Origin of the sequence: Flaviflexus ciconiae, assembly GCF_003971195.1 — a bacterium.
In the GTDB taxonomy this organism is placed as follows: Bacteria; Actinomycetota; Actinomycetes; order Actinomycetales; family Actinomycetaceae; genus Flaviflexus; species Flaviflexus ciconiae.
On the sequence record NZ_CP034593.1, the window covers coordinates 1,498,358 to 1,613,700 of the forward strand.

Below are 115,343 nucleotides of genomic sequence, written 5' to 3' on the forward strand. Positions count from 1 at the left end.
GCAATATTCCCCACTGCTGCCTCCCGTAGGAGTCTGGGCCGTATCTCAGTCCCAGTGTGGCCGGTCACCCTCTCAGGCCGGCTACCCGTCGACGCCTTGGTAGGCCACTACCCCACCAACAAGCTGATAGGCCGCGAGCCCATCCCCCACCAAAAAAATCTTTCCCACAACCACCATGCGGCAATCGCAGAATATCCGGTATTAGACCCAGTTTCCCAAGCTTATCCCGAAGAAGGGGGCAGGTTACTCACGTGTTACTCACCCGTTCGCCACTAATCCACCAACAGCAAGCTGCCAGCTTCATCGTTCGACTTGCATGTGTTAAGCACGCCGCCAGCGTTCGTCCTGAGCCAGGATCAAACTCTCCGCAAAAAACATTGCATCAAGCCAGAAACGACTCTCAAAAAAACAAAACAAAAAAATCAACAAAAAATACAAAAAAACAATCAAAAAACGACACACTATTGAGATTCAAAACAAGCAACCCACAAACGTTCATCATCCGTTAAGACGACCCCCGCCGGAGCAACCTCTCCATCCTACCAACCCCACCAGGAAAATCAAGCCCAAACCATGTGATCCAAACCATCATCCCCCACCAGAACCCAAAGAACCAGAGGCATTCCCCCCGACCAACGCCGGAAGCAACCTCATAAATCTAGGCCCCCAACCAACCCACCGTCAAATTATTTTCGGGTGACCCTAGTTACTGATCTGAGTCACTCATTATTGAGGCCCTGTTTACTCCAGAACGTCAAGAACGGGGCCCCGATGGGACCCCGTTCTTGACATTGCTTTTGATTACTCGAAGCGCGACATGATGATCTCGCGGACCTTGCCAGCATCGGCCTGGCCGCGCGTCGTCTTCATGACTGCACCGACGAGAGCGCCGGCTGCCTGGACCTTGCCGCCGCGAATCTTTTCAACAACATCCGGGTTTGCTGCCATCGCATCGTCAACTGCCTTTTCTAGGGCAGAATCGTCGGAAACGATTTCGAGTCCACGCTTGGCAACAACTTCGGTGGGTGTTCCCTCTCCTGCCAGGGTGCCGTCAAGCGCCTGGCGGGCGAGCTTGTCGTTGAGCTTGCCGGACTGAACGAGTCCGTCGAGCTCGGCAACATCTGCTGGCGTGACGGGTGCCTGGTCGAGTTCGATTCCCTGCTCGTTGCAGTAGCGGGCGATGACACCGGTCCACCACTTGCGGGCGGCTGCCGGCGTTGCACCTGCCTTGACGGTGGCTTCCACAATGTCGAGCGCCTGAGCATTAACGAGGTCGCGTAGCTCGAGATTCGAGATCTCCCATTCCGCCTGAAGACGGCGGCGCTTGACGTTCGGCAGTTCTGGAAGGGACTGGCGGATATCTTCTACCCATTCCCTCGAGGGGGCGACGGGAACAAGGTCCGGCTCTGGGAAGTAACGGTAGTCGTCAGCATCCGACTTCTCACGACCGGAGGACGTGGAGCCATCCTCGTCGTGGAAGTGACGGGTTTCCTGTGTGATAGTGCCGCCGTCGGACAGGACCTTGCCCTGCCTCCTCATCTCGTACGTCACGGCCTGCTCGATAGCGGTGAAGGAGTTGACGTTCTTCGTTTCGGTACGGGTGCCGAGAGGCGACTCGGGAGTATCGCGAAGCGAGAGGTTGATGTCGGCGCGGACGTTACCCCTCTCCATCCTTGCTTCAGACACCTGAAGCGCACGGAAGATATCGCGCAACGTGCGAACGTATGCGGCCGCAACCTCGGGGGCGCGTCCCCCGGTGTTGGGGATGGGGCGGGTGACGATCTCGACCAAGGGAACGCCAGCACGGTTGTAGTCGACGAGGGAGTACTCGGCTCCCTGGATGCGACCGGATCCGCCGACGTGGCTGTTCTTGCCAGCGTCTTCTTCCATGTGCGCGCGCTCGATGTCGACGCGAACGACGGTTCCGTCTTCGAGCTCGACGTCGACCCAGCCGTCGAAGGCGATAGGCTCATCGGACTGGGAGGTCTGATAGTTCTTCGTCAGGTCCGGATAGAAGTAGTTCTTCCGGGCGAAGCGACACATCTCCGCAATGGAGCAATTGAGAGCGAGCCCTATTTTGATCGCGTATTCAACGGCCGTGCGGTTGACGACCGGGAGCGATCCCGGCATGCCCAGCGACGTGGGGGTCACGAGGGTGTTTGGTTCGTCGCCGAATGCGTTCGGCGCACCATCAAACATCTTGGTTTTCGTGCCGAGCTCCACGTGGACCTCAATGCCGAGGACCGGGTCGAAGCGCTCGACGACCTCGGAGAATTCAAGAAGTTCAGTCATCAGTTGTTCTCCCACTCCTTCGCGGGGCACGAGCCCGCAATCTCACCGGCGCTGGCTTCAACGGCAGCGGCAACTTCGTACATCAGATCATCCCGGTAGGCCGGGGCCAGGATCTGGAAGCCAACAGGCATTCCTTCGGAAAGCCCGCACGGAACAGACAGACCGGGTGTACCCGCAAGGTTCGCGGGGATTGTTGCCAGGTCGTTAAGGTACATCGCCATCGGGTCATCGATCTTCTCGCCGAACTTGAACGCCGTGGTCGGCGCGGTCGGGGTCACGAGAACGTCGACCTTCGAGAATGCTTCATCGAGATCCCGCTGGACAAGGGTGCGAACCTTCTGGGCCGCACCGTAGTAGGCGTCGTAGTTACCGGACGACAGCACGTGTGTGCCGAGAATAATGCGGCGCTTGACCTCAGCACCAAATCCCTGGCCACGGCTTTCTGCCATGACGCGCTCGGCGGTGACCGGACCGGTCTCGGGCTCCGCCCGAAGCCCGAACCTCATGCCATCGAAGCGTGCCATGTTGGAGGAGACCTCCGCCGGCATGATCAAGTAGTAGGCGGACAGCGCGTACTCGAACGAGGGCAGGGAGACGTTAACGACCTCCGCGCCGGCATCCTCAAGCCGCTTAACAGTCGCTTCAAATTCCGCCTCAACGCCGGGCTCGAAGCCATCTGCCGAAAGCTGCTCGACGATGCCGATCTTCAGGCCCTTGACCCTGTCCGCGCCCACCTGGGCAACAATGTCTTCAAAGGCGGGAACCTCGACATCGAGTGACGTCGAGTCAAGTTCGTCGTGCCCCGAGATAACCTCCTGCAGTGCGGCAGCATCGGCAACCGTGCGAGCAACGGGCCCAACCTGATCCAGCGATGAAGCCATGGCGATGAGGCCGTAGCGGGAGACGGCCCCGTAGGTGGGCTTCACGCCAACCGTTCCGGTGACGGAACCGGGCTGACGAATCGAGCCACCGGTGTCCGAACCGAGGGCGAGGGGAACCATGAACGCGGAGACGGCCGCGGCGCTACCGCCACCGGAGCCACCTGGGATCCTCTCCGTGTCCCACGGGTTCTTCGTGGAGCCGTAGGCGGAGAACTCGGTGGACGAACCCATCGCGAATTCATCCATGTTCGTCTTGCCGACGATCGGCATGCCGGCGTTCTTGATCTTCGTAATCACGGTGGCGTCGTAGGGAGGCAGCCAGCCTTCCAGCATCTTTGAACCGCACGTGGTTGGCATGCCGCGGATAACGAGGTTGTCCTTGATGGCGATGGGAATGCCGGCAAGGCGTCCCAGATTCTCCCCCGCCGCGCGCTTTTCGTCGACCTCGCGGGCCGTTGCGAGAGCACCTTCTTCGTCGACGTGCAGGAACGCATTAATCGTCGGGTTGTGCGCCTTGATCCGGTCCAGGCTGGCCCTGGTCAGTTCAACAGAGGTGATTTCTCCAGCCGCCATCATGTCGGCAAGTTGAAGAGCCGTCTTTGTCAGCAGTTCACTCATGCTTCCTCCCCCAGGATCTGCGGGACGAGGAACCGTCCGTCTTCGCTTGCCGGGGCCTGCGCGAGGAATTCCTCGCGGTCGAGGGTTTCGACAACCTCGTCCTCACGCATGACGTTCGTCAGCGGAATCGGGTGCGAGGTGGCGGGAACTTCGGGGGTTGCAACTTCGGAGACCCGCGCAACGGCATCGGCCACAGCGGCCAGTTCGCCAGCGAAACGCTCGATCTCCTCCTTGGACAGGGCTATGCGTGCGAGCGACGCCATGCGGGCGACCTCGTCAGTAGAAAAAGAGGACATGGGGTCAGTCTAATGCCCACAGCACTCCATCGTGATCCAACGTCCGAGAACGAGGCGAGCAACACGACCGACCACTTTCCCACCGCGCAGTTTCCCGCGACCATCTTCACGCTTCTTTAACCGGATGCGCGATTCCGTAACCTGACCGGACCCGTCTAACTTTCCGGCGGGATTCCGCGCAGAACGCTTCGGGGATTCAGTATCGCCCTCTTTTTCGGTCTACGGCCCGCTTGTAGGGACTGCGCCGTCGGCTTTCCGTACAATGCTTGACATGAAGAGATTCTCGATGCCGTCGGCCGAGCGCCTGTGGTCTGGCGCGAAGACGGCACTGGCCGTCACAGTGGGGCTTCAAATAACAGCTGTCGGCATTGTTACGGCAATCGATGAGCGCAGGAAACGCCGTGAACCTCCCACGGGCGAGTTTCCTCATTTCAAACCGAAGACCTCCGCGGTTACAAGCACCGAGGTGACAACCTATACGTTCGGGCACGACCTGTATGACGCGATGCTCGAAGACATTAATAATGCGACGGAGTCCGTCTACTTCGAGACCTATATCTGGAAGGCCGACGACATTGGCAAGCGGTTCCGTGAAGCCATCATCAACGCCGCCAAGCGAGGTGTTTCAACATACGTCATTGTTGACGTGTTCGGGAACCTCAATCAGGATCCCCGCTTCCGCCACTTCCCGAAAATAGACCACCTTCACGTGCTCCGCTTCCCGTTCCTGCACCCGGGTCGGTTCCTCGGCCTGATCCGCCACTCCGGGCTGGATCACCGCAAGCTCCTGATCGTTGACTCAAAGATCTCCTATATTGGCGGATACAACATCGGTCAGCTCTATGCCGATCACTGGCGTGATACTCACATCCGGCTCGAGGGCCCGCAGTCATGGGAGCTTGAGAACGCCTTTGTCGACATGTGGAACTCGCACCGTCCTCGGCGGGAGAAGCGCCTGACCGACAGGGGAACAACGGAGTGGAGCTCCCGACTGAGAGCAGTTCAGAACCTGCCCTCGAGGCTTTCCTACCCGATCCGTTCGATCTATCTGGACGCACTCGACCGCGCAGCGTCCCACGCGTGGATCACGATGGGTTACTTCATCCCTGACCGTGACCTTCAGGAAGCCCTGATCGCTGCCGCAGAGCGAGGCGTCGATGTCCGCGTTCTACTCCCGGAGTATTCAAACCACATTGTTGCTGACTGGGTGGGACGTCCCTCCTATGCGGCACTGCTCGATGCTGGGGTTCGTATCTTTCTCTTCCAGGGAGCCATGGTTCACTCCAAGACAATGACCGTGGACGGCAAGTGGTCAACGGTTGGTACGGCTAACATCGATGCACTGTCGATGCGCGGGAACTACGAGATCAACGTGGAGCTATATTCCGATTCCCACGCGAGCCTTATGGAAAAGATCTTCAAACTCGACCTAACAAATACCCGGGAACTCACGACCAAGGAATGGCAAAGCCGTCCGTTCCTCGCCCGAGTCCTCGAGCGTATCCTCCGTCCGCTCGGCATCATCCTTTAGCCAGCTTCAACAGCTGAGAACTCCGTCTTCCCTGTGGTTCTCGGACCATTCAGTTCTCAAATCTGAACATCTCGACCCTCCTCCCCAACCGAAGCAGGAGGGTCGAGGCATTCTGCCGATTCTCGCGGCAGGTCGGCGACCGGATCGAAGAGAAATTCCATCCAGCCGGTTCTTCACCTACTCGGCTAGGGCCTCCGGCCCGCCGGCAAGCAGTGCCGTGAACTCATCCTCATCGAGAATCCGCAGTCCAAGTTCTTCCGCCTTGGTGGCTTTCGATCCCGCGCTCTCACCAACTACGACATAGCTGGTGTTTTTGGAGACCGATGAGGAGGCCTTACCACCGCGTGCAATAATTGCTTCCTTCACGGAATCCCGCGTGTAATTCTCCAGGGATCCGGTGGCCACGATCGTGAGACCCGCCAGTGTTTGGGGCAACTCTTCAGCGGCCGCGTCTTCCCACACCACACCAGCGGCTCGCCACGACTCGACGATCTCGCGGTGCCAGTCGACCTCGAACCAGTCGCGAATTGATTCGGCGATTGTCTGGCCAACGCCATCGACAGTTGCAAGTTCTTCCGAGCTTGCTTCGGCTATCGCATCGAGGGAACCGAAGCGTGAAGCAAGGGTCCGCGCCGCCGTCGGGCCCACGTGCCGAATGGACAGGGCGACAATCTTGCGCCATAGGTCCTTCGACTTTGCCGTGTCAATTTCCCGCATGAGAGTCTCGGTTGTCTTCGAAGGAACCGATTTCTTCTTGACGTTGCCTTCCCTATCAACGGTCGGCTTTGTCCAGGCGGCACGTGCGTAGCGGTAGTCCCCAAGGAATTCTCCCTTGACGCGGTGCTCACTCCACACGAAGACGTTCTTCAGGTCCTCCGCCGTCAGGTCGAACAGGCCCGCTTCCTTTTCAAGTACCGGGTTCTGCTCTTTCGGGATCCCCAACGCTTCGAGTATTCCCGGATGGATTTGCCCGGGGGTAGGTTCACCGAACTCGGCAATCGCGTCCTTCGCAACTCTGGAGGAAAGCGAAACTTTTCTGCCATCAATTGTCAGGTTGTGGCCGGCAATCAGGGAGGCAATTGCGGCTTCCCTGCGAGCATCGGGATTGGTCAGCATAAGAGCTGTTTCGTCACCGAGCGCCTCGATATCAAGGGCACCGCGGGAGCCAACATGAGCAAGTCTCTCGGTGAGCTGGGCAGGGCACGACTTTGCGTTCGGGCAACGCCAGTCGGCCTCCCCTTCCTTGCTTGGCGCCAGCACCGAGCCGCAGGCCGGGCACTCGGCCGGCATAACCCATTCTTTTTCGTCTCCAGTGCGGAGCTGATAAACGGGGCCGACAACCTCGGGGATGATGTCACCCGCCTTGCGAAGGACAACGGTGTCACCGACCAGGACGCCCTTGCGAGCAACCTCGGAAGGATTGTGGAGGGTTGCCTGGGAGACGGTCGAGCCGTCGACCAGGACCGGCTCCATGATGGCGTAAGGAGTAGCGCGGCCGGTGCGGCCCACCTGAACACCGATTTCAAGAAGCTTCGTGTGCACCTCTTCGGGCGGGTACTTGTAGGCAAGCGCCCATCGGGGCACGCGGGACGTGTAGCCGAGTTCGCGCTGCATGGCACGGCTGGCAACCTTGATAACGGCACCGTCCATGCCGTGGATGAGATCACCGCGTCTGGTTCCCAGATCGTCAATAAAACCAAGGGCAGCATCGAGGCCCGTGACCGCCCGCGTGTAGGGAGATACCGGGATACCCCACCCTGCCATCCGCTCGTACACTTCAAGCTGGTTCTCTACCGGAGTGGTGGAGCCTTCCACAGCACCGATGCCGTGGGCGATGAAAGACAGTGGGCGCGACGCGGAGACCGCCGGATCCTTTTGGCGGAGGGAACCCGCCGCAGCATTGCGCGGATTTGCGAATGTTCGCAGGCCTTCTTCTTCCAGCCTCCGATTGAACACCGCAAAGTCTTCGAGCGGAATGAAGATTTCCCCGCGGATTTCAATAAGGTCCGGATATCCCTCACCGGTCAATTCCTGGGGAACCACGGAAATCGTGGCGACGTTCGCGGTAACATCCTCACCGGTTGTGCCATCCCCGCGGGTAGCGGCCTGAACGAGCCGGCCGTTCTCGTACCGGAGATTCACAGCGAGTCCGTCGATCTTGGCTTCGCAGACAACCTCAACATCGGAGGTCGCCATTCCTTCCTCCCGAGAGACTCGCTGGAACCAGGCTTTCACTTCGTCCCGGTCGAACGCGTCCTCGAGCGAGTACATGCGTTCCCGATGTACGACGGGTGAGAATGTTGCCGGGGAATCGGCGCCTTCTTCTCCGCGATCTCCTTCGTCAATAACCGCACCGACAACGCGGGTGGGTGAATCCTGGGTGTTGAGCTGAGGATAGAGTTCCTCAATCCCCCTCATTTCCCGAATGAGCTTGTCGTATTCGGCATCCGACAGCGGCGATTCGCCCATCTGGTCTTTGTAGTAGGCGGTCTGTGCGGGCCGGAGGATGTCAGCCAGTTCGTTCCAGCGCTCAGCGGCTTCGGAGAAGTCTTTCATGGTCACGCAGATAGCTTAGCGCGGCCACCTGCCAGGCGCGGGGCAAGAATTGGCGAACGAACCGGCCAAGGGACGTGTGGACGCGGTCGCACTGTTGTCGTATTCGCTACTCCATTAGGCTGTTTCACATGTGCGGACGCTATGCAACCTTTACTCGTCTTGATGAGCAGCCCGGCCTATTTGACCTCGATGTCATCACCGAGGACGTGGCGGCACGCCCGCAGAACTGGAATGTTGCCCCAACAACCGGTGTGCCGATCATTGTTGAACGGTACGACGACGGACTATCACGGGAAGCTCACCTGGCACACTGGGGTCTGCTCCCGCCGTGGGCGAAAGATAAGTCGTTCTCCGCGAAGATGATTAATGCGCGAAGCGAGACGGTTGCGGAGAAGAAGTCGTTCGCACCATCGCTGAAGAAACGTCGTTGCATTGTTCCGGCCGATGGCTATTACGAGTGGAAGAAGGTGGGGAGCGCAAAGCAGCCCTACTACATCTCGCGTACCGACGGTCAGCCCCTTGCCTTCGCTGGCCTCTACTCGTGGTGGAAGGACGGCGACGCCTGGCTGTTGTCAACAACAATCATCACGAAGGCCGCCGAACAACTGGCCGATATTCATGAACGCGTCCCGGTCATCCTTGACCAGGAGGACTTTTCAGACTGGCTCGATCCTCAGGAGGAAAACCCCGACGCGGCCCTCGAGATCATTTCCCACCCGAACCCCGATCTCAACGCCATTCCCGTCCGCAAGGACGTCGGCAAGGTCGGTGTGAACAGCCCCGAGAACATCGTCGAGATCCCAGCCGAGGACGTTATCGGCTAGTGCAGAACACGACCTCCGCCCATGACAATAACGTGACCGGTGAAGGCACCCGTCAAGGCACTCGAATAAAACGAGCCCGGGCGCATGGATATAGCCACCATGTGCCCGGGCCCGTGCAATAAAATTGATTCTCTCGACAGCGTCTGGCACCGAGCCCGACATGTCGGCCCACGGTGCCGAACCTGCGCAAAGCGCATAGTTCAACGTGCGCTTAGAAAGCCCTTTGTTCAACGCGCGCTTAGAAGCCATCACCGTCGGCAAACTGTCTGCGGCGGACGGCTATGAGGGCGATGCCAACGAGAACCGCGAAGAGAATGATCGCACCGAGGGCAGCAATGTTGAGGAAGTCGGTTGAGATTACGGCGCCGCCGATGAGGAGAACCTGGAGGGTGATGGCGGGGCCGGTGGCCCAGCGAACGTCTTTCCAGACGGCAATAGCGATGCCACCAAGCATGAGGCCGACGATCAGCATGAAGATGCCGAGGGTCGTTTCGCTACCGTCTTCGGTGACAACGGTTTCTCCCGACAAGCCCGAGACCAGCACTGTTATCGACCAGATGCACAAAACAAGCGCTTCGAGGCCCACCCCAATTGCCGCAATTGTCTCCGTACGCATCGACTTTCCATTGAGCATGTGCCAATAGTACCGTCACGACGCTGTGACTGAATGCACCGGTGTTGAACGTCAAAAAACTCTTTACCGTTCGCGATCCTCATGACAAGGTAATGAACTAGATGTTCATCCGGTGTTTACAGACGCCGGATCTTTAAGGAGACGATTATCTATGGATTGGCGCCACCGCGCGGCTTGCCTCACCGAGGACCCCGAGCTCTTCTTCCCGATTGGCAACTCGGGTCCAGCTCTCGCTCAGGTTGAGCAGGCCAAGGCCGTCTGCAACCGGTGCGAGGTGCGCGACACCTGCCTGAAGTGGGCTCTTGAAACCGGCCAGGATGCTGGTGTCTGGGGTGGCATGTCCGAAGAGGAGCGTCGCTCCCTCAAGCGTCGCAACGCCCGCGCTCGCCGCGCTTCCTAACGCAAAGCAATAGAGAAGTGGCGACCAGTTCAGCTGGTCGCCACTTCTCTATTGCTTTGATACCGAGCACTCACCCGCCCACACCAAGCTTGGCTCACAACTCGTACCTAAATGGAGCAGCGTCCCCCGCTTGATGGGATCGGAATTCTGCCACCGACGGGGATTAGATTCCTGGACTGCGTTCGAGCGTCACGGGTGTCCGGATCCAAATCCAGCCTGTCTCCAAACTGTGCAGGGCCTCGAAGCACTCGCGGACGGCGCCGGGTAGGCCTAGTCGCGACGACGCATTTGGGCGTGGATCTTGACGGTCGTGCCCCCCTCAGGCCTGGGATTCCACGAGATATCCCCAAGCAGGTCGGACTGGATCATTGTTTCAACGATCTGGGTACCCAGGCCACTGCCGCGTTCACCGTCCTTGATACCAACACCGTCATCGATGATTTGCACATCGAGCTGGTCCCCTTGGCGGTCGGCGGTGACGACAATGGAGCCGTCCCGCCCCTTGAAGCCGTGCTCGACGGCATTCGTGATGACCTCGTTGAGAACGACGGCAAGCGAAGTTGCTTCTTCGGCATGAACTTTTCCGAAGGATCCTTCGAACCGGGTGCTGACGTGCTGGCCGGTTGTGGCCACGCCGGCCGCGAGCCTCATAAGGCGGGCAAAGGTTTCATCGAATTCGACCTTGTCGGCACCCGTGGCGGCGAGTGCTTCGTGGACCATGGAGATGGTATAGATCCTGCGTTGAGCATCCTCAAGGTTCTGCTTTGCACCGGGATCCGATGCTCGTCGCGCCTGTAGCCGTAGCAGGGCCGAGACGGTTTGCAGATTGTTCTTAACCCGGTGGTTGATCTCCCGGATCATCGCATCCTTCGTCATGAGCTCGCGTTCAGAGCGCCTGATCTCCGTCACATCACGGCACATGAGGACAGCCCCTGCCCTCATACCGTTCTTTTTGAGTTGGATGGCGCGCAGGGAAAGAACAACTCCCCGCGATTCGATTTCGGTTGCCCAGGTACCTCTGCCGAGGATGACGACGGGAAGCATCTCATCAACATTGGAGCTGTACTCCATGATGTCGGTGACCTGCTCGGCCAGTACCTTCCCGGGGAGCCTGCCCCGCACACCGAGCCGGTGGAATGCTGACAGAGCATTCGGGGAGGCATAGAGAACGACTCCCTCCGCATCCATGTGGATAAGGCCGTCGGAGGCGCGCGGCGTTCCATGTCGGAACGAAGACGGTGCAGCATCCGCCGGGAAGTCCCCGCGGGACACCATGTGGAGCAGGCTTTCCACGATCTCGTGGTAGTTCTTCTGCACCGCGTCCGGCATCCTATCCGTCCGATCATCGGCGACGACTACCAGGACACCGATAGTCTTCCCGGACGGCACGCGAATCGGGACCATCGTGAAACGCAGGTGATCCACACCCGTTCTGAGGATCTCGCCGGTCTCGAAGGACTTGCGGACGGCACGCTCGATGCTGTCGGAAACACTATCGCCCACGACGTCTTCACCCTCGATGGTCCCGGCCGTGGCTGGCCGACAATGCGAGGCTATGAGGAACGTGTCGTCCTTCGTGTGAAGCGCGATGAAGAGGTCTGAGAAGGAAATATCGGCAAGCGGATGCCAGTCACCGACGAGGTGGTGGATATGCTCGACACCCTCAGCGTCGAGGGTACCTGCCTGATTTATCATGTTGGAGAGCGTTGGCACACTGCCAGCCTATCCCGTCGCGACAGGAGAACATATGCATCTCGAACGGACCATCTCATTTTCCGCCGATCTCGTATCCGTTCAAAGGGTGCTGATCTCCGAAGAACTCGCCCGCGCGCGCACCGAAGCAGGCGACCTTGACGCACCCCAGCACACCGTAACGAACGCAGAAACTGCGCCACAGGCAGTCACGGTTGTCACGGTCCCCGCCGCGAAGCTTCCCGATAAGTTCCGCCGCCTGATCAACCGCGATGTCATCGCAACGATCACCCAGACCTGGGACGGCACGGGCCCGGACGTTGCGAGGGCCGACTTCACGGTCGACGTAGGATCCCTCCCCGTCACGGTCTCCCTCACCCAGACGCTGACCGCCAACGGCGATTCCACCTCCTGCACGTACTCTGGCGAAGTGAAGGTCAACATGCCTTTTGTCGGTGCCAAGATCGAGAAGATCGCCGCCTCGAAGATCGATGGCATTCTCGAGGGTGACCAGAAGCTCGTCAACGCCATCCTGGCATCATGAAAGCCGTGCGGACAGGGGTCCGCGAATGGATAGCAACGAACGACCGCGGCGCGATCGTTAAGATCGGTGACCCCGAAGCACCGGAGGTCTTCTCCCCCGGAGAACTCCTCCAGCTCGCAGGTGCTACCTGTGTTGGTCTCTCAATGGATCACCGGCTCACCTACGAACTCGGAGACGACGTCCACGTCGTGCTCGATGTCGAACCGGAACGCATGGAAGAAGAGAACCGCTACTCGGCTATCAAAACCGTCTTCTCCCTCGACCTGTCGGGCCTCAGCGAGGACGAACTCGTTGCCTTAAAGAAGAAGGTTGACGGAGCGGTCGAACGCAACTGCACCGTGGGACGCACCCTCGAAGCGTCCGCCGAGAACACCTACGAATTCAGGGACACGAGCAACTCTTCCGCGTAAGTGGTGCCTTCTAGTCGCACGTCATGAATCGGTAGTATCGGGATCCCAACCGGGGTCCCGATACGTTTGCCACGGGACGACCAAACCCACCCAACAGAATAGCTAGCTTCTAATAGCTCGGTTCTTCCGCTTGCCCGGTGACTCTCACGATTTCCGAATGCTTATCCCGGCCCATCACCGGCAACGCCGGGCGCGGGTCCGGGACTCACATTAGGAATCCCCAGGGCAACTTCAGATTGAAAGCTTCACGCATTCCTCAACAGGCGGTGGAGCAGACCTTCATCTCACCTTTCCTGGCGGACTCGCGGAGTACAGGAATTGAGCCAATCCAGCACATGCAGTTCACCTTGAGCGAAGGGCGCTCAACTTTATTTGACTCTTATTGAATCTAGTTCGATACTTATATCAGTCGGTCCGAGAGCCTGGTCAGAGGTAAGGAACAGGTGGAGGACCCTGAGAGAAAAGAGTGACATAATGGCAAAGCGAAACGATCCCTTCCACGACCTTGAGCGCATGTTCTCCTCGAGCTTTACGCGCCCGTCCGTCCCCGGTATGCCGATGGACCTGATCCGCACCGGTGACGAGTACGTGGCCGAGCTGGACCTGCCCGGCGTGGACCCCTCAACAATCGATATCGACATTGATGACCGCACCCTGACGATCCGCGCCGAGCGGAAGGCACGGGAGGGCGAGATCGAGTGGCTCTCCAAGGAGCGCCCGACGGGTACCTTCGCCCGCCAGCTCACCCTTGGCTACGGCGTCGCAGTCGACAAGATCGATGCCAACTACACCGACGGTGTTCTCACCCTGACCTTCCCGGTCGCCGATGAGGCCAAGCCCCGCAAGATCGCAGTGAACGCGAACAGCGAAAGCAAGACCATCGACGCGTAGTTGGCCCGCGCCGCGAGCGCACCAGCTAGTACACACAGCCAGAAAAGGGCTGGGACAGCGAGTATTCGCCGTTCCGGCCCTTTTCTGCACCCTCCCCTATCCGCACCGACCGCCCACCAGATCGAAAGCCAAGCGCACATTGTCGCGCCGAGTCGGTCGGGCTGGGTCGCCGGGTTGACGGCAGCGGGGTGCCCACTGGGGCTACTGCATTCGATGAGTATTGACACGGTTCCCTCTCTGAGCTCGCTCGCCTGTCCTACACTGGTGGGGTGAATACGGCCTATGAAGATTTGCTCCGCCACGTTCTGGAGAACGGTAATCGCAAGACGGACCGCACCGGGACGGGAACCCGTTCGGTGTTCGGTCACCAGATGAGGTTTGACCTGTCCGAGGGTTTCCCGCGGATCACGACGAAGTTCGTCGCGATGAAGGCGGTTAAGGGCGAGCTGCTTTGGTTCCTTCGCGGGGATACAAACATTGGTTGGCTGACGGAACGTGGCATCACGATCTGGGATGAGTGGGCCGATGAAAAGGGCGAGCTTGGTCCCGTTTACGGCTACCAGTGGCGATCGTGGCCCACCCCTGATGGTCAGCATATTGATCAGATCCAGCGAGTTATTGACCAGATCCGTAACACTCCCGATTCGCGCCGGATCCTCGTGTCCGCGTGGAATGTGGCTGACCTGGATGAGATGGCTCTGCAGCCGTGCCACACGATGTTCCAGTTCTATGTTGCTGACGGGAAGCTGTCCTGCCAGCTGTATCAGCGTAGCGCCGACCTGTTCCTGGGCGTTCCGTTCAACATTGCATCCTACGCTCTGCTGACTCACATGGTGGCTCAGCAGACGGGTCTTGAGGTTGGCGAGTTCATTTGGACCGGGGGCGACTGCCATATTTACGACAACCACATCGAGCAGGTCAAGGAGCAGCTCTCGCGAGAGCCGTTCCCCTTCCCCACCCTGAACTTGAAGAAAGCTCCGTCGATCTTTGAGTACGACATGGACGACATTTTCACGGAGGGCTACGAGCACCATCCGTCAATTAAGGCACCGGTGGCCGTATGAGTCTCGTCGCTATTTGGGCCCAGGCACACGACCGGGCGATCGGCAGGGATGGCACGATGGCCTGGCACCTGCCCGAGGACCTTGTTCACTTCAAGCGGCTGACCACGGGCCATCCCGTGATCATGGGCAGGCGCACGTACGAGTCCCTTGAGGAGAAGTATCGTCCGCTCCCCGGGCGGCGCAACATAGTCGTGACGCGCACGCGCCGACTGTTCCCCGGATGCGATGTTGTTTCTTCCCTGGAAGAGGCCCAGCAACTGGTTGGTGATCAGCTCGCTTGGGTCATGGGTGGCGCACAGATTTACGAGGCATCGATCCCCCTTCTCGACGGGATTGTTGTGACCGATATCGACATCACCGTCGAGGGCGCAGACGCCTTCGCTCCCCCTCTTCCCGTCACGGGCTGGGATATTGTCAGCGCCGACCCGGACCGGGGCTGGCACACCGCAAAAAACGGGATGAAGTACCGCTTTACGGCACTTTCCCGGCGCGGTTCATCACCTTGGGAGACCGATCCCCTGAGTGAATAGGGGCCGTCTCAGTGGTATTTCAAGGTCAATCCTTATTCTTCCGGTTACTTTTCTCTGTTTGACCGAAAACGTTGAAAGACAGTGAACCGAGGAGACCTCGTGTCGACGTCCGCGTTCACTACCACCCTTGCCCCGATCGACCAGTCGGTCATCAACGTACGTAATCTTGAGAAGACCTTTGGGCGCGGTAGCACCATCGTTCCCGCCCTCCGGGGAATCGACCTCGACATCGGTCGCGGTGAACTGACAGCGATTATGGACCCCTCAGGGTCCGGCAAGTCCACCCTCATGCACAGCATTGTTGGCCTCGAGGGAGCCACCGCCGGCACCGTAACGATTGACGGCAAAGAGGTGACGTCAATGAAGGAGCCGGAGCTGACGAAGCTCCGGCGTGACCGCATCGGGTTTGTCTTCCAGCCTTTAAACCTTGTGCTCACGCTCAACGCACGCGAGAACATTCTCCTACCCGCAACGATCGCCGGCAGGAAGATCGACCAAAAGCGGTTCGATCACGTTGTTGACACGGTCGGCCTTGCCGATCGTCTCGAGCACCGGCCAACCGAGTTGTCCGGTGGTCAGCAGCAGCGCGTCGCGTGTGCGCGTGCCATGGTTGGCTCCCCGGACGTGGTCTTGGCCGATGAGCCGACCGGTAACCTCGACTCGGAAGCAACCTCACAGATCCTGTCGTTCCTTCGCAAGTCCGTTGATGAGCTCGGCCAGACGGTCGTCATGGTCACTCACGAACCGGACGCCGCGGCCTGGGCGGACAGGGTGATCATGCTTCGCGACGGCCAGATCTTGGGCGAGCTTCGCAACCCGACGCGCGACAGCGCCCTGGATGCTCTGCGGGACGGTCGGTAGTCATGTGGCAAGTAACGATGCGCGGAAGCCGCGCGCAGCTTGGCCGATTCTTCCTCACGGCACTGGCCGTTATGCTCGGCATCGCCTTCCTGTCCGGCACCCTCGCCTTCCGCGACGTGCTCGGGGAGACATTCGATAACCTCACCGAGGGCACCATCACCGATAACCTGACGGTTCGCGGTGAAGAGCTCAACACGAGTGATGCTACGCAGGTGGGGAACGCTCCCAGCGACATCACGGTCGCCGACGAGATTCACGACATCGAGGGCGTCTCCGGCGCCTATCCTTCCTTCGCGGGCAACGCAATCGTCTTCGATGCGGAAGGACAGCCAGCGAACTTCGCTCAGGCACCCGCACTGGCCTTTGGGTGGATGGAAGCAATCGACACGGGGACTGTCACGGACTGCCGCGGGCACGCGTCCCAGAACGAGATCGCTCTCGAGGAGAGCACCTCCGAGCGCTTCAACCTGTGGGTGGGTGACGAAACGGTTCTTCTCATCAACGGCAATCCGATGGACGTGGAGGTTGTCGGTATTGTCTCCTAAGGAACATCGGTGGCGGCCACCTCCGTCACCGTGATCGACACTGGACTCGCCCAGGAGTCGTTCAGTCCCGGCGGAACCGTTTCTGAGATGACCGTCGTGCTCGAAGACGGTGCCGACCCGGACGCGGCCCGGGACAATGTCAGCGACGTCCTCGGCGGTGACTTCACTGTCCTGACGGCGGACGAGGTGTGGGTGGAGACCCAGGAGCCGATCTCGTCGATCCTGGACATGGTCAACACCTTCCTCCTGATCTTCGTCTTTCTGGCCCTCGGTATCGGCATTTTCATCATCGCGAATACGTTCCGGATCTCGGTTCGTCAGCGCCAAAAGGAGTTCGTCCTGCTGGGTGCCGTTGGCGCGGCACCCAGCCAGGTCTTCGTCGTTGTCTTCGTCCAGGCCATCATCATCAGGCTCATCGGCTCCCTCGTTGGCGTCATTGCCGGTCAGGGCCTGATCCTCCTCATCAGGTGGGGGCTCGAGGCCTGGGGTATGCCACTCGATGCCGACCTCATCATGACCCCGTCGATCATCATCACCTCGATCATCATCGGTGTGATCGTCACCGTAATCGCGGCCCTCAGGCCGGCACGGTCGGCGGCTCTCACTCCCCCGATCGAAGCCATGAGGGAAACCTCGGGAGCTGCCGAGAAACCCCTCACGGTACGCACAATCATCGGCGGCACCATCGTTGCCCTGGGCGTTGTGGCCTTCGCGGCGGGCGCCCTGCGTGCCATGGATCCCGCAGGGACCCTGCTCGGGGTGGGAGCCCTCTTCATCATCGTTGGCCTCATCGTCATGACGCCGACCCTGGTCGGGCCCGCCGTGGCGGTCCTCGGGTGGCCGTTCCGCAGAATCTCCCCGATCCTCGGCAAGGTCGCCTCCGAATCGACGAAGGCCAGCCCGCGAAAGACCGCGTCAACGGCCTCCGCCCTCATGATCGGTGTCGCCCTCGTCGCCACGGGAGCAACCCTTGCCACGTCGATGAAGGCATCCCGGTCCGACATCACCGACTCAGCCATCCAGGCAGACCTCGTCTCCATGACGAACCTGCCGATCTCCGATCCTTCAGTCGGTGTGGAACGTATGGAGCAGGTGGACGGTGTTGCGTCGGTCGACACGTCGGTTGACACTGGTCGTGCCATGATCCCGGGCGAGAAGCCGGCCCCGGCCTACGTGGTTTCCATGTCCGACTATGCGGTGGATGCTTTGGCCCTCGTGTTCGTCGAGGGTGACATGACTGCGTTCACGGACGGCAACCTCGCCATCCACGAGAGCTTCGCGGACTCGCAGGACGTTGGCCTTGGCGATACGATCAGCCTGCACGGAGCAGATGGTGCCCCGGTCGAATTCGAGATCGGCGCGATTGTCTCCACGGAGATCATCATGACGGAGATGTACGTCTCGGAAGACGTGTTCAGCACCCTGCAGCTCGACGGCATCAACACCGCCGTGATCCTCATCGACGTCGCAGACGGCTACGACATCACGGAGGTCAAGGAAGAGGTCATTGCTTCCGTTGATGACCTGTACCTGTACCAGATCTTCGACAAGGACGACCTTGCCGGCATGATCGGTCAGAGCATCGACATGGTTCTCACCATGCTCTACGCCCTCCTCGGGCTGTCGATCGTTATCGCGGCCCTCGGCATCGTCAACACCCTGTCCCTGTCGGTTGCCGATAGGACGCGCGAGATCGGACTGCTACGAGCAATCGGCCTGTCAAAGAGTGGGGTGCGCGGCTCCATCGTCATCGAGTCGATCATCGTTTCTGTTCTCGGCGCCGCCATCGGCATCGTCGTTGGTGTCCCGGTCGCCATTGGTCTCACGACCTACCTCGCCGATGATGCTGATGCGATCTTCGCGATCCCGTGGGGCACCCTCGGCATCATTCTGCTCCTCGCCATCATCGTCGTAGCACTCGCTTCGATCCTGCCGGCACGGCGAGCAGCACGACTCGACGTCCTCGAGGCCATCGCTACGGAATAGGGTAACTCAGCCAGAGTGAAACAACCGGTGCTGTGGTAGTTCCCCACCATTGAAGATCCACCACAGTTGACGGCAAGATCGGTGCGGTCGCGGGTTATCCTGCGCCGCACCCCTGGGCAGTACCGATAGGCCGGCGCAAACGCGGAAGCATTAGGTCGGCAAGAATTCAGGAGCAGTATGTCGCTGGAAGCAAAATGTCGGGCACTCCTGCAGGTGGGTCGCATCTATACTTGCTTCGTGACTTCTCCGTATTTCGAGCCAGCACGCCAGGCATTGCACGATCACCTGTTTGGTCTTCCCCTCAACCGGGAGCAGGTCCTTTACCGCTACGAGCATTGCCTGAGAGTCGCCCACATTGGACGCGTTGTCGCCGAACGGGAAGGCATGGATCCTGACATTCTTGAGCTCGCCTGCCTCCTGCACGACATCGGCAAGTTTGATGCAACGGTTCCCGTTGATCACGGCAGGGCGGGAGCAATCCTCGCTCGGCCCATCCTTGAGGAGCTCGGGCTTGAGGAGACACGGATAACGGAAATCTGCCAGGGCATTGCGATGCATACGGATGGGAAATGGAACTACGATCCCGAATCACCGGATTTCCCGGGCCATGACCTGTTCGATCACGCGCCGTCGCTTCTTGCTCGTTCGGTTGGCGACTGCGATAACGTCGACCGCTACTCGCTCCTACGTATTCACGGGACGATGAACTGGGTCAGGTTCTCCGAGAAAACAGCAACCGAAGCCCTCATCTGGATCGATGAATATCAGACCATCCTGGCACGCGAACGCGAATACCTTTGCTCCACGCAGTCAGCGCAGGAGCTGTGGACTCGTTCCCTCGACGACCACGAGAAATACTTCACGCGGCTAGCCGAGCAGCTAAGACCGGGAGTATCACGCTCACGGTAGTGCGCTGGTCCTGCAGGAGCCGTGGGAAGTGGCTCATCATCATGCGCCTCTTCGTAGGTCATTGTGTTGTTGGGGCTTTGCGCGTCATGACATCTGCCGATGTTCGACGAGCGGATAGGTTTTGAGATGCGAAGGGCCGGTCTTCCTACCCCGGGAAAAGTAGAAGGACCGGCCTTCGTGCCATTGGTGTATGGCAGGGCTCGTGAGGTGACGAATCTCAGGAGCAGGATCTTTAGTTATATGTCCGGCGGCACTGGGCCATCGGTCTAGTAGACGAGGGAAACGCCGAGATCGCGGAAGCGCTGGCGCACCCTGTCCGCTTCCTCGTTCGAGGGCGGTTCGACGTCATCGAGTCGGTACGGGATTCCGATGGTCTCCCACTTATCTCTTCCCATCTGGTGAAAGGGTAGAACTTCAAGGCGGGAAACGTTCGGCCACCGGGTAATGATCTTCGCGACTGCGTCGATATTCTCGGGCGCGTCCGTCCATCCTGGTACCAGGACGAAGCGTATCCAGATTTCCTTTCCGAGTTTGGCGAGACGGTCACCGAAATCGATGGTGGGTTGGAGTTCGCGACCGGTCAGGTCCCGATAGGTTTCGGGGATTCCTGATTTGACGTCGAGAAGGACAAGATCGAGGTCGGCCAGGTCCTTGTCGAGCATGTAGTGCCCGAGGTTACCTGACGTGTCGATTGCCGTGTGAATGTCGTGCTTCTTGGCTTCACGAAGAATGTTCTTGAGGAACGCGGGCTGCATCATCGGCTCTCCGCCGGAGATGGTCAGCCCTCCCTTGCTTGCCTTGAAGATTCCGCGGTAGCGCAGAACCCTTTTCATCACGCTCTCAACGGTGACGGGTTCGCCGTCTTTCATTTTGAGCGTGTCAGGGTTATGGCAGTAGAGGCATCGGAGCGGGCACCCGGCCAGAAACAGAGTCATCCGTGAGCCGGGGCCGTCCACGGCCGTGACGAGCTCCCACGAGTGAACGGAACCTACTCTGCCTTCGCGTACCGCCTGGAGGTGCGCTGAACGGTCGAGTTCCGGTGCGGGGTCGAGGCCGTCAATGCCGGATCCGGCCACCCGGGGCACCTCGATGTCGAGGGCCTCGGGTGCGGCCATACCAGTGACGCCGTCGGTCATACGCGCTCGTGGAACGTGCGGGAGATGACGTCGAGCTGCTGCTCGCGGGTCAGGCGCACGAAGTTCACGGCGTATCCGGAGACGCGGATCGTGAGCTGCGGGTACTTCTGCGGGTTCTCCATGGCGTCGTACAGCGTGTCGCGGTTGAGCACGTTGATGTTGACGTGGAACCCTTCGGCTCCCATGTAGGAGTCAAGAAGTCCGACAAGGTTCTGGACCTGCTCAGGAAGGTCACGTCCAAGGCCGGACGGAACAACCGTGTTGGTCAGGGAGATGCCGTCCTGGGCTTCCGAGTAGGGAAGCTTGGCGACCGAGAGGGCCGAGGCCAGCATGCCGTGGGTGTCGCGACCGTTCATCGGGTTTGCACCCGGCGCAAACGGCTCACCCTTGCGGCGACCGTCCGGGGTGTTGCCGGTGTGCTTGCCGTAGACCACGTTCGAGGTGATGGTCAGGACCGACTGGGTGTGTAGCGAGTTGCGGTACGTGGGGAGCTTACGGATCTTCTCCATGAAGCTACGAACGAGCGCAACAGCGATCTCGTCGACGCGGTCGTCATCGTTACCGAACGTCGGGAAGTCACCCTCGGTCTCGTAGTCGACAACGAGGCCGTCTTCATTGCGGATCGGCTTGACCTTGGCGTATTTGATGGCGGACAGCGAGTCGGCCGCAACGGAGAGACCGGCAATACCGCAGGCCATGGTGCGCAGGATGTTTGCGTCGTGCAGTGCCATCTCGATGCGTTCGTAGGCGTACTTGTCATGCATGTAGTGAATGCAGTTGAGGGCATCCACGTAGGTCTGGGCAAGCCAGTCCATCATGACGTCAAGCTTCTGAAGAACGTCGTCGTAGTCGAGAACGTCGCCTTCCACCGCCGGCATCTCGGGAGCAACCTGAACGCCCGAGCCCTCGTCCTTACCGCCGTTAATGGCGTACAGGAGGGTCTTGGCAAGGTTGACGCGGGCGCCGAAGAACTGCATCTGCTTGCCGATGGCCATGGCGGACACGCAGCAGGCAATGCCGGCGTCGTCACCCCAGCTGTCCTTGATGAGCTCATCGGACTCGTACTGAATCGCAGAGGTCTCGATCGAGGTGCGAGCACAGAAAGCCTTGAAGCCCTCGGGGAGCTTGTCCGACCAGAGAACCGTGAGGTTCGGCTCGGGAGCCGGGCCCAGGTTGTGCAGGGTCTGGAGGAAACGGAACGAGTTCTTCGTGACGAGCGTCCGGCCGTCGTTACCCATGCCGCCGATCGACTCGGTCACCCAGGTAGGGTCGCCCGAGAACAGCTCATCGTATTCGGGGGTGCGGAGGAAGCGGACGATGCGTAGCTTGATGACGAAGTCATCAATGATTTCCTGGGCCTCGGTTTCGTCAATGAGGCCAGCCTCAAGATCGCGCTGGAAGTAGATGTCGAGGAAGGTCGAGGTACGGCCAAGCGACATAGCGGCGCCGTTCTGTTCCTTCACCGCAGCCAGGTAGGCGAAATACAGCCACTGGACCGCTTCCTTCGCGGTCCTCGCGGGCTGGGAGATGTCGAAGCCGTAGGACTGTGCCATTTCCTTGAGCTCACCGAGTGCGCGGATCTGCTCCGCGAGTTCCTCGCGGTCGCGGATAACATCCTCGACCGAACGCTCGTTATCGAGAGCGGCCTTCTCGGCCTTCTTGGCTTCAATCAGGTAGTCGACGCCATAGAGCGCCACGCGACGGTAGTCGCCGATGATGCGGCCACGGCCGTAGGCGTCCGGCAGGCCGGTCACGATGTGGGAGGAACGAGCCTTGCGAACATCCGGCGGGTACACATCGAAGACACCCTGGTTGTGTGTCTTGCGGTGAGTGGTGAAGACTTCCTTCAGGAGCGGGTCAACCTCGTAGCCGTAGGTCTTGAGAGCACCCTCAACCATGCGCCACCCGCCGTAGGGCATGATGGCGCGCTTGAGAGGAGCATCGGTCTGAAGGCCAACGATGACCTCGTTGCCCTCATCAATGTAGCCGGGTTCGTGAGCGGTGATCGTCGAGGGCGTCTTGGCGTCAACGTCGTATACGCCGCGTTCGCGCTCCTCGGGGAACATGTCGGAAAGGATTTCCCAAATCTTCAGTGTGCGTTCGGTCGGCCCAGCAAGGAAGGAGTCATCTCCCTCGAAAGGCGTGTAGTTCTTTTGGATGAAGTCACGAACATCGACATGCTCAATCCAGGCTCCGGTTTCGAATCCTTGCCATGCCTTAGTTTCGTTAATAATGCTCATTGCATTCCTTCCCGGAGGGTGGGTCACACCCTGTCACACTGGGCGGGTCACGCCCTTTTTGTTGGTATTTTAAGACTAGGAAGGCGCCCGGGATTTTCTTGGGCCGGGGGTCCCAAATCGGACTTTTCACGGAAAAAACCGTGCGTGTAGTTAGTCACGATTCGGGACTTACAGCATCTACACAAACCTGCCGAAATGAGCTAAATGGCAGAATGACGCGGATTGTCCCGCACCTACAGTCCTTCGACCGCACTTCGGTAGCGGTCTGTGGCGTCTGTGACAGCCCGGTTGTACTCCACGCTTCGGTTGTACGACCAGACGGCTTCGATCCAGCTGCTGCTATCGGACAGGTCCCCGCCCACCCGGCACAGCAGTCTGGTCGATGACAACACGGCGTCATCAATGTGCTGCGGATCCTTGACCCCGTCCAGGTTGCCGTCAGCACCAATGAAGTCCCAGGTTGACGGAATGAACTGCATGGGGCCCACGGCGCGATCCCACACCGCATCTCCGTCGAGCACTCCCCCGTCAGTGTCCGGAACGCTCGCCGTTGAGCCGCTCCCGTCGAGTGGAATGCCGACAATCTCTGGCACCTGCTGGCCCGAGCCGTCAATAAGCCCACCCTGGAGGGTCCCGTGCCTGGATTCCACGTATCCGATGCCGGCAAGCGTCGCCCAGTCAATCTGGCAGGTGGAGCCTTCCAGCCGGAACGCGATTTCCGCCCCCGCATAAGCTCTCAACGCGCGCTCGGGAATCCCCGTTGCGTCAGACGCAGCCGCCACCCACTCGTCATCGACCAGCCGAGCAAGCCCAGCATCGCCGAACTGTTCGCCGCTCTCGCCAGCTTCCACGACGGGGACGGACGGAGAAATCGGCTCCGGGTCAACAGGTTCAGTTCGCTCAACTCGGGACGCGAAGAACAGCACAAGACCCACCGCAACAAGGGCCGCGAGCGCAATCCCCACCCGTAGGAGCCCATCGTTTCCGCGTGCGGTGGCACCGGATCGGCCACGCCTGCGCCCGTTTGTCGAGGCGTGCTTCCGGCTCGTTTGGCATGACCTTCGCTTCACACCGGTCCCCTGAGAGGATCGCGAGCCGGCTGACTTCTTTCGATCTGCCGCGACTTGCCCGGCCGTCCGGTTTGAACCGGTTGCCTTCGTGGAGCGGTGAGCCTTCGGCTTCTTCTGCTCTGCGATAACGCTCCTCCGTTCCAACCCGCGACCCCGCACCGTAGCGGGCAGCTGACCACCCACTATTCAACCGGCTGGGGCAGGCCGGGAGCAAAGCGAAAAGCAGAAGCTCCACTGGGCTCACAGAGAGAGACTATGTCCGCTGAAACTCAGAAGATCGGAGGGCCCATTCTGGTCACCGGCCGAAGACTTTGGAGAAGAATCCTCCGGACTTTTCCTCGTCGTTGTCATGGCCGTTGCACCAGTTACTTGCGGGAACGCCCCGCTTCACGTCGTCTACGTGCTGGCCGCAACCGGCCCATGTTGTCTTGCCACAGGTCTTACATGTGACTGCTCGGCACATCGCGTCATCAACTTTCTCTTCTATCGACTTTTCGTTATGGCTGTCACCGCGTGAGGGGCAACAGACGTTCTGGTTTCATCGCGCTCGGAGTTCCCACCGTGCCGTAGCCAACTGCATCATGCCAGGCATCATTCCCGACTAGGCGAGTGCCAGGAAGAGCTTCTCGAGCTCCTCGGTGGTGAGACCTTCTCGCTCCTCGGTTCCTTCCGGATCGGAGATGCAGTTCTCCATGGCCGTGGAGACGATCAGGAATCCTGCCCTGTTGAGCGCGTGCGTCACCGCGGACAGTTGGGTAACAACGTCTTTGCACGAGCTTCCGCCTTCGACGGCTGCGATAACGCCATCGAGCTGCCCTTTTGCTCGCTTGAGCCGGTTCGCAATCTTCCGCTGCGCTACTTCATCCTTCACGGCTTCTTCCTCTCCGCCGCATTCCCGGCAGTCGTTCCCTATACATCCCTATTATGTCTCGCTTTCAGCCTGTACTGCGGTAGTCTCCGGCACCCGACAGGTCCCGGAAACGGTGCCGCAAACTGAGCCACCCAAACAGTTGCCACGAATAGCTAGCCGGGCCGCGGAGATCGCGGCGGCCGCCGCCACAAGGGCGGCAACCTGGTTCTCAAGGGAGAGCTCGGCGGTTGCGACAGCAAGAATAGTGGCGATGACTCCCGCGAGGATGCGCTCACCCGAGAGCTTGTCGCGAAGCTTACCGGCCATGACGCTCAGTCCTATCGAACATTCGCGGGCGCGGTCAGAACCTCTTCGACACGCTCTCCAAGGACAGCGCGGAGCGTTAGCATGCCGCCGGACAGCGAGGCCGAATCGAATCCGTTCTGCACAAGAACCCGGTGCGCGATTGCCGAGCGCACCCCCGAGGCGCACATGACACGGACGGGCCTGCCTGCCGCAGCATCCCGAACCTCATGAATCCTGCCACGCAATTCGGTGTGCGGGACGTGGAGAGCACCGGGAATCATACCGGTGGCCACCTCGCCATCGGTTCTGGTATCGAGGATCAGCGCACTGTCGCGTACACCGTCGAGATCCTCCGCGTACCAGAGGGAGAGTGTGCCGTCGAGAACATTGGATCCGACCATGCCAGCAAGGTTGACGGCGTCCTTCGCCTGGCCATAGGGCGGCGAATATGACAGATCGAGATCGATAAGATCACCGATAAGGGCCCCGCCCTTCATTGCCGTGGCGAGCACATCGATGCGCTTATCGACGCCATCGGCACCCACGGCCTGAGCCCCGAGAATCAGGCCATCACCCTGACGGATGTGCACCGTCAGGTGGATCTGGCTGGTCCCGGGGAAGTATCCGGCGTGTTGGGCAGGGTGCAGGTGAAGCGTGTGGAAGGAAATTCCGGCACCGACCAAAGAACGCCGGTTCGCTCCCGTCATGGCCGCGGTCAGGTTTCCTGCACGCACAATCGCGGTCCCGAGGGGGTGCGGGATAGGGCGGGCGGTTTCCGGCCTCATGACAAAGTCCGCAACGAGGCGCCCTGCGCGATTGGCCGGGCCAGCAAGCGCCACCGGTCGGCGAACCCCGGTCACCGCATCCGTACTGACCGTGGCGTCCCCAACGGCAAATACGTCGGGAAGCGACGTGCGACCATGCTCATCAACCACAAGTGCTCCCCCGTCCATCTCCAGCCCCGAATCCGCAAGGAAAGCGGTGTCGGGACGGACCCCTACGGAAAGAACAACAACGTCGGCAACAAGCTCCGAACCGTCGGACAGCACGACCGTGTCGGCTTCGGCGCCGGACCTGATCTCGGTTGCCGCGACGCCCGTGCGAACCGCAATGCCCATGCTCTTCAGCTCAGATTCGACGAGCGAAGCCTGCTCAGCATCCAACGGAGGGAGCACCTGCGGGGCAAGCTCTACCAGCGTTGTCTCCAGCGCGTTCATAGCAAGGCCTTCGGCAGCCTCAACACCGATGAAGCCAGCACCGAGAACAACGGCCCTTCGCACACCCGAATCAACCTTGCCCCTGATCGCAATCGCGTCATCGACAGTTCGTAGCGTGTGAACGCGGGAAGACTGGCCTAGGCCCGCAATATCGGGCTGGATCGCCTTCGCACCAGGTGCCAGAACGAGCCTGTCGTAGTCAATAGATTCTTCACCAGTCTCGGTGCGAACAAGCAGTCGACGGCCCTCCCCGTCGACCGAGACGACGTCGTGCCCCGTTCGAACATCCAAGTTCAGGGAGGCCGCAAGTGACTCCGGGGTCTGGACGAGCAACTTCGCTCTATCTTCAATCTCGCCACTGACGTAGTAAGGCAGACCGCAGTTCGCGAACGACACGTATGGGCCACGCTCAAGAACGATAATCTCGGCCGACTCGTTCAACCTTCGGGCACGCGCCGCGAAGCTCATGCCACCGGCAACTCCTCCAACAACAACAATCTTCATTTCAGCCTTCAAGCTCGTGCGATACAACAAAACCAAATATACCCCCTGGGGTATGCGTGGTCAAGCGCCCCGGACCCCGCTCCACCGCAGGACACGCCACCCGCCACGCGTGCGACAGAGAGGAAACCGGCATGCCTAACCCGCGCAAGCGCACGCACCGACACACCAGGCGGGAAAGGCAGTGTCGACAGGGCTAGACAATCAGGAACGGATCGAGTTATTCACGCGATGGACTCCAGCTGCTCGCTCGAAATAAACGAAGGGGCCGACCAATTGGTCGACCCCCGTCACGTTTATTCAGACTCGGCTCGCACCCAGTCCGGCAACTCGGCCCTTATACTTTGCCGATGTCGGTACGCTTCTCAGCCTGGAAGACATCCTCCACGCGGCCGTTCGCCCAGTAGCCGGAGATCGAGAGGCGTTCCCTGGGGATCTCAAGCTCGTTGAACACGCGGCGTAGGCCCTTCATGGCCTCACGCTCACCGTGGGCGAAGACAGCCACCTGGCCTTCGCGACGTGCGAGATCGAGTGCGCGCACGCGCTTCGACAGAGCATCCGGGTCGTAGGCGGCTTCACCGCGCACAAACCAGTCGATCGATACGCCTGCGGGGCTGGAGATCTCCAGCATGTGCTCGGACGCCTCGAGGACAACGGCGCCGACCGCGTCCTCAGGAAGTCGCTCAAGGCCCGCCGCGATGGCGGGTACAGCAGATTCGTCACCAACGAAGACGTGGAAATCGGCATCCTCGACGGGTGACCAGGCACCGCCGGGACCCATGAATTGGATGAGATCGCCGGGCTCAGCCGCGACCGCCCACGGGGCAGCAAGCCCCTCGTCTCCGTGAATGACAAAGTCGATGGCAACTTCTTGCTTGTCGTGGTCAACCGAACGCACCGTGTAGGTACGAGTCTTTGGCCACTGGTCGCTTGGAAGTTCCGCCTTGAGGGCACTGACATTAACGGGTTCAGGGTAGGGACGACCCTCGTGATCGAAGACAATCTTGACGTAGGCATCAGCGAAGCCATTATCGACAAAGGCCGGGAAGTTGGGGCCGCCGACAACAAGTCGAAGCATGTCGGGCGTCAGCCACTCCTTCGAGATCACCTCGAGGTGCGTGGTCGGGCGGTTGGGGCGCTCGCGGGTCATGTAACTCCAGTCAACTTAGGTTTGCCTAACTATAGGCCGTTGGTTGGGGCGATATCAAGGGCGTACGCCACACGCGCACCCCAGCGGCGCTACTTCCCTGTTCGGGCAGCACGCCTTTTTAGTTTCTAGTAGTAGGAGGCGACGAGACCTTCTTCAGTTTCGAGAATCTTGACTTCGGTGTGGAAGACGCGGGACAGAACCTCGGGCTGCATGATCTCGTCGACCGGACCGAATTCGGTGACCTTGCCGTCGTTCAGGGTGCATATGTAGTCGGCATACTTGCCTGCGAAGTTGATGTCGTGGAGGACGATAACGATCGTCTTGCCCAGTTCATCAGCGGCGCGACGGAGCTGCCTCATCATTTGGACGGAGTGCTGCATGTCGAGGTTGTTGAGCGGCTCGTCAAGCAGAAGGAAGTCGGTGTCCTGGGCAAGCACCATGGCGACGTAGGCGCGCTGACGCTGACCGCCCGACAACTGGTCGAGGTAGCGGTTCTCCAGTTCGGTCAGGTTGAGGAACTCGATGGCCTGGCTGATGTGCTCCTCATCTTCAACCGTGAGGCGTCCCTGCGAGTAGGGGTAACGGCCAAAGCCGACGAGCTGACGCACGGTGAGACGCGTGATGAAGTGGTTCTCCTGGCGGAGGATCGACAGTTTCTTAGCCAACTCCTTCGAGGGGGTCTTTTTCACATCCATGCCAGCGACCTCGATCGATCCACTGTCGATGTCGAGGAGTCGGCCAATCATCGTGAGGATGGTGGACTTTCCGGCACCGTTCGGGCCGACCAGGACAGTAATGCCGCCTTCGGGGATGTCGAGCGTGACGGGTCCAATCTGGACCTCTTCGCTGTAGACCTTGAGGAGCTCCTTGAGCCTAATCACAGGCGTCCCTTTCTCATGATGACGATGAGGAAGACGAGGCCGCCGACCATCTCGATGATGACGGTGACCGCTCCCCCAGCGTAGAAAACGTGTCGAAGAATGAAGTAGGCCCCGCTGAGGACGACGTAGCCGAGGAGCGTTGCCACCGGGAAGATCAGGCGGTGGTCGTACGTGTCGGTCATCGAGTACGCGAGCGTCGCAATAAGGAAGCCCAGGAAGGTCATGGGGCCGACGAGCGAGGTCGTCATCGCCATGAGGATTGAGACAAGCAGGAGCACCTTCATCGTCTCGCGCTTGTGGTTCATACCGAGGTTGCTGGTGACGTCCTTGCCGAGTGCCAGCACATTAAGGCGGGGGCCCTTCATCCACAGCAGGACACAGCAGACAAGGACGGCAGGAATAACGAGCGGGAAGTAATCCGAGTCGGCATTCGACAGGTTTCCAAACAGCCGAGCGGTAAGGACATCGAACTCGTTCGGGTCCATGACACGCTGCATAAAGGTGGAGAGTGAGCCGAGGCCGCCACCGATAACAACACCAACGAGAAGCATGATGTGCATGTTCCCGAACCGGCCCGACAGCAGCCAGCCGTAGAGGGCGCCCGCGAAGGCAACCATGAGGCCAACCTGGAGAATGAACTGCGTCATTCCCATGGTCAGCATGACACCGGAGGCGCCGAAGAAGAACACGACGGATGTCTGGATCACCGTGTACAGGGATTCGAAGCCCATGATCGACGGCGTGATGATCCGGTTGGCGGTGACGGTCTGGAAGCTGACGGTGGCAAACGCCTGGCAGAGTGCCACGATCACCATAACGACGAGCGATTCCGCCCTCATCCCAGCGATCTTCCAGTAGCCTTCCGAGCCAAACTCCATGCCATTGTCGTAGCCGAGCACGCCGAACGTGGTGACAACCGCAAGCGCAAGAAGGATTCCGATAACGAGTGTGTAGCGAACCCGCTGCTTGGTGGAGGTGAAGGGGCCCGAATGAGCACCGCGCGAACACGTGGAGCGCACGAAACGCTTCTTACGCGGAGCCTTCTGCTTGGGCTCTGCCGCCGCTTCGGGCTCGTCGGTGACAGAATCGGGCACGATATCCGCCACCGTGTTCGGCACCTTGACGGGCCTTGCCGGAGCGATGATCGAATCAATCACCGGCAGGTCTTCAAGCTTGTTGCTCGGCGGGTTCATGCTCAACTCCTTCAGTTCTTTATCGCAGATCGACAGTGTTGCTGCTCTAGCCATATCGACGCTGCCTCACGAGAAGGAACACAAAGACGATCGCGCCGAGAACACCGAGGATCAGAGAAACCGGAATCTCGAACGGCATGATGATCGTGCGGCCAATAATGTCGCACACGGTCACGATAGAAATGCCAACGATGCAGACCCAGGGCAGGTTCGTCCTCAGGTTGTCGCCTCGGAACAGGGACACCATGTTCGGGACGATCAAGCCAAGGAACGGCAGGGAGCCGATGACGACGGTGACCACGCCGGTGATTGCCGCGACGATCGTGACGCCGGTAAAGATCACCGCGTTGTAGTTGAGGCCAACGTTTGTCGCGACTTCCTTGCCGAGGCCAGCAACCGTGAAACGGTCCGCAATGAAGAAGACAATGATGAGAAGAAGGAGGACTGCCCAGAGCGGCTCGTAGCGACCCCTCGTAACCTCGGTGAATGAACCGGAGAACCAGCGTCCCACATTCTGAAGCTGATCGGTCTGAAGCGCAATGAATGTGGAGACGGATCCAACAACCGCGCCCAGCATGATTCCGATAATCGGAACAATGAGAGAGGACTTCAGTGTCACTCTCCGCAGGAACATGAAGAAAACGATGGTGCCGAAGAAGGCAAAGCCAATGGCGCCAATCATGCGGACCATGATCGAGGCGCCCGGGAAAAGAATCATGGTGACGAGCAGGCCAAGCCCAGCCCATTCTGTCGTACCAACCGTCGACGGTTCAACGAACCGGTTCTGCGTCATGAGCTGCATGACGAGCCCGGAAATAGCCATGGCCGCACCGGCCAGGATCAGAGCAATGGTCCGCGGAACGCGGGTAATGAAGAACATCCACCAGCCGTCCTCCGTGCTCCACACGTCGTAGACACCGACGAAAAGGGAGAGGACAACCAGGCCAATGGTCACCGCAATGCCGATTGCGAGAGCGCCACGTTCCGTGGGTTTACGGAACCGTCGCTTGCCCGCAATCTCGATGACGCCGCGTTCCACCTTTGGCGTCTTCTTGGTTTCAGTTGAGATGACCACAATTCTTCCTTCCGGCCCCTGGCCGGGTTGTGCCCGGGGCAACGGATGCTGCCCCGGGCGAATCACTTAATCCCGATGGATGCTAGTTCGCCTCGAAGGCGTCTGCCATGGCGTTGAAGAGCTCGGTGTAGTGCTGGATATCTTCAGCGGTGTAGAAGTTCGGGTTCAGGTAAATGATGTTTCCTTCCTGAACCGCGGTGACGTTCTGCAGTGCCTCCGAGTCGGCGATCAGCTCCTGCGCTGTCGCTGCGTCTTCGGTGCTAGCACCGGAGTCGCGGTCGAGGACGAGAATCCAGTCGGGGTTCGACTCGGCAATCGCCTCAACGGAGATGTCATCGCCCTGGTGGTTCGTCGAGCCTTCGCGGTCGAGAGCCGGGGTCAGATCAAGAACGTCGTAGACCGGTCCGATTGCTCGGCCGGTGGACGGGGCCACGTAATTAATGGAGCCGCCGGAGGCCAGAAGACCGACAACGCTCCACTCTGGGTCATACGCCTCAGCGGCGCGCTCGATCGAGGCGTCGAAGTCGGCAATGAGTTGCTCAGCCTCGGCCTGACGTCCGAAGACATCACCGAGGAGGGTGGTAAGAGCGCGAAGCTCTTCATCGATCGTGTTGTTTTCGATATCGATGTCCGTGTTGACGAAAGCGGTGTCATCCCCGATCAGGCCGCGGATGTCCTTTTCGTACTGCGTGAAACGCTGGCCGTTGAGAATCAGGTCCGGAGCCGCGGTCACGAAGACCTCAAGGTCGGGCTCACGGTGGTTACCGATGTTCTCGATATCCGGGTTGTCGATGTAGACGGAGAGAATATCCTCGCCCTCGGCATGAGATCAACCGGTGCGCCGGACAGCTCAACATCCCACTCGGCAAGCGTCGTGAAGATACGGTTGTCGGTTGCGATGATCGACTGCGGATCCGAGGGGATGGCGACGGTGTTGCCACCCATATCGGTCACCTCGGCGGCGGGGGCACCTGCCGCGTCGTCGGAACCTTCGGTGTCTTCGGTCTCAGCATCTACATCCGCATCGTCCGACGTCTCAGCAGAGGTCTCCTCCGGGATCGTCGCATCCTCATCGGTGTCGGCGTCATCGGAGCAAGCAGCCAGCGTCAGGGCTGCAACAGCCGCCATGGCAACCAGGCCAGAGCGGGTACCGGACAGAGTTTTCATCTGCACTCTTTCGTATAGGCATCAGTAAACGAACAGACTTCGTTAGTTGTTAGGCTAACCTAACCTATTTAGGAAATGCCACCGTTTCGTTAATGCTTTTTCGTTGACGCTTCAACGATCATCAAAGGCCCCAGTGAGTTTTCCGCGCAAAATCAACAATCACGTCAGATCTGAGCGAATCCGGACAAACCGCAACAATGAGGTTAATCACTTGAAAAGCAGGAAAAAACGTGGATAGACCCGAAAACCCTAAAAAATGGATTAGTTAAAGTTACAGTTCCGAATTCGTGAGATTTCATTGATATATCACCGATTTCTCGGGCTTACTGAGCATCTCGGACGGAGCTAACATTGCCCTGCTACCGTCGGGACCATCATCCCAATTTCGGACGAAATGGACGCCAACTGCGCCACTCTCACAGGTCGTAGCGACAGGTTTGTCCGAGGAGCCCGATATTTTTAAACGCTATCGTCGCCCGCCCGTGCGAACAAAGAGCACCGTAGCTCCGGTCCCCGTTGTAAAGATCAGCGCCCACCACGGGAAGCCGGCGGCCGCACTCGTCTCCCCTACCGCCGTGTCAGTGTCCTCTTGAGGGATGCGCTCGCCCCGCACGAGCAGTCGATGGCTGTTCACCCCGACCGGGGTGCAAGTGAAAAGGGTGACGTAGTCACGCCCGGCGACAATGTGAATCGCGTCGAGCTCATCGGGCTCAATGATGGCAATGTCGTCCACTCGGTAGCGGTGGACTCTACCAAGCACCTCAACGAAGAACTCATCGCCCACCTCAGCTTCGTGTAGCGGAGTGAACAGCCGAGCATTCGGAAGGCCGGAGTGCGCGGTGAGAACTGTATGGGACGACGAACCACCCACCGGTAGCGACGAGCCAACCAGGTGCCCGGCTCCCGCACGCAGCACGTCGTCGCCCGTTCCGCGATAGATCGGCAGGTCGATCCCAACCTCCCCGTAGCGCACCCGCCCAATCGCATCCGAGCCTTCCACGGCAAGCTGGGTCCCATACGCAGCGGGAAAGGTGACCGAATCAGTTTCCTCAACACTGAGCCCGGCGGGATAACCGCCCGCGACCGCATAGGGATCCGTGAGGCTGTCGGGTGACAGGGTGGCGTTGTACGCCTCGGCGCTGTGCAACAGTTCTTCCTTCTTCTGGCTTTCCAGCCCGCTGACCACCCGCTCGTAACCGCCGATTTCCTCAGCGTGACGCAGGCGCGAGTACCAGTCAGCTGCGGTTGGGAACAGCAACGCAGCCAGCCCCAGGACGACAACGAGGACGATACTCAGCCCTTGAAAGACTGGGCGGGACGAGAGGGCCGGAATCGCCTCGTGTCGGGGTCGCAGAACAGTCAACGCATTTCCTCCCGATCGGCACCCCGCCAGCAAGCAACCCCGTGGGCTAGCATCCAGCCTTCCGTCGATCAGACTGCCATGTACTGAGCGGCACACGCCGCCGCCTCCAATTACTCGTGGATAAATACCGTCGGCGGGGAACTGTGCAAAACACCGAATGGAACCGGAAGGTGCGGGCGTTGTGATCTTTACGCGCTCCTCGGCGCAGGGCGCGACCGGGCACACTCTGAGGGAAGAGGGTGCCCGGTCGCGAAGTAAAATGCCTGGTTGAGTAGCGAAGCCCTGTGTGACGATGGAGGCGGACTCAGTGGTTCCGGAGCTTCTTGATTAGCTCGTCCTTCTTGAGGGAGGAATAGTTGGTGAGGCCGAGTTCCTTCGCCCGGTCCCTCAGTTCATCCACGGTTCGATCTTCATAGTCATCGGCTCTTCCCCCGCGTTTGCCTACATTCGACCTACCTTCATTGGCGGCCGCATTGGAAATCCGTGCGGCTTTCTCCTTGGACGCACCGTCTTCGCGTAGGGACTCGTACAGTTCTGGATCATTGATGCTAGACATTGCTCCTCCTTAGAGCCTGGGCCAGCCAATCTACGCCTCCACGATACTGAATACGAGGTGCAGAGGCATCGCACCCAAGTACCTCCCAGGTTCTGGGCGCCTCGATGGATAAAGCCACAGTGGATGAGGATTGTTCTGAAACGAATCGGTTACGGTCCGGTACGCCGCCACCTCTCATTTCAGAGCCAAATGTCCGCCTAGAACCAGCTCTGGCACATCGTGTAAATGCCGACGGCGGCGACAAGAACAGCGAATGTTCCCGTGAGGACACGTTGGGGAATCTTTGACGAGAAGACGGAACCGATCAGTCCGCCGACAATCGAGCCCGCGACGAAGAGGCCGATGAGTTGGAAGTTGAGATCTCCCTGGAATGGAAGCCTGCCAAGGATTCCCACGAGGGAGGAGATAACCATGACAAGGAGGGAGGTGCCGACGGCGTGCCGCATTGTCATTTTCATGATGAGAACGAGGGCTGGGACAACCATGAATCCCCCGCCAACGCCGAACAGTCCCGTGGCAAAACCAGTCACCGTGGCAACGGCAATGAGGCCGAGCTTCTCCCGCCACGTCATCGGCCCATCCCGCGGCGGAGCCACCTTCGTGGATCCCCGCACCGTGTTATACGCAAACAGAACTGCAACAAGCAGAAGGAAAATGGCGAAGACGCGAACAATGAGGAGGTCGTCAATAAGAAGGGATGCCCTGGCACCCAGGAATGAACCGAGAACCGACAGGGTGCCGAACACCAATCCCTCTTTGATCCGCACGTTGGACTGACGGACGTGAATCGTGAGCGATCCGGCCGATGTGAGCGCCACTCCCAGCAGGGAGCCAATGGCTGCCGCGTACGCCGGCTGGTCAAGAACGTACATGAGGACCGGGATCGAAAGGATGCCTCCACCGGCACCGAGCAATCCGACGACGATACCGATACTAAGACCAACCAGCAACGGGATCATGCCTCGGTCCTTTCCGTGAGTTTCAGGCCAGACCAAGGGTAAACCCAACTCGGCTCGCGACCGGCACCAACTCTACCTGGGAAACACAAAGGCCCAGTTCTTTCGAACTGGGCCTTTGCCACTTGGTGGCGGGGGCAGGATTTGAACCTACGACCTCCGGGTTATGAGCCCGGCGAGCTACCGAACTGCTCCACCCCGCGGCGACTTCTCTACCTTAGGTGAGGCTGGGATTATTCTCAAGGCAGGAGCTACGTTAGCCCTCTCACACAGGCAATATTCCGCGAATTCACGCCGACTATGGCGTACGGACTTAGGAAGGGAGGGCACCCGCGTGTGTGCGGATGCCCTCCCTGGTGCGCTCACGAGGAGCGGTGATTATCAGTTCTCACCGTCGAGCTCCTGCTGGGCTTCGACTGCCTGCTCGAGCGCCTCATCGAGACGATCCTGGGCTTCGCCGTAAGCTGCCCAGTCGCCGGACTGCATGGCCTCCTGCGAGTCCTCCATGGCGTCCTGTGCGTTACGCAACGCGATGTCGAGACGTTCCTGCGCGGAGCCAACGACCTGCGTCGGCCCGGTCGAGTCCTCGGTGGGCTCGTCCGTCGGCTCCTCGGTGGGCTGCTCGGTCGCATCATCGGTCGGCTCCTGTGTGGCGCCGTCCTTTGCGTCCTCAGCCCGTTCCTCGCGCTCTTCCGCATCCACGTTCGAGTCCCCTGCCTCGGCACCGGAGTCTCCGTCGAAGACCTGGTCGAGTGCCTGGTCGAGCGTCGGAGCAAATCCAACCTGATCACCGAAGGCTACGAGGACGTACTGGAGGAGCGGGTACGAGGTACCCTGCGACGCCTGGACGTAGACCGGCTGGACGTACAGCAGGCCGCCACCCATGGGAAGCGTCAGGAGGTTACCGGAACGAACCGTCGATCCACCCTGTCGGAGCAGGTTGAGTTCCTGCGAGACTTCAGCGTTGGCGTTGAAGCTGTTCTGGACCTGGCCCGGGCCCGGGACCGTCAGGTCACGCGGCAGTTCGAGCAGTCTGAGCTGACCGTAGTCCTCGTCCTTGACTCCCGCTTCGCTACCGGCATCGGCATTGACCGCGAGGAAGCCCGTGAGGACGTTCCTGTCAGTGTTACCGCCCGGGATGAAGGAGGTCGACAGTGAGAAGGTCGCTTCGTCCGTTCCCGGCATCTGCAGCGTCTGGTAGTACGGCGGCTGAGCCGTCGTCGTGGCACCCTCGCCGACCGTCGGGTCCGGGGGAACATTCCAGAAGTCACCACCGGAGTAGAACGAAGCAGCATCCTTCACGTGGTAACGGGTAAGCAGCTGTCGCTGAACCTTGAACAGGTCCTCCGGGTAGCGGACGTGACTCATGAGGTCGCCCGACATTTCATTCATGTCGGTGAGCTGGCCGGGGAAGATCTTGTCCCACACCTTGAGGACGGGATCGTCCTCGTCCCAGCGGTACAGGGTGACCGAACCGTCGTAGGCGTTCACAACGGCCTTGACGGAGTTACGGATGTAGTTCACTTCCTCGGGGATGTAGCCAACGATCTGGCTGTTCGGATCCGTCGTGGTCGTGGCGTCCTCGAGGGACTCGCGTGCCGAGTACGGGTACTGGTTTGTCGTCGTGTAACCGTCGATGATCCATACCAGATCCTTGGCCGTTTCCTCGTCGCCATCCATGTCGACAACGGCGGGGTATGCCTTCGAGTCGAGTGTCAGGTACGGGGCAACCTTCTCCACACGAGTGTGGGGATCACGGTCGTAAAGGATCTGCGAGTTCTCGTTGACACGGTCGGAGAAGAAGATCTCCTGGTCCCGGAACTTCGTGGCGAAGAGAAGCTTCGTCCATATGTTGTCGATCTTCGGGCCACCATCACCCGAGTAGGTGTTGTTCACCTGACCATTCGGGGCATCATCGTTCGGGTAGTCAAGCTCCCACGCGTCCGCACCGTCGGGGACACCGACGATCGAGTAGTCCGGAGAGTTCTGGCCGAAGTAGACGCGGGGCTCGTACTCGCCGAGCTCACCAACGGACGGGATCCCCTGCTCGTAGAAGGCCGGACGACCATCGTCCTGAGCGGTATTGCCGAAGGCGGCAACGACGCCGTAGCCGTGCGTGTAGACCGTGTGGTCGTTAACCCACGTGCGCTGGTCGTCGCCAAGGCCGTTGAGGTTGAGCTCGCGAACCGCAATCACGGTATCGCGATCCTCGCCATCAATTTCGTACTTGTCGACAGCCAGCTGGCTGGCGAAACCGTAGTACTGGCGGTTCTGCTGAAGCTGGTTGAACGTTGGCGAAACGATGTTTGGATCGAGCAGACGGATCTGAGCCGTCGACTGGGAGTCCTCGCGGAGCTGGCCCGCGGTCGCCTCGGTTTCCGCGTTGTACGTGGTCTGATCAATGTTATCGAGGCCGTAGGCCGCGAGGGTCGCATCAATGTTGCGCTGAATGTATGGCGATTCGAGCTCAACAGCGTTCGGCTGTACCTGGAACTGCTGGACGAGAGCCGGGTATGCGGTGCCCACCACGATCTGGGCGATCACGGCGACTGCGATACCCGCGATAGCGACGCGCAGGACGCCCTTAACAGCAACCCATACGAAGATACCCGCGATGATGACGCAGATGCCGGTCATGATTTCGCGAGCGGGGAGGGATGCTTGCACGTCGGTGAACGACGCACCCGCGTAGCGATAGTTGTCGCCAATGAGGAGCTCGTATCGGGACAGCCAGAACCAGCCGGCAGCAACGAGCGAGGAGATCGCGCCAAGGACCGACAGGTGGATGCGGGCCTTCTTCGAGACGTACAGCGGTTTCTGGGTCGGGTCGATGCCACCGTACAGGTAGTGCATGACGAGCGCGACGATCCACGAGCCGACAAGGAGCTTGACCATGAAGGACAGGAGAAGCTGCAGCATCGGGAGCGTGAAGACAAAGAAGCCAACATCGAGACCGAACTCGGGGTCCTTCATGCCAAACGGTTCACGGTTGATAAACATGAGGACCGTGCGCCACTGCGCACCGGTCCCTGCCGCGAAAATAAGGCCGAGGACGACGGGAAGTCCGTAGAAGGTCAGCTTCCGGTACTTGCTGATGCCGTCCCGGTAGGGGTCAAGATTGCGGTTCCTGATTGCCCCCGGCTCGGGAATGCCATCAGCCGGGTACGCGAGCTTCATGTTGAGCCACAGAACAATGGCGAGGATAAGGGTAGCGACGGCACCAACGCCGATCTGCGCTCCCCACTGAGTCCAGAAGACGCGCACGGCTTCGAGCTGATCAAACCAGAGCACCTCGGTCCAGACATTCGCCGTGATGACGAAGAGGAAAAGCAGGGCGCCGAGGACAATAACGGTCGGGATGAAGGCTCCTCCGCCCCCGCCGCCGCTATTGGCTCTCGAGGTGGTCCCGGAGCCTCCGCCCGTGCTCCACGGGCGATTCGGGAAAGAAGAAGTTGTCACAGGGTTCTCCATAATGCGGAAGATTTACCCCACTACCGTATCGCACCAATCTGGGAGCCACGAAGCACGTAAGGAAACTCCCATATGCAACGATGTACCTATGGAAAACGATGGACCCAAGGCCCTTGACCCGAAGGTAGCCGCCCTGAAAGACGCCGTTACCGACATTGAGAAGTTCGTGGCAACGGACGGTTGGGACGCTCCGATCCGCATCTTTGCGATCGTCAAAGCCGTTCCTGCCCTTGAGAAGGCACCGGAACTAGCAGAAGAGTTGCCCGCCGATGTCGCGGTCAACGCGATCACCGACCCCAATACCCTCTTCTCAGTCGAGCAGGAGGGTCTCCCCCAGGCGTCAACCCTGGAAGAGCTTCTGGCCCAACTAGCATGGCCCGAGGAGGTGGACGGCGCGGCGATTGTCGCCGAGCGCATCATTGTTCCGCCGTCCGCGGAAATGGACCTTCCCAAGGACCCGCAACGCGCTCTTATTGCCCTCTCCGAGCATCCCGAACGCGAGGATGTTCGGATGGCGGTGGGCTACATGCGTGAGGGGCACAGCTGGTGCGCGGTCCGCACCCGCTCCCACGACAACGATGCCGACGTGGTTGGTAGCCCCGACGCCGTACCCGGCCTCGTCGCAGCCCTCAAGGCCACCTTCGAGTAGTCCAACCGCGGGGCCAACCCCACCGTCACGTTCAACGAAACCGCTACCGCAACGCATCGAACACAGTCGCCCTCGACATCGTCGGGGGCGACTGTATTTAAAACGCAGAAGAAACTTCCGTCTCAGACGTCGTCAATTTATTTGATGGCCCAGAGCGTCACATCCCCCGCAATCACGCGGCCAACTAGTCTTCGATTGCCCGACAGCTCGCCCAAGCCACAGCCTTTATTCGGCCGCGGTCATGTCCTCGAGAGCCACGTGGGAAGCTTTTCTTAGCCTTCGCAGGTCGGGAGGTGACCGGTGTCCCCGGCCTTGATTGCATCGAGAGCTTCAACCGAATCGTCAAGGGTATCGACGGCAATGATCTGCATGCCGTCGACTTCGTTGCCAATAACCTCATCGCAGTTCTCCACGGGTGCCAGGAAGTAGGTGGCTCCAGCATTGCGGGCACCGATCAGCTTGTGCTCGATTCCACCGATCGGCCCGATATCGCCAAGTGAGTCAACCGTGCCGGTGCCGGCAATGACGTTGTCGCCGCCGAGCGAACCCTCGGTGAGCTGGTCGTAGATCTCGAGCGCAAACATTTGACCCGCGCTGGGACCGCCGATGTTCTCCAGAGAAATATTGGCTCCCGGGGATCCTTCCTGCGGTTCGGTAACCACACCGACTCCCAGGAGCGAGCCTTCAGAACCGTCGGTCGGAGCAATCGTTTCAAAGGAGACGACGCGCTCTGCTCCCCCGCGCTCGACCGTGACCTCAAGCTCGGTGCCGGGTTCAATACCAGCCAGGTATTCGCGCAATTGCGGGAAGGTCGACGGGAGGTATGCGTCCTCGCCGGGGGCCTGCAGGCTGACAAGAACATCGTTTTCTTCAATAAGTCCCTCGGCGTTCGAGCCCTCTGCCACATACACCATCGTGAGGGTCACGGGGATTTCAATTCCCGCGAGGCCATAGCCTGCGAGAACCGCATCGATCTGAGAGTTCGCCATCATGGCGGCGCTGGATGCTCGTACTTCTTCGGTCGTGATCTCCTCCGAGTAGAGGGCACGGACGGGAATCAGGTTCTTGTCGTTATCGAGGTATGCCTCGAGCGCTGCCGCGCCGAGAACCGACTCCTCGGGATTACCGAAAGTCGAGACCGTGGTCAGGTGAAGATCGGTTTCCGACGGATAGGTAGGAGCATCGGTGTTCGTGAGAACGATAACGGGTGATCCTTCCAGCTCCGTCACGGACAGCGCGGGCCCCGGCGCCTGGTAAAGATACGTGGTTGGCATGAAAGCCTGCCACGTCAGAAGTGCCCCGAATCCGATCGCTGCGACGCCACCCAAAAGGATTCTGGGTGGCGTCGGGGCAAGGCTGTCATCTCGGTAGGGCACGGGTCAATCATGCCCCCTCACCGGGGATATCACGCAAGCCGGACGGGCGTTTCGCCCTGAGCGCGGATACTGGCATGTAGAAGTTTGCTCGATTAGCCTGGGACACAAGAAAAAGAGGAGCAAACTGTGAACGAACCGGATCCGCGCGACGACCAGTGGAAAGACATGCTGCGTGCCGTCCTCGGCGACCAGGCCGCCGACGAGGTCATCGCATCCATGGAATCCCAAGGTTTTGATCCCGCTAATTTTGCACGAATGAATCCCAATGGCCCCGATGTTTCGGCCCTCATGGGACAGCTTCGCTCCATGCTTTCCGGAGCCCCCGACGGTCCCGTCAACTGGAAGATCGCTGAGCAGGTAGCACGCGAAAGCATCACCCGCGACGGAGTCGACACCCTGACCAACGCGGACGTTGAAAAGGTCAAGAGCAACCTGGCCCTGGCAAACATGTGGCTTAACGAGGCAACGGCCCTCGAGTCCTCCTACGGCCCGGAGCAAGCATGGTCCCGCCTCGACTGGATCGCACACGCCCAGTCGACCTTCCGCCGCATGACCGAACCGGTCGCCGCGAACCTCAACCGTGCGTTCTCCACCGCCATGGAGCAACAGATTGCGGAAATGCCTGAAGAGATGAAGGCCATGATTGGCGGACAGGCCTCCACCTTCCTCAACCAGATGATGGCAACAATGACCGGCATGCAGTTCGGCGCTGCCCTTGGTGAGCTCGCCAAGCAGTCCTTCGGCTCAACCGATACCGGGCTACCGTTTGTCGAGGGCCACACGACTGCCCTTGTCCCCACCAACGTCACCGAATTCGCGGAGGAACTAGAAGCATCCGAGGATGAAGTCTTCCTCTATGTCGCGGTGCGCGAACACGCACACGCCCGCCTCTTTGCTTCGTCCGCATGGCTTCGCGCCTACCTGCTCGACACGATCGAGGCCTGGGCCCGGGACATCAACATCGACATGGCGGCGGTCGAGGAGCAAATCCGCGGCATCGACATGTCCAACCCGCAGGGTATGCCTGAGATCGACCTGACCGACGTTTTCAACCCGGCGCCCACCGACGATCAGAAGGGCGTCCTCACCCAGCTCGAGACCATCCTCGCCCTGATCGAGGGTTGGGTCTGCGAAGTCACCGACCTCGCCACCGCAGGTCACCTTCCCGACGCTGCCGCGCTCCGAGAAATGTTCACCCGTAGGCGCGCGACCGGCGGTCCAGCTGAGGTCACCTTCGGCAACCTTGTTGGCCTTGAACTCCGCCCCCGCAAACTCCGCGAGGCAGCAGCTTTCTGGAAGATGGCGCTCGAGAAGGGCGACCTAGAGTCCCGAGACCACTTCTGGTCGCACCCCGATCTGCTTCCCGACAGTGAGGACCTCGATAACCCCGAGCCGTTCTTCACCACCCAGGAGTCCGACCTGGAATCGGAAATCGATGATCTGCTGGCAGGTATCTTCGCGGAGGACGAGGCAGGCGAAAAGCCATCCGGCCCGGAGGAGCCCCTCCCACCGACCTCGAACTAACTCCGTTCGTATCGCTTCAGGGTGTGGGCAGGTCAATGCGGCCTGCCCACACCCTGAAGCGGATGGCGACAGGCAACACACGATCACGTGCACCCGACCCTTGCGTGCCCCATCGACCGCATGATCCGGCCGCCACCGATCGCTAATCCGGTTTTTCTTGCATCGGACGCCTGGGAGCAGGCGTCCCCGAAGTTCAGATCAGCTCCTCCGCCGACTCGCTATCATTGACGGCCGTTTACTCTGCTTCCTACATCGCTCAGCGTGACTGCACCGAATTCACTCCCCTGAGTCCACAGAGATCATTTTCCGGACATCATTCACCAGTTCCGCCTGCTAATCATCAAAAGCCCGGTTTAATCCCCTTTGCCTTCCTATGCTATGGCTATGCAAATTCCTCAAGGCCTTGGATTATACTGGCGCTCATTGACGTCTATTCAGATTGGACTCTATCCGGAGCGCAGGGCCATTTTCGACGGTATCTATCATCGCGAAGAAGGACTCTTTAATCTCCTTCGAAGCCCCTGCACCCGAGAGGACGTTGACCAGTGGGCACGGACCCACCGGATTGACGACGATCGAGCGGCGAAGATCTGGAACTCGGTGCAGGGTTCTGGGCTCGTGCTCGAGAAGTCATTACCGATGGGAATGTCGGCGGCCGAGTACCGGGCCGCAAGCCGGGCCGGCACTCTCGATCCTGTTGCATCGTCGCGTACCGCGGTTGAGATTCACGGGTTGGGTCTCGTTGGCGTCCTCCTAGCCCTGAACCTTAACCTGAATGGGCTTGCCAGCATTCACGTCACCGACCCCAGTCCGGTCACCGAATCTCAGGCCCGCTGGCTGGGGAGCGAATCTTTTGGCAAGCCGTGCGACACCGCAGTCCGACCACGGCTGCGTCCAGCCCGGCAGGAAGACCCGGCGACGACCATCATTGTTGCCGTATCGTCACGGACCTATCCGCGTCACATTGCCCGGAAGGCACTTGCCGAGGACGTCCCGTTCCTTCCCATTGTCATTGCCGAGGCCGATATCCAGATTGGTCCGTTCGTCACCGGCTCCCCATGTATCGAATGTGTTGAGTCTGCCCGGAGCAAAGAAGACGAGGCTTGGCCACATCTCACCGATCAGGCCGCCCGTTTCCAACGCTTGGAGGCGGATACCGCGAGCACCTTCCAGGCCGTGAGTTGGGTGGTTGGCGAAATCATGCACCTGATTAATCACCCGGAGTTGGAACCCAGGTTGCACTCGTCGATCCTTCACATACCGCCGCCTCCCGGATGGCCGTACCTTGAGCCGGTCGAGCCGTTCCCCCGGTGCGGATGCGACAGGCTGGACCTATGAGGCGTCGACGATCTGAAGGATTGCCGATCCGTACTGGTCGAGCTTCATCGTTCCAATGCCTTTGACCTTGCCAAGCTCGTGAATGGTGGTGGGCTTGGCGGCCGCGATGTTCATGAGAACCCGGTCAACAAGGATGAGGTAGGCGGGCTTGCGCTCTTCGGCTGACTGGGCCTTACGCCAGGCTTTGAGGCTCTCGAGGAGCCGCAAATCATCTGGATGATTGAGCTCAAACTCGAGCGCCGCATCCTTTGCTCGTCTGCGGTTGCGGGTGGCTCTGGAGATGTTTTCCGTTTCGGGCCAGATCCCGTCGAGGAACCTGGTGCGCTTTCGGTTTCCCCTGCCGGATGCTGAGCGTGCGCGCGCGTAGGACACGAAGAGGTGTTCCCTGGCGCGAGTGATCCCAACGTAGAGGAGCCTGCGTTCTTCGTTCACTGCTTCCGGCGTTTCCGCGAGGGAAATCGGCATAAGGCCTTCGCTCATTCCTGCCAGGAAGACCGCATCCCATTCGAGGCCCTTGGCGGCGTGGAGGGTGGAGATCGTGACACCTTCGACCGTGGGGGCGTTCTGCATACTGGCGCGTTCCTCCAGCTCGGCAACGAACCCGGCAAGGTCGGCTTCCCGTACTTCCGCGATGTCATCGGCCAGGGTGACAAGGGCGTTGAGCGCTTCCCATCGTTCCCGCTGGGCGCCCGTGTTCTTTGGTGCCTTACGGGCCCAGCCAAGCTGGGTGACGATCTCACGCACTGCTTCGGGCATGGTGCTTTCCACGCCGGAACGAGCATAGGACCTCATCATGACCATGGCTTCTCGGACCTCGCGGCGGGAAAAATAGCGTTCCCCTCCCCTCATGACAAACCCGATCCCAGCATCTCCAAGGGCTGTTTCAAATGCCTGGCTTTGGGAGTTCGTGCGAACGAGAATTGCTATCTCGGACAGGGGGACGTCCTGTTCCTGAAGGGCAAGGATCTTCTTCGCAATGTCCTTCGCTTCCGCGTCGTCATCGTCGTAGTCGTGGTAGGCAACAGCGGGGCCAGACGGTCGCTGTGCTTGGAGTTTGACAGCGCCTTCGAGCCTCCCTGGGGCGATCACGCGGTTGGCAGCATCAACGATCTGCGGAGTGGAACGGTAGTCGCGAACGAGTTCAATCTCGGAAGCTTCCTTGAAGCGTTTGCGGAAGTCTCGCAGATAGGAAGGGGTGGCTCCCGTGAAGGAGTAGATCGTCTGGGACACGTCGCCAACGACGCACAGGTCGCGCCGCTCCCCCAGCCAGTGGTCAAGGAGGCGTTGCTGAAGTGGCGAAACATCCTGGTATTCGTCGACCACAAAATAGCGGTACTGGTGGCGGATCTGTCGGGCAATGTCGTCCCGCTCCGCCATGATCCCGATGAGGATGAGCAAAATATCTTCGAAGTCGATGACACCTCGGGCCGACTTCGCTTCCTCGTAGGCCGCGATAAGCCTGCCGATCGATTCGAGGGTTTGCCCGGCCACTCCCTCGCGCCCGGTTGCACGGGCTTTTTCAACGTAGTTTTCCTGGCCGGTCAGTGTCACCTTCGACCATTCAATTTCTGCGGCAAGGTCACGGATCGTGGTTCTGTCAACGCCGATACCGAGTTGGCCTGCCGCTTGGGCAACGAGACCAACCTTGGATTCTTGAATCTGCGGCATGGGGCCGCCAACGGCGTGGGCCCAGAAGTAGGAGAGCTGGCGGAGGGCGGCAGCGTGGAAGGTTTGGGCTTGGACGCCGTGGGCACCCAGATCTCGGAGCCGCGAGCGCATTTCTCCCGCGGCGCGGGACGTGAACGTGACGGCAAGAACGCGGTTGGGTTCGTAGGCACCAACGAGAACACCGTGGGCAATCCGATAGGTGATCGCACGGGTTTTACCGGTGCCTGCACCTGCCCTCACAACGAGGGGTCCCCTGAGGTTCTCCGCAACCTGTCGCTGGTCCGGGTCGAGCGCCGACAGCAGTTCTTCTACGTCCATTTTTCCTCCCTGCCCAGTGTGTCACGCCCACCGGGCACTCCCGCGAGTCAACCACACCGGCTCGCACCGGGTGCAACGCGGAGACTATTGTGTGCATGCGAAGTGCCCGGCCCAACGATCGGACCGCATCCACCATCGCCATGGGAACATCGGGGTCACTAGCCTTCAGCATCGGGCAGGTCGAGCCGACTTTCATCTCCCCCGTTGCTAGTCCCTATGTAGGCTAGAGGCTCTCGTGCGCACTGCGCACAGGCAATCGACGGCTGAGGCTTGGACGTTGCCGATCGGAATCGGTCTAACGAAACGCTCCGACCGTGAATTGCCGTCCGGTTATTACCACTCGTTCCTGGTTCCGTCACGATTGACGGGGAGCGTTCCGCCGTACCAGTCCTCAATGAGGTAGCGGGCTACCGAGGAAGACATGGGGACGGTGAGGTTGCCGGCGGCGATCTCGGAGGCGAATTCTTCGCGGGAGAAGAAGCGGGCCCGAGTGATCTCCTCGCCGTCAACTTCAATGATGGTGCTGGTGGTCCAGGCACGGAAGGCAGCCATGAGGGAGCGCGGGAACGGCCAGGGCTGGGAACCGAAGTATTCGAGCCGGTCAATTTCCACTCCGGCTTCCTCAAAGGATTCGCGGACAACGGCGTGCTCGAGGGCTTCGCCCGCTTCGACGAAACCGGCAAGGCAGGAGTACCTGGTGGGTTCCCAGTTGGAGGCGTGGCCGAGCAGAAGCCTGTCGTCCTGGTCCCGGATCGCCATGATGACGCTCGGGTCGGTTCTGGGATAGGTGACGAGGTTACAGTCTCGGCACGCCCCTTCCCATCCGCCCGCCATCGGCGCCATGATTCCACCGCAGGCCTGGCAGTGCTTACGGTCGTCACGCCACGCACCGAGGGCGGTTCCCATGGTGGCGAGGCCGGATTCCAGGCCGGTCAGCCGGTGTCCGATCTTGCGCAGGGATACAAAGTTCCTGTGGTGCAGCGCCGTGAGCCTGCGGTCTCCGTAGGGCATACCTTCGGCATCGAGTTCAAAGTTCGTGGTGTCAAGGTGCAGGGCCGACCACGCGGTTTCGTCGGTCTTACCCAGGTAGGACACGTGATCCCACGTGAGCATGTCGGTGGGGATGTCATCGGCCGTGACCGATACGAGGCCTTCGTGATCGGCGGCGATCTGGTTTTCCCGCACGAGGATGAAGCGTCCGGAGGTGATGCGGGTCAGGAGGTCCGGATCGGTCCGTGACAGAGCATCAGCATCGTGTTCAATCCTCGACAGGGGCAGTTCGCCATCAATCATTTTGTTTCCTCCACGGTTGCCTGACCAAGTACCCGACTGCCGTCGTAGACGACAACGGACTGTCCTGCGGCAAGTCCCCGAAGGGGCTCGTCGAGGTCGACCAGGAGCTTCGATTCCACTGATTGAACCGTAGCGGGAATCTCGCGGCCGTGGGCGCGGACCTGAACACCTACGCGGAGCGGCTCGGCGGGATCAAGGTCCGGAGCCAGCCAGACCGTGTCCGATCCGACGATGCGATAAACATCGAGGGCTTCCACCGGACCGACGTGAACGAGGTTGGCGTCAATGTCGATCTTCGTGACAAAACGGGGCTGACCATCCTTGGCGGGGATTCCGAGGCCGAGGCCGCGGCGCTGGCCGACCGTGTATGCGAAGGCACCGAGGTGCTGCCCAACAACCGCGCCGGTCTCGTCCACAATGTCGCCGGGGTTCTCCCCTAGCCTCTTGCGAAGGAAGCCTCGAGTATCTCCGTCGGCAATGAAGCAAATGTCGTAGGAGTCAGGCTTCAGTGAAACACCGAGGCCGCGTGCGGCCGCCTCAACCCGGACCTGGTCCTTCGTGGGAACGTCGCCGAGCGGGAACAGGACATTACCAAGAACCTGCTTACCCATGACAGCAAGAACGTAAGACTGGTCCTTCGGGTGATTAGCCGCCCTGTGCAATTCATGGCGGACCCCGTCGGATCCTTCAATGTCCCTCAGGTCCGCGTAGTGGCCGGTGCACACGGCATCGAATCCCATGGCAAGCCCGCGTTCGAGGAGGGCCGCAAACTTCACGTGCTCATTGCAGCGCACGCAGGGATTGGGGGTACGACCCGCCGCATACTCGGACAGGAAATCATCGACGACCGTGTCTTCAAAGTCGTCGGAAAGATCCCACACGTAGTAGGGGATCCCAAGCTTGTCGGCGGCTCTGCGAGCATCGTAGCCGTCCTCAACGGAACAGCATCCGCGTGATCCGGTGCGGTGCTCGGCTCGTGATTTCGACAGCGCCATATGAACGCCGACAACGTCGTGACCAGCATCGACGGCACGCGCTGCCGCCACCGCCGAATCAACTCCTCCGGACATTGCTGCCAGAACCCTCACGCGCGAACCGCCTTCCGTGCCATCTCGATCGCCCCCGGCAGCGCAGCCACAAGTCGATCAATATCGTTGCTCGTTGTTCCCTCTCCCATGGAGAACCGAAGAGCAGTATAGGCATCATCGTCACATCCCATGGCAGCGAGAACAGCGGAGGGACGGTAGACGCCCGCGGAACAGGCGGAACCAGTCGAGCAGGCAATGCCTGCCATATCCAATCCCAAAAGAAGAGCCTCCGGATCGGTTCCAGGGAAAACCACGTGCACAATATGGGGCAGTCGGGGCACGTCCCCGCCGCTCCTATTACCGCCGGATTCCTCAGCAACCGCGGTGATTCTAGCCCCGAACTCGGTAAGGATTGCTGCCCTCTCCGCACGCGTCTGGATCGCCTGCTTCAGGGCCGCGGCCAGTGCGGCGGCCCCGGCAACGTTGTGGGTGCCGGACCGGACCTTGCGTTCCTGGCCACCCCCGCCTTCGAGTGGGATGAGGGGATAGTCACGGGCCGCAATCAAGGCACCGATGCCGACGGGCGCCCCCAGCTTGTGGCCCGACAGGGACACGGCATAGCCGGCAGGAATATCGATCGACCCCACGGCCTGAACAGCATCCGTGTGCAGGCGAGTACCGGGAGCATGTTTCTCAACAAGTTCCTTGATCTCGGCAAGCGGCTGGACGATCCCCGTCTCGTTGTTGGCGGCCATGACCGACACCAGGGAGACAGAGCCATCAAGCATTTCCGCGAGCGCGCCCAGGTCAACCTGTCCGCTTGGCAGGACCGGGATCTCCTCGTGAGAGGAACCCGCCTTGACGGCGATCTCTGCGGCTTCCCGGATCGCGGGATGCTCGATCGCCGACGTGAGGACCTTGCCGCGGGTGGCGGGGCCAGCGACCGCCAGGTTGTCGGCCTCCGTCCCGCCCGCGGTAAAGATGACTTCGGCCGCATCCACGCCAAGTAGGTCGGCAATCTGTTCGCGTGCGTCCTCGAGGACCGAGCGGGCACCGCGACCCGCCCCGTGGATCGCCGACGCGTTGCCGATCACGGCGGATGCCTCCAGCCAGGCCGTCTTCGCGACCTCGGAAAGTGGCGCGGTTGCGGCGTAGTCCAGGTAGACCACCTAGAGACCAGCCTCCCGGATCGCCTCGATCGCCTGCGGCACAACATCGTTGATGTCGCCCACAATGCCGAAGTCGGCAATCTCGAAGATCGGGGCTTCGGAGTCGTCGCAGATGGCGACGATGCGCTCGGAAGCAAGCATGCCGGAGGTGTGGTGGACGGCGCCGGACACGCCGAGGCCAATGTAGAGCTTCGGGGCAATGGTTTCGCCGGTCTGCCCGATCTGGGCGGAGCGGTCGATCCACCCCTCATCGCAGGCCACGCGGGTGGCGCCCACTGCGCCACCCAGGAGCTCGGCGAGTTCGTTCACCGGGCCGAAGTCTCCGTCGGTGCCGCGGCCGCCGACGACGACAACCTGGGATTCGGCGAGGTTCGGGCCCGTGTTTTCGCGCTTGGTGCGGGAGATAAGGCGGGTGCGCTTGGCGCGCTCGGGAACTGTGATCTCCAGATCGGTCACTGCCGCATCGGCCTTATCGGTCGCGGAGGCCTCGACGGCCGTGGGCCGCAGGGCTATGACGGGGATACCGCGGATGATCTCGCCATCGGTTGCCCACGTTCCCGAGAACACGGCCTTGGAGATCGTGAGCTGACCACCGGCGACGCTCACCGAATCGGCGTCGGTGACAACACCGGAGTCGAGCTGGACGGCAGCCTGTGCCGCGATCTCCTTACCCAGGTAGGAGGAAGCCATGAAGATCGCGCGGGGCGACACCTTCTCGGCGCCCGCGATAGCGAGGGCCGCCCACACTGCCGGGTGGTTGAGGTCGGCTCCCGAGGACGTCACGGTATCCGGGTCAACGACGAGGATCTCGTCGGCGCCGTAGCGAGCAAGCTCGGCAACGGGCGGGGCACCAAAGGTTGCGGAGACCACTCGGTCTGCGACCTCGCGGGCTGCGGTCAGCATCTCGCGGGACGATTCGGAAAGGTTCTCTCCGTCGTGGCGGGACAGAACAAGGACGGTATCGAGTTTCACTTCATCACTCCAAGAATGTAATCGGCAAGCTTCTTGCCACCATCGCCAGCATCGTTAAAGACCTCGCCAGCCTCGCGCGGGGGCCGCTGCGTCGCAGCCTTCACCTTCGTTCCGGAGCCGGCCACTCCCGCCAGTTCCTCCGCAAGGCCAAGATCATCGAGGTCGATCTCGTCGATCGGCTTCTTCTTCGCCGCCATGATCGCTTTAAAGTTCGGGTACATGACTTCGTTCGCCTGGTCCGTGACGGACAGGATCGCGGGCAAGTCCGCCTCGAGGACTTCGTCGTTCACTTTCATGGTGCGGGTGATCCGCAGGGCCGTGCCATCCAGTTCGGCCGTCTTGGCGAAGGTGAGGGCGGGCAGGTCAAGGTGGGCGGCGAGGGCCGACGGAATCGTCGCCGTCATGCCATCGAGGGCCGCCATGCCCGTGACGACGAGGTCGATGGAACCATCCTCGGAAAGCCTGTTGATGGTCGCAGCAAGGACGCGCGCGGTGGCGAGAACATCGGAGCCAGCGGCCCGATCATCGCAGATGTGGATGGCCCGGTCGGCCCCGAGTGCAAGTGCGCGACGGAGGCCGTCAACGGCGTCCTCCGGTCCCATCGAGACGGCGATAACTTCGCCGTCACCACCCGAGAGATTGACCGCTTCTTGGACGGCGTTCTCATCGAGTTCGTTCAGCACATCATCGTCACCGCGAACAAGGAAGCCCGATTCTCCCAGGGCTCGCTCGGCTTGGACGTCGGGCACGTGTTTTACACAGACAACAATCCTCATACCCTCTAGATTGCCACCCGGCCTCTCGTTCTCCCAAGAGATCTCCGCCATGGGTGGATTTATCGGGCAGGACCGGACGGGTTATGTCACCTTCGGTCAATTGCGTACCCAGAGGTGAGACAATGTGCTGGTGACACAGATTCTGACCCATCGAATCGAACCGAAGCGCTACACCGCTAGGGCCCCGGAACCGACTGCACAATCGCGCACCCATGCCAGTCAGCTCGGGGTATTTGTACATCCCGACGGCATCGATGTCGCCGTCACGGCGGCACTGGCCTCCCAGGTGGAGTTTTGCGCGATTGACTTTGAACCAGACGGTTCTCTCCGAGAACGCAGATATGCGCTAAACGGCCCTCAGCTTGGCGTGTGGACCGGCTTTATCCCGGGAATCCGACCCGGGCAGCGCTATGGTTTCCGCGTTCACGGCAGGTGGGATCCCGCCGCCGGTATGAGGCACAATCCGGCGAAGCTACTTCTTGATCCGTACGGTCGCGGTGTCGCGGGCGAATACGATTTGGGCCCGGCCTGCTATTCGCACGAGGTCGACGATGAGCTGCAACCGGTCCCCGGACCCCGGAAGATCAACGAGCTGGACTCCGCTCCCTACGTTCCCCATTCCGTTGTTGTTGACGACACCTACAACGGCGAGGTGGGCCCGCTCCACACGCCGTGGGACCGCACCGTTATTTACGAGGCGCACGTGCGGGGGTTGACGATGAATATGCCAGGGGTGCCGATGCATCTGCGGGGCACCTATGCAGGGCTGGCCCACCCGGCCACCATCGCCCACCTGCAGCGCCTCGGCATCACCGCCATCGAGCTTCTCCCGATCCACGCGAAGCTTCCCGAGCCGTTCCTTGTCGATAAGGGCCTCGATAACTATTGGGGCTACAACACGGTCGGATTCTTTGCGCCCGAGCCTTCCTACGCGACGAAGTCTGCGCAGGCCCAGGGGCCTTCGGCGGTTCTCCGCGAGGTCAAGGGCATGGTGTCCCTTCTGCACGAGGCCGGGATCGAGGTCATTCTCGACGTCGTGTACAACCACACGTGCGAGGCCGGGATCGACGGACCGACCCTCTCCTGGCGAGGTTTTGGAGAATCGACGTACTACATGCAGGCGCCGGGCAACCCCGGCGACTTCGAGGACGTCACCGGATGCGGTAACACGCTTGACTTCCGCCTGCGTCGCGTCATCCAGATGTCGCTGGATTCGCTACGTTACTGGGCCCAGGAGGTCGGTGTTGACGGCTTTCGTTTCGACCTTGCCGTGGCGCTGGGACGCCAGGGCAGGGAGTTCAACTCCCACCATCCCTTCTTTGTCGCGATGACGACCGATCCGGTCCTGCGTACCCGCAAGCTCATCACCGAGCCCTGGGATCTTGGACACAACGGGTGGCGGACCGGGCAGTTCCCCTCCCCCATGGCCGACTGGAACGACCGGTTCCGCAACGCAATCAGGTCATTCTGGCTGACCGACCAGCGCACCATGCTGAACGGTCACCGTCCCGCCGACTCCCGCGAGATGGTCACGAGGCTCTCGGGCTCCGCCGACCTGTTCTCGCGCGGCCGCGTCCCCGGGGGACGCGGTACCTTCGCCTCCATCAACTTCGTTACCGCCCACGACGGCTTCACTTTGCACGACCTCGTCACGTACGACCACAAGCACAACGAGGCAAACCGAGAAGACAACCGGGACGGCACGAACGACAACCGGTCGTGGAACCACGGCACCGAAGGCCCCGACACGCTCCTCAGCAAGGAGCGGCAGAAGTCGATGAGGAACCTCATGTCCACCCTTCTGTTCTCGGCCGGCACTCCGATGCTGACGGCGGGCGACGAGATTGGCCGCACCCAGTTCGGAAATAACAATCCGTACTGTCAGGACAACAGCCTGTCGTGGATCGACTGGCGCCTCACGCCCTGGCAGGAAGACTTCCAGGCAACCGTGTCCTACCTGCTGCGGCTGCGCCGCGAACATCGCGTATTCCGACCCACCGGGTTCTTCACCGGAACTCCGCGCAACGGAGACCCGCTACCCGACGTCACCTGGATCGACCGGGACGGTGAGGAGATGCCGGCGTGGAAGTGGTTCGAGCCATCCTCGCGCACCTTCCAGATGCTACGGTCCGGACTGGGCCAAGACGTCGATGCCCTTATCCTCATCAACGGACTGAACAAGGACACCGAGTTCACGTTCCCCGTGGGACGCGGCAGGCCCTTCGATCTTGCCTGGGACTCGACCATGCCCCGGCCAAACGGTTTCCGCGAGCGCAAGCTACCCGGCTCGAGCATCGTTCTCGAAGCGCAGTCGATTCGTCTTTACCTATCGAACCCTGCCTAAACTAGTCCCGCAACACCGGCCCGTAACTATTCCGGTAGCTCCGGGCCCCGATCAGTAGCACAACCGGTAACCACCGGAAAGGATCACCCATGTCCAGTGACGACACCACCGATCTCGAACCAACGGATCTCGAGTCGACGATGGACGCGGCCTCGCTTCGCCACGCGGAGCAGGTCAGCGACGATCTCAAGCAGAAGATCACCGAGGACGCCTCCCCGTTCAGGATGCTGACCGGAGACCGCCCCACCGGCAATCTCCACCTCGGCCACTACTTTGGCTCGCTCCGCAACCGCGTCGAACTGCAGAACGCGGGTGTCGAAAGCTGGCTGATCGTCGCCGACTACCAGGTCATTACGGACCGCGACGCCGTTGGCGAGATCCGGGATCGCGTCTATGGGCTCGTCACCGACTACATTGCCGTCGGAATCGACCCCGAGAACGCAGTGATCTTCCCGCACTCGCAGATCCCTGCTCTCAACGAGCTGGTTTTGCCGTTCCTGTCGATCGTCACGGACTCCGAGCTGCGTCGTAACCCCACGGTTAAAGCCGAGCTGGATGCGACGGGTGGTCGCCCCATGTCCGGCCTGCTCCTCACCTACCCGGTGCACCAGGCCGCGGACATCCTGTTCTGCAAGGCCAACATTGTGCCGGTCGGTAAGGATCAGCTGCCCCACCTCGAACAGGCCCGCGTCATCGCCCAGCGCTTCGACAAGCGCTACGGCCGGGCCAAGGGCGCCAAGCACCCGATCTTCCCCCGACCGCAGGCACTCCTATCCGAGGCACCCTCGGTTCTTGGGCTTGACGGCCAGAAAATGTCGAAGTCGCGCGGCAACACGATCGAGCTCGGCATGACTGCCGACGAGACGGCGAAGCGCCTGAAGAAGGCCGTGACCGACTCGGAGCGGATGATCACCTACGATCCGGTGAACCGTCCCGAGGTCTCCAACCTCGTCCAGCTCACGGCGCTTGCCACCGGTAAAGACCCGGTCGAGGTTGCCGACGAGATCGGCAACGGAGGCGGGGGAACCCTCAAGAACGTAACCACCGAGGCAATCAACGAAATGTTGGCCCCGATCCGTGCCCGCAGAACCGAACTCGAGAACAACCAGGACTACGTCCGTGACGTTCTCAAGGCCGGAATTGAAAAGGCCAACGCCCAGGCAGAAGAGACCCTCCGAGAGGTCCACGAAGCCCTCCAGATGGTGTACCTGTAAAGAGGTAACCGAAGCGGAGAATAACGCGGTCGAAGGTCGATTCCTGCCACCGAAATAGCCCCCGCTCTTCACACTCTTTGAGGTGGGACAGCAACCCGCACAGGGCGCTGTCCCACCTCCGTCATATTCACCGTCCGTTTACCCTCCAGGCTCGCGCCACGCCAACTTCGGGCACTTTGGGCCGAACTCCCCGGGCACTACCCATGACCCTCAAACAACAGATAATTGAACAATCAACCGGCGATGGAAATCTCGCAAACACCATGCGTCATCAGGGCTTTTACGCAATCGTCCGAAATAAAGATGAGGGTTCGCCGCTATTCCGGCATGGGGACATAAGACCTTCGTCCCGGGTTTTTACGGCAAACATTGCCTACTTGCCATTCGCGTACCTGGAAATTCCATGTATTCTCGTTCTCGAAATTGCTTACGATCCGCTTCCATGGCGGAGTTCAAGGAGAATCACATGCGTAACAACACCATGAAGCGTTCGTTCGTTGCAGCAGGCCTCGCCCTCGCTCTTCCGTTCGGCCTTGCCGCCTGCGGGGGCGACGACAAGCCCTCCAAGGAAGACGTCCGCGCCGGCCTTGACTCCATGCTCGCCGACCAGGGCATGGGCACCGAGGACCTCGAGCAGCTCGGCGTCGAAGGCGACATCGTCGACGACTACTTCAACTGCATCGTCGACGGCATCTACGATGACGTCTCGAACGACACCCTCAACGCTCTTGCCGACAACAACCCGGATGCTTCGCTGCCGTCCGAGGACCAGGAGGTCTTCCAGGACGCCACCACGGCCTGCACCTCCGAGCTCGGCTTCTAACAACAGCCTAAGGCGGAAGAGCAATGAGTAGACGTTCGTTGGCGGTTACTATCGCCATGTCTGCCCGTTCACTACTCCTGCTTAAGCCGCCCTGTCTGACTGCGCCAGGCCTGATGCATCGCATCAGCATGCAGGCCATCTAGACCCTTGTGCGGGCCGGACTTCTGTCCGGCCCGCACAGCTTTTAACTGCCTTGTTCACCGGCCGTCAACTACTTGCACTTCCATTAGGAGACAAAATGCGTAGCAACACCATGAAGCGCTCACTCGTTGTAACGGGTCTGGCACTTGCCCTTCCCTTCGGCCTTGCCGCCTGCGGCGGCGACGACAAGCCCTCGAAGGAAGACGTCCTCGCCGGTTTCGACCAGATGCTTGCCCAGACGGGAATGGATGAGACCTCTCTCGAATCCTTTGGCGTGTCGGGCGAGCAGATGGATAACTACGCGAGTTGCATTGTTGACGACATTTACGACGAGGTATCTGCGGACCTCCTCAACGCGGTCGCGGACGGCGATGCCGAGGCTCAGGTCGACATCAGCGAAGAAGACGAGGAGGTCGTCAACGACGCCGTCGAGGGTTGCCAGGGCGAACTCGGCATGTGACGTGGCACCAACAATTTTTGCGCACCTGGTATCAACGCAGACACATCAGCTGCACCCGCTGACCTTCCAACGCCTTGCCCCGTAGCCGCGTGCTGCGGGGCAAGGCGTCCCGACAGTGGATCTCATCTCACCGCGCCACTGTCGCGAACCGTTGCTCTCTCCCCACCTCCCTGCGCCGGCCCCTCCTGGGAAGCACTCCCCACCATTTCGTCCATTTTGTTTTCTGCGCGTTGTATCGTCGCTGTAGTAACCAGCAAAGGACTCAACTTATGGCTAGAGCGCTTCTCCGTACCGGACTCATGCTCATCCTGCCCCTCGTGGCGGCGGGCTGTTCGACCGACTCTGAGGCCCCTGCTACCGATGGCAGTGCCGAAACAACGATGTCGCCAACCGACGATGGCTTGAGCCCCGGGATCAATGACGGACCGCAACCCGGCCAGCCCGAGCCATCGGTAGAAGCCACCGAGGCCAGCCCAACAGCAGACGAGTCCGAGGACGCAGACGAGGAAGACGTTCCCGGCCTACCCAGCCACGACGACGTCACCTCCGGTCTACGAACGATGATCGTGGCCGAACTGGGGCTTGCCGAGGATGAAGTAGAAGATCTCAGCGCTGCCGGCGTGCTCGAGGAGTACTACTCCTGCATCACCGACCAGGTCTATGACACCCTGTCCGCCAACGCCCTGCAGGCACTGGCCGACGCTGACCTCAATGCGGAACTGAGCGTTGAAGATTCCGCTATCTTCAACGAGGCCACCACCACCTGCGGCGAACTGATCACCGCGGATTAATTCGTGCACGGCACCGCACATTTCATCCAACGAGACGGTTCCCAAACGAGCGACTTCCCCATAAACCAAGTCCAACAAGGTCGTTCCTGACACCCGCCGCGCTGGGTTGCGGTGGTGTCGACAAAGTGCGCTTAGAACTTCCCTACCCCTACTCCCTCCCCACTCGCCTCTCCCTGTCCCCTAACAGCGCTCCCACACTTCCCCAGCGATTTCATGCTTGGCGCAATCACGGGCAATCATGCAACCTAGATCACAGGTATTCGATAGGGTTATGCCGTGACTACTTCAAGCAATTCCCGGGATACCCGGAAGCCTGCAGGCCAGGATCGTCGTACTGTTTCTACCGATACGCCGACTGAGTCGGCACGCCCGCGGCGCGCGGCTTTCGCACCCGTCGGCCGCATTCCGATTATTGACGTATCGCCGGTCATTGAGGACGGCAGGTGGCCCGCGAAGGCCACCGTCGGCGAAGCCTTCCCCGTACGTGGAACCGTTTTCCGCGAGGGCCACGACGAGTTCAGTGCCGAAGCGGTGCTGACGCGCCCCGACGGCACCGAGGCTCAGCGCGTACGCATGGTCGACACGAAGCCGGGGCTCAACCGCTACGAAGGCTGGGTGGTCCCGGACGCGACCGGCACCTGGTCATTCCACATTGAATCCTGGTCCGATCCCTATCGCACGTGGGAGCACAACGCGACCGTCAAGATCGAGGCCGGTGTCGACGAGCGGCTCATGATCGACGAAGGAATTGCTGTCCTCACTCGAGCGGCCGAGAATGCACCGGCGGATTCTGCTGAACGCACGACGCTCGCGGCGGCTGCCGACGCTATGAAGGGCGAGGGCACGCCCGCCTCGTTGCTTACGCACGGTCTCACAACCGCCGTCCATGATGCGCTGTCCCGGTACCCGTTGCGGGACATGATGACCTACTCTGCCGAGTACCTGGTGAACGTTGACAGGGAGCTTGCCCTGTATGGCTCCTGGTACGAGTTCTTCCCCCGCTCCGCGGGAGCATTCCAGCGCCCGGACGGCACCTGGGTACCCGGCACCCTGAAGACCGCCACGGAGGAGCTGGATCGCATTAAGGCTATGGGCTTCACCGTCGCCTACCTGACCCCGATCCACCCGATTGGCTCAACAAACAGGAAGGGCCGGAACAACACGCTGACGGCGGAGCCGGGCGACCCCGGTTCGCCCTACGGCATAGGTTCGGAAGACGGCGGGCACGACACGATCCACCCCGATCTCGGTACCTTCGAGGACTTCGACCGCTTAGTTGCTCGCGCGCGCGAGCTCGATCTCGAGGTTGCTCTCGACATTGCTCTCCAGGCCTCCCCCGATCACCCCTGGGTGACAGAACATCCGGAATGGTTTACGACCAGGCTTGATGGCACGATTGCCTACGCGGAGAACCCACCGAAGAAATACCAGGACATTTATCCGCTGAACTTTGACAACGATCCCGAGGGGATCTATGTCGCAATCAGGGACATGCTGACGCTGTGGGCGGATCACGGAGTGACCCTGTTCCGCATCGACAATCCGCACACGAAGCCACTCCCGTTCTGGCAACGACTCCTTGCGGAGTTCCGCGAGACGTACCCGGATGTCATTTTCCTTGCGGAGGCATTCACGAAGCCCCCGATGCTGCAAACGCTCGGCGCTATTGGCTTCCACCAGTCGTACAACTACTTCGCGTGGCGCAACGAGAAGACCGAGATCGAAGAGTATCTCATGGAGCTCGCCTACGAGACCGATCACCTGGTCCGCCCGGCCTTCTGGCCAACCACGCACGACATTCTCACGCCCTACATGCAAAGGGGTGGCGTTCCCGCCTTCGCTATCCGCGCTATTCTCGCTGCCACCGGCGCTCCGACGTGGGGTATCTACTCCGGGTATGAGCTCGCGGAGAACATTGCGCGCCCGGGTGCCGAGGAGCAAATCGACAACGAAAAGTACCAGTTCAAGTCGCGCGACTACGGCCTGGGTGACTCCACGGGAATCACCCCGCTGTTGACGAAGCTCAACGCCGTGCGTGCCGCACACCCGGCACTGCAGCGCCTGCGTAACGTGACGATCCATCCGACAACGTCGGACAAGATCATCTGCTTCTCGAAGAAGATGAGGGACGGCGAAGGCAAGCAGGACACTGTCATTGTTGCCCTGAACCTCGATCCGTTTATCACCCACGACGCTCTCATCGATCTTGATTTTTCGACGTTGGGCCTCGGAGATGATTATCATGGCGGTTCTATCATCGTTGACGACGAGCTGACGGGGCAGACATTCGAGTGGGGGCAGCGGCCCTTCGTCCGCCTCGATCCCCACGGCTCGGCTGCCCACATCCTGTCAGTGAGGATTCCGTGACTTCATCCCTTTCTGTAACAACCAACTCCTCCCCGTTTGGCGACCTCGGACGCCCCGGACTGAGCGACGATCCAAAATGGTACGAGACTGCTGTCTTCTACGAAGCGTTGCTACGTGCGATACACGACTCGAACGGGTCCGGTATTGGCGATATGCGCGGCCTTATCAGCAGGCTCGACTACCTCCAGTGGCTCGGCGTTGACTGCATCTGGATCCCGCCGTTCTATCCCTCCCCGATGAGGGACGGTGGCTACGACATCTCGAACTACACGGCGATCAAGTCGGAGTACGGGACGATCGATGACTTCACGGAGCTCGTCGACGAGGCGCACGCCCGCGGGATCAGGATCATCATCGACCTCGTCATCAACCACACTTCCGATCAGCACCCGTGGTTCCAGGCCTCCCGGGCCAATCCGGATGGTCCCTACGGAGACTTCTACGTATGGTCCGATACGGATGAGAAATACGAGGATGCTCGCATCATCTTCATCGATACAGAGGCATCGAACTGGACGTTTGATCCGGTGCGCCGCCAATACTACTGGCACCGCTTTTTCTCCCATCAGCCAGACCTGAACTTTGAGAACCCGGCCGTACAGGAAGCCATCTTCGATGTGCTCCGCTACTGGTGCCGCATCGGGGTTGATGGCTTCCGTCTTGATGCGATCCCCTACCTCTTTGAGGAAGAGGGCACGAACTGCGAGAACCTCCCGCAAACCCACGCATTCATTGCGTCCCTGCGGAAAATGATGGACGAGGAATTCCCCGGCCACATTCTCCTCGCGGAAGCCAATCAGTGGCCGGAAGATGTTGTCGAATACTACGGCACGGACGAAGCCCCCGAATGCCACATGTGCTTCCACTTCCCCGTTATGCCCAGGATCTACTACTCGCTGCGCGAACAGCGGGCCACCTCGATTAAGGAAATCCTGGCAGCAACCCCCGATATTCCACGGGGTGCCCAATGGGGCACGTTCCTCCGTAACCACGATGAGCTCACGCTCGAAATGGTGTCGACCGAGGAGCGCGCGGCCATGTACGGCTGGTACGCTGAGGATCCCCGAATGAGAGCAAACGTCGGTATCCGCCGGCGCCTCGCACCCCTGCTCGGTAACTCTCGGCCCGAGATCGAACTGGCAAACGCCCTGCTCCTGTCGCTACCGGGTTCACCGTGCCTGTACTACGGCGACGAGATCGGCATGGGAGACAATATTTGGCTCCCCGACCGCGACAGCGTACGCACCCCCATGCAGTGGACACCGGACCGCAACGCCGGTTTCTCCACCGCCGACCCGGGCAAGCTCTACCTGCCTCCCATCCAGTCGCTCGTCCACCACTATCAGGCCGTCAACGTTGAATCGCAGCTGGTCCAGCCCTCCTCGCTCCTGCACTGGACGCGCGGCATGCTGGAGATCCGCAAGCAGCACCCGGTGCTCGGCTCCGGTGCCTTCGAGATCCTGCCCACCGACAACGAGGCCGTTCTCGCCTACCTCCGGTACGACGAGGACGAAACCGTCCTATGCGTCATGAACATGGCAAACACGCCCCGTGCGGCAACAATCAATCTGCCGGAACGCTACGGGAACTGGCGGACGACAGACGTGTTCGGCGGAGCCGGTTTCCCGAATATCACGGAGGACGCCACCTACCTGGCAACGCTGGGTTCGCGCGATTTCTTCTGGCTCACCGTGTCCTCCCCGGAACTCGTGGAAGCAGCACCGGTGGACGGCATGCCCGCCAAGGTGGAGCCCCGCGAAGACCGCTTCGAAGCGGCTGCCGTCCCCTCCCCGATCCAGCCCCTAGAGAAGGAATAGCACACCGTGTTTGAAACCGACCTGGCATCCTGGATGCAGTCCCAACGCTGGTTCGTCTCCTCCGACAGGGCGGAAACCATCCGAATCAGGGGAAGATGGGTGCTCGCCGCCGGCGACCCCCGGGTCGAGATCGCGCTCGTCGAGTCGGGAACAACGACCTATATCGTTCCCCTCGTCGTTACGACGTCAACGTTCGACCACCCCCTTATCACCAAGCACAAGGGTTCGTACGTTTATGACGCCACGGACCTGAAGTACGGTCAGACCGTCCTCCTCGAGGCCTGCTCTGCGCAGTGGCTCGAAGGCACGGGTGACTGCGGGACGATGACGGGGCGCTCCGAGGCCGGAACAACTAGCATCACGGCCTCAGCCAAGCTCACGGGAGAACAGTCAAACACGTCAATTCGCTACACCCTGGCAAACGGCCAGCAGGTCATCCTCAAGGTGTTCCGCGTTCTCAACGCGGGACTCAACCCGGATGTCATCCTGACCAAGGCACTGGCGGACGCCGGGTCACCCCACGTTGCACCGCCCACGGGATCGGCTCTCGCCACCTGGCAGGAAGGCGATCACGAAGTCACCGGACACATCCTGGTCGCCCAAGAGTTCATGGCGGGCGCAACAGACGCCTGGCAGGTCATGACCGAACAGGCGGCGGGCGGCACGCTCAACGAACAATCGATTCGGGCACTCGGCACCGCCACCCGGTCAATCCACGACACTCTCGCGGACGTCATGCCTACCAACCCGGTCGAAGACGCCGACAGACAGAACCTTGTTGGATCGTGGCGCCGGAGAGCCTTACAGGCGATCTCCGACGAACCGAGACTGGAGTCACGACGTAACGAAATCGAGGCCGTTTTTACCGCAGCGGAGCAGCAGGCCAACTGGCCGGATCTGCAACGGATCCACGGCGACTACCATCTGGGCCAAGTCCTCGACGTCCCGGAACGCGGCTGGATCATTCTCGATTTCGAAGGCGAACCACTTCGCCCACTCGACGAGCGCACAGCACCGGACCTTGCCCTACGGGACGTGGCGGGAATGCTCCGCTCCTTCGACTACGTCAGCGGTCAGCTCGTCAGCGAAGGCACAGATCACGGCCACGCATCCGCGTGGGTGGAGAAAGCCCAGTCAGCATTCCTTGATGGCTACGGCGAGATCCCCGCGGGCACCGAGGCACTCCTGACCGCGCTTGAGCTTGACAAGGCCCTTTACGAAGTCTCCTACGAGGTGGCTCACCGCCCCTCCTGGGTCGACGTCCCGGTATCCGGGGTGAACGCCATTCTCAACCGGTCTGACGTCGCCGCAGTAACCGCCGCTGCCACGGCTACCGACGAACATCAGGACGCGACAGACAAGCGTCAGGACGTTGCAGACAAGCATCGGGCCGCGAGCGCAGACCGTCGTGCAACAACTGCGGGCACCAACGCCGATGGACCAGCGCAGAAGCGCTCCGGTCCATCGGGGAAGCATTCTGCTGGCGAAATCTCAGAGCATGCGACGGAGGCTGAAGACTCAGCATGTGAAGACAACGAACAAAGCATTTCCCCCGCGCTCGTTTCTCCGGTCACACCGGTCAGCAATGATGCTCCGCTCGGCGCGACCACGAACGGTTCCGGGGACAAACTAGGACATCGCAAAAACGGCAACCCTGTGCCGGATTCGCCCTCCGAGGGTGACCTTGACGGGCTAGCCTTAGAACATCAGGTGAAAGAGGTCATCATGGAATTAGAGCCAGTAGAAGTTTCGCAGGACAATCTTGCGGCAGTCGCCTACGGGGACTATCACGCACCGCACGATGTTCTCGGACCCCACCTTGGGGAAGATTCCGTAACCATCCGCGTTATCCGTCATCTCGCCACCGGGGTCACGATTGTGACGGAGGATCGCGAGTACGAAGCGGTCCACGAGTACAACGGGGTCTGGGTGGCCGTTGTACCGGGCACGGAGATCCCGGACTATCGCGTGCGCGCCGAATATTCGGAAGACCTCGTTACCACCACGGATGATCCCTACCGTTTCCTCCCCACCGTGGGAGAGCTCGACCTCTACCTGTTCGGAGAGGGTCGACACGAAGAGCTATGGCGCGTTTTCGGCTCCCACCTGAAGGAGTACGAGTCCGTCCTCGGAACCACGCGCGGAACCTCGTTCTCCGTATGGGCACCGAATGCTCGCGCGGTCCGCGTCGTTGGCGACTTCAACCATTGGAACGGGAAGGCTCACGCCATGCGTTCTCTGGGCGCCTCCGGTGTCTGGGAGCTGTTTATCCCCGATGCTACCGAAGGTCAGGCCTACAAGTACGAGATTCAGTACCGGGACGGCTCCTGGCATCAGAAGGCCGACCCAATGGCACGCCGCACCGAGAAACCGCCGCTGACCGCCTCTGTCATCACGAAGGCCCGCTTCAAGTGGGATGACGACAAGTGGATTACTAAGCGCGAGACGACCAACCCGCTCGAGGGCCCCATTTCGATCTACGAGGTTCACCTCGGATCGTGGCGTCAGGACCTGAACTTCAAGGAACTCGCGGAACACCTCATCGGCCACGTCAAGTACTTGGGCTTCACCCACGTTGAGCTCATGCCGATTGCGGAGCACCCATACGGGCCGTCCTGGGGTTACCAGGTGACGTCCTACTACGCGCCCACGGCACGTTTCGGCGAGCCCGACGAGTTCCGTTACCTCATCAACGAGCTCCACAACGCCGGCATCGGCGTCATCATGGACTGGGTGCCTGCCCACTTCCCGAAGGATGCCTGGGCACTGGCCAACTTCGATGGAACTCATCTCTACGAGGATCCGGATCCGCGCCGCGGCGAGCACCCCGACTGGGGAACCCTGATTTTCAACTACGGTCGCCACGAGGTACGCAACTTCCTGGTAGCGAACGCCCTGTACTGGATCGACGAGTACCACATTGACGGTATCCGCGTCGATGCTGTGGCTTCCCTGCTCTACCTCGACTACTCGAGGGAAGACGGCCAGTGGAGCCCCAACATCTACGGCGGCCGCGAGAACCTCGAAGCGATCTCCTTCATGCAGGAGACAAACGCAACCGCCTACCGCAACCACCCCGGTATTCTCATGATCGCCGAGGAGTCCACCTCGTGGCCGGGCGTCACCAACATGACGGAGAACGGCGGCCTCGGCTTCGGGCTCAAGTGGAACATGGGCTGGATGAACGACACCCTGCGCTACCTAGCGGAAGAGCCAATCAACCGACGCTACCACCACGGCGAGATCACGTTCTCCCTCGTGTATGCGTTCTCCGAGCAGTTCATGCTGCCCCTCTCCCACGACGAGGTCGTGCACGGAAAGGGCTCCCTGTACTCGAAGATGCCGGGAGATGACTGGCAGAAACGTGCCGGTGTCCGTGCCCTGTTCGCTTACCAGTGGGCCCACCCCGGTAAGCAGCTCATCTTCATGGGCCAGGAGTTCGCCCAGACCGGCGAATGGGACGAGTCGAAGGGCCTTGACTGGTGGCTCACCGAGAACAAGAACCATGACCAGGTCATGTCGCTTGTCGCCGAGCTCAACAAGGTCTACCTCGATACCCCGGCTCTCTGGTCCGATGACTTCACGAACCACGGTTTCGAGTGGATCGAGGTCTCGGACGGCGATCACAACGTCCTCTCCTTTATTCGCAAGTCGAAGGATGAGAAGGACTGGCTTGCTGTCGTCGTCAACTTCGCTGGCACTCCCCACGAGAATTACCGCGTGGGTCTGCCCTTCTCAGGCACCTGGGAGGAAGTCCTCAACACCGATGACCCCGCTTGGGGAGGATCCGGCGTCACCAACGGCACCGTCGAAACCGACCCGATTGGATGGAACGGCAGGGCACAGTCCGCGGCTCTCCGCGTTCCCCCGCTCGGAGCCGTTTGGCTGAAGCCCACCAAGATCACGACGATCTAGCAATCGGCGCGAGAAGATCTCACTGAAGCTCAAGTCTGGGTCCCACGCAATTTCCTGCGTGGGACCCAGACTTCATTTCTCCGACGTCATCCACACTTTCTTGCCAAACATGGCTATCAGCCACTGCTAAAGAGACTCTGTAATATTCTTACTGTATGAGTGAAGATGCTAATGGAGATGAGCAACCGGACGAAGAAGTTCAAGAGGTTGCTAGCTTTATTCTTAGTCAAGATCCTGATGGAAAGCGCATGGCAAGAGTTTTCCGCGATACGTTTGATCAGCTATATGACGGTCAGCGCACTGGGAGATTTCGTATTGACCAGTTAATGAAAACCGAAAAGGCACACTTTGGTTCACTTATCGAGATAAACCTTCAACGTGAGCTCAAGTTCCTGGATGGCGACAAGCTCGATTACAAGATTGCCGATCATGAGGTCGACTCCAAGTACTCTCACACAGGGGCATGGATGTTGCCCGGTGAAAGCTTCGACGAAATTGTTCTCGTGTCAGTTGCCGACGACAAGAACGCGATTTGGAGCGTCGGCTTAGTTCGCGTCACAAAGGAGAACAGACGGTCAAGCGCGAACCGAGACCGGAAGACTAGCCTGAACCAATTGGGGCGTAGTCGAATACTCTGGCTCTTTCGAGATCAACCGATGCAACCCAACGCGCTTCAGCTACTGTCACCCGAAGCTGTTAGAGCAATTATGGATCCCAGAAAGAGCGGCCAAGCACGGATCAACGAGCTCTTCCGCCAGGCAACAAATGTTCGTCTAAGTCGGAACATCATCGCAACTGTTGGGCAACAAAGCGACTACATGAAGCGAGTCCGCTACAATGGTGGCGCCAGGAGCGCATTGCGCCCTGAAGGTCACATCATCCTCGGGGGCGACTATCGGGCGCAGACCAACATTGCACAGGGGCTTGGAGCCACTGTCCCCGAGCCGGGCGAGTTTGTGAGCGTTCAAGTGGTCCCTGCCGATCCTCATAATGGATCATTGATTGATGGCTCGTGGTGGCGCCTTAAGAATGACGACGACAGAATCACCGTCGATGCTCCGATAATCCGATGATGGGCTGCACACGATATATCGCATACAGCCCAACTGGAGGTTCTCGGACTAGCTAACGCTACGAAGCTGTGTCCCCCTCGTTGAGCGTGAGCTTTCAGATGATGCACCAATTGCTACTGCGATCGACTCACCGATCGCAGTGGCTACCGGCGGCGGGAACGCATTTCCGATTTGGCGGTAAACCGACGTCTTCCGTCCGGCAAACCGCCACTTCTTATCAAAGCCCTGAACCCTTGCCGCCATAATGTTCGTGAGCTTGGGGATGTGGTCCATTGCTTCGTCGGGACCTGGAGCCTCATCAGCAATGCCTTTGCCATTCACGCCAAGCTTAAGCCACGCCTCTTTAGCACGCGTCGGCCCAAGATCCGCCCCGCCGTGCTTCTTAGAGCCCCCGACAAGGGTCGGTGCGATTGCATTAGCACCTCGAGCCCACTGCGTGGCACCGAGCCATCCTCGCTCTGCCATAAGCGGCTTAAGCACCTTCCCTACGGAAGGCGGTGTGCCAGCGGGACTTGGCCACTTGAAATTCTCAAGGTTACCCTTCTTGAATGCCACCAAAACAAAGCGCGGTCGGAGCTGCGGCACACCGTATTCGCTCGAGTACAGCAACTGCCAGTCGGCCTCGTAACCGAGCTCATCCAGAGTATCGAGAATTGACTGCCGGTAATTTGCGAATCGCGCTGTCGCAAGCCCGCGAACATTTTCAAGCATTACGGCCTCTGGCCGTGCCTCATCAACAAGCCGCATCGCCTCGGGGAACAAGTCTCGTTCATCATCGGCCCCGAGCTGCTGTCCAGCGATCGAGAAGGGAGGGCACGGCACACCGCCAGCCAGGAGATCAATACCTCGATAATCAGTACCACTAACCTCTCTGACATCCGCCTCAAGGACGTTCCAATCCGGGCGGTTCAGACGTAGCGTCGAAGCCGCATCCTTATCAATTTCTACTGCCAGCGCATGTCCAAATCCGGCATTCTCCAAGCCGGAGGACTGGCCACCTGCGCCAGCACAAATCTCAAGAACACTCAGATCATTTCCCAAAGCCATGCTTCATACTCTCATCAGTAGCGGACCGAATTTGTCAGCCTACTATCCCGACATCCTTAGTTGCACTCCCACTATTCTATTGACATATTATACGGGGAGTCCGTTCCAACACCGTGCCGTTGGACGCGATTGTGTACATGCCACGGACAGGCAAATTACGCTAGATCTGGCGCGCTCCGACATAAAATGAACGCTTTACGTTTAAGCGTTGCCACTGATACGGTTCGCGGTGGCATCGCTTCACTAATCTCAGGAACCTATTCTCTACGGTGCCGCATTAGATGACAATCTGCACAAAGGAGAGTTAAGTCTTCTAACTTCGGCTAAATGAACCTAACTGCCTGTGAGGGAATTAAGTAGTGTATCTCAATATCTTCCTGACCCCGCGCTACATCCACGTCGCTAATACTAGTCGCGCAGTCCTCGAAAGCGACAGGACGTCCTGCTTGGATCTCATTAGATAGTTTCCTCGCTCGTAGCTCTGGAGCACGCTCCCTCAGAAAGGATAAACGAGCTAAGAGGTCTCCCTCGATCACACTTTCAGAATCTGCGAAGGCAAATGCACTCACAGCCGAAGAAGATTCCAGGGCCGTCCGCACCGCCGTACCTTCATCGTGCATTCGCTCTGGCAGATTTCGGAATCGTTCCGCAATGTCCCAGGTGAGTTGACCACCCTTAGTGATCCGGCCGCGGTACTTGGGATCCGCAGTACGCAAATCTTCGATCTTCCGATGCACACTATCAGCACTTCGGTACTTATCTGGTACCTCAACATTCGGGGAAGGATCCAGGCAGAATTGATTAGTGGATTCGATAAAACTTCCACACTGTAATCAGTGCGGCGAGGGGCAACCCAGTAGTTTCTGACGAGCAGATCCGCTGCAAACAGTATCTCGTCGCGGTTCCAATTCACCATCCGAGTTGCCTTTCATTATGTCGATTCTGTGCTGGGACCTAGACTGATCAATAGCCAGGCACTAGATAACGACCGTTGGGCCCATGGGGTCAATAATTTACAACTCGATCTGCAACGTGTTGGAAGACTGCGTCCAAATAATTCTCATCAACGAAAGAAATATCGATTAGCCCCGACACTTGTTCGAGTTGCACAGCGAAGGCTCTCGCATATGATTTTCTTTGGTCACCACTCAGCCCGGAATTAATGATCGCCCTCGCATACCGCTGGGCAATAGGCCGACTACTCTTAATCGTGTCCCGCTCAAGAATCTGAACATAGTCATCAGCCCTTAGTTCCCCGGATTCAACCAACTCCGCTCCCAGGAGGTTCCAACGTGCCCACAGTCGCGAAAAAACATGACGTCGATTTGCTCCAGTCAGACGAGCTTTCCATTCAGCACTCCTTGGTGGTACCCGCCAATTCGCATAGTCTGGCAAAAGAATCAACGTAAGAAAGTCCCAAACATGAGGGTTTCCAAATTCTCCCTCTGAGGATTCTCTTAGCAAATGGAAATACCTACCGACCACTAGGTCGAACTCTCGGTCTTGATCCCGTTTCGAAAGTGACTTACTTTGCCAAGCGGAACCGTTTAGCACTGAGCCCAAGCCGGTCCGAATGATGATTAACTCGGACTCGGTGATTCGGACACTTCCTGTCGGGGGATAAACCCGCGCACCCTTCAACGTTTGTTCAAGCCGATCTCTATCAAACTCAGTGGCGGACCGTGCCTTTTGCATGTGGTATCGGCGTTCATGAGCCTGCTCAGGCATTAGCCTAGGAAACGTTCGATGATTCACCGTTTCTCCCCCAGCAAGTTCGTTGATGCATTAATGAGAGTTTCGAGTTCATCCGGCCGATGCTCAGCTAAGGACAATGTTTCAGTAATCGGTCGACTCAGAAAATCCTTACTCGCTTGATTAGCTGCAGCTGCGACTGATTCTGGGTACTCAATGACAATGTCGTCGAGACACTGACGCCTACCAGAGTCTTTAAAAAGCCGCCGGAAAGTGTCGATGAGCACGCGTAGAATTGACGCATCGAGAGCGTTACCGACCCGGGGCACATTCTTTCCGGCGATTAGATCGCTTACCAGAAGATTGTCCGTGTTGAGCTCCAGGCGAAATGCATGAACAAATGGGTCCTCAAGACTTGTGGCCTCGACATTAATCGACCAAGGCGCTCTAGGACGGTGGTTCTCCTCGAACGACATTGCAATTGTGGGGAAACCATCTACCCAAGATTCCAGGTTTATCGACTCATTGAGTTCGGCAAGTATTCGCCGCGACAGCCAGCTTTCTATCCCTTCCGGTGCAACCAGCATTGCTCGGATGTTTAACTTTCGAGCAATTTGATGGCCCCCCACAGTGACTACTGCTTGAAAACTATACTTTTGCGCAACAACAGTAGGATATGAAACCTCTACAGAGGTTTCGGACGTACTAGGGCAGCTAACACTTAAAACAAGCTTTATCTCTGACAACTGCATTGCTTGTATGACGGACGAAGGTACCTGAACAGATGTGAGAACACTAAGTTGCGAGTTGCAATCCCATCGCTCGGCAATATCGTCCTTTTCGACGGGTTCATCATTAACTAGAAAGCTCGTTGGTGACCAGCTCACATCCGAATCAATTCGTGGGAAGGGGTAGAGATTAATCCTCAAGATCCACCTCTCTCAGGCTTGTGTGAACTTCAATCGCCGTAACTTGCCAAAGCTCAATTCTAATTTCACCTCTGGCACCATCTTCATACTCTGCATAGAATATGTTCTCATCCGTCGCCACCGCACCACTCCACGTAACTGCACACCCATCATTATCGAGAGGGATTCTGCCTTCGGAGGTCTTTGCATGAATGTTAAGATCTACGCCGACCCTCTTTGAACCATTTCCTTTCACCCAAAAAGTAATTGAGTACCCCCGACCAGCATCCGTCGTGGTGCTTACCACATATTCAAGCTGAGGTCTTATACGCTCTTTCTGGCCACCCCGCCTGTGACTACCGGTCCGCCTAACTCCATTGATAGCCTCAGGATCCGCGTCCCTGGAGGGTAGGAAGTTCCGCAAGGAAGTTGCTACATCTCGTACCGATAGTGCGCTCGGCTGGGCCGCAGGCTTCACTTCATTAATCCATCTACGAAGTTTGCGCTTCACTTGCTCCAACGATTTTTCGACCACGTATGACGAAACCTCAGAATCAGCAGTCGACGGAGTCCAGCTATCATGAGTCGACGGTTCTGCTTGAGCAAAATGGTGGTCACATTCGGGTGTTGGTTTGAAAACTCCAGAAATGGAGATCGGCCCAAGGTCGATCCCCTCGAGTCGGTCATAATAGACCACAAGTTCCGCGTGAGACCGCATAAACGCGATAGTATTTGCAGGGAACGGGAGACTACCCTCTGCCCCCAAATCCGGGGGCGCCAAAGACATTCTTAAGTGTAAATGGCCTGAAGTCGCATCCGTCCGGGATCCAAAATAATCGGACCGCTTTGAGTTGCCCTTTATTCGCGGGCGGAGTGTTATTTCTTCAAATTTGGTTCTCACCAACGGGTTTATATTTGTGTCGGCAGTTTGCTTAATCGACAGTTCTCGTTTTCTAACCTCATTCAGGGAAAGTGCGTGTCCGCCGAACCTCTCTTGTACCAGGTTGACCACATCTACGGGACTCCCATCGTAGGCGAGATCGAATGACATTGGGGATTCTCCCCCACTGGGCGTTTGAGTAATTTTCGGCCAGCCATGTATCGCCAACGCACTGGCGATTTGATTTATCAAGAGGCGTTCATGCGCGGTGCTACAAGCTTCGATTCGTTCAGCCGTTTCCTCTTCTTCGTCCTCAGGCTCAATCCTTACTTCCGGGGCCACTACGAGGATCGAAGTACCTGTCTCGCCTTCATGGAACCTACGCTCAAAAATCCGCTCACCCAGGGCCTTAGCTTCAGCGCCACATAAGGGAATAATTTCTTCGCTACCCGGATCACCCCACCAGTGTGCACCAGTGAAGCGTTTCGAACCGTGCTCAAAAGGATCACCCTGCATACAGGCAATCAGTCGATGCTCTAAATCACCATTGGCTAGTCTGCAGACTGACCAATATACGACGCTATACACATGCGAAACTTCAAAAGTCGCGGTCTTTCCGAACCCGAAGGTACCCCCAGTATTCTCCCCTTCCTTAGTTGTCCCAATGTCAAAAACGAATGAGTTAAAATTGTTTGCCTCACCTGGATCCGGCGCTTGCCCAGAACGGACTGGCCCATCAAGACCACTAGTTCCTCGGTCAAAGATCTCCAACAATCTCAATTCATCATCATCGAGTACCGATGCCAGATTTCCTAAGGGCGCTGAAAGCCCGGTAAAAATACGATCTCTAAGGGACTCTCTTGCTTCAGTGGACGCCCGATGAATCCTGGCGCCATAAGTTGGAGCCTTCCCCGGAAGACGAGCATCCCAGGAGTTCTGTAGCGTCTCTCGTACGAGAATTTCGAGTCTGGTTAAGTCCGCTGCGGTCCGCAACAACTTACCCCGCCCACCACTTGTCACAACCGAAGGACCTCGGTCGAGTGAGAAGATTTTTAGTGCTGTCACTTAGACTCCGTCTGCTCTAGATCACTAAGTTTGGTGAAGTCAAAATCGGATGAAGATTCTCCGAGTGCTGATAGATTAAGCACATACTTCACATCGGAAATTGCCATGGATACACTTTGAGAAACCGAGGATAAGTTGAGTACAGGACAATCCTCATCGATACGCCAGAACCGCCAGGAAACTAAAGTGAACTTTTCTTGGCCTTCTGGCATACCAATCACATAATGGGCATCAGCTAGTTTGTCTACTAGACGCTGACGATCTAGATTCAAATCCAGTAATCGCTCAATAACATCATCGATCCGTTCACCGCCCCCATCCTGTTCCGCCTCAGCCACTCCTAGGTACAGAGCAGCTTCTCGCGGTAGTTCGAGCTGTTTTAAGCCATTGACATTGACAGCTTGGCGATTTTGGAAACGCGAAGTCTTAATTTCTACCCGGCAGTTCGAACTAATAAAATCTTGCGGATCCTTTCCTGATCGTTGCCAACAATTAATTGCTGACACACCATTGACCCGAACAAGATTCTCAAGGAAGAGTAACTCCCCATACAGTCCAGTGAGTGCCGTCAACTTCAACGTCGATTGAGCCTTCTGTAATAACCTTCGCCACGCAGAGACTGCGAGTGAGAGTACTTCGACTGGATTATCCATCTTGACGTTTTCGACGACCTCATCCATAAACGCAAGGAACACCTCATCGAGCCTTGGTTCAAGGCAGGCCACTTTTGCAACCTTTAAACGAGTGGGATCGTCGTCAAACGACAGGGTCGCCGGCTCCACGAGAATAACCCGACTTGCACTAAACGCTCCTTTCAAGCTTGAATCACCGAGTTCGAAATAGGCTACCGCTCTACCTTCACGGTCAAGCCCTACCCATGTTCGATACTTGGATCCAGGATCCCCATGGAGAAGTACCGTTGCTTCTCCGGCACTTACGTCTGTACCAGAACGCTTGGCTCTTAAGAAAGTCTCACGTGTTCTCACACCGTGTCCCCTTCATAATCCCGCTCATCATCATTCGGAATGTCAACTTCGTACTCTTCATCAACTTCGTCGACGTAGGCGGGTTTAACGGCAAAGTACACACCCTTATTCTTGACAACGTTGTCGACATCGAACGGCGCAACTAATCCCAGTCCAAACACTTGAGGAATCTGCCGCCCGTCTGAAACAGAATGTTCCTCGAGGATTTTCTTATTCAGGGATATCTCGCGGTCCGGCAATAGCGAGTTTCCACTCAATGGATACAGAACTAACAATCCATATCCGTCGCCACCTGCCGTCGTAGCCCGCAAATCAAACTGTTGGGCATTGCTTAATGGCGATTCCCTCTTTGGCCCCGCACGTCCAAGAATCTCAAGGTCGAGTATCAGGTCACCACCGCTCATCATAGCTCCCACTTCTAACGAGAGCCCCTCATCCTCATTCTTGATCTTTTGCACTGATCGGATCGGTTTCCTGACTTCAAAGCCTTCGAACTCGAAAGTGTCTGATCCGTTACCTGACGCAATAACCACGTTCCAAGGGGTTTCTGGTAGCTTTTCCTTGGTCCATTCCATCGCTTCTAGAACCAACTTATTGTGCTTGTCGTGAACCTTGAACTCCGCCAGGAACTTATCGATGTATGCGAACGGGACGCCCTCAAAAAGAATTGGCTGATGACGACTCACCGCGTCGCTCGCATTCTTGTACGCGAGAATTCCGGCAAGGAGTTCTTCTGCCGCAGACTGATTTCTATCCAACTTTTCCAAAGAGCTAACGTCAAGTGCAGTTGTCTGAAGTCGGAATCCTTCAAAGTCAACAGCAACCTTTTTTGCGTGTTTCTGCTTGTTCTTCGCCGTGATTTGTAGCCGACCCGGATGTTGCTTTATTCGGACACCGATCTGCCGCGGGGTCTGTCCTGAGGCTGTAAGTCGGCTAATCTCAATCCGGAGATCAGCCTCGACTTGCGCGAGAAAACGATAATCACTATCTAAGCCGTCACTAACCCAGATACGCTGTAAATCTTCATACTCTGACCGATACCCGAACCATCGTCCCATCTGCAGAAGTGTGTCGTAGGTATTCGAAGTCCGGGTGAAAAACGAAACGAACAGTCCTTCCAGTGTTAAGCCACGTGACAGTGTGCTGCCGCCAATAACAATCAGAGTCTTGGCTCTATCCCCTGTGTATGACAATCTCTCAAACTCGTCGGCATATCCGTTGTCGACTGCAACCGTTAGCGTACGTAGAACTGCTCCGATCTGCTCTTGTACTTTCGGCCAGGTTGGAGCAAGATCATCACCTGTGTAGAGTTCAGCAGCTTTATTTACTTCGGAAACGAAGGTGTCATAAAAGCTACTGACGTCCCCGTCCAACGCCTCCTTTTCAAGCTTCGCCAGAAATAGCTTTACAGCGTCTCTGAGGCGGAAATGGGCTTCAGTTCGATGTGTTGTATGTAGCAACATCGTCGAGTGCTGGTTCATTTGCCCTCGAAGCCGACGGATTGCAACTCCCACAATGAACCATCGGATAGCTTTCTCAAGCGACTCAGTAACCTGGGGCGCGAAGGTCTGATTCTCCCGGTTGTTGCGGGGCATCAGGAACTCAAGCTCACCCTTCGGTATTTCTCGAATGACGTCCGGCGCGTTTGTATCCGCATTCTTCAGCCCAAACAATTCTTCGGCGCCGAAGTATGATTCCGAAGTCGGAAGCGGGATCATAAAATCGGCAGGATATAGACCGTCCTCCTCCTCAGGGTCCATAAATACGTTAGCGAAGGGTGTTGCGGTATAACCTACATACGTCCCATTCTCGACCAAGTCCCAGATATTGCGCATATGCTGATTGATCGGAGTTGGAGAGTCAGACTTTTCATTCGAAGAATCAGGTGTGGCTTGGTCGGACTCATCATCAATAATCAGAATGGGGGTCTTTTCAAGAATCTTTGGACCCGCAGCTTTTAAGAACTTCGTGAGGTACTCAAGTCTCTTTGAGTTCTTCTTAACAACAGCTATCACCCGTTTATTGTTAAAAGCACTCCCGACATTCTTAAGATCCGCCGTTCCAATGTCGCCGTCTAGGGCTGTAAGTCGATGCCAATCATGGCTGGTTTGAGTGATCCCGAGGTCACGCTCAAGACGTCCCTGCGTTTGGCGGCGCAAGTTCTTATACAGGCCTGAAAGAACAATTATGAACTTGTACCCTTCGTCAACAGCCTTGCTAATAACTGCGGCATAGTTAGCTGTTTTACCGGACTGAACATTACCGACAGCAAGCCCGCGTCGCTTATCACCAAGCAGAAAAGGCTCCGCCAGCTCGACCATGACCTGATCCGACGACTCGTCTATCGAATCGACAGCTTCTGCAAGTCCGCTGTCACTCATTCGAGCCTTCAGCTGCTCCCAGACGCCTGAGAGACGAGCAGGCGGCATATACCAATAGACTCGATTAGCGCCAGAAGTTGCAGTTGTATGCTCGTAAACAGTCCTCGCCTTACCAGCCTTAGCCAGGTATTCTTCACGAATACTCTCGATAATCGTTTTCGCTTCAGGAAAAAACAGGGCCATCCGATTTTGCACGATATCGCAAGCATCCAGGAAAGTCTTTGACTTATCGTTCCGCACTTCCTCTATCTGAGCAATTAGAAGCTCCCGATGCTCGTTCATCTACATTCGCCCTTCTACGATCCTCAAACGATGATATCCAACCGAACGATTAAACATGGACAGAATCCGATTTAAGTACCAACTTATTCGAATAATGGAGAACACGGCTCTGCCGATCCCGAATACATCACCGCCACAAGAATCGTAAAGTGCGAATTAATCAACAGAATCCCTGCCCAGATAAACAGTTCGCTCACTAAAGCTGCGGCACACAGCATCTGATGAGAGAATGAAAGCCGACGCTTTATCAGTAGCGTCGAGTACACTTGCATTTTTTGAGATCAGGGTTCTCAATCCCTGATTCTTCGTAGTCGAGTCCTTTGGAGGTACGAGCCCAACATGGCTGGCATTGGCACCAACGAATGGCAACCCACACTCGACATACCTCGATCCCAGCCAAAAAGTAATGCACTTCTAGCACCCATTCCACCCGAACGCACGGAAGAAGACAGGGCCCGCGCATCATTTCGTTTAGGCGAACTGTTCTCTGGCCCTGGCGGCATCGGACTCGGCGCTACTCAAGCCGCCATCGATAACCCAAGCTATGAGATCGTCCATCAGTGGGCTTCAGACTACGATTCAGACACCTGTAAAACCTACGCTGAGAACATCTGCGGCAGTACCGCCTCCCCCACGGTCATAAACCAGGATGTCAGAACACTGGACTTCTCCGTCTTGAAAAACATTGGTTCCATCGACGGATTAGCATTTGGCTTCCCTTGTAACGACTTCTCCATCGTTGGGCGAAGAGAAGGACTAGAGGGAGACTTTGGACCGCTCTACACGTATGGCATTCGTGCACTCCGAGAGTTTAGACCTTCATTTTTCGTTGCAGAGAATGTCGGAGGCCTTGCTTCAAACAAAGATGGCTCCGCATTTCGCCAAATCCTTGAGGACATGCGGGATTCGGGATACGAGATCACTCCTCACCTTTACAAGTTTGAGAACTACGGCGTTCCGCAAAGTCGGCACAGGATTATTGTGGTTGGCATTAGATCGGATCTTGGTCTGACATATCAAGTACCATCCACGGTTCAGTTTTCAAGTGAAGACGTTTCAGTTTCAACAGCGCTCTCCGACATTCCGACATGGGCCTCGAATCAAGAAAAGACTCGCCAATCAAAGAACGTGGTCGAGCGACTCAAACTAATCGAGCCCGGGAAGAACGCTTTCAATTCCGACTTGCCTGAGCATCTTAAGATCAAGACTACGACAACAATCTCTCAGATTTATCGTCGATTGCACCCTGACCTCCCCTCATACACAATCACCGGTTCCGGGGCGGCGGTACGCATGTTTACCATTGGGATGAGCCACGCGCCCTCACAAATCGGGAGCGCGCACGACTCCAGACTTTCCCTGACTCATATGTCTTTCACGGCAATAAAGAATCTGTTCGCAAGCAGATTGGGATGGCAGTCCCCGTTCGAGGTGCACAGATAATCTTCTCCGCAATCCTGAAGACTTTCGCCGGCGAAGATTACCCCTACGTGGAGCCTTCATTTTGAACTAAGCGCAGCCTAGCAATATCCGCGGAAACAATTGCAGTCACACCGTTTACTCCTGGTGCAACAATTCCTCACAGTTACATTGCTAAAACTCTCATCCAGCGTCCCTTGACAATCGCGCAGGTCTAGGACGTATTTCTAAGCAAGAAACTTTGCAATCCGTTACAATTTACCGGTAGCTAACCTATTGTCGTACAAGGAAAGTACTGATGACGAAGAAGATTCGGCTGGCTGACGTTGCTGCCGTGGCCGGTGTATCGACCGCAACGGTATCGCGAGTTCTCAACGCAAAATCAACGGTTGCAACGGGCACCAAGCAGTTGGTTCTTCAGGCTCTTGACGAGCTAGGCTATGAGCGACCGGATGCTCTGCGTGACCGTAGCGATGACAGGGTCGGCATTGTTGCCCCCGATCTCAACACCCCCAGTGCCCCCGAGTACATTCAGGAGCTGGTCGATCAGCTGAGTCTGCGGGACTACGCCCCGATCCTTCTCACCCACTCCTCGGCTGGCGGGACGGAGAAGTATCTGCAGATGTTGGTCAAGCAGAACGTCTCGGGAGTTATTTTCCTGTCGGGTGTCGCCAACGAGTCTGATTACGATGTTCGCCGCTACTTGGACGAGGACGAGCGCCAGATCCCCTACGTGACGATCAATGGCCGCAACCCCAACATTGGGGTCCCGGACTTTTCCTCCGACGACGTTGGAGCGGTGAAGGATTCGGTTCGCCATCTCTACCATTCGGGCCACCGGTCGATCGGCTTGATCACGGGACCGGAACGGTTCCGCCCCGCCCAGGACATGGCGATGGGCTACCGTCAGGCGATGATGGAGATGTGCCCCGACACGGACCAGACTGTTCTGCACTCCCACTACTCGGTCGAGAGCGGTGGCCGAGCAACAGACACCATGCTCGACCTTGGCGTCACCGGCATTATCTGCGGCTCCGACCTTCTCGTTCTCGGGGCGATCCGTCAGATCCGCCAACGGGGCCTTCGCGTCCCCGAGGATGTCTCGGTCGTTGGCTACGACGACTCTCCCCTGATGGCATTCACGGATCCGCCGCTGACCAGCAACCGTCAGCCCGTCCGTCAAATCTCATCCGCCGCAGTTAATACCCTGGTGGACTTGATGAAGGGCGGCAACCCGCCGCGGGTTCCCTTCACCTTCCGGTCGGAGCTCATCACCCGCGAGTCCTCCGGGGCCGCACCCAACCAGTCGCAGTTCTAGCCAATGCTTAACCGAGCCTGCTTAGCCCTCCGGGGTTAGGCAGGCTCTTCCAGTCCGTCCGGCGTCTGTGCTTTATTTGCCCGTGCTGTTGCTGTCGTCGGGTGCGGCCTCTGTAACGTCGCACTCCCGGCCACGCTCAGGTTATAGACTTCGAAGGAACCATCAACATCTTCGAAGGGAAGCAACGTGGCTAACGAGTGGTGGCGCTCCGCCGTAATCTATCAGATCTATCCAAGATCCTTTAAGTCTTCCTCCGGCCCGGTCGGGGACCTAGCCGGGATCACCTCGAAGCTCCCCTACCTCAAGTCGCTGGGGGTGGATGCCGTGTGGATCTCCCCGTTCTATCCCTCTCCTCAAAAGGACCACGGCTACGACGTCTCTGACTACCGGGATATTGATCCACTGTTCGGTTCGCTCAAGGACGCCGATGAGATGATCGCGAAGGCCACGGAGCTGGGCATCAAGGTCATCGTTGACCTGGTTCCGAACCACACATCCGATCAGCATCCCTGGTTCCAGGAGGCGATCTCCTCCCCCGATTCCCCCTACCGCGACCTGTACTGGTTCCGGGATGGCAAGGGTGAGAACGGCGAAATTCCTCCGACGGATTGGACGAGTGTCTTTGGCGGCCCCGCATGGACGAGGGTGGCAGATGGGCAGTGGTATCTGCACCTCTTTGATTCCTCCCAACCTGACCTGGATTGGGACAATCAGGTGGTTCGCACGGAGTTTGAAGCAATCTTGCGGTTCTGGCTGGAGCGCGGCGTGGCAGGCTTCCGCGTCGACGTGGCTCACGGCCTCATCAAGGACCGGAGCCTTCCGGACTGGCAGTTCCACTGGGACATGGTGTCCGGCCGGGACCAAACCGATATTCCGCCCGCTCCCATGTGGGATCGGGACGAGGTCCACGAGATCTATCGAGATTGGCGCAAGATCGTCGACTCCTATGGCGGCATGCTGTGTGCCGAGGCGTGGGTGACTGACGATGCTCGCAGATCTCTCTATGTCCGCGAGGACGAGTTCCATCAGTGCTTCAACTTTTCATTCCTTGCTAGCCCGTGGGAACCAGATGCAATGAGAGAGGTAATCGACCTGTCCTACGAGGTGAACGGCGGGGTCGGCGCACCCACCACCTGGGTGCTATCAAACCACGACGTGGTTCGCGTAGCTTCACGGATGGGATTGGAGAAGACCGGCAAGGGCCCCAACGGCATCTACGCCACCGATCCCCAACCCGATTTCGAGCTCGGTTCCAAGCGCGCCCGGGCAGCTCAGCTATTGATGCTGGCTCTGCCAGGCTCCGCCTACATCTACAACGGTGAGGAGCTCGGGCTCCCCGAGCACACGTCCCTGCCCGATGAGGCGAGGCAGGACCCCACGTTCCGTCGCACGAAGGGCGAGGAAGCAGGTCGTGACGGTTGCCGCATTCCCCTTCCCTGGGACTCAACAAAGCCCGGGGCGGGCTTCTCCCCCACCGGTGACACTTGGCTGCCTCAGCCGGACGGTTGGGAGCGGTTTGCGGTTGATGTGCAGGAGAGCGACCCCAACTCCACGCTTGCCTTCTTCAGGAAGGCACTGGCCCTGCGTTCAGAGCTGGAACTCGGCACCTCCACGATCGAGGATCACTCCGAGGGTTCCGTTCTCGACTATCGGGTCGGTGATGTTCGGGTTCTGACCTGCTTTAACGACGAAGCACCCGTCCCTAGCGGGTGGCGGGTGCTTCTGTCATCATCGCCCATATCAAACACGATCGGTGCCGACACGACGGTCTGGCTCACGCAAGAGAGCTAGCAGTTTGCCTTGAGGCGGCTCGCCAGCAAGCTCAGCACTACATGAGTGCGCTGGCGAGCTGCTTGCGGACCTCGGTGACGAGCGGGTCGTGGATGCCAACAATGTTGAACAGGGCGACGATCCGTTCGCGTGCCTTCTCACGATCATCGCCCGAGGTCGCTCGGATGACTGCGAGCAGACGACCGAAGGCCGACTCGGGGCGGCTGGCAGCAACCTCAATGTCGGAGGCCTGCAGATGCAAATCAACGTCGGTGAGGTCAGCATCCTTCGCGGTCGACATGATGGACTGAACGTCGTATCCCTGGACGCGCTGAAGAAGCTCAACGCGTGCCAGTTCGACCTTCGCTACCTCGTCGCCCGGGTTCTCCTTGAGTGCCTTTGTGTAGGCGGCGTGGGCCTTGTCAAAGTCACCGGCGGAGAGCGCCTCGTTTGCTTCCTTGACGTGGGGCGGGAGCTCCGGTTCCGGCAGGCTACCGTCCTCATCTCCGTCGAGCCTCCCGTGCACGCTCAGCTGCTCGGCGGCCTGGAGGACGCTGTCGAGCGCCTTGGCAACGTCAGCATCGTCCATGGTGCCCTGGAAGAGCGGGACGGGGTTGCCGCCGAGGACGGCAAGGGTCGTGGGGACCGCCTGAACCTGGAAGGCCTGGGCGATCTCCGGGGAGGAGTCGGCCTCGACAAGGCCAAGGCCGATTGCGCCGCCGCGGGACAGAATCTGCGACTCGAGGGTCTTGGCTAGTGCCAGGGAACCTTCGGAGCGGGGCGAAGTGAAGACCACGACGAGCGGCACGTGGAGTGACAGCTCGAGGAACGACTGCACGCTCTCCATTGTCACGTCGCGCACGAACGGTCCCGGAATCACCTGCTCGCCGTTCTCGTTCGTTGTCTGCGCCTTCATGCGCTCCTGCTCTTTGGCGGGGGCGAGCGCCGACAGGTCGACTGCTCCACGGATATTCAGTGGCTCACTCAATTGTTAATTCCTATTCGTCATCCGGGTTCGTGGACTCGTCGTCGGCAACCTCGATGAGCTCGGGGCTCGATGTCGCGATCACCTGGACATTCCCACCGCCCTGCGGCGGGATGTAGAACGCCACCATGACGGAGTACGTCGATGTGAGCGTTCCCTGAACATCGTATGTCGAATCTTCTTCTTCGGTTAGCCACTGAGCAAGTTCATCGCCAACAGTGATCGTCGAGCCTGCCGAAGTCCGGTCAATTTCGACATCGTAGTTGAAGTAACCCATCGTGACCGCGCCGCCGTCCTCGGTGGCCATGGTCATCGGGCCGTGGTCGAGAGCCTCAGCGTTAACGGACGCCGTTCCGGTTTCGCCGAGTGACTCCGAGATCGATTCCCGCTGCTCCGAGAGGGACGTAGCAAGCGAATCGCCTTCGAACGTCACGTTCGTTTCGTCGCCGCTCAGCAGCTGAGCATATTCGGTGACAACCTGGATCGCGGGAGCCGCGATTCCTTCCTTGTCGTCCTTGGCGATCGACTGAGTATCGGCTGCGAAGGTGATTTCCACATCGGCCGGCACCAGGTCGGCGTAACCCCACAGCTTGTAGTTCTCGCGGCCTTCCACCTGCGAGAGGACAACGAGCTGGTGGTTGGAGCCAGTATCCGGGTTCTCGGTGAACACCATGGCAACGCGAGGGAAGTCTGTCGACATGCTCCACGTCGAATCCGCGTCGGTCATGGCGATTGGCTCAACCTCCGTGCCGAACCGGTCGGAGTTCTCAAAGCCCGCCTCGATGGTCCGGCGTGCGGGACCCGTGACCCTGTCCATGACGTTCTCGGCCGAACGCTCCTCGTAGGCCACGTCAAGCGCCTCCGAGATAGCTTCCAGGACCTGGTCGGCACGTAGGGACTGGTTCTCACCCTGCTCAACGGTGTCATCGGTGGCTTCTTCCCCACCGGTTTCCTCACCTTCGACGGGCTCGCCCGTGCCCTCCCCGTTATCCGTTGCCGAAGCTGACGGTGTCTCGACCGACGGGCTCGGCAGTTCGTTGGCATCATTCGAGCATGCGCTCAGGACCAGAGCGGTCGCGGCAGCAAGTGCCCAATATTTTCTCGATACGGTCATGATTACTCCTTCGGGCCAAAGCCCCACAGCTCGCGCCACTGTGCCGAGGTCGCGCGCCGTTCATCGTCATTGTCCGATTCATCCGTCGATCTCTGAGCATCATGCTGCTCAGAGTCAGACACACCGGACTCCTCCACCTCGGAATCTACTGATTCAACATGAGAGGAGGGTGAATTCTCGCTGAGGACTTCATTAGGATCCGCACCGGCATGATTTTCAGCATCCTGGACCGAATCGCTCTCATCAGAGTTGTCGTCTAAGTCGCTCTCGTTCGACACAGCCTCTTCGGTGTCCGCGTCCGCATCACCGGATTCGTCAGCTACCGACTCGGCCTGATCGAACGATTCGCCAGACTCGTCCTTGTCATCAACCTGCGTCTCGGCTCCGGCCAGCTCCTCAGCCTGATCTGACTCGCCAGAGAGCTCTGCCTCTGCCACGCGATCGCGATCACCGGACTCGTCGAGCTCATCAGTTTCGTTCGAGTCAGCGTGAGGTGCGGCCTCAGCATTGCCTGCAACCTCGGATTCACCGTCGCTATCGCTGGCTGTCTCATCCTCATTCACGGGCTCAATCACCGGCTCTTCAGTCTCGAGTTCTGCTGCGCGGAACTCTTCAGCCCGGGGGCTGGCGGGGAGGATGCCGGCGCCGTAGGAACCGCCGGATGCTTCGCGTACCGTGTCGCGTTCCGGAGCGACAGGCTCCGTACCGTCCACCTTGATCGCGGGGATCACGGTCGTTTCGGTCGCATCGGCTCGGTCCCTGCGCTCGGTGCGCTGGATGCTCTCGGCACGCTTCTTGGCGATGGAACGAACCTGGGTGTCGAAGAGGAAGAGCGCGCTACCCGCGGCAAAGATAACGATGCCGAGGATGATGAGCGGGATTGCGTGCGGGGTGTCGACCTCGCGCTCCCACGTGATGGTGAGTTGCGGGGTGGTACCGTCCTCGCCGACCGCAATCAGGCTCCAGTCACCTTCGGGAACCACGAAGTGCATTTCGGCTGCGCCATCACCTGTTAGGAAGTTGTCGGGGCTGAACAGGTCGGAGCCCTGAACGGAGATGTCATCTTCGGGAGCAGCATCATTCTCGGGAACCTCGGTGGAAAGGGTCTCCCAGTTGGTCAGGCCCGTGACCCGCACGTGCGGGTCGTCACCCAGCCAGATGTTTGCCGTGCTGCTGGAAGCAACCACCATCTCAACGTTCGTGCCAGGTGCCCTGGCAACAACGGTCACGGTGTCGTTCACCATCTCGAGAACACCCGGGTCGGTGACGATAATTCCGGACTCTGATTCAGCTTCGGTTGTCGCCACAATTGTCGTGCTCGGCTTCCACCAGGTTGCGGAACCGACGCCTACGACGATGAGTGCCACGCCCACGATGAGCAAGAGGGCCGATATCGGCTTCCTCATCTTCTTCCATTCCGTCACGTCGTTCCTCCTCGGTCTATGATCAGTGCTCAAGCATAGTTGTATAACGATTTTATAAAGTAGTCTTTTGCGTAGAGCGTACGCAGTTTCACACTGGTGCCGACTTTTTAGTTTCACAGCGTACTCTGGTGGCGAACGAAAGGAATGCTATGGAGGACACACAGTTTCCGATTGTCATGCGGGGCTACGATCGGACGCAGGTCGATCAGAAGGTGCACTCGCTGACCTCCTCACTCAACGAGACACGGTCCCAGGTGGCCACGCTCGACTCAGAGGTGCTCAAGCTATCCGGCGAGCTCGCCGAGGCGCGCCGTGAACTCGCTGAGAACGATAGACCGTCCTACTCGGGTCTCGGTGCTCGGGTGGAGCGCCTTCTGCGTTCCACGGAGGAACAATCCCTCGATATCGTCACCCGGGCCAATGCTGACGCCGAGAAAACCCTGAACCGAGCAACCGAGCAGTCAAACAGCATGACGGAGGCAGCCGAGAAGCAGGCCGCCGAATTGCTCGCCACCGCACGCCGGGATGCTGAGGATGAACGCAAGTCGGCTACAGCCACCGCGTCAACAGAGCTCGACAACGCCCGCGTCAAGGTCGAGGAAATGGTTGCATCAGCAGAGCGCGAAGCCCACAGGCTCCGCACCGAAGCGCAGAACTACACGGCCGATCTGCGCTCCAAGACCGAAACCGAGATGAGGACACTCCGCACCTCCACGGAGGACGAACTGGCTCGCGCCAGGTCCGAGCAGGAACGCAACCTCGCCGAGGAGCTTGCCGCACACCGCGAGAAGATCCAGTCCGAGTCTTCGGCGCACAACGAGCGCCTCGCAAACGAACTCACCGAGCACCGTGACCGAATTGCCCGCGAAAGCAACGACCACGAGAAGCGGATCTCCCAAGAGTCGGCCGACCACCGGGAACGCCTCACCGCCGAGGCAAAGGAATCTGCCGACAAGCTCGCCTCCGAGGAAGCAACCCAGCGGGAACTCATGAACACCATGGTGTCCGAGGCAGAGCAGAAGGCCGCCGACGCTGAAAGGCGCCTCTCAGAGGCCGTCAGCCGCGCTGAGACGCTCCGCTCCACGTCGCAGTCCGATGCTTCCCAGCGCGTTGCCCAGGCAACCGCAGAGGCCGAGGAAATCCTCTCCGACGCCAGGTCGCAGGCCGGCGCCATCCTCTCCGAGGCCCGCGAGTCCGCTCGCAACGAGCGTGACTCCGTCAAGGAGCACGTCGCGCAGCTCACCGCCCAGCGCGACTCCATCACGTCCTACCTGGAGGACATGAGGTCACTGCTCAGCTCGGACCAGCAGAAGATGCTGACCGATCTGGCGGGCGAGACCGAACAGGAATAGGCACCTACCTCGGCCACGTTCGTGGTGCAGAGAAATAGCAGGAAGCATGGGGCGTCCCGGGATCAGTTCCCGGGACGCCCCTTCATTTCCAAATACAAGCGCGACCGCTCACCCACACGAGATGCGTGACCATCTACCGGTAACTGTCGCTCCGGTTCTGCGCTGGTCAACCTAACCGGTGCCCGCCTGGGCGTCATTTACCCGAGACGAACTCCGACAGCAGTCCGGCAAGTTCACCGGGCGTCTCGAGCGCCGTGAAGTGTCCGGCGCTGGTGATGGTCGCGACAGTTGCCGAGCCCTGATATCTGCCAGCAAGCCCCTCCATCATCTCCGCCGTGCAGGAGGCATCGTCCTCGCCACGGATGAGCAGCAGCGGGATGTCGAGAGTGTCGATCAGGTGCCGCCGGTCGGGGCGTGCCGCCATTGCCCTCTGCATCCAGGCCAGCGACGGTCCCTGAACCTCGTGGAGCCTGCGAGAAATATCGGCATAGACTTCTGGGCGGGCTTCCTTGGTGACGGGAGAGGTCATCGTGTCCGCCATGACGTACACGCTCGACACATCCCCATCGTCGGCCTTGTTGGCGGCTTCCAGACGCTTCTCTCCGGCCTCGGGAGCGTCCGCACCAATATTGGTATCCATAAGGACCAGGCCAGCAACGAGATCCGGGGCCTTCTCAAGGATGCTGACGGCGACCGCACCACCCATGGAGAGGCCGCCGAGGAAGACTCTGTCGATACCCATCTCTTCCAGGTCGGCAATAACCGCCTCCGCCATCGTGTCCAGGCTCGGTGCCGTTGCGCCGAACTTGCTATCGATTTCTGAGCCGGATGGGGACTTTCCAAAGCCCGGCGCATCGACTGTCAGAACCGTATCGAGGTGACCGCACACCTCGTCATACATGGTCGAATCCAGGGGCATGGCATGAAGGAGAAGGAGCGGCGTTCCGCTCCCCGTCATCCGATAAGAGAGGTAGGTCATAGCACCACTGTAACGACTGCGCCCCGGTGAGTGAATGCTTGAGGCAGGCCATAATTTTAGGTGACGTGCACAAGCGCACGCAGTTCAGACTGCTCACGGGGAATCTTTCGTTGACTTCCCGGCGATGGGTTTCCACGTCTGGGTAACTAACGCGGGTAACGAAGGGCATGAAACTCTTGGGAACGCGAAGGCCGCCGGGTGGATGATCACGATGCTTGGACGGCCTTCTCGCCGGTTATACATTTTGTGGTGACCGCTCTTCGGGAGGCTCATCGCTCCGCTTCTTTGTCAAGCTAGAAGCTATAGCCGCGGGTGTCTCTGGCTCGCCAGCACGCACTGTGCCAGTGCCTGCGTGCCTCGAGGCCAGCTTGTGCACCCCAGAGGGTTTCCTCGGTCCAGGCGACGATGTGTGGGGTTCCGACAGCGATAATTTGCTGACATCCGGGGCAGCGGTATTCCTTTTGCCCGGAGGGAATGTTGCGGACGTTAAAGGTGAGTCCACCCGGTCCCGTTTCGGTTCGAACGCCCCCGGTTATCCGGTCCATGTTGAGTGGAACGTGACCCTGGTGGTAGGGGCGCTTGCGAGACTTCCTGCCCATTAGAACAGCCTGTCCTCCGCATTATCCGTGCCCTTCATGGCGCCATAGTCGAGGACGAGGCAGCGGATCCCACGGTCCTCTGCCAGCACCCGGGCCTGGGGCTTGATCTCCTGAGCAGCAAAGACTCCCGAGACGGGTGCCAGAAGCGGATCGCGGTTGAGGAGCTCGAGGTAGCGGGTAAGCTGCTCAACGCCGTCGATCTCGCCCCTGCGCTTGATCTCGATGGCCACGTGCTTACCGTCCCGGTCCTTGACCATGAGGTCGACCGGTCCGATTGCGGTGGGGAACTCACGCCGAATAAGGCGGGTGCCGGGGCCAACGAGCTCAACCTGTTCGGCAAGGAGCTCTTGCAGGTGAGCTTCGACGCCGTCCTTCACGAGGCCCGGGTCCTCCCCCAGCTGGTATTCCATCTCTTCGATGATGCTGAAGACCTTGATGTTGAGAGCATCATTCGTTTTTGCGTTGGCGACAAGCCAGACCTGCTCGACTCCGATCTCGGCTTCTTCTTCGGATGGCTCAGCCTCCGTCAGGGTGCACGGGGCACTCATCCAGTTCAGGGGCTTATAGGAGCCACCGTCGGAGTGGATGAGAACGGAACCGTCCGCCTTCATCATGATGAGCCGAGGGGCCCGAGCAAGATAGGCATCGAGCCGGCCGGAGTATTCGACGGAGCATTCTGCAAAGACAACACGCACGCCGTCCAGTCTACATACCCGTGGGTTCCTCGACCGGGCTCGCTCCGTCCATCCATCCCACAACACCAGCAACTGAGCTGTTTGTCATGGCCCACAGCCAGTCCTCACCGTTGCACTCAAAGTGCACGACCGCCGTTCCTGCTGCTTCGTTGCGCTGGTGGTAGTCGACAATGCTGAGGCGGTGCCGCGAGAAGGAAAGGGAGGGCCTGCGGGTGATAGAGCCGGTCTTGTACCAGGTGAGGTACTCCGCTCCGAAGACCGCAACACCTGCCTTCCACTCGTTTGAGCCAGGCTCACTGACCGAGCAGGGGAATGAGCCGACGCGGTTGAAGAGGGCGCGGGTGCGGAGCATCGCCCACAACACAAATGCCCCGGCGACAAAGAGTAGTGCGACAAGCACACTCAAAATGACAGCCGGGGCATTCATAGATTTTCCGTTCTAGTCGTCGAGCTCCTCAAGGTGAAGTTCGCCTTCGCCCGAATCATCGACAACGATGGTCACGACGTTCGAGTCAACGACGACGAATCCCTGGGGAACTTCGAAGGTTTTCTCTCCTGAGCCCGATTCTACCCATACTGTGCCGGGTCGGAGGACAGCAAGAAGAGGCTCGCGTCCGTCAAGGATGCCGAGCTCGCCCTCAAAGGCCGGGACGACGACAGAGCTCGCCTCTCCCTGCCAGCCGTCGCCGGAGCGTGCGACGATGTCGACCTTCATCGGTTCTCTTCCTCGAGCTCTCGTGCACGACGCTCCAGATCCTCGATGCCGCCGATGTTGAAGAACGCCTGCTCCGGAACGTGGTCGTAGTCGCCCTCGCAGATCCTGCGGAAGGCCTCAACGGTCTCGTCGACCGGAACCGTCGAACCCTCAACGCCCGTGAACTTCACGGCCGTGTAGGTGTTCTGGGAGAGGTACTGCTCGATACGGCGAGCGCGTGCCACCGTCACCTTGTCCTCTTCACCGAGCTCATCGACGCCAAGGATGGCGATGATGTCCTGCAGCTCCTTGTTCTTCTGGAGGATGGACTTGACCTGGGTTGCCACGTCGTAGTGCGCCTGGCCCACGTACTGCGGGTCGAGAATACGGGAGGTGGAAGCCAGCGGGTCCACGGCCGGGTAAAGGCCGCGCGAAGCAATGTCACGCGAGAGCTCGGTCGTGGCGTCCAGGTGCGCGAACGTCGTGGCCGGGGCCGGGTCGGTGTAGTCGTCGGCGGGAACGTAGATTGCCTGCAGCGAGGTAATCGAGTGTCCGCGGACGGAGGTGATGCGCTCCTGGAGCTGACCCATCTCGTCAGCCAGGGTGGGCTGGTAGCCCACTGCAGACGGCATCCGGCCCAGCAGGGTCGAAACCTCGGAACCGGCCTGGGTGAAGCGGAAGATGTTGTCGATGAAGAGCAGCACTTCCTGGTTCTGGACGTCACGGAAGTACTCCGCCATCGTCAGAGCAGAGAGAGCAACGCGCAGACGCGTGCCCGGGGCTCATCCATCTGGCCGAAGACAAGTGCAGTCTTGTCGAAGACGCCCGCCTCGTCCATTTCCACGATCAGGTCGTTGCCCTCACGGGTACGCTCACCAACACCGGCGAACACGGAGACACCGCCGTGGTCCTGTGCCACGCGCTGGATCATCTCCTGGATGAGGACGGTCTTGCCGACGCCGGCGCCGCCGAAGAGGCCGATCTTACCGCCGAGCACGTACGGCGTCAGAAGGTCGATGACCTTGATGCCGGTCTCGAACATCTGGGTCTTCGCCTCGAGCTCGTCGAAGTGCGGAGGGTTGCGGTGAATCGGCCAGCGCTCGTTCACCTCGAGGGTCTCGCCCTCTTCCAGGTTGAGGCAGTCGCCAGTCACGTTGAACACGCGTCCCAGCGTGACGTCGCCAACGGGAACCGAAATCGGTGCACCCGTGTCGGTTACCTCGGCGCCGCGGACAAGGCCGTCGGTCGGCTTGAGAGCAATGGTGCGGACAATATTGTCGCCGAGGTGCTGAGCAACCTCGAGGGTCATCGTCGTCACGGACTCGCCCTCGCCCTGTGCCGTGAGGTCCAGGGTCGTGGTCAGTGCGTTATTGAGTGCCGGGAGCTGGTCCGGGGAAAACTCGACGTCGACGATGGCGCCGATGACACGGACAATCCGGCCAACGCCCGTCTCCGTCGTCGTCTCGGTGGTGGCAGTCATTCTTTCTTCCTTCACTTGGCCAGGGGCCGGGGTCTATCAGGAGTTCGCCAGCGCGTCAGCGCCGGAGATGAGCTCGGTAATTTCTGTGGTGATCTCGGCCTGGCGAGCGTTGTTGGCCAGTCGCGTGTAGTCCTCGATGAGTTCCTTCGCGTTATCCGTGGCCGCGTGCATCGCCTGCTGACGGGAGGCAAGCTCGGAAGCTGCCGCCATGAGCAACACGGCGTGGATACGCTGCGAGACGTACATCGGAAGGAGGGCGTCGAACACGTCCTTGGCGGACGGCTCGAACTCGTACAGGGGGTACTCCTCCGTGTCGCCTTCCTCGCCCTCGGCCTCAACGACCTCGAGGGGAAGCATACGGCGTACCTGGACAACCTGCTTGACCATCGACTCGAAGCGCGTGAACACGGTGTGTAGCTCAGCTACACCGCCGTCCTCAGCGTCTGCGAGGAAACGCTCCAGCATCTCCTCGGCGATCTCCTGAGCGGTCTCCGGAGACGGGTTGTCGGACGAACCCGTCCATACCCTCTCCATCTCTACCTTGCGGAACTTGAAGTAGGACTCGCCCCTGCGTCCGTAGACGTAGAGAACGGGTTCCTTACCTTCATCGCGGAGCGACTGGAGGCGAGCCTCGGCCTCGCGGAGAACCGACGAGGAGTAGGCGCCCGCCATGCCCCTGTCGGAGGTGACGACAAGGATTGCGACCTTGTTCGTGTCGTTGCGGGGCGTGACGAGGGGGTGATCAAGGTCGGACGCGTGCGTAGCGACCGTGGCGATCGACCGGATCAGCGCGAGAGTGTACGGGTCCTGGCCCTGCGCTTTCTGGCGCGCCTTTCCGATCCTCGAAGCAGCGATGAGCTCCATGGCGCGGAAGACCTTTTCCAGGGTCTTCGTTGCACGGATCTTCTGCTTATATACTCTCTGCGAACCAGCCATTGTCAGCCCCTCTTCGAGCGGACGATCTTCTCGGCGTCTTCCTCAGCCTCGGGCTCGGAAGCCTCTTCGGTCACAACATCCTTGGCTGCCATGAAGTCCTTCTGGAACTCCTCGATACCGCGGCGCAGCTCGTTGACGGTGTCGTCTTCCAGCTTGCCGGTGTCGCGGATCGCCGACAGTGCGGTCGTGTTGTGACGGAGGTAGTCGAGCATGCCAGCTTCGAACTCGTGGATCGCCTCAACCGGGATCGGGTCAAGGTAGCCGTTCGTACCCGCCCACACCGAGGCAACCTGATCCTCGATCGCATAGGGGGTGTACTGGGGTTGCTTGAGGATTTCCATGAGGCGCTCACCGCGGGTCAGCTGACGGCGAGTCGTCGCATCCAGGTCGGACGCGAACATCGCGAACGCTTCCTGGGCGCGGTACTGAGCGAGCGTGATCTTGAGCGTGCCCGAGACCTTCTTCATGGCCTTAATCTGGGCATCGCCACCAACGCGGGACACGGAAATACCGACGTCAACGGCAGGACGCTGGTTCGAGTTGAACAGGTCCGACTGGAGGAAGATCTGGCCGTCGGTAATGGAAATAACGTTCGTCGGAATGTATGCCGACACGTCGTTCGCCTTCGTCTCGATGATCGGCAGACCCGTCATCGAACCGCCGCCAAGATCATCCGAGAGCTTTGCGCACCTCTCGAGGAGACGCGAGTGCAGGTAGAAGACGTCGCCGGGGTAAGCCTCGCGGCCCGGCGGGCGGCGGAGCAGAAGCGAAACGGAACGGTAAGCCTCGGCCTGCTTCGACAGGTCATCAAAGATGATGAGGACGTGCTTGCCTTCGTACATCCAGTGCTGGCCGATGGCCGAGCCGGTGTAGGGGGCAAGGTACTTGAAGCCTGCGGGGTCGGAAGCCGGGGAAGCAACGATCGTCGTGTACTCGAGGGCGCCTGCACGCTCCAGGGTGCCGCGCACGGAAGCGATGGTCGACCCCTTTTGGCCAACGGCAACGTAGATGCAGCGAACCTGCTTGTTCGGGTCGCCCGACTCCCAGTTCTCCTTCTGGTTGAGGATCGTGTCGATCGCGAGGGCCGTCTTACCGGTCTGGCGGTCACCGATGATCAGCTGGCGCTGTCCTCGCCCGATCGGGATCATCGCGTCGATTGCCTTGAGGCCGGTCTGGAGCGGCTCGTGAACCGACTTCCTCGCCATAACGCCGGGAGCCTGGAGCTCGAGCGCACGGCGGCCAGCAATGTCGGTGATTTCTCCCTGACCGTCGAGCGGCTGACCCAGGGGGTCAACGACGCGGCCCAGGTAGCCGTCACCAACGGGGACGGAGAGAACCTCTCCGGTGCGGCGGACCTCCTGGCCCTCTTCGATGCCGGAGAAGTCGCCGAGGACAACGCAACCAATTTCGCGTTCCTCGAGGTTCATGGCCAGGCCCTCGGTGCCATCCTGGAAACGGAGAAGTTCGTTCGCCATGGCGCCGGGAAGGCCTTCGACGCGGGCAATCCCGTCAGCGGTCATGGTGACGTGACCGACTTCTTCCGTGGCCGCTTCGCCAGGTTCGTAATTATTAACGAAACTGTCGAGCGCTGCCCGGATGTCCTCGGGCTGGATTGTCAGCTCAGCCATTGATATTCCTTTTCTTTTGCGGGTAACCGCAGTTGGTCTGTCAGTCCGTGAAAACGGACTTCACGTTGTTGATTCGGGCGGCAAGCGAGCCGTCGATGACGTCCGAGCCGATGACGATGCGGAGGCCACCAACAATGGCGGGATCAACTCCGACGTGGATCTCGACGGGCTTCCCGTAGCGCTGGGAGAGGATCCGCGTGAGGCGCTCCTCCTGGTCCGCGTCCAGGGGCTGCGCTGCCGTCACAATCGCGACGAGATGCTGGCTCCTGCGGCCGGCGGAACCGACCCAGTGCTGCAGCTGCGGGACAACCGACTCGTTGCGAGAAACCGCGAACTTCACGAGTGCAACGGTTTCGGGAGCCCAGTCGCCGAAGATCTGCGTGACGAGTCCGTGACGGCGTTCGAGCTCGGACGTGGAGTCCTCCAGGGCCCGACGCAGTTCGCGTTCCGCCTTGAGAACACCGGTTGCCCGGTAGAGCTCTTCCTCGACCGTGTCGAGGCGGTTCTGGAACTGCGCCGACATGAGGAGAGTCTCGACACCGGATGCCGTGACGGCCCCCCGGTAGTCTTCCGCGACGGAGAAGCGCTCGCGCGCCAGTCCCGCCAGGAGTTCGACGATCTCCGCGGAGACCTTGCCGTCGAATACGTGATGGACGAGGTCGGCCCGTGCCTGCGGAAGGCGCGACGGGTCGGTGATGGAACGGAGGAGTGCCGATGACGTGTCGAGGACGCGTCCGGCTGCGAAGATCTCGCCAGCCCAGCCGATCGCATCGGACGGTCGGTTGGCGACGACGCCCTCCCACGAGCGGAGAACCCGCTCGAGTGCCTCCTCGCTGGCCAGTCTCATCTATGCCTCCGTGTTCGCGGGGGTTGTCGCTTCAAGCTCATCGAGGAAACGGTCGACGACCTGGCGAGAAATCTCGCGGTCTGCAACGTTGGCCTCGACGATGCGGCCGGCCAGGTTGGTGGCCAGTGATCCGACATCGGTGCGGAGAGAGTTCGCTGCAGCGGCGCGGTCGACCTCGATTTGACGGTGTGCCGAATCGACGATCCGCTGAGCCTCGACATTCGCCTTGGAACGCGCGTCCGCGACGATAGCCTTAGCGTTCTCCTGAGCATCTTCGCGGATGCGGGCGGCGTCCTTGCGGGCGGCCGTCACCTCATCGGCGAGCTCTTCGCGCTCTGCCTTGATTTCTTCTCGTGCTCGTTCGGCTGCCAGAAGCCCATCTTCGATCTTTTCACGACGCTCGTCGAGCATCTCGATAAAGGTCGGCCATGCCTTCTTGTAGACCACGAACGCAACAATGACGAATGCGACCGTGCCCCAGATGAGGTCATAGGAGGCTGGAACGAGCAGCGAGGGGTCCCAGTTGAACCACTCGGCGCTGTTGTTCATGATCAGAATACGAACCCAGCGGCGAAGCCGATCAGGCCGAGGGCCTCAACGAACGCCATGCCGAGGAACATGTTGACGCGGAGGAACGACTTGATCTCGGGCTGACGAGCAGAAGCTTCCTGCGTCTTGGCGACGAGCATGCCGATGCCGATTGCAGGGCCGGTTGCAGCGAGGCCGTAACCGATGGTCGCGATGTTACCGACGACTGTATCCATAATTTCCTGTTTCCTTTGTTGTTGAGTGGTTGACCCAAGTATCAGTGCTCTTCAATCGACAGCGAGATGTACACTGCCGCGAGAAGAGCGAAGATGTAGGCCTGGAGGCCTGCGACGAGGATCTCGAAGACGACGACACCGATGCCACCCAGCAGGGTAACGGAGCCGGCGAGGATGCCGGTCAGGCCGCCCATCGAGAAGTACAGCGCGTGCGTTGCCGCGAAGCAGAGCACGAGCAGGAGGTGACCCGCCACCATATTGGCGAGAAGACGAATAACGAGAGTTGCCGGGCGGACGATGAAGTTCGAGAGGAACTCGATCGGGGTCATCAGAATGTAGACCGGCCACGGGACTCCCGCGGGCATGAGCTGGCTCTTGAAGTAGCCACCGACGCCATGAACCTTGATACCTGCCGCGATAAACATGATGTAGGCGAACAGGGCAAAGATGATCGGCATACCGATCAGCGATGTCGAGGCGATGTGCAGGCCTGGGATGACACCCGTGATGTTCATGAACAGAATGCCGAGGAACATCGTGGCGAGAGCAGGCAGGTACTTGCCCGCCTTCTCCTCACCGAGGACTTCGTAACCGATCGACTTGCGGATGAAGTCGAGGATATATTCGAAGGCGGCCTGGGCACGGCCCGGGACGAGCTTTGCACGCTTGGCGTACAGGATGCAGATAATCGCAAGAACGGCGACGGCAATAAGGCGCGCCATGATGATGCGGTTAATCGCGAACGGAGTCCCAGCAAAGAGGTAGGGCTCCGGGAAAAACTCGTCCATGGTCGGTGCATGGAAGCCGGATTCTTCCGCCGCGAGACGGAGGCGCCCGGCCTGGGCTGCGAGCTCAAACGAGGCGTTTGCGAACAGAATGGCCCCCAGAAAGTGAGTGGGTGGTTGAGCATCTTAGCCAGTTCGACACAGAACTGCTGAGCTCATTGCGGACGAGATTCATGGTAACTGATTTGATTCGCAAATTGTGAGCCCGTGACCACAGTTACGGGACGTATGTCCTATGCTCGCGTCCGAGCAATGGTGACTGTATCGACTGCGAGAGAGACGACGACCGCGCCAACAAAACCTAGCAATAGAGCCGTTTCGTTGAAGAAATCAAACCTCTGAAGACTGACAAAAACGACGAAAAGGATTGCAATTTTCAGCAGGTATCCCCCAAGCAGCACCGACATATCGTTGATACCGGGCCGCTTCTCTGTGAGTATCATCACCGCAAGAGTGAGACCCATCGCGGCTCCTGCAATGCCGACACCGAGGAGAGCACCCCACAGGCCGGGCGTGCCATCGACCCCGTACCCGATCGCTCCCCCAAGGCTGACAAGGATCAGGTAGCCGATTGCGGTGCGGGCAGCAATCGCTCGGTAGAGCTCACCGGCGGTAGGCTCATGACCCGGCTCGTGCTGCTTCTTGGACTTTCCGATCATGACTTACCGAGCCCGCCTTTCATTTCCCACCTCGTGTAACCAATGGCCACGAGAAGGCCAATGACCGCCAGGGAGGTAACGAGAACGGGATCCATGAAGGCAAGACCGACCGCAATGAAGGAGAACAGCGCGGACCACACGTAAATGACCTGCACGGCTCCACGGTGGGAGTTGCCGGCTCTCAGGAGCCTGTGGTGGAGGTGCCCAGCATCGGCGGCGAACGGGGACTGGCCTCGGATAAGCCTCCGCATCACGGCGAACATAAAATCTAAGAGGGGTATGAGGAGTACCCCGATGGGCAGAATAATCGGCATGAAAGCCGGGATTGTTCGGCTGGTCGCAATGCCGGGATCGATCTGTCCCGTGACGACAATGCCGGCAGCGGCGCACACGAGGCCGAGCATGAGAGCACCGGAGTCACCCATGAAGATCGTTGCCGGATTGTAGTTGTGCGGCAGGAAACCAATACAGATACCGACCAGCGCAGCGACAACCACGACGGCGACCGACGAGTAGTCTCCCGGGGATGACTCCCTGGTGAGCATGTATGTGTAGATGAAGAAAGCGGCCGAACCAATTCCGACAACGCCCGCCGCCAGACCGTCGAGGCCGTCAATGAAGTTGATGGCGTTCGCGACGATAACGACAACGATGATCGTGAGGAACAGGGTGAGCCGGGTCGATCCCACGGTCAGTCCCCACACGGGGACGGACACGAACTGGACGCCCTGCCACGCCATGACACCCGCGGCGAGGATCTCACCGGCAAGCTTCGCGTACCAGTCGAGCTCCCAGATGTCGTCAATAATGCCAACCAGGCACATGAGTGCCGCACCGAGAAGGATCCCCCAGGCCGCCGAACCGGCGGCAAACTCTTGGCTGAGATAGGGAATCCGGCTCGCTACTGCGAACGCTGCCGCCAAACCAATGAGCATGGCGAGCCCACCTAGGCGCGGGATTGGGACCGTGTGAACATCCCGGTCACGCACCTGCGTGATAGCCCCCGTCGCCAGTGCCACACGGCGGACGACGGGCACCATGAGGTAGGTGACCGCCGCCGCGATAAGCATGACGAGGAGGTAAACTCTCACGGCGCGGTGGGATCCTGAGCATCGGTATCGGCAGTCTCAGAAACTCCCTCGGCAGACGCAGAGGCCGTGCTTCCCGCTTCCTCGGTCACGCCGCTGGCAGCGTCGGAAGCGCTACCGGGTTCATCCGTGGTGCTGCCTGGAAGCTCCTCGAGCTCAATGAGGGCCGCGATCTTCTCGCGTTCAATGGCGCCCTGGCGGAGAATCCGCGCAGGTTCGCTTGTCACGTCAACGATCGTAGAGGCCACTCCCCCGCCGGCCTTGCCGCCGTCCAGGTAGAGCGCAACGGACTGGCCGAGCATCTCCGTTGCTTCGTCGATTGTTGTTGCCGCAGGCTGGGCGTGAATGTTGGCCGAGGACACTGCGAGGGGCCCGGTCCGTTGCAGGAGCGCAAGAGCCGTTTCCGAGTCCGGCATACGAAGCGCAACAGTACCGGCGGTTTCACCAAGGTCCCAAGCAAGCGAAGGCTGAGCCTTCACAATGATCGTGAGCGCTCCCGGCCAGAACTCCGCAATAAGGTCGCGAGCGGCCTGGGGAAGGCTTTCCGCGAGGGCTTCGGCGGTCTCCTTCGTGCCTACGAGAACCGGTGGCGGCATCTGACGTCCCCGGCCCTTCGCATCAAGAAGGTTCGACACCGCTGCCGGGTTGAAGGCGTCCGCCCCGATTCCATACACCGTGTCGGTCGGCAGGACAATGAGCTTACCGTTCGACACGGCAACCGAAGCGGCGTCGAGGGCCCCTGAGTCTGTTGTGCAGTCACGAATATCCACGGGAACTAGCTTCTCATACCGCGTACAAAAACCTCGGCCTGCCAGCCAGGTCTGGCTCCGTTCTTCCCGTCATACCCCACTCGCGAGCCCACTCGACCAGAGCTTCTCCCTGGTTTTCGTCATGCTCCATAACAAGCACCCCTCCGGGCTTTAGAAGCTGGCGGGCACGAGCAACAAGGGCGCGGGGAATTTCGAGACCATCTTCTCCCCCACCCCACAGGGCGCGGGAAGGATCTTGACCAACCTCGGGAGGAACCTCAGACGGAGGAACGTACGGTGGGTTGCTGACAACAACGTCGACCTGACCAAGCAGATCGTCGCAGGCAGTCCGAGCATCGCCGTGCCTGACCTCAACGCCGTACGGCATAGCATTGCGCGACGCTGCCTCAACGGCAACGTCATCGAGCTCCACGGCAACCACCCGGGCGCCCGGTACTTCATCGGCAATGGAAATGGCGATGGCCCCGGAACCGGTGCAGAGGTCGACGACAAGCGGTGAAGGGCCAGCTTTCGTGGCGGCTTCTATAGCTTTACCTGCAACCAGCTCTGTCTCGGGACGGACAATGAACACCCCGGGCTCGGCGGGAAGAACAAGGTTCCGGAAGTACATGGTTCCGGTCAGGTGCTGGAGCGGGATGCGAGCGGCCCTCTTCGCAACGAGATTCTCGTACTCTTTTGCCTGCCGGTCGGTGGGTTCGGGGGCCGTGATGAGGCTGGTTTCCGCAACGTGCTCGGCGAGCCACCGAGCATCGGCCTGCGGCGACTCGATCCCCGCCTCTGCGAGGATCGACTGGGCCTGAAGTCTGAGCGCCCGCCACGTGAGCCCCGGGAAACTTCCCGTGGAGGATTCTTCCCCGGGTACCGCGGGGGTCATTCTCCCGCGTTCTCGAGACGCTCCCGCTCATCCATTTCGCGAGCGGAGTCGATGACGGGGCCGAGCTCTCCGCCGAGGACGGTATCAAGGTTGTAGGCCTTGAAGCCGGTGCGGTGATCGGAGATCCGGTTTTCCGGGAAATTGTAGGTGCGGATGCGCTCCGAACGGTCCACGGTGCGGACCTGGCTGCGGCGCTGGGCCGCCTCCTCTTCGGCTGCGGCTTCCTGCTGTGCGGCTAGCAGGCGGGCACGAAGGACACGCATGGCGGCGTCCCTGTTCTTGTGCTGCGACTTCTCGTCCTGCATGGAGACAACGATGCCGGTGGGCACATGGGTGATACGTACGGCGGAGTCCGTCGTGTTAACCGACTGACCACCGGGGCCGGAGGAGCGGTAGACGTCGATGCGCAGGTCGTTCGGGTCGATCTCGACCTCGCCCGGGTCATCCACCTCGGGGAATACAAGAACGCCAGCGGCGGAGGTGTGGATGCGGCCCTGGGATTCGGTGACGGGCACGCGTTGCACGCGGTGCACGCCCGCCTCGTACTTCAGGTGGGCCCACACTCCATCGGCCGGGTCCTCGGGCGGCTGGGGGCTCTTCACGGCAACCTGGATAACCTTGTAACCGCCGAGGTCCGACTCAGTGGCGGACAGTGTCTGGTGCTGCCATCCCTTGAGCTCAGCAAAGCGGAGGTACATGCGGAGCAGGTCACCAGCGAAGAGGGCGGACTCTTCGCCACCTTCGCCGGCCTTCACTTCAAGAATGACGTCGCGCGAGTCGTCGGGGTCGCGCGGGATCAGGACGTTACGAAGCTCTTCGTCGAGCTCGTTAAACTTTGTTTCCAGGCCCGGGAGCTCATCGGCGAACAGTTCGCCATCCTCGCCGCCCAGTTCAACGATTTCCTTCGCCTCGGCGAGATCGTCGCGTGCAGTCATCCATTCCTGGTAGACCCGTACAACCCGGCCCAGCTCCGAGTAGCGACGCCCCAGAGACCGGAGCTTATCCGGGCTCGACAGCACCTCGGGGCTAGCCATCTGTTCCTCAATCTGATGGAACTCGGTGAGCATCTGGGCGGGAACTGACTCGTTCTGCATGGGTGGATCCTAAAGTTGAAGGGAAAACCAAAACTAATGCGGAAGGCGCCGGCGAGTATTCTCGCCGGCGCCCCCGTGAAAAGCTACTTCTTCCGCTTGCCGTAGCGTGCCTCGAAACGAGCCACACGACCACCGGTGTCGAGAATCTTCTGCTTGCCGGTGTAGAAGGGGTGGCATGCCGAGCAGACGTCAGCGCGGATCTCTCCGGACGTCACGGTCGAGCGTGTCGTGAACTTGTTGCCGCAGGTGCAGGTGACCTCAGTGACAACGTATTCGGGGTGGATTCCCTGCTTCATGAGATTTCTCCTTGGATCGTTCATGCCCCGGGTCCAACCCAATGATCGCGAGATCATCCGCGTGTCCGCGTGGTCGGTGAACCGAAAGCCGTCAGGTAATTATCGTGCCGGAGTGGCCCGCCCCGCAAGGGGCGAGCCTGTGAGACTACTCTCCAGAATTTCCGGCGCTCTGCATCGACTTGGCGATGGTCATGAGGAACTCGCCATTCGACTCGGTCTTGCGCAGGCGTCCGAGGAGGAAGTCGGAGGCCTCCTGGACCTCGAGTGTTCCCAGCGCCCGACGCAACTGCCACACAATCTTGAGCTCTTCGGGGCTGAACAGCAACTCCTCGCGGCGCGTGCTCGACGAGTTGACATCGACGGCCGGGAAGATACGGCGATCGGCGAGCTGACGCGAAAGTCGGAGCTCCATGTTGCCGGTGCCCTTGAATTCCTCAAAGATCACTTCGTCCATCTTCGAACCGGTCTCAACGAGAGCGGATGCGAGGATCGTGAGCGATCCGCCGTTCTCAACGTTACGAGCGGCACCGAAGAAGCGCTTCGGCGGGTAGAGAGCGCCGGCGTCGACACCGCCGGACAGGATCCTGCCCGAGGCCGGGGCCGCAAGGTTGTAGGCCCTGCCGAGGCGGGTGATCGAGTCGAGCAGAACAACAACATCCTGGCCCAGCTCAACGAGACGCTTCGCACGCTCAATGGCGAGCTCGGCAACAACGGTGTGCTCGGAGGCGGGACGGTCGAAGGTCGAAGCAATAACTTCGCCCTTGACCATGCGCTGCATGTCCGTCACTTCCTCCGGGCGTTCGTCAACAAGAACGACCATGAGGTGAACATCGGGGTTGTTGACAGCGATGGCGTTCGCGATCTGCTGCAGGATCATCGTCTTGCCAGCCTTCGGCGGGGAGACGATGAGGCCACGCTGGCCCTTGCCGATCGGGGCAACAAGGTCGATAACGCGGGGGGTGATCGCCTTTGGCGACGTCTCCATGCGAAGCATCTCGTTCGGGTAGAGCGGCGTCAGCTTGCCGAACTCGGGGCGCTTCAGAAGGTCCTCGAGGGTCAGGCCGTTCACCGAGTCGATCTGGACGAGGGGGTTGAACTTGTGGCGCTGGCGGCCGCCCCTGCCCTGACCGGAGGACTCGCCGAGATCACGAACGGCACCGACAATGGCATCGCCGCGACGAAGGCGGTTCTTCTTGATCAGTGCCTGTGAAACGTAGGCATCGTTCGGGCCGGGCAGGTAACCGGCGGTACGCAGGTAGGCGTTGTTGCCGTCGATGTCGAGGATGCCGGCGACCTTCAGGAGGACATCGCCATCCCGAACCTGGTCGTTGAAGTCCGAATCCTGGTCGTTTGAACGCTGGCCCCGCTGGTTGTCGCGGTCCGAGCGGTCGCCACGGTCCTGGCGGTCGTTACGATCCGGGCGACTATCCCGATCGTTACGGTTACGGTTGTTGCGATCCCGGCGGCGATCGTTGCGGCGGCGGCGACCATCACCCTCACCGTCATTCTGATCATTATCGCCATTGTCGCGGCGATCTTGACGATCGCTGCGGTCGGCGCGCTCAGCACGATCGGAGGCTCGGGATCCACGATCATCCCGGCCGGTACGCTCGCGGCGGTGCGATTCTTCGGCCTTGCGGGAGGCAGCTTCGCCCAGGGCCTCAAGGGCGGCGAGCTTATCCTCGGGAAGTTCAGCGTCGGAATCGGCAGCGGGCGCGGATTCCTTGGCGGCGGGCACGGGAAGATCCAGGGTCGGCGCGGGGCTCGACTCGTCATTCTTCTCGGCGGCCTGGTCTGCCTTCTTCTCGGGCTTCTCTTCAGCCGAGGCAGATTCCGTCTTCTTGGCGGGAGTAGTGCTCTTCTTGGAGTCGCGAGCCTCCCTAATGGATGTAATTAAGTCATTGCGACGGGCCTTGGCATCGAGCTTGAGCCCCATGTCGGCCGCGAGCTCCTGGAGCTCGCCAAGTCGCATAGCAGTCAACGCTTTGCGAGGAGCGGAGGAATTTTCGCTCACTAGTTTCCTTCCTCGATTCCCGCATGAAAGGCGGGCGAGATACGTAGGTTTTCAGCGCTATCAGGAAAATAAGAGTTGCAATGTCCCAAAAACTAGCGCTGAGGGGACGGCACCATACGAGGGCATAGCCGCATCGCACTTCAATCGGTGCTGGCGACAGCCTATCAGGTCATGAGAAGATTTGGCATATTCGAGCCAGATCACACCAAACTCCGAGGGCACTGCTGTCGATACCGGGGTCTTTGAAGGTGCTGTTCAGAGCGACGCCGAGTGGACTAGTAGCGACCGGGCCCACTTCCCCACGCAGGCCAGGATGTCAGACCAGCCGGGATGTACAACACGTCAGGCAACGGCATCGACCCGTGCACGGTGGGGGTGAGTCCCTTAGTGTGGTGTAAATTCCTGCGGGGTTGCCAGCAACGGTGATGGTGAAGATTGTTGGGAGTCATCGTGGGAGACTCAAATGTTCGACCAAGATACAAGAAAGCGACATCCCACGATGACTCACCACCAGTCTGCCCTGACGACCCTGATTTCTGAAGTCCTCACCGACCCTGATCTTGCTCACAACGATGTCTTCCGCCGCCTGCTCCAGGCCGGCCTACAAGATCTCATCGATGCTGAAGCCACCGCCAAGATCGGCGCCGGACCTCACGAACGCACCCCTGACCGGATCACTCACCGTAACGGCACCCGGCCCCAGACTCTTGCCACCCCGGCCGGGGAAGTTGACCTACAGATCCCTAAGCTGCGTCAGGGCTCCTTCTTCCCGGCACTGCTGTCCCCGCGCCGCCGGGTAGATAAAGCGCTTTATGCAGTGATCTGCCAGGCATGGATCGATGGTGTCTCCACCCGCAAGGTTGATCACCTGATCAAAGCCCTGGGCAACGACACCGGTATCTCAAAATCAACCGTCTCGCGTATCTGTGCTGACATTGACGAGGGCGTAAGCCAGTTCCTGGGCCGGCCCTTGGATCACACCTGGTTCCCCTACCTGTTCCTGGATGCGACCTATCTCGACGTGCGTGTACGTAACCGAGTCGTCTCTCAAGCACTTGTCATAGCCACCGGCGTCAGCGGTGAGGGTAAGCGCGAGATCCTGGGCATGGCACTGGGTGATTCTGAGACCACCGATTTTTGGATTGAGTTCCTCCGCTCCCTGCGAGAGCGCGGCCTGAAAGTCGCCACAAGCGCTGATCCGCTCGGGGTGGCGGTAGTGACCTCGGATGCTCACGCGGGGTTGAAAGCCGCAGTCAAAGCGATCCTGCCTGGAGCGGCCTGGCAGCGGTGCCGGGTCCACTTCGCCCGTAACATCACCCAACGGGTCGGCTCAGCCCGATCTAAGCCTGTCAATGCCCTGGTCTCAACGATCTTCGCTCAGACCACCGCGCAGACTGTCAGAGCTCAATACCGCACCGTCATTGACGGTCTATCTGGCTCGTTTCCCGAGGTAGCAGCCATGCTCGAACAGGCCGAAGCAGAGCTGACAGCATTTGCTGACATGCCTCAAGAGCATTGGAAGAAGATCTGGTCCAACAACCCGATCGAGCGGTTGAACCGGGAAATCAAACGTCGTGCTGACGTGGTCCAGATCTTCCCCGACCCTGCCAGTGTCACCCGCCTAGTCGGAGCTGTCCTTCAAGAACAGCACGAAGAATGGCTCTACGCCGAACAGCGCTACTTCTCCGAAGTCTCCATGCGAAAACTCATCCACACCCTCAACGCCCCCACCGGGCAAACCGATCACCATCCCGGCCAGGAACTCTTCCTCACCGCCTAACCCAACCCCGAAAAGTTACACCACACCAAAGGACTTGACCCACGGTGGTGTAAATGTTGAGCATATTCCATCAGCAATTCAAATATATTGCCTCGGTGCGCGAAGGAAACTTGCTGTCTCGTTCCACTCTGTTGACACGTCGCTGTCGTCATAGAGACGTGAGGTCGCGTCGGGTTTCGTAACGCACCATTCTTTCAACGTTGCAGGAATGCCGCTTTGTATGTTGAGAGCCCGATCCTCAGATGGTGAAGACCGGGCTCGCCTATTAAAAGTGTTCTTAACTTGTTCTATTGAAGATGGTGAAAGCGCTAGCTTTCGACGATTCGTGCACCCTCGCCAATTCCGGGGGTGGTGACGGCAAAGCCGCGGGCCTCAAGAATTCGGCAGGTCTGAGCGTCGAGCTCGTCGAGAACAAGGATTGCGGGGCCGGCGCCGGAAATAACCGCCGGCCATCCCGACGAGCGTAGGGCATCGAGCACTTCGGCCGTTGCCGGCATGGAACTCGAGCGATACTCCTGGTGGAGACGGTCGCGGGTCGCTTCGTGTAGAAGATCGAGATCGTGGCCGAGCGCATGGACGAGGAGCGCGCTGCGTGATGCGTTGAATGCCGCATCGACGTGCGGAACGGAGGTCGGAAGGGCCGCCCGTGCGGTCGACGTCGGGAGGACATCGGTGGGCACAAGAAGCGTTGTCCGCAATTCCGGGTGCAGGTCAAGGCTGGCGGCGTGGGATCGTCCCGATTCTGACCAGGACACGACCGCCCCACCATAGACGGCGGGGGCGGCGTTGTCGGGATGTCCTTCGAACTCGGTTGCGAGGGTGAGGACATCTTCCTTCGTGAACAGGTCGGGGCGTCCGAGGAAACCGGCGGCAAGCGTCAGGCCAGCGACGACTGCGGCGGCCGAGGAGCCGAGGCCCCTGGACTGGGAGATGCCGTTGCGGCAGACCATCCGAACGCCCGCGAGCGGCAGACCGGCGAACTCAAAACCGCGCATCAGGGCCCTGACGACAAGATGGGACTCGTCGGTCGGGAGCTCGCCCTGGCCTTCACCCAAGATATCGACGGTGGTCTTGCCAGCGATGAGGGTCGCTTCAACTTCGTCGTAGATCCCGTGCGCCATGCCCAAGCTGTCGAAGCCCGGGCCGAGGTTGCCGGACGTGGCGGGAACCCGCACTCGGAGAGTCTCGGTGACCTGACGCATTAGAGTCCCAGAACCTTGACTGCCGCTGCGACGGAAGGCTCGATGACATCCGGCTCGATATTGCGACCCTCGAGTGCCGTTACCGTGTCCTTGAGACCGTTGCCGGTTACCGTGCACACGATCGTGGCGCCCTCGGGGACGGTTCCTGCCTTGCTGGCCTTGATAAGGCCAGCAACGGAGCTTGCGGAGGCGGGCTCAACAAAAACGCCGACCTCGGCCGCAAGAACGGCCTGGGCTTCAAGGATCTCGCCGTCGGTGACGCGATCGATGAAACCGCCCGAGGAGTCGCGGGCCTCTTCGGCGTACTTCCAGGAGGCGGGATTACCGATGCGAATGGCAGTGGCGACCGTCTCGGGGTCTTCGACGGGGTGGCCGAGAACAAGAGGAGCAGCTCCCCACGCCTGGTATCCCCACATCTGCGGAACCGTATCGACGACCTTCTCCATATGGAGAGCCGAATCGTCGAACGAGGCGAGGGTGGTGCGTCCCGCGTATTCGTTGTAGCCCATCCAGTACGCCGTGATGTTTCCGGCGTTGCCAACGGGAAGGACGTGGATGTCCGGGGCCTTGCCCAGAGCATCAACGATCTCGAAAGCCGCTGTCTTCTGGCCCTGGAGACGGTACGGGTTCACGGAGTTGACGAGGTCAACGGGATGCATTTCGGTCAGCTCGCGGGTAATCCGCAGGCAGTCATCGAAGTTGCCGTCAACGGCTACGAGCTGTGCGCCGTGGACAATAGCCTGGGCGAGCTTGCCGGCAGCGATTTTGCCAGCCGGCAAAATTACCGCACATCCAAGACCCGCTGCCACGGCATAGGCCGCGGCGGAGGCGGAGGTGTTGCCGGTCGAGGCGCACGCAATGATTTCGGTACCGTCGGCCTTCACCTTGGAGACGGCGGAAGTCATGCCACGGTCCTTGAAGGAACCGGTCGGGTTCATGCCCTCAACCTTGACGTGAACGTCGGCTCCGACAAGATTCGACAGCTTGGGTGCGGGTACGAGCGGCGTGCCACCCTCGTAGAGGGTCACAACCGGATCGTTGTCCTCGAACGGGAGCCTGTCGCGGTACTCGTTGATTACTCCCTGCCACTGGTGCGCCATCAGTTGCCCTCCACCCTCATGACCTGCAGAACGTCCTTGACATAGTCTGCGGCCTTAATCTTTTCAATTGCCGACTTTACGTCGGCTGTGCGTGCCTCGTGCGTTGTCACGGTCAGGCGTGCACTCGACTCGGTGGCGGCGCTCTGGCGAACGGTCGAGATCGACACGTTGTTGTCCGCGAGCGCACCCGACAGCTGCGTGAGAACGCCCGTGCGGTCCTCAATTTCAAACTCGATTCGGAACGAGGATGTGCCCTCGTCCGGGGTGAGGATCGGCAGGTCTGCGTAGGTGAGCTCGCGGGGAGCCCGGCCGCCGTAGACGCGGTGCGAGGCCCCGGCGACAACGTCGGAGAGAACGGCCGATGCGGTGGGGTCGCCACCCGCTCCACGGCCATAGAACATGAGCCGCCCGGCGCCGGCGGACTCGGTGACGACCGAGTTGAAGGAGCCGCGCACGGAGGCGAGGGGATGGTCGAGGGGCACGAGGGTCGGTTCGACGCTGAGCTCGATGCCGGCCTCCTGGCGGCGAGCAATGCCGAGGAGCTTGATGGCGAAGCCATCGCGCTTGGCGGCCGCAATATCCTCGGCGGTGATCGAGCGGATACCGGTGGTCGGAACGTTGTCGATAGAGACGCGCGTGTGGAAGGCAAGGGAGGCGAGGATCGCGATCTTCGCCGCAGCATCGTGACCGTCAACATCGGCGGTCGGATCTGCTTCTGCGTAGCCGAGGTCCTGGGCGAGTTTCAGGGCGTCGTCGAAGGACATCCCGTTGGTTTCCATCTCGTCAAGGATGAAGTTCGTGGTGCCGTTGAGGATTCCCATGACGGTCTCGACCCGGTCACCCGCCAGGGATTCGCGCAGGCCGTACACAACGGGGACGGCGCCGGCAACGGCGGCTTCGTAGTAGACGTCGACGTCGGCTTCGGCGGCGGCCTCATAAATCTCGGGGCCATGTGCGGCAAGCAGTGCCTTGTTGCCGGTGACAACGGTAGCGCCGTTCTTAATTGCGCCCAGAACGAGCGTGCGGGCGGGGTCGACGCCACCGATGAGCTCGATAACGATATCGGCCTTTGTTGTCAGTGCCTCGAGGTCGTCAGTCAGGAGCGTTCGGTCGATCTCCGGGTCGCGCGGCGCATCAATGTTGCGCACGCCGATGCCGACGAGTTCGAGTTCATCACCGGCACGCTGAGCGAAGTCCTTGCTCTGTGCTTTCAGCATCTTGGCAACCGCGGTTCCCACGGTTCCGCAGCCGAGCAGGGCAATCTTGACTGACATTCTTCCTCCGATTGGTGGCTGGGTGGTTCCCGGGATTACAACTCCGGAAAGAGTCCGAGGACATCTTCCCAGGTTTCGGGGCGGACAAGCCAGGTCGTCCCCCTGTCGGACACGGCAAGCACCCCGGGGCGCTTTATCATGTTGTAGTTCGAGGCCATCGACCTGCCGTAGGCACCGGTGGCGGCGACAAGGAGCAGGTCTCCCCGAGACACATCGCCCGGCAGGGACACGTCCTTGATAACGATGTCTCCGGATTCGCAGTGCATGCCGACCACGCGGGTCGGGACGCCTTCAGCATCTGTTACTCGGTCAACGAGTGCCGTGTAGTCGGCGCCGTACAGGGCGGGACGAATGTTGTCGCTCATCCCACCATCAACCGACACGTACCGGCGTACCCCATCGTCCGTCATGACGTCCTTCGTGGCGCCGACGGTATACAGAGTCATTCCGGAAGGGCCGGAGATGGAACGGCCGGGCTCAATAGAAAGCCGGGGCACGTCGATGCCCTCGGCGGCACAGGCCGCCTCGAGAGCCGAACGAATCCCGGCAAGCATCTGCTTCTCGGAAACCGGCTGGGGGTCCTCCCCTGTGTACTGGATCCCGTAGCCCCCGCCGAGGTCAACCTCGGGAACGGCAATGCCATTGCGGGTGAGCTCTCCGGCGAAAGCAATGACGGCGCTAGCCGCTGCCGCAAAACCTTCCGGATCGAGGATCTGGGAGCCGATGTGGGAGTGCAGTCCAAGGAACGACAGGTTCGGGTGGTTGGCAATTGCCGTGACAACGTCGCGTGCCGCACCCGTGGCTAGCGAGAGACCAAACTTCTGGTCCTCGTGGGCAGTTGCAATGAACTCGTGCCCGCCTGCGTGGACGCCGGTTGTCACGCGAACGAAGCAGGGAGCCACCCTGCCAAGCCTGCTGGCAATGTCTGCGAGCTGTTCAACTTCGCCCGGGGAGTCAACAACGATTCGGCCCACGTTGTTCTCGAGGGCGAGCTCAAGAAGAGCATCGGACTTCGAATTGCCGTGCAGTCCGATCTTTTCTCCAGGAACGCCACCCGCGAGCGCGGTGCGCAACTCACCTTCAGACGCGGTGTCGATGCAGAGACCTTCCTCCACCATCCACCTTGCAAGTAGCGGGGAGAGGAAGGATTTACCGGCGTAGTAGACATCGCCGTCCCCGATAGCATCCACCCACGCACGGGCGCGGGACGTCATGTCATTCTCGTCAACGAGATAGACGGGGGTGCCGCGGACTGCCAGATCGGACAGGGCGTGACCGGCGAGGGTCAGCTTGCCCTCCGTGCGTGCGAGATTCGCGGGCCAGGGGCCGGTGCCCGGCTCCGGAGCCGGGATTGAGGCAAGCGAGGCGAACGACATTTACATCTGCTCCGGGGCAGAAACACCAACAAGGTCAAGGCCGTTGGCGAGGACCTGGGTGGTGGCGTCGTTGAGCCACAGGCGCGCCGAGTGCCCCTCGTTTACTTCTTCGTCGGCACGCGGGGTGACGCGGGTCTGGCCGTACCAGGTGTGGTAGGCGGCCGCAAGCTCCTCGAGGTAGCGGGCAATACGGTGCGGTTCACGTAGCGCTGCACCCTGGGCAACGACCTCCGGGAACTGAGCTAGAACGCCCAGGAGGGAGGAGTCGGCCGGGTGGTCGAGGGCGGCAGGGTTGAATTCGTCGCGGGCCACGCCATGCTCGGCGGCGTTCTTGGCAACCGAACGCGTACGAGCGTGCGCGTACTGTACGTAGTACACGGGGTTCTCGTTCGTGCGGGAAGCCAGCAAGTCAAGATCCAGCTCCAGGGTCGTGTCAACGGAAGAGCGGACGAGCGAGTAGCGAGCAGCGTCGACACCAACGGCATCAACAAGGTCTTCGAGGGTGATGATTGTGCCGGCACGCTTGGACATGCGAACGGGTTCACCATCCTTCACGAGGTTCACCATCTGACCGATGAGAATCTCCATGTTCTGCCGTTCACCAGCCGTGTCACCGAAGGCCTGCGCCATGGCGTACATGCGGCCAACGTACCCGTGATGGTCTGCGCCCAGCATGATGATGACATGGTCGGCACCGCGCTCACGCTTGTCCAGGTAGTAGGCAACATCGCCAGCGAAGTAGGCTGCACCACCGTCCGACTTGATGACAACGCGGTCCTTGTCGTCCCCAAACTTTGTCGTCTCAATCCAGGTAGCACCGTCCTTATCGTAGACATGACCGCGCTCGCGGAGGACCTCGATCGAACGATTGACGGCACCTGACTCGTGGAGGGCGTCCTCGTGGAAGTAGACATCAAACTCGACGCCGAAGTCGCCGAGGGCTTCCTTGATCTCCCCAAACATGAGGTCGACACCGCGGGAGCGGAACACTTCCTGCGCCTCATCGTCCGGGAGGGTCAGCGGATCGGGCTCCCCCGCCTGCGCGCAACCGGCTATGACGCGCTCTGCAATGTCGGTGATGTAGGCGCCGCCATAGCCATTCTCGGGGGCTTCCTCACCGCGCGCACGAGCCAGGAGGGACTCGGAGAAGCGGTCGATCTGCGAGCCGTGGTCGTTGAAGTAGTATTCGCGGGTCACGGTCGAACCTGCGGCCTCCAGAAGACGCGCCAGGGAATCGCCAACCGCCGCCCACCGCACGCCACCGAGGTGAATCGGACCTGTCGGGTTCGCGGAAACAAACTCCAGGTTGACGGAACCGGGCGTGGAGTTGCTTCGCCCATATTCGCGACCGGCGTTAAGAATCGTGCGAGCAAGCTCGCCTGCGGCGCCGGCTGCCAGGCGGATGTTGACGAAGCCGGGCCCCGCCACGGTCGCCTCGTCAATGCCGTCCCTGGTCGCGAGCCGTTCAGCAACAATGGTCCCCAGGTCGCGCGGGTTCGTGCCCGCCTTCTTTGCAAGCTGCATGGCAACGTTTGTGGCCCAGTCGCCATGATCTCGGTTGCGCGGGCGCTCCACCTTGACCGCGGGGAGCTCATCGGCGGACACGTTCACTGCACCATCCGCTACCGCCTCGGCAAGGACGGAGTCGATGAGTGCGCTGAGTTCTTCTGGAGTCATGTCACCAGTCTAGCGACGGTACCGCTCCTCCATCATCTTTGCTATGTAAATGTGTGCCAAGACGCCCCCTATGCATGGTGTCTCACAGGGTTTCAGTTAGCCCGGGGCCGCCGGGTGCTGATAAAGTCATGAATTGCGCCCCGGTAGCTCAGGGGATAGAGCGTCTGCCTCCGGAGCAGAAGGTCGTAGGTTCGAATCCTATCCGGGGCACCAGCCCCACGGCCCTGGTCACCGCACGAAACTGCGAGGATCAGGGCCGTTCGCATGTCACGGCTCCTGCGCCTGCTTGTCTCGGTTCTCAATCAACTCTTTGGCGAGGGATGGCCGGTCGGTAATGATTCCGTCGGCACCCATGTCGAGGATCTCGATCATGTCCTTCACTTCGTTGATCGTCCAGATATGAACGGCAAGTCCGTGACCGTGAGCAATGTCGATCAGCTTCTTACTAAGAATCCGCACCCCGTGGAAATTCATTGGCATCTGCACACACGCCGCACCGTCACTCGGTCCAGGCACAGCCTTCATGACCAAGTCACTCAGGAAGCTCGGAAGGATTGATGCCAGGACAAGGCGGGCAACTCCGCTTGTCCCGAGGCTCGTTGCCACTCCGGGTACGGCTGTGCGGATTCTGCGAAGCCTCTTTTCGGAGAAGGAGGCTACCAGTACCTGATCGAGATAGTCGCTGCATCGCAGGAGCTCAATCATGGGTTCTACCGTGCCATCGACCTTTGCATCGATATTGAAGTCAATGTCCGGGAAACCATCGAGGGCAGCTTTGACCGTCATGGGCGCATGTCCCGACTCGTCTCGAAGCTGACTGACCTCGGCCCAAGAAACCTGTGAGATTTCGCCGGAACCATTCGTCGTGCGGTCGAGTAGCGGATCGTGAATCAGGATAAGCACACCGTCGGATGTGGTTTGGGCATCGGTTTCAATGTAGTTAAAACCCTGAGCCCTCATACCCTCAAACGCTTGAACGGAGTTTTCCGGATACTCGTCGGCGCCGCCCCGGTGCGCGAGGACAATCGGCTTATCTGTACGCTTCCACGATCTCATGAACCTATTGTCCCATCAGCGCAAAGAGTTCACGACCGATCGGGTGGTTCGATGGTGAGCTAGGAGCAGAGCTCAGAAAGATCAACCGCACCGCGCTCGCTCAGGAAGCCAAGCGGGTTGACCGTGGTTCCCTCTTCATCGGTGTGAATCTCGAGATGAAGGTGCGGGCCGGTCGACCGTCCGTTGCTACCGACATCAGCAATGTGCTGACCAACCTCAACCTGCTCCCCCTCGGTGACGTGCAGACCGTCGTCATACATGTGGACGTACCAGGACCAGAACACTTCACCATTCACGTCGTGCTTGATGATGATGAGATTCGAGGACCGACCATCCTTACCAACGCCAACATATTCGACCGTACCCTCGGCAATCGCGTAGATCGGAGTTCCGGCCTCTGCAGCAAAGTCCGAACCAAGGTGGTTGTGATATCCCCCGCCGAACGGGCTCACACGCCATCCATACCCAGACGAGAGACGGTAGTCGTTTTCCTTCACCGGCATGACCAAAGCATCCTTCGCGGGTGCCCTTAATGCATCAACCATGCCGTTAGCAGATTCAGCCGTCTGGCACACCGCGAGCTCAGCCTCAGCATCAGCAGCAACCTCACGTGCGCCCCGAAGCCGATCAATGCTCGAAGCATCCGCACTCGCAGCTAGCGAGGAAGGAACGGAGACATCGGTAACGGGTGCTTCGCCAAGCGACGAGGTCACCGGAACATGGGCGGTTACGGCGGCAGCCGACTGGCCGGTTCCAGAAATAACGGTGGCAACACCGAGGCCGGCAAACACCGACGAGGTGGCGGCCACAACGGCGCGTGCCCTCATTTGACGCTTGGCTACAGTCCGCTCAGCATTCCTGGCCTTGCGAACTTCACCGCGGGAAACGACCGAAGTATCTGGCATCTCAACCGCGGCAAGCTTTTCTGTCGGACTCTCTTCAGTGACCAGCGCGGGCTCGTAGGTGATCTCCGGGGTAACAGCAACGGGCTGTTCACCGACAAGATCAGCCTGCTCGTCAGCACTCATTGGGGAGACCGGCTCGGCAACAGTCGGGTCAGGCTCATCTACCTGGTCATTATTCTGGGCAACAGACTGCAGGGGTCCTTCGGCAAGCCCGGGAACGGTCGGCGCGAATTGCTCCGCCTCCGCACGTGGAACTTCTTCACCCGCAACCGAAGCGGCGGCAGGCTCGTTTGCTGAGACCAGGGCGGGCTGATCGACCAGCGTCGACCTGGCCTCTTCTACCTTGTTCGCACTGGCGGCGGCGAGCCTGCGAGCTCTCCTGCGTCCGACAAAAACGGGCTCTTCGGCCAGAGCCGGGGCACTTGGCACAGGGTTTTTGGCGTTATCGGGCACGGCAGGCGCCGACTCTTCAGCGACGACTAGCTCGACCGGCACCGGGGCAGAATGCTTTCCCACGGACTCACTCTCACATCGATAACAACAGGTAACGAATAGATAACGTTACCAGACAAATGATATCGAGTTTTGTGGCAGTCAGCACCCGCCTCTCACCACGGAAATTCGGCTGTTCTTATTCACGCATCGCGCTGCATCGAGTCCCGGACCTCTCCTACCAGCTCTTCGAGGATGTCTTCGAGGAATAGCACGCCCATGGAACCACCGTTCACATCTTTAACTTCCACAAGGTGAATTCCGTCACGTTTCATGATGGCTAAAGCGGATTCGACTTCGTCTCCGCCCGGCAGGCACGCCATGGTACGGATCTTGAAGGGCGCCACCGGCATATCGCGCGACGCTCCGACCACGCCGATGATGTCTTTCAGGTGGAGGTATCCGACGAAGTCCCCGTTGTTTGCCTTCACAACAAAGCGGGAGTACCCGGTTCGGGCTACCAGTTCTTCGAGATCAGCCGGGGTGGTTTCAGTGCCTACCGTGAACACTTCGTCGCGAGGCACCATGACCTCCGCAACGGTCAGGTCGGAAAACTCGAGCACGCCGGACAGTAGGCCGATCTCATCTTCAAGAACACCGGCCCGTTGCGAGGTCTCAACAATTGACGCGACCTCGTCTGCGGTAAAGGCAGAGGCGACCTCGTCCTTCGGCTCAAGTCCGAACAGTTTGATGATGTGGTTGGCAAGCCAGTTAAGCGAAACAACAATTGGTTTGAAGATCCGCGTGATCAGAACGAGCGGCGGCGCAAGAATCAGAGCCGCCTTCTCGGGAACGGTCACGGCCAGATTCTTTGGAACCATTTCACCGATGACGACGTGCAGGTAGACGACCACGACGAGGGCAATAACGAAGGCCACGGAATGTGCTGCGGCACTCGGTATTCCAAGCGATTCGAAGGGCCCAATCAGGGCGGAGGCGATCGCCGGTTCGGCAACCGCACCAAGGGACGTGGAACAGAGCGTCACGCCGAGCTGGCAGGAGGCCAGCATGAGGGTGACGTTTTCGAGCGCCCACAGCACTGTCTTCGCCGACTTTGATCCCGCATCGGCCAGCGGCTCAATCCGGGACCTGCGTGCGGACATGACCGCGAACTCGGCGCCAACGAAGAACGCGTTGAGCGCGAGGAGGACCAAACCAACTATGAGGGCGGTTGTCGTGCTCATTCTGTCGCCTCCGTGTTGAGGGCGCGGGCTCTGATAGAGACGACACGTCGGCCTTCCAGCTTCTCAACGGTGAGGGAGACGCCGTCGCTTTCGACCGTGTCCCCCACCTCGGGCAGGCGGCCCAGCTCGGTCATGATGTAACCGGCAAGCGTTTCGAAGGGTCCGTCGTCGGGAACGTTAATTCCGGCTTCGCGGGCAAGCTCATCGGGCCGCATATCGCCGGGAATCAACCAACCGTCTGCTGAAAACCGCGCGCGGAGCCTGCGCGGATCGTGCTCGTCGGCAACCTCGCCCACGATTTCTTCGACGCAGTCTTCGAGGGTCACGATCCCGGAGGTGCCTCCGTATTCGTCGAGCACCACCGCCATCTGCCCCGTGTCGCGCAGCTGAACGAGGAGGGGTGCAAGAGCCACCGTCTCGGGAACTCTCTCCACCTCTTTCATGAGGGATGAGGAAGTAACGGGAACATCGGCTCGCCTCTCGAACGGAATCGAGATCGCGCTCCGCAGGTTCACGAAGCCGCGAATGTCATCCAGGTCGTCGCCAACAACGGGGAACCGGGAGAACCCGGTCTTCCTAGCTAGCGAAATAACATCAGCTGCGCTGGCCTTGTGGTCGATCCACTCAACGCGTCCCCGGTCCGTCATGACATCCACAGCGGTGAGGCGGCCAATACCAATGGAGCGCGTAAGCAAACGCGCGGTTGAGATATCGAGGGTTCCCATGTTCGCGCTACGCCGGACAAGGGCCACGAGCTCGGTCGCTGAACGAGCACCGGAAAGCTCCTCCGCCGGCTCAATTCCAAACTTGCGGATAATCCAGTTCGCCGACGAATTAAGGCCGACGATAATGGGCCGTAGCAAGGCCGTGAACATACCCTGGATTGGTGCAACGACGCCGGCCGTGGACAGCGGATCCGCGAGCGCCATGTTCTTCGGAATCAGCTCACCGAAGAGCATCGAGAACAGGTTGATGACGATCAGGGAGATAACGACCGCGAGGCCGATTGCGGCTGCCTGCGCCATGCCCGCCGACTGGAGTGGTCCTTCAAAGAGGTTTGCAAGGGCCTGCTGGGAGGTGTATCCCAGCAGGATTGTCGTCAGGGTAATGCCGACCTGCGCGGACGAGAGCTCGAGAGAAAGCTTCTTCAGGCCCTTGAGGGCAGCTGCGGCTCGCCGGTCACCGTCCTCAGCCTTCTTCTCAATCGTTCCGGGGTCCAGGGCAACAAGGGAGAACTCGGCTGCGACGAAAACAGCCGTTCCGGCAGTCAGAACTACGCCGAACACGAGGAGGAGTATGTCCATAGTGACTTGATGCTACCGTGCCCTGGCGCCCTACCGGGTGCGTTACGGGCACTTACGAGCAACATTGGCCCACGTCACTCCCCGTGGACCGGCCCCGTGCTGTGGCACCGGCCGTGATAACCAGTCAAAGTCGCTCCACGGCTTCTTCTCGGCAAACCACGTCCCACGCTGGCGCAGAAGCTATCTCGCTCCCACCGCCGGGCTCTCAAGTTCAGGATTGCGCGCTCACTCGCTCTCCTCTGTAAACGCCCCGCACGAGGCACTCCATGCAGAACAGAATGTGGCATTTGTGTGGATCTCGTGAGACTCAATCATGACCGGCTCTTGACGGTGCCTCAAAAACCAATCCTGAGGAGCGGAAAACCGAGTCAATTTCGCGCTCCAATGGGTGGTCTGCGACAGAGGTCACCTAAACTGGATACGTTCCGCTGTTCATACACCTCGAAAGTAGGGCGACTAAAAGTGTCCGACAATAGCAGACGACCGGACGAGGACTTCGGCGCTAATCAATGGTTCATCGACGAGCTATACGCCAATTACCTCCAGGATCGTACGGCCGTACAGCCGCAGTGGCGCGAGCTGTTCCGGCGTTGGGAGAGGGAAGGTCGCAAGGCAAGCGTTCCGGCCCAGCCATCTCCCGAGTCCCAGGCGAGCGAATCCGCTCCCAAGGAGACCGCACCCAAGGCAAGCGCTTCCGCTCGCAGGGCTCAGCAGGAGCCCGACAATAGGAAGTCCGCTTCCGACCAGTCCCAGGTCCGATCGGACCTGCCGCCGGCTCCGCCGGTGGTCGCCACTCCCGCCACAACCCCCTATGCAGAGACATATGATCTCGCTCCAGCGGATGATGAGGGTGCGGATTCGACAACGAAGTTGCGCGGCGCAGCGGCCCGCACCGTCACGAACATGGAGAGCTCGCTCGGGATCCCCGTCGCAACCTCGGTTCGTGCCGTTCCCGCGAAGGTCCTGTTCGAGAACCGCGCGGTGATCAACACCCACCTGAAGAACAGTCGCGGCGGCAAGGTGTCGTTCACCCACCTCATCGGTTACGCCATGGTCGAGGCCCTCGTCGAGGTACCCGACATGAACAAGGCGTATTCGCAGACCGAGGACGGTAAGCCGGCGGTGCACGAGCCCGCACACGTCAACTTTGGTCTGGCTATCGACCTTCCGAAGCCCGATGGTTCCCGCACCCTTGTCGTTCCCTCGGTTAAGGCCGCGGAGACCATGGACTTCGTTCAGTTCTGGAGCGCCTACGAGGAGCTGGTCTCGAAGGCCCGCGACAATAAGCTCGGGGTCGAGGACTTCCAGGGGACCACGGCGACACTGACAAACCCGGGTGGCATCGGAACCGTTCACTCGATCCCCCGTCTCATGAACGGCCAGGGAACGATTGTTGGCGTTGGCGCCATGACCTACCCGGCGGAGTTCGCCGGGTCATCCGACCGGGCTCTAGCTCGCCTGGGGGTCTCCCGCGTCGTCACCCTGACGTCCACCTACGATCACAGGATCATCCAGG

The 115,343-nt window shown here is 59.8% G+C and carries 94 protein-coding genes, 2 tRNA genes, 1 rRNA gene and 3 pseudogenes (2 of these 100 running past the window's edge); 33 read left to right on the plus strand and 67 right to left on the minus strand.

Annotation, left to right across the window (positions count from 1 at the left end; all coding sequences use genetic code 11):
• From EJ997_RS06585 to gatC, 4 genes are all read right to left on the minus strand, one after another.
• Positions 1 to 372 (minus strand): 16S ribosomal RNA (locus tag EJ997_RS06585) (it extends 1,160 nt beyond the left edge of the window).
• Positions 373 to 801: 429 nt separating this feature from the next.
• Positions 802 to 2,292, minus strand: coding sequence for an Asp-tRNA(Asn)/Glu-tRNA(Gln) amidotransferase subunit GatB (gatB, locus tag EJ997_RS06590; RefSeq protein ID WP_126703853.1), 1,491 nt, complete (start codon positions 2,290 to 2,292; stop codon positions 802 to 804).
• Positions 2,292 to 3,791 (minus strand): Asp-tRNA(Asn)/Glu-tRNA(Gln) amidotransferase subunit GatA, encoded by a 1,500-nt coding sequence (gene gatA / locus EJ997_RS06595; RefSeq protein ID WP_126703854.1) that lies wholly within the window; start codon positions 3,789 to 3,791, stop codon positions 2,292 to 2,294. The genes gatB and gatA overlap by 1 nt, the downstream gene beginning before the upstream one ends.
• Entirely contained in the window at positions 3,788 to 4,087 is a 300-nt protein-coding gene (gatC, locus tag EJ997_RS06600; protein WP_126703855.1) for an Asp-tRNA(Asn)/Glu-tRNA(Gln) amidotransferase subunit GatC, read from the minus strand. Before gatC ends, gatA begins: the two co-directional genes overlap by 4 nt.
• Positions 4,088 to 4,358: 271 nt before the next feature.
• Between gatC and EJ997_RS06605 the strand changes: the two genes are divergently transcribed.
• On the plus strand, positions 4,359 to 5,618 hold the full coding sequence (locus EJ997_RS06605; RefSeq protein ID WP_126703856.1) for a phospholipase D-like domain-containing protein: 1,260 nt from the start codon (positions 4,359 to 4,361) through the stop codon (positions 5,616 to 5,618).
• Positions 5,619 to 5,795: 177 nt separating this feature from the next.
• On the opposite strand, the gene ligA is transcribed toward EJ997_RS06605, so the two are convergent.
• Positions 5,796 to 8,174: an NAD-dependent DNA ligase LigA gene (ligA, locus tag EJ997_RS06610; protein WP_126704976.1), complete on the minus strand. Its 2,379-nt coding sequence runs from the start codon at positions 8,172 to 8,174 to the stop codon at positions 5,796 to 5,798.
• Positions 8,175 to 8,302: 128 nt separating this feature from the next.
• Between ligA and EJ997_RS06615 the strand changes: the two genes are divergently transcribed.
• Complete coding sequence (locus EJ997_RS06615) at positions 8,303 to 8,998, plus strand: SOS response-associated peptidase (RefSeq protein WP_126703857.1); 696 nt, start codon at positions 8,303 to 8,305, stop codon at positions 8,996 to 8,998.
• A 238-nt stretch (positions 8,999 to 9,236) separates the two neighbouring features.
• On the opposite strand, the gene EJ997_RS06620 is transcribed toward EJ997_RS06615, so the two are convergent.
• Positions 9,237 to 9,632 carry a hypothetical protein gene (locus tag EJ997_RS06620; protein ID WP_126703858.1) on the minus strand — a complete coding sequence of 132 codons (396 nt, stop codon included), beginning with the start codon at positions 9,630 to 9,632 and terminating at the stop codon, positions 9,237 to 9,239.
• 151 nt (positions 9,633 to 9,783) lie between these two features.
• Here EJ997_RS06620 and EJ997_RS06625 point away from each other — a divergent pair, with 151 nt between their 5' ends.
• Positions 9,784 to 10,032 (plus strand): WhiB family transcriptional regulator, encoded by a 249-nt coding sequence (locus EJ997_RS06625; protein WP_126703859.1) that lies wholly within the window; start codon positions 9,784 to 9,786, stop codon positions 10,030 to 10,032.
• Positions 10,033 to 10,302: 270 nt separating this feature from the next.
• Here the strand turns inward: EJ997_RS06625 and EJ997_RS06630 are convergent, their stop codons facing one another.
• Positions 10,303 to 11,727: a sensor histidine kinase gene (locus tag EJ997_RS06630; protein WP_126703860.1), complete on the minus strand. Its 1,425-nt coding sequence runs from the start codon at positions 11,725 to 11,727 to the stop codon at positions 10,303 to 10,305.
• A gap of 52 nt (positions 11,728 to 11,779) precedes the next feature.
• On the opposite strand from EJ997_RS06630, the gene EJ997_RS06635 reads away from it, so the two are divergent.
• The 9 genes from EJ997_RS06635 (at position 11,780) to EJ997_RS06675 (ending at position 19,464) form a co-directional block, all read left to right on the plus strand.
• Complete coding sequence (locus EJ997_RS06635; RefSeq protein WP_164719853.1) at positions 11,780 to 12,268, plus strand: DUF2505 domain-containing protein; 489 nt, start codon at positions 11,780 to 11,782, stop codon at positions 12,266 to 12,268.
• Complete coding sequence (locus tag EJ997_RS06640) at positions 12,265 to 12,678, plus strand: OsmC family protein (protein ID WP_126703862.1); 414 nt, start codon at positions 12,265 to 12,267, stop codon at positions 12,676 to 12,678. Before EJ997_RS06635 ends, EJ997_RS06640 begins: the two co-directional genes overlap by 4 nt.
• A 474-nt stretch (positions 12,679 to 13,152) precedes the next feature.
• A complete protein-coding gene (locus tag EJ997_RS06645; RefSeq protein WP_126703863.1) occupies positions 13,153 to 13,569 on the plus strand; it encodes an Hsp20/alpha crystallin family protein in 417 nt (138 codons plus the stop codon).
• A gap of 251 nt (positions 13,570 to 13,820) precedes the next feature.
• The gene (locus EJ997_RS06650; RefSeq protein ID WP_323052642.1) at positions 13,821 to 14,633 is read left to right on the plus strand and encodes a thymidylate synthase; all 813 of its coding nucleotides are present in this window, start codon (positions 13,821 to 13,823) and stop codon (positions 14,631 to 14,633) included.
• On the plus strand, positions 14,630 to 15,163 hold the full coding sequence (locus EJ997_RS06655) for a dihydrofolate reductase (RefSeq protein ID WP_126703865.1): 534 nt from the start codon (positions 14,630 to 14,632) through the stop codon (positions 15,161 to 15,163). The genes EJ997_RS06650 and EJ997_RS06655 overlap by 4 nt, the downstream gene beginning before the upstream one ends.
• A gap of 99 nt (positions 15,164 to 15,262) precedes the next feature.
• Entirely contained in the window at positions 15,263 to 16,024 is a 762-nt protein-coding gene (locus EJ997_RS06660; protein ID WP_228201410.1) for an ABC transporter ATP-binding protein, read from the plus strand.
• Positions 16,025 to 16,026: 2 nt separating this feature from the next.
• Positions 16,027 to 16,569, plus strand: a complete 543-nt coding sequence (locus EJ997_RS06665; RefSeq protein ID WP_126703866.1) for an ABC transporter permease — start codon at positions 16,027 to 16,029, stop codon at positions 16,567 to 16,569.
• 9 nt (positions 16,570 to 16,578) lie between these two features.
• Entirely contained in the window at positions 16,579 to 18,555 is a 1,977-nt protein-coding gene (locus tag EJ997_RS06670; RefSeq protein ID WP_126703867.1) for an ABC transporter permease, read from the plus strand.
• A gap of 237 nt (positions 18,556 to 18,792) precedes the next feature.
• A complete protein-coding gene (locus EJ997_RS06675; protein WP_228201411.1) occupies positions 18,793 to 19,464 on the plus strand; it encodes an HD domain-containing protein in 672 nt (223 codons plus the stop codon).
• Between the two features lie 266 nt (positions 19,465 to 19,730).
• Here EJ997_RS06675 and pflA read toward each other — a convergent pair whose 3' ends face one another.
• The 17 genes from pflA to EJ997_RS06755 all read right to left on the minus strand — a co-directional run bounded on the left by pflA (position 19,731) and on the right by EJ997_RS06755 (position 38,584).
• The gene (gene pflA, locus EJ997_RS06680; protein WP_126703869.1) at positions 19,731 to 20,600 is read right to left on the minus strand and encodes a pyruvate formate-lyase-activating protein; all 870 of its coding nucleotides are present in this window, start codon (positions 20,598 to 20,600) and stop codon (positions 19,731 to 19,733) included.
• Positions 20,597 to 22,840: a formate C-acetyltransferase gene (gene pflB, locus EJ997_RS06685; protein WP_126703870.1), complete on the minus strand. Its 2,244-nt coding sequence runs from the start codon at positions 22,838 to 22,840 to the stop codon at positions 20,597 to 20,599. Before pflB ends, pflA begins: the two co-directional genes overlap by 4 nt.
• Positions 22,841 to 23,073: 233 nt before the next feature.
• The gene (locus EJ997_RS06690) at positions 23,074 to 23,910 is read right to left on the minus strand and encodes a lytic transglycosylase domain-containing protein (RefSeq protein WP_206501590.1); all 837 of its coding nucleotides are present in this window, start codon (positions 23,908 to 23,910) and stop codon (positions 23,074 to 23,076) included.
• A gap of 601 nt (positions 23,911 to 24,511) precedes the next feature.
• Positions 24,512 to 24,781, minus strand: coding sequence for a metal-sensitive transcriptional regulator (locus tag EJ997_RS06695; protein WP_126703871.1), 270 nt, complete (start codon positions 24,779 to 24,781; stop codon positions 24,512 to 24,514).
• A gap of 51 nt (positions 24,782 to 24,832) precedes the next feature.
• Entirely contained in the window at positions 24,833 to 25,087 is a 255-nt protein-coding gene (locus EJ997_RS06700; RefSeq protein WP_126703872.1) for a hypothetical protein, read from the minus strand.
• A gap of 11 nt (positions 25,088 to 25,098) precedes the next feature.
• Positions 25,099 to 26,787: an FAD-dependent oxidoreductase gene (locus EJ997_RS06705; protein WP_126703873.1), complete on the minus strand. Its 1,689-nt coding sequence runs from the start codon at positions 26,785 to 26,787 to the stop codon at positions 25,099 to 25,101.
• A gap of 334 nt (positions 26,788 to 27,121) precedes the next feature.
• Positions 27,122 to 27,934, minus strand: coding sequence for a siderophore-interacting protein (locus EJ997_RS06710; RefSeq protein ID WP_126703874.1), 813 nt, complete (start codon positions 27,932 to 27,934; stop codon positions 27,122 to 27,124).
• A gap of 125 nt (positions 27,935 to 28,059) precedes the next feature.
• Positions 28,060 to 28,815: an iron ABC transporter ATP-binding protein gene (locus EJ997_RS06715; protein ID WP_126703875.1), complete on the minus strand. Its 756-nt coding sequence runs from the start codon at positions 28,813 to 28,815 to the stop codon at positions 28,060 to 28,062.
• Complete coding sequence (locus EJ997_RS06720; protein ID WP_126703876.1) at positions 28,812 to 30,008, minus strand: iron chelate uptake ABC transporter family permease subunit; 1,197 nt, start codon at positions 30,006 to 30,008, stop codon at positions 28,812 to 28,814. Before EJ997_RS06720 ends, EJ997_RS06715 begins: the two co-directional genes overlap by 4 nt.
• A 46-nt stretch (positions 30,009 to 30,054) precedes the next feature.
• Positions 30,055 to 31,083, minus strand: a complete 1,029-nt coding sequence (locus EJ997_RS06725) for an ABC transporter permease (protein ID WP_323052599.1) — start codon at positions 31,081 to 31,083, stop codon at positions 30,055 to 30,057.
• Between the two features lie 82 nt (positions 31,084 to 31,165).
• On the minus strand, positions 31,166 to 31,816 hold the full coding sequence (locus EJ997_RS06730; protein WP_265936813.1) for an ABC transporter substrate-binding protein: 651 nt from the start codon (positions 31,814 to 31,816) through the stop codon (positions 31,166 to 31,168).
• Positions 31,813 to 32,250 (minus strand): hypothetical protein, encoded by a 438-nt coding sequence (locus EJ997_RS13155; RefSeq protein WP_206501592.1) that lies wholly within the window; start codon positions 32,248 to 32,250, stop codon positions 31,813 to 31,815. The genes EJ997_RS06730 and EJ997_RS13155 overlap by 4 nt, the downstream gene beginning before the upstream one ends.
• Before the next feature lie 466 nt (positions 32,251 to 32,716).
• Positions 32,717 to 33,613, minus strand: a complete 897-nt coding sequence (locus EJ997_RS06735; protein WP_206501594.1) for a class C sortase — start codon at positions 33,611 to 33,613, stop codon at positions 32,717 to 32,719.
• Positions 33,614 to 33,917: 304 nt separating this feature from the next.
• Entirely contained in the window at positions 33,918 to 34,169 is a 252-nt protein-coding gene (locus EJ997_RS06740) for a DUF7218 family protein (RefSeq protein ID WP_126703877.1), read from the minus strand.
• A gap of 197 nt (positions 34,170 to 34,366) precedes the next feature.
• The gene (locus EJ997_RS06745; RefSeq protein WP_126703878.1) at positions 34,367 to 35,128 is read right to left on the minus strand and encodes a sulfite exporter TauE/SafE family protein; all 762 of its coding nucleotides are present in this window, start codon (positions 35,126 to 35,128) and stop codon (positions 34,367 to 34,369) included.
• Positions 35,129 to 35,251: 123 nt separating this feature from the next.
• Positions 35,252 to 35,328, minus strand: a tRNA-Met gene (locus EJ997_RS06750).
• A 178-nt stretch (positions 35,329 to 35,506) separates the two neighbouring features.
• Positions 35,507 to 38,584: a UPF0182 family membrane protein gene (locus EJ997_RS06755; RefSeq protein WP_228201412.1), complete on the minus strand. Its 3,078-nt coding sequence runs from the start codon at positions 38,582 to 38,584 to the stop codon at positions 35,507 to 35,509.
• Positions 38,585 to 38,684: 100 nt separating this feature from the next.
• On the opposite strand from EJ997_RS06755, the gene EJ997_RS06760 reads away from it, so the two are divergent.
• A complete protein-coding gene (locus EJ997_RS06760; protein WP_126703880.1) occupies positions 38,685 to 39,245 on the plus strand; it encodes a PPA1309 family protein in 561 nt (186 codons plus the stop codon).
• 272 nt (positions 39,246 to 39,517) lie between these two features.
• Here the strand turns inward: EJ997_RS06760 and EJ997_RS06765 are convergent, their stop codons facing one another.
• Complete coding sequence (locus EJ997_RS06765; RefSeq protein ID WP_126703881.1) at positions 39,518 to 40,621, minus strand: YlbL family protein; 1,104 nt, start codon at positions 40,619 to 40,621, stop codon at positions 39,518 to 39,520.
• Positions 40,622 to 40,747: 126 nt separating this feature from the next.
• Between EJ997_RS06765 and EJ997_RS06770 the strand changes: the two genes are divergently transcribed.
• Both EJ997_RS06770 and EJ997_RS06775 read left to right on the plus strand, forming a co-directional pair.
• Positions 40,748 to 42,145, plus strand: a complete 1,398-nt coding sequence (locus tag EJ997_RS06770; RefSeq protein ID WP_126703882.1) for a zinc-dependent metalloprotease — start codon at positions 40,748 to 40,750, stop codon at positions 42,143 to 42,145.
• A 423-nt stretch (positions 42,146 to 42,568) separates the two neighbouring features.
• Complete coding sequence (locus EJ997_RS06775) at positions 42,569 to 43,483, plus strand: hypothetical protein (protein WP_126703883.1); 915 nt, start codon at positions 42,569 to 42,571, stop codon at positions 43,481 to 43,483.
• Here EJ997_RS06775 and EJ997_RS06780 read toward each other — a convergent pair.
• The 6 genes from EJ997_RS06780 to EJ997_RS06805 form a co-directional block, all read right to left on the minus strand.
• The gene (locus tag EJ997_RS06780; RefSeq protein ID WP_126703884.1) at positions 43,478 to 45,469 is read right to left on the minus strand and encodes an ATP-dependent helicase; all 1,992 of its coding nucleotides are present in this window, start codon (positions 45,467 to 45,469) and stop codon (positions 43,478 to 43,480) included. The genes EJ997_RS06775 and EJ997_RS06780 overlap by 6 nt on opposite strands.
• A 333-nt stretch (positions 45,470 to 45,802) precedes the next feature.
• Positions 45,803 to 46,762 (minus strand): NAD(+) diphosphatase, encoded by a 960-nt coding sequence (gene nudC, locus EJ997_RS06785; RefSeq protein WP_126703885.1) that lies wholly within the window; start codon positions 46,760 to 46,762, stop codon positions 45,803 to 45,805.
• On the minus strand, positions 46,759 to 47,850 hold the full coding sequence (gene mnmA / locus EJ997_RS06790; RefSeq protein WP_126703886.1) for a tRNA 2-thiouridine(34) synthase MnmA: 1,092 nt from the start codon (positions 47,848 to 47,850) through the stop codon (positions 46,759 to 46,761). The genes nudC and mnmA overlap by 4 nt, the downstream gene beginning before the upstream one ends.
• Positions 47,847 to 48,959, minus strand: a complete 1,113-nt coding sequence (locus tag EJ997_RS06795) for a cysteine desulfurase family protein (RefSeq protein ID WP_126703887.1) — start codon at positions 48,957 to 48,959, stop codon at positions 47,847 to 47,849. The genes mnmA and EJ997_RS06795 overlap by 4 nt, the downstream gene beginning before the upstream one ends.
• Entirely contained in the window at positions 48,960 to 49,931 is a 972-nt protein-coding gene (locus EJ997_RS06800) for an electron transfer flavoprotein subunit alpha/FixB family protein (protein ID WP_228201413.1), read from the minus strand.
• Entirely contained in the window at positions 49,928 to 50,758 is an 831-nt protein-coding gene (locus tag EJ997_RS06805) for an electron transfer flavoprotein subunit beta/FixA family protein (RefSeq protein ID WP_407644329.1), read from the minus strand. Before EJ997_RS06805 ends, EJ997_RS06800 begins: the two co-directional genes overlap by 4 nt.
• A 79-nt stretch (positions 50,759 to 50,837) precedes the next feature.
• Between EJ997_RS06805 and glgX the strand changes: the two genes are divergently transcribed.
• The 10 genes and pseudogenes from glgX (at position 50,838) to EJ997_RS06850 (ending at position 65,652) form a co-directional block, all read left to right on the plus strand.
• Complete coding sequence (gene glgX / locus EJ997_RS06810; protein ID WP_228201414.1) at positions 50,838 to 53,051, plus strand: glycogen debranching protein GlgX; 2,214 nt, start codon at positions 50,838 to 50,840, stop codon at positions 53,049 to 53,051.
• A gap of 89 nt (positions 53,052 to 53,140) precedes the next feature.
• Positions 53,141 to 54,265 (plus strand): tryptophan--tRNA ligase, encoded by a 1,125-nt coding sequence (gene trpS / locus EJ997_RS06815; protein WP_228201415.1) that lies wholly within the window; start codon positions 53,141 to 53,143, stop codon positions 54,263 to 54,265.
• Between the two features lie 466 nt (positions 54,266 to 54,731).
• The gene (locus tag EJ997_RS06820; protein WP_126703888.1) at positions 54,732 to 55,088 is read left to right on the plus strand and encodes a hypothetical protein; all 357 of its coding nucleotides are present in this window, start codon (positions 54,732 to 54,734) and stop codon (positions 55,086 to 55,088) included.
• A gap of 238 nt (positions 55,089 to 55,326) precedes the next feature.
• The gene (locus tag EJ997_RS06825) at positions 55,327 to 55,689 is read left to right on the plus strand and encodes a hypothetical protein (protein ID WP_126703889.1); all 363 of its coding nucleotides are present in this window, start codon (positions 55,327 to 55,329) and stop codon (positions 55,687 to 55,689) included.
• Positions 55,690 to 55,958: 269 nt separating this feature from the next.
• Positions 55,959 to 56,480 carry a hypothetical protein gene (locus EJ997_RS06830; protein ID WP_126703890.1) on the plus strand — a complete coding sequence of 174 codons (522 nt, stop codon included), beginning with the start codon at positions 55,959 to 55,961 and terminating at the stop codon, positions 56,478 to 56,480.
• A gap of 276 nt (positions 56,481 to 56,756) precedes the next feature.
• Positions 56,757 to 58,847, plus strand: coding sequence for an alpha-1,4-glucan--maltose-1-phosphate maltosyltransferase (locus EJ997_RS06835; RefSeq protein WP_265936814.1), 2,091 nt, complete (start codon positions 56,757 to 56,759; stop codon positions 58,845 to 58,847).
• On the plus strand, positions 58,844 to 60,664 hold the full coding sequence (gene treS, locus EJ997_RS06840) for a maltose alpha-D-glucosyltransferase (protein WP_126703891.1): 1,821 nt from the start codon (positions 58,844 to 58,846) through the stop codon (positions 60,662 to 60,664). The genes EJ997_RS06835 and treS overlap by 4 nt, the downstream gene beginning before the upstream one ends.
• A gap of 33 nt (positions 60,665 to 60,697) precedes the next feature.
• Positions 60,698 to 60,898: pseudogene (locus EJ997_RS13450) on the plus strand (maltokinase N-terminal cap-like domain-containing protein); the annotation flags it as partial.
• Positions 60,899 to 62,389: 1,491 nt separating this feature from the next.
• Positions 62,390 to 64,579, plus strand: a complete 2,190-nt coding sequence (glgB, locus tag EJ997_RS13455) for a 1,4-alpha-glucan branching protein GlgB (protein WP_126704985.1) — start codon at positions 62,390 to 62,392, stop codon at positions 64,577 to 64,579.
• A gap of 155 nt (positions 64,580 to 64,734) precedes the next feature.
• The gene (locus EJ997_RS06850; protein WP_126703892.1) at positions 64,735 to 65,652 is read left to right on the plus strand and encodes a NaeI family type II restriction endonuclease; all 918 of its coding nucleotides are present in this window, start codon (positions 64,735 to 64,737) and stop codon (positions 65,650 to 65,652) included.
• A 48-nt stretch (positions 65,653 to 65,700) separates the two neighbouring features.
• Here EJ997_RS06850 and EJ997_RS06855 read toward each other — a convergent pair whose 3' ends face one another.
• The 5 genes from EJ997_RS06855 to EJ997_RS06875 all read right to left on the minus strand — a co-directional run bounded on the left by EJ997_RS06855 (position 65,701) and on the right by EJ997_RS06875 (position 74,893).
• Positions 65,701 to 66,699: a DNA cytosine methyltransferase gene (locus EJ997_RS06855; protein ID WP_126703893.1), complete on the minus strand. Its 999-nt coding sequence runs from the start codon at positions 66,697 to 66,699 to the stop codon at positions 65,701 to 65,703.
• 1,751 nt (positions 66,700 to 68,450) lie between these two features.
• Positions 68,451 to 69,320 (minus strand): hypothetical protein, encoded by an 870-nt coding sequence (locus tag EJ997_RS06860; protein ID WP_126703894.1) that lies wholly within the window; start codon positions 69,318 to 69,320, stop codon positions 68,451 to 68,453.
• Positions 69,310 to 71,244, minus strand: a complete 1,935-nt coding sequence (locus EJ997_RS06865) for a hypothetical protein (RefSeq protein WP_126703895.1) — start codon at positions 71,242 to 71,244, stop codon at positions 69,310 to 69,312. The genes EJ997_RS06860 and EJ997_RS06865 overlap by 11 nt, the downstream gene beginning before the upstream one ends.
• A complete protein-coding gene (locus EJ997_RS06870; protein ID WP_126703896.1) occupies positions 71,241 to 72,230 on the minus strand; it encodes a PD-(D/E)XK motif protein in 990 nt (329 codons plus the stop codon). The genes EJ997_RS06865 and EJ997_RS06870 overlap by 4 nt, the downstream gene beginning before the upstream one ends.
• Entirely contained in the window at positions 72,227 to 74,893 is a 2,667-nt protein-coding gene (locus tag EJ997_RS06875) for a Z1 domain-containing protein (RefSeq protein ID WP_126703897.1), read from the minus strand. Before EJ997_RS06875 ends, EJ997_RS06870 begins: the two co-directional genes overlap by 4 nt.
• A gap of 339 nt (positions 74,894 to 75,232) precedes the next feature.
• Here EJ997_RS06875 and EJ997_RS13460 point away from each other — a divergent pair.
• The 4 genes and pseudogenes from EJ997_RS13460 to EJ997_RS06890 all read left to right on the plus strand — a co-directional run.
• Positions 75,233 to 76,111: pseudogene (locus EJ997_RS13460) on the plus strand (DNA cytosine methyltransferase); the annotation flags it as partial.
• Between the two features lie 41 nt (positions 76,112 to 76,152).
• Complete coding sequence (locus EJ997_RS13755) at positions 76,153 to 76,401, plus strand: DNA cytosine methyltransferase (protein WP_206501901.1); 249 nt, start codon at positions 76,153 to 76,155, stop codon at positions 76,399 to 76,401.
• 209 nt (positions 76,402 to 76,610) lie between these two features.
• Positions 76,611 to 77,630, plus strand: a complete 1,020-nt coding sequence (locus EJ997_RS06885) for a LacI family DNA-binding transcriptional regulator (RefSeq protein ID WP_126703898.1) — start codon at positions 76,611 to 76,613, stop codon at positions 77,628 to 77,630.
• 186 nt (positions 77,631 to 77,816) lie between these two features.
• On the plus strand, positions 77,817 to 79,421 hold the full coding sequence (locus EJ997_RS06890; RefSeq protein WP_126703899.1) for a glycoside hydrolase family 13 protein: 1,605 nt from the start codon (positions 77,817 to 77,819) through the stop codon (positions 79,419 to 79,421).
• Between the two features lie 37 nt (positions 79,422 to 79,458).
• Here the strand turns inward: EJ997_RS06890 and EJ997_RS06895 are convergent, their stop codons facing one another.
• From EJ997_RS06895 to EJ997_RS06905, 3 genes are read right to left on the minus strand one after another with little or no spacing between them, the layout of a single operon-like run.
• Positions 79,459 to 80,388 (minus strand): tetratricopeptide repeat protein, encoded by a 930-nt coding sequence (locus tag EJ997_RS06895; RefSeq protein ID WP_126703900.1) that lies wholly within the window; start codon positions 80,386 to 80,388, stop codon positions 79,459 to 79,461.
• A gap of 10 nt (positions 80,389 to 80,398) precedes the next feature.
• Positions 80,399 to 81,499, minus strand: coding sequence for a hypothetical protein (locus EJ997_RS06900; RefSeq protein WP_126703901.1), 1,101 nt, complete (start codon positions 81,497 to 81,499; stop codon positions 80,399 to 80,401).
• Positions 81,500 to 81,501: 2 nt separating this feature from the next.
• Complete coding sequence (locus EJ997_RS06905) at positions 81,502 to 82,923, minus strand: hypothetical protein (protein ID WP_126703902.1); 1,422 nt, start codon at positions 82,921 to 82,923, stop codon at positions 81,502 to 81,504.
• A gap of 149 nt (positions 82,924 to 83,072) precedes the next feature.
• Here EJ997_RS06905 and EJ997_RS06910 point away from each other — a divergent pair, with 149 nt between their 5' ends.
• Positions 83,073 to 84,275: a cell division protein DivIVA gene (locus tag EJ997_RS06910; protein ID WP_126703903.1), complete on the plus strand. Its 1,203-nt coding sequence runs from the start codon at positions 83,073 to 83,075 to the stop codon at positions 84,273 to 84,275.
• 193 nt (positions 84,276 to 84,468) lie between these two features.
• On the opposite strand, the gene EJ997_RS06915 is transcribed toward EJ997_RS06910, so the two are convergent.
• From EJ997_RS06915 to rho, 19 genes and pseudogenes are all read right to left on the minus strand, one after another.
• Positions 84,469 to 85,254: an alpha/beta fold hydrolase gene (locus tag EJ997_RS06915; RefSeq protein ID WP_126703904.1), complete on the minus strand. Its 786-nt coding sequence runs from the start codon at positions 85,252 to 85,254 to the stop codon at positions 84,469 to 84,471.
• A 293-nt stretch (positions 85,255 to 85,547) separates the two neighbouring features.
• A complete protein-coding gene (locus EJ997_RS06920) occupies positions 85,548 to 85,853 on the minus strand; it encodes a hypothetical protein (protein WP_126703905.1) in 306 nt (101 codons plus the stop codon).
• Positions 85,853 to 86,548, minus strand: a complete 696-nt coding sequence (gene nucS, locus EJ997_RS06925) for an endonuclease NucS (RefSeq protein WP_126703906.1) — start codon at positions 86,546 to 86,548, stop codon at positions 85,853 to 85,855. The genes EJ997_RS06920 and nucS overlap by 1 nt, the downstream gene beginning before the upstream one ends.
• A 10-nt stretch (positions 86,549 to 86,558) precedes the next feature.
• Positions 86,559 to 86,948 (minus strand): DUF2550 family protein, encoded by a 390-nt coding sequence (locus EJ997_RS06930; RefSeq protein ID WP_164719857.1) that lies wholly within the window; start codon positions 86,946 to 86,948, stop codon positions 86,559 to 86,561.
• A 39-nt stretch (positions 86,949 to 86,987) separates the two neighbouring features.
• Positions 86,988 to 87,263, minus strand: coding sequence for a F0F1 ATP synthase subunit epsilon (locus EJ997_RS06935; protein WP_126703908.1), 276 nt, complete (start codon positions 87,261 to 87,263; stop codon positions 86,988 to 86,990).
• Positions 87,260 to 88,722: pseudogene (gene atpD, locus EJ997_RS06940) on the minus strand (F0F1 ATP synthase subunit beta). Before atpD ends, EJ997_RS06935 begins: the two are co-directional and overlap by 4 nt.
• Before the next feature lie 36 nt (positions 88,723 to 88,758).
• On the minus strand, positions 88,759 to 89,658 hold the full coding sequence (locus EJ997_RS06945; protein ID WP_126703909.1) for a F0F1 ATP synthase subunit gamma: 900 nt from the start codon (positions 89,656 to 89,658) through the stop codon (positions 88,759 to 88,761).
• Between the two features lie 2 nt (positions 89,659 to 89,660).
• Entirely contained in the window at positions 89,661 to 91,286 is a 1,626-nt protein-coding gene (atpA, locus tag EJ997_RS06950) for a F0F1 ATP synthase subunit alpha (RefSeq protein ID WP_126703910.1), read from the minus strand.
• A gap of 40 nt (positions 91,287 to 91,326) precedes the next feature.
• Positions 91,327 to 92,133: a F0F1 ATP synthase subunit delta gene (locus tag EJ997_RS06955; RefSeq protein ID WP_126703911.1), complete on the minus strand. Its 807-nt coding sequence runs from the start codon at positions 92,131 to 92,133 to the stop codon at positions 91,327 to 91,329.
• Positions 92,134 to 92,682 carry a F0F1 ATP synthase subunit B gene (locus EJ997_RS06960; RefSeq protein ID WP_126703912.1) on the minus strand — a complete coding sequence of 183 codons (549 nt, stop codon included), beginning with the start codon at positions 92,680 to 92,682 and terminating at the stop codon, positions 92,134 to 92,136.
• A 2-nt stretch (positions 92,683 to 92,684) separates the two neighbouring features.
• Entirely contained in the window at positions 92,685 to 92,897 is a 213-nt protein-coding gene (gene atpE, locus EJ997_RS06965; RefSeq protein WP_126703913.1) for an ATP synthase F0 subunit C, read from the minus strand.
• 41 nt (positions 92,898 to 92,938) lie between these two features.
• Entirely contained in the window at positions 92,939 to 93,685 is a 747-nt protein-coding gene (gene atpB, locus EJ997_RS06970; RefSeq protein WP_126703914.1) for a F0F1 ATP synthase subunit A, read from the minus strand.
• A 230-nt stretch (positions 93,686 to 93,915) separates the two neighbouring features.
• Positions 93,916 to 94,341: a hypothetical protein gene (locus EJ997_RS06975; protein WP_126703915.1), complete on the minus strand. Its 426-nt coding sequence runs from the start codon at positions 94,339 to 94,341 to the stop codon at positions 93,916 to 93,918.
• On the minus strand, positions 94,338 to 95,432 hold the full coding sequence (locus EJ997_RS06980; RefSeq protein WP_126703916.1) for an MraY family glycosyltransferase: 1,095 nt from the start codon (positions 95,430 to 95,432) through the stop codon (positions 94,338 to 94,340). Before EJ997_RS06980 ends, EJ997_RS06975 begins: the two co-directional genes overlap by 4 nt.
• A complete protein-coding gene (locus tag EJ997_RS06985; RefSeq protein ID WP_126703917.1) occupies positions 95,429 to 96,199 on the minus strand; it encodes an L-threonylcarbamoyladenylate synthase in 771 nt (256 codons plus the stop codon). Before EJ997_RS06985 ends, EJ997_RS06980 begins: the two co-directional genes overlap by 4 nt.
• 13 nt (positions 96,200 to 96,212) lie before the next feature.
• Positions 96,213 to 97,073: a peptide chain release factor N(5)-glutamine methyltransferase gene (gene prmC / locus EJ997_RS06990; RefSeq protein ID WP_126703918.1), complete on the minus strand. Its 861-nt coding sequence runs from the start codon at positions 97,071 to 97,073 to the stop codon at positions 96,213 to 96,215.
• Positions 97,070 to 98,167: a peptide chain release factor 1 gene (gene prfA, locus EJ997_RS06995; RefSeq protein WP_126703919.1), complete on the minus strand. Its 1,098-nt coding sequence runs from the start codon at positions 98,165 to 98,167 to the stop codon at positions 97,070 to 97,072. Before prfA ends, prmC begins: the two co-directional genes overlap by 4 nt.
• An 83-nt stretch (positions 98,168 to 98,250) precedes the next feature.
• A complete protein-coding gene (gene rpmE, locus EJ997_RS07000) occupies positions 98,251 to 98,463 on the minus strand; it encodes a 50S ribosomal protein L31 (RefSeq protein ID WP_126703920.1) in 213 nt (70 codons plus the stop codon).
• A gap of 145 nt (positions 98,464 to 98,608) precedes the next feature.
• Complete coding sequence (gene rho, locus EJ997_RS07005) at positions 98,609 to 100,477, minus strand: transcription termination factor Rho (RefSeq protein WP_126703921.1); 1,869 nt, start codon at positions 100,475 to 100,477, stop codon at positions 98,609 to 98,611.
• A gap of 499 nt (positions 100,478 to 100,976) precedes the next feature.
• Between rho and EJ997_RS07010 the strand changes: the two genes are divergently transcribed.
• Positions 100,977 to 102,257 carry an IS256 family transposase gene (locus EJ997_RS07010; RefSeq protein WP_126704986.1) on the plus strand — a complete coding sequence of 427 codons (1,281 nt, stop codon included), beginning with the start codon at positions 100,977 to 100,979 and terminating at the stop codon, positions 102,255 to 102,257.
• A gap of 308 nt (positions 102,258 to 102,565) precedes the next feature.
• Here the strand turns inward: EJ997_RS07010 and thrB are convergent, their stop codons facing one another.
• From thrB to argS, 5 genes are read right to left on the minus strand one after another with little or no spacing between them, the layout of a single operon-like run.
• Positions 102,566 to 103,459 (minus strand): homoserine kinase, encoded by an 894-nt coding sequence (gene thrB / locus EJ997_RS07015; protein ID WP_126703922.1) that lies wholly within the window; start codon positions 103,457 to 103,459, stop codon positions 102,566 to 102,568.
• Entirely contained in the window at positions 103,459 to 104,559 is a 1,101-nt protein-coding gene (thrC, locus tag EJ997_RS07020) for a threonine synthase (protein ID WP_126703923.1), read from the minus strand. The genes thrB and thrC overlap by 1 nt, the downstream gene beginning before the upstream one ends.
• Positions 104,559 to 105,833, minus strand: coding sequence for a homoserine dehydrogenase (locus EJ997_RS07025; protein WP_126703924.1), 1,275 nt, complete (start codon positions 105,831 to 105,833; stop codon positions 104,559 to 104,561). Before EJ997_RS07025 ends, thrC begins: the two co-directional genes overlap by 1 nt.
• A gap of 35 nt (positions 105,834 to 105,868) precedes the next feature.
• Positions 105,869 to 107,209, minus strand: a complete 1,341-nt coding sequence (gene lysA, locus EJ997_RS07030; protein ID WP_126703925.1) for a diaminopimelate decarboxylase — start codon at positions 107,207 to 107,209, stop codon at positions 105,869 to 105,871.
• On the minus strand, positions 107,210 to 108,886 hold the full coding sequence (gene argS / locus EJ997_RS07035) for an arginine--tRNA ligase (RefSeq protein WP_126703926.1): 1,677 nt from the start codon (positions 108,884 to 108,886) through the stop codon (positions 107,210 to 107,212).
• A 137-nt stretch (positions 108,887 to 109,023) separates the two neighbouring features.
• On the opposite strand from argS, the gene EJ997_RS07040 reads away from it, so the two are divergent.
• Positions 109,024 to 109,099 (plus strand) — tRNA-Arg (locus EJ997_RS07040).
• A gap of 54 nt (positions 109,100 to 109,153) precedes the next feature.
• Here EJ997_RS07040 and EJ997_RS07045 read toward each other — a convergent pair.
• The 4 genes from EJ997_RS07045 to EJ997_RS07060 form a co-directional block, all read right to left on the minus strand.
• Entirely contained in the window at positions 109,154 to 109,942 is a 789-nt protein-coding gene (locus EJ997_RS07045) for a glycerophosphodiester phosphodiesterase (protein ID WP_126703927.1), read from the minus strand.
• Between the two features lie 59 nt (positions 109,943 to 110,001).
• The gene (locus tag EJ997_RS07050) at positions 110,002 to 111,363 is read right to left on the minus strand and encodes a M23 family metallopeptidase (RefSeq protein WP_126703928.1); all 1,362 of its coding nucleotides are present in this window, start codon (positions 111,361 to 111,363) and stop codon (positions 110,002 to 110,004) included.
• A 119-nt stretch (positions 111,364 to 111,482) separates the two neighbouring features.
• Entirely contained in the window at positions 111,483 to 112,523 is a 1,041-nt protein-coding gene (locus EJ997_RS07055) for a hemolysin family protein (RefSeq protein ID WP_126703929.1), read from the minus strand.
• Positions 112,520 to 113,827: a hemolysin family protein gene (locus tag EJ997_RS07060; RefSeq protein WP_126703930.1), complete on the minus strand. Its 1,308-nt coding sequence runs from the start codon at positions 113,825 to 113,827 to the stop codon at positions 112,520 to 112,522. Before EJ997_RS07060 ends, EJ997_RS07055 begins: the two co-directional genes overlap by 4 nt.
• A gap of 462 nt (positions 113,828 to 114,289) precedes the next feature.
• Between EJ997_RS07060 and EJ997_RS07065 the strand changes: the two genes are divergently transcribed.
• A protein-coding gene (locus EJ997_RS07065; protein ID WP_228201416.1) for a multifunctional oxoglutarate decarboxylase/oxoglutarate dehydrogenase thiamine pyrophosphate-binding subunit/dihydrolipoyllysine-residue succinyltransferase subunit crosses the window boundary here: on the plus strand, positions 114,290 to 115,343 show its 5' portion. Its footprint extends 2,714 nt past the window's final position; only the first 1,054 of its 3,768 coding nucleotides appear in the window; its start codon is at positions 114,290 to 114,292; the stop codon falls past the right edge of the window.

What these genes read in the sequence shown, in the direction of transcription:
- gatB (WP_126703853.1), bottom strand. Translation starts at nt 2,292, where the DNA reads ATGACTGAACTTCTTGAATTCTCCGAGGTCGTCGAGCGCTTCGACCCG.
- gatA (WP_126703854.1), bottom strand. Translation starts at nt 3,791, where the DNA reads ATGAGTGAACTGCTGACAAAGACGGCTCTTCAACTTGCCGACATGATG.
- gatC (WP_126703855.1), bottom strand. Translation starts at nt 4,087, where the DNA reads ATGTCCTCTTTTTCTACTGACGAGGTCGCCCGCATGGCGTCGCTCGCA.
- EJ997_RS06605 (WP_126703856.1), top strand. Translation starts at nt 4,359, where the DNA reads ATGAAGAGATTCTCGATGCCGTCGGCCGAGCGCCTGTGGTCTGGCGCG.
- ligA (WP_126704976.1), bottom strand. Translation starts at nt 8,174, where the DNA reads ATGAAAGACTTCTCCGAAGCCGCTGAGCGCTGGAACGAACTGGCTGAC.
- EJ997_RS06615 (WP_126703857.1), top strand. Translation starts at nt 8,303, where the DNA reads ATGTGCGGACGCTATGCAACCTTTACTCGTCTTGATGAGCAGCCCGGC.
- EJ997_RS06620 (WP_126703858.1), bottom strand. Translation starts at nt 9,632, where the DNA reads ATGCTCAATGGAAAGTCGATGCGTACGGAGACAATTGCGGCAATTGGG.
- EJ997_RS06625 (WP_126703859.1), top strand. Translation starts at nt 9,784, where the DNA reads ATGGATTGGCGCCACCGCGCGGCTTGCCTCACCGAGGACCCCGAGCTC.
- EJ997_RS06630 (WP_126703860.1), bottom strand. Translation starts at nt 11,727, where the DNA reads ATGATAAATCAGGCAGGTACCCTCGACGCTGAGGGTGTCGAGCATATC.
- EJ997_RS06635 (WP_164719853.1), top strand. Translation starts at nt 11,780, where the DNA reads ATGCATCTCGAACGGACCATCTCATTTTCCGCCGATCTCGTATCCGTT.
- EJ997_RS06640 (WP_126703862.1), top strand. Translation starts at nt 12,265, where the DNA reads ATGAAAGCCGTGCGGACAGGGGTCCGCGAATGGATAGCAACGAACGAC.
- EJ997_RS06645 (WP_126703863.1), top strand. Translation starts at nt 13,153, where the DNA reads ATGGCAAAGCGAAACGATCCCTTCCACGACCTTGAGCGCATGTTCTCC.
- EJ997_RS06655 (WP_126703865.1), top strand. Translation starts at nt 14,630, where the DNA reads ATGAGTCTCGTCGCTATTTGGGCCCAGGCACACGACCGGGCGATCGGC.
- EJ997_RS06665 (WP_126703866.1), top strand. Translation starts at nt 16,027, where the DNA reads ATGTGGCAAGTAACGATGCGCGGAAGCCGCGCGCAGCTTGGCCGATTC.
- pflA (WP_126703869.1), bottom strand. Translation starts at nt 20,600, where the DNA reads ATGACCGACGGCGTCACTGGTATGGCCGCACCCGAGGCCCTCGACATC.
- pflB (WP_126703870.1), bottom strand. Translation starts at nt 22,840, where the DNA reads ATGAGCATTATTAACGAAACTAAGGCATGGCAAGGATTCGAAACCGGA.
- EJ997_RS06700 (WP_126703872.1), bottom strand. Translation starts at nt 25,087, where the DNA reads ATGGCCGGTAAGCTTCGCGACAAGCTCTCGGGTGAGCGCATCCTCGCG.
- EJ997_RS06705 (WP_126703873.1), bottom strand. Translation starts at nt 26,787, where the DNA reads ATGAAGATTGTTGTTGTTGGAGGAGTTGCCGGTGGCATGAGCTTCGCG.
- EJ997_RS06710 (WP_126703874.1), bottom strand. Translation starts at nt 27,934, where the DNA reads ATGACCCGCGAGCGCCCCAACCGCCCGACCACGCACCTCGAGGTGATC.
- EJ997_RS06720 (WP_126703876.1), bottom strand. Translation starts at nt 30,008, where the DNA reads ATGAACCCGCCGAGCAACAAGCTTGAAGACCTGCCGGTGATTGATTCG.
- EJ997_RS13155 (WP_206501592.1), bottom strand. Translation starts at nt 32,250, where the DNA reads ATGAAAACTCTGTCCGGTACCCGCTCTGGCCTGGTTGCCATGGCGGCT.
- EJ997_RS06740 (WP_126703877.1), bottom strand. Translation starts at nt 34,169, where the DNA reads ATGTCTAGCATCAATGATCCAGAACTGTACGAGTCCCTACGCGAAGAC.
- EJ997_RS06745 (WP_126703878.1), bottom strand. Translation starts at nt 35,128, where the DNA reads ATGATCCCGTTGCTGGTTGGTCTTAGTATCGGTATCGTCGTCGGATTG.
- EJ997_RS06760 (WP_126703880.1), top strand. Translation starts at nt 38,685, where the DNA reads ATGGAAAACGATGGACCCAAGGCCCTTGACCCGAAGGTAGCCGCCCTG.
- EJ997_RS06780 (WP_126703884.1), bottom strand. Translation starts at nt 45,469, where the DNA reads ATGGACGTAGAAGAACTGCTGTCGGCGCTCGACCCGGACCAGCGACAG.
- nudC (WP_126703885.1), bottom strand. Translation starts at nt 46,762, where the DNA reads ATGATTGATGGCGAACTGCCCCTGTCGAGGATTGAACACGATGCTGAT.
- EJ997_RS06805 (WP_407644329.1), bottom strand. Translation starts at nt 50,758, where the DNA reads ATGGCGGAGATCTCTTGGGAGAACGAGAGGCCGGGTGGCAATCTAGAG.
- trpS (WP_228201415.1), top strand. Translation starts at nt 53,141, where the DNA reads ATGTCCAGTGACGACACCACCGATCTCGAACCAACGGATCTCGAGTCG.
- EJ997_RS06820 (WP_126703888.1), top strand. Translation starts at nt 54,732, where the DNA reads ATGCGTAACAACACCATGAAGCGTTCGTTCGTTGCAGCAGGCCTCGCC.
- EJ997_RS06825 (WP_126703889.1), top strand. Translation starts at nt 55,327, where the DNA reads ATGCGTAGCAACACCATGAAGCGCTCACTCGTTGTAACGGGTCTGGCA.
- EJ997_RS06830 (WP_126703890.1), top strand. Translation starts at nt 55,959, where the DNA reads ATGGCTAGAGCGCTTCTCCGTACCGGACTCATGCTCATCCTGCCCCTC.
- glgB (WP_126704985.1), top strand. Translation starts at nt 62,390, where the DNA reads ATGGAATTAGAGCCAGTAGAAGTTTCGCAGGACAATCTTGCGGCAGTC.
- EJ997_RS06850 (WP_126703892.1), top strand. Translation starts at nt 64,735, where the DNA reads ATGAGTGAAGATGCTAATGGAGATGAGCAACCGGACGAAGAAGTTCAA.
- EJ997_RS06855 (WP_126703893.1), bottom strand. Translation starts at nt 66,699, where the DNA reads ATGGCTTTGGGAAATGATCTGAGTGTTCTTGAGATTTGTGCTGGCGCA.
- EJ997_RS06875 (WP_126703897.1), bottom strand. Translation starts at nt 74,893, where the DNA reads ATGAACGAGCATCGGGAGCTTCTAATTGCTCAGATAGAGGAAGTGCGG.
- EJ997_RS06885 (WP_126703898.1), top strand. Translation starts at nt 76,611, where the DNA reads ATGACGAAGAAGATTCGGCTGGCTGACGTTGCTGCCGTGGCCGGTGTA.
- EJ997_RS06900 (WP_126703901.1), bottom strand. Translation starts at nt 81,499, where the DNA reads ATGACCGTATCGAGAAAATATTGGGCACTTGCTGCCGCGACCGCTCTG.
- EJ997_RS06910 (WP_126703903.1), top strand. Translation starts at nt 83,073, where the DNA reads ATGGAGGACACACAGTTTCCGATTGTCATGCGGGGCTACGATCGGACG.
- EJ997_RS06915 (WP_126703904.1), bottom strand. Translation starts at nt 85,254, where the DNA reads ATGACCTACCTCTCTTATCGGATGACGGGGAGCGGAACGCCGCTCCTT.
- EJ997_RS06920 (WP_126703905.1), bottom strand. Translation starts at nt 85,853, where the DNA reads ATGGGCAGGAAGTCTCGCAAGCGCCCCTACCACCAGGGTCACGTTCCA.
- EJ997_RS06935 (WP_126703908.1), bottom strand. Translation starts at nt 87,263, where the DNA reads ATGAAGGTCGACATCGTCGCACGCTCCGGCGACGGCTGGCAGGGAGAG.
- EJ997_RS06945 (WP_126703909.1), bottom strand. Translation starts at nt 89,658, where the DNA reads ATGGCTGGTTCGCAGAGAGTATATAAGCAGAAGATCCGTGCAACGAAG.
- atpA (WP_126703910.1), bottom strand. Translation starts at nt 91,286, where the DNA reads ATGGCTGAGCTGACAATCCAGCCCGAGGACATCCGGGCAGCGCTCGAC.
- EJ997_RS06955 (WP_126703911.1), bottom strand. Translation starts at nt 92,133, where the DNA reads ATGAGACTGGCCAGCGAGGAGGCACTCGAGCGGGTTCTCCGCTCGTGG.
- EJ997_RS06960 (WP_126703912.1), bottom strand. Translation starts at nt 92,682, where the DNA reads ATGAACAACAGCGCCGAGTGGTTCAACTGGGACCCCTCGCTGCTCGTT.
- atpE (WP_126703913.1), bottom strand. Translation starts at nt 92,897, where the DNA reads ATGGATACAGTCGTCGGTAACATCGCGACCATCGGTTACGGCCTCGCT.
- atpB (WP_126703914.1), bottom strand. Translation starts at nt 93,685, where the DNA reads ATGGACGAGTTTTTCCCGGAGCCCTACCTCTTTGCTGGGACTCCGTTC.
- EJ997_RS06975 (WP_126703915.1), bottom strand. Translation starts at nt 94,341, where the DNA reads ATGATCGGAAAGTCCAAGAAGCAGCACGAGCCGGGTCATGAGCCTACC.
- prmC (WP_126703918.1), bottom strand. Translation starts at nt 97,073, where the DNA reads ATGACCCCCGCGGTACCCGGGGAAGAATCCTCCACGGGAAGTTTCCCG.
- prfA (WP_126703919.1), bottom strand. Translation starts at nt 98,167, where the DNA reads ATGCAGAACGAGTCAGTTCCCGCCCAGATGCTCACCGAGTTCCATCAG.
- rpmE (WP_126703920.1), bottom strand. Translation starts at nt 98,463, where the DNA reads ATGAAGCAGGGAATCCACCCCGAATACGTTGTCACTGAGGTCACCTGC.
- EJ997_RS07010 (WP_126704986.1), top strand. Translation starts at nt 100,977, where the DNA reads ATGACTCACCACCAGTCTGCCCTGACGACCCTGATTTCTGAAGTCCTC.
- thrB (WP_126703922.1), bottom strand. Translation starts at nt 103,459, where the DNA reads ATGCGTCAGGTCACCGAGACTCTCCGAGTGCGGGTTCCCGCCACGTCC.
- thrC (WP_126703923.1), bottom strand. Translation starts at nt 104,559, where the DNA reads ATGGCGCACCAGTGGCAGGGAGTAATCAACGAGTACCGCGACAGGCTC.
- EJ997_RS07025 (WP_126703924.1), bottom strand. Translation starts at nt 105,833, where the DNA reads ATGTCAGTCAAGATTGCCCTGCTCGGCTGCGGAACCGTGGGAACCGCG.
- lysA (WP_126703925.1), bottom strand. Translation starts at nt 107,209, where the DNA reads ATGTCGTTCGCCTCGCTTGCCTCAATCCCGGCTCCGGAGCCGGGCACC.
- argS (WP_126703926.1), bottom strand. Translation starts at nt 108,886, where the DNA reads ATGACTCCAGAAGAACTCAGCGCACTCATCGACTCCGTCCTTGCCGAG.
- EJ997_RS07045 (WP_126703927.1), bottom strand. Translation starts at nt 109,942, where the DNA reads ATGAGATCGTGGAAGCGTACAGATAAGCCGATTGTCCTCGCGCACCGG.
- EJ997_RS07055 (WP_126703929.1), bottom strand. Translation starts at nt 112,523, where the DNA reads ATGAGCACGACAACCGCCCTCATAGTTGGTTTGGTCCTCCTCGCGCTC.
- EJ997_RS07060 (WP_126703930.1), bottom strand. Translation starts at nt 113,827, where the DNA reads ATGGACATACTCCTCCTCGTGTTCGGCGTAGTTCTGACTGCCGGAACG.